This is a genomic window from Microbacterium sp. CFSPD4_SD4 (assembly GCF_057364585.1).
In genome coordinates this window covers 1-113,413 of record NZ_JBNFOC010000009.1, presented here as the reverse complement: position 1 = coordinate 113,413, position 113,413 = coordinate 1, and the positions used below count along the sequence as shown (strand labels likewise).

Genomic DNA, 113,413 nt, shown 5'->3' with positions numbered 1-113,413 from the left:
CCGTGTGCCTTTGGCAGTCGTCACTCACCCGGTCCCAGGGCTCGTCGGTCGCGCCCCACCCGGGGTCCCCGCGCTTCGACAGGCTCAGCGACCCACATCTGGGTCCCTGAGCCTGTCGAAGGGCCCTCCCCCTCACCAGAAAGGACGCCTCATGCTCCAAGGCGCCATCGCCGGTCTCGCCGCCGGCGGCCTCTACGCCGTCCTCGGCGTCTGCCTCACCCTCATGTCGCGCCTCGTGCGCGTGGTGAACTTCGCCCAGGCCGCGACCGGCATGTTCGGGGCCTTCACCGCCGTGTGGTTCGTCCGAGAGATCGGGCTGCCCATCTGGCTGGGCTCGATCCTCGGCGTCCTCGTCGCGGGCGTGCTCGCCGCGGCCATCGGGTTCATCGCCGCGACCTGGCTGTCTGAGGCCTCGACGACGACCCGCTCGGCCATGACCGTCGGTCCGCTCCTGCTGCTCATCTCGCTGTCGTTCATCCTGTTCGGCAACAAGCCGCAGCCGTTCACCCCGATCATCGCCGGCCCCGCGTTCTCCTTCGGCGGCGTGGTGATCAGCCAGGTCACCGTCGCGACGGTGGCGATGGCCGTCGTCACCGCCGTCGCCGTCCGCATCGTGCTGCGCCGCACCCGGGTCGGCACCCAGCTGCGCGCGCTCTCGGAGCGGCCGACCACGGCGGAGCTGCTCGGCATCCGCTCTCGGCCGCTGTCGATCGCCGTCTGGTTCGTCACCGGGATCATCAGCGCCATCGCGATCATCATCGTCGCGCCCTCGCAGTCGAACGACGCCACGAGCCTGTCCATGCTCATCGTCCCGGCTGCGGCGGCCGCGCTCCTCGGCGGCTTCCGCCGGCTCGACCTCGCCGTCGTCGGCGGGCTGCTCCTCGGCGTCCTCGGCGGACTCGTCGCGCAGATCGACGAAGTGGCGCTCGTGCGCAACTTCCTGCCGTTCCTGTTCATCGTCGTCCTGCTGCTGTGGACGCAACGCAAGGAGGTGTGGGATGCCGCTCGCTGACCGCCCCTGGTTCCGGATCACCTGGCCGTTCGCCGTCGCCGTCGTCGGCATCGGCGTCGGCGCGCTCCTCAGCGCCGCCCTTCCCGGCTACTTCGTCTTCCTCGCGATCAGCGCCGTCACGGCCGCGATCGCGATCCTCGGCCTCGGCATCGTCACCGGCTCGGCCGGCATGATCGCCCTCTGCCAGCTCACGTTCGCCGCGGTCGGGGCGTGGATCGTCTCGCTGCTGAACGTGATGCAGGCGCCGGGCGGCTTCCTCGTCTGGCTCGTGCTCTGCGGTGTCGCGGCCGGTCTCGTCGGCATCCTCGTCGGGCTCCCCGCCCTGCGGCTGCGCGGGGTGAACCTCGCGGTGGTGACGCTCGGCTTCGCCGCGGCGGCCGACGTCACGCTCGTGCAGATCCAGTTCCCCGGCTCCGCGGACGGCATCGCGATCGAGCGCCCGGCGCTGTTCGGGAGCGACCGGGAGTTCTTCTTCCTCTCCATCGTCGTGCTCGCCGTCTGCGGTCTGGCGGTGTTCTTCCTGCAGCGCGGACGGTGGGGCGCGAGCTGGAAGGCCGTCGCGTTCTCCGAGCGGGGCACGGCCGCGGCCGGGCAGAGCGTGCGCACCGCGAAGCTCACGGCGTTCGCGGTGTCGGCGGCCCTCGGCGGCATCTCCGGCGGGCTGCTCGCCGGTCAGGTGCAGCTCCCCTTCGCCTCGAGCTTCACACCGCTGCAGTCCCTCGCCCTGTACGTGCTGGCGATCATGTCCGGCGCGCACCTCATCGACATGGCCATCTTCGGCGGACTGCTCTGGGTGCTCGTGCCGGAGCTGCTCAAGCGCTGGGGCGTGCCGCAGGACTGGGGCTTCGTCGTGTTCGGCGTGCTGGGGGTGCAGGCGCTCACGAGCGGCACGAACCTCGGCCAGGGCATCCGCAACCTCCTGTACCGACGGGCCGACCGGCGCACGGCCACCGCAGAGCTCACGGCGCTCCCGCCCGACGCGGGGACCGAGGCGACGGCGATCACCACGACCACGACGGCCACCGTCGACGAGGCGGTCCTCGACGGCGCCCCGGTGCTCACGGTCGACGGCCTGACCGTGCAGTTCGGGGCGCTCAAGGCCCTCGACGACGTCTCGTTCACGGTGCCCGCCGCCTCGATCATGGGGCTCATCGGTCCGAACGGTGCCGGGAAGTCGACCTTCGTCGACGCCATCAGCGGCTTCCTCCCCCAGCACGAGGGCCGCGTGCTCCTCGGCGACCGCGACCTCGCCGGGCTCTCCCCCACCCGGCGTGCGCGACTCGGACTGCGACGGACCTTCCAGCAGGACCGCGTGCCTCCGGCGCTGACCGTGGGTGGCTACGTGCGCTTCGTGGCCAGACGGCGGCTCGCCGCGGCGGACATCGACGAGGTCCTCGCGTTCTTCGGGTGCCCGCCGGCCCGGGCGCGCCTCTCGAGCGTCGACGTCGGCACCCGGCGGCTCGTGGAGGTCGCGGCGAACGTCGCCGCCCGCCCGCGCCTGCTCATCCTCGACGAGCCCGCCGCCGGCCTCTCGCACGAGGAGCATCTGGCGCTCGCTGCTCGCCTGCGCGAACTCCCGGGGCGCTACGGCGTGGCCCTCATCATCATCGAGCACGACCTGGACCTCGTCCGCTCGGTGTGCCCGACCCTCACGGTCCTCGACTTCGGCCGCGTCCTGGCGAGCGGCCCGCAGGCGGAGGTCCTCGCGAACCCCGACGTCGTCAAGGCGTACATGGGAGAGACGGAGCTGCTGAAATGAGCGCACTGGTGCTCGACGGCGTCACGGTGAGCCGCGGTGCCGGGCCGGTCATCTCGGACGTCTCACTGCGGGTCGCCGGGGGCGAGGTCCTGGCCCTGGTCGGCCCCAACGGGGCGGGCAAGACGAGCCTGATCGAGGCCGTGTCCGGCGTGACGCCGCACTCGGCGGGGTCGATCCTGCTGGACGGGGAGCCGATCGACCGGCTCTCCCGCGTGGCGCGGGCCCGGCGCGGCATCGTGCACATCGAGCAGGGGCGGGCCGTGTTCCCGTCGCTCACCGTGCGCGAGAACCTCTCCCTCACGGCGCGCACCGCCGGGGAGATCGAGGCCGTGCTCGCGCAGTTCCCGGAGCTGGAGAAGCGCATCGACTCCCCCACGGCACTGCTGTCGGGTGGGGAGCAGCAGATGGTGGTGCTGGCTCGGGCGTTCGCGGCGAAGCCCCGGGTGCTGCTCATCGACGAGATGTCCCTGGGTCTCGCGCCGGTGGTGTTCCTGCGCCTGATGCCGATCGTGTCGTCGATCGCGGAGTCCGGGGTCGCGGTGCTGCTGGTGGAGCAGTTCACGCAGCTCGCACTCGGTCTCGCGCAGGAGGCGGTGGTCGTCGCCGGCGGCCGTGTGTCGTTCCAGGGTGCGCCGCAGGCCCTCCAAGACGATCCCGCCCTCCTCCACCGCGCCTACCTCGGGGGCTGACTCCCCGTCGACCCACCCCGTTGCGTTCCTCCCGGCCCCTTGCGTACGTGCGCAAGGGGCCGGGGCGCACGAAAGGGGGTGGGTCGGCGGCGTGGGGGTTAGCCTGAGGGAGTGACCGAGATCCTCCACGCCCGCGCCGCCCTCCTCGACATGGACGGGACCCTCGTCGACTCGACCGCCGTCGTGGAGCGCCTCTGGCTCGCCTGGGCGGAGCCGCACGGGATCGACCCGGAGACCGTGCTCCGCACCGTCCACGGGCGCCAGGGGCACCAGAGCATGGCGATCCTGCTCCCCGAGCGCGACCACGCGATCAACCTCCGTGAGAACGAGGTCATGCTCGCCACCGAGGCCTCCGACGTGGACGGTGTGATCGGCATCCCGGGCGCCGACGACCTGCTCGCCGCGCTGCAGCCGTTCCCGCACGCGGTGGTCACCTCGGCCAACGTCGCGCTCATGACCGCGCGGATGGGCCAGGCCGGGCTCACGGTCCCCGAGCTCGCCGTCACGGCGGAGAACGTCTCGGCCTCCAAGCCCGATCCGGAGGGCTTCCTCCTCGCCGCCCGCACCCTCGGCATCGACCCCGGGGACTGCGTCGTGTTCGAGGACTCCGGCGCCGGCATCCAGGCCGCCCACGCGGCGGGCATGCGCGTGATCGGCATCGGTCCGCACGCCGGCGCCCACGCCCCGACCGTGCACGTCGACGACCTCACGCACGTCGCCGTGGTCCCGACCGACGAGGGCTTCGAGCTCCGTATCGACTGACGCGCGGGGCCCGAACCACCCCGCCGACCCTGACCTGGCCGACCCGGCGCTACATCCCGGCGTGGTCGAAGGCGATGGTCGGCACGTCGACCACGTGCGACCCGCCGTCCGCCACGATCACGGCGCCGGTGATGTACGACGACTCGCCCGACCCGAGGAACCGCACGACGGAGGCGATCTCGGCGGGCCGCGCCGGGCGGCGCAGCGGCACGTCGGCGGTGACCGTCGCGTACCCCTCCTCGCGGGAGCCGAGACCGGCGTGCGCCGCGAACTCGTCCATCTCCTCGTCGGCCATCGGCGTCTGCACCCACCCGGGGCAGATCGCGTTGACGCGCACGCCGTGGCGCCCGTAGTCGCGCGCGAGCGTCCGGGTGAGGCCGATGAGGGCGTGCTTGCCGACCGTGTATCCGGCCACCGACGGCCCCGCGAAGAGACCGGCCAGCGAGGAGACGACCACGATCTGGCCCTTGGCCTCGATCAGCGCCGGCAGCGCCTCCCGCGCCATCACGAACGCGGTGGTGAGGTTGGCGCGGATCGCAGCGTCCCAGCTCGCGTCGTCGGTCTCGGCGACCGGCGAGAACCCGTGTCCCCCGGCGTTCGCGACGAGAACGTCGATGCGGCCGAACCGCGCGAGGATCTCGGCGATCGCGGCCTGCGCCGACGCGGTGTCCGCCGCGTCCGCGACGACGGGGAACGCCCCGACGGCCCGCTCGACCTCGTGCAGCGGCTCGGGGCGGCGGCCCACCACGACGACGTGCGCCCCTTCGGCCGCGAACCGTTCCGCGACCGCCGCGCCGATGCCCGTGCCGCCTCCGGTGATGACGACGACGCGTCCGGAGACGCTCGATCCGACCACGGTTGCCATGTGTGCTCCTGTGTGTTCTGCGCGCGTGCGCGGTGGGGCCGGACGCGGGTGCGTCAGGCGGGGAAACCCGACCGGGCGGTGTACCCGAAGTCGCTGAGGAGGGTGGTGCCGTTGACCGCCCGGCTCCGCGGGGAGAGGAGGTAGGCGACGTGCACGGCGACCTCGTCGGCGCTCTGCACGGGGAAGGCGGGCTCGTCGAACGCCGCGGCGCCGAGGTCGCCCCGGCTCATCGGGGTGTCGACGATGGACGGTGACACCGCGTTCACCCGCACCCCGGTGCCGGCGAGGTCGACCGAGAGCGCCCTTCCGAACTGGACGAGCGCCGCCTTCGACGCGGCGTAGGGGGCCATGCCCGGGGAGGCCACGACAGCCGAGTCGCTCGCGAGCAGCACGACGGATCCGGCGGCGGACTCCCGGAGCGCCGCGATCGCGTGCTTGAGCACGAGGAACGCGCCGGTGACATTGACGGCGAGGACGCGGTTCCACGCCTCCAGGGGAGTCTCCTCGATCGGCGTCCCGACCGGGCCGGAGATCCCGGCGCAGCAGACCACCGCGTCGAGACCGCCCAGCGCCCGGACACCCGCGCCGACGGCGGCGGCCACCTGCTGTTCGTCCGTGACGTCGGCGGCGAGCAGCACCGGATCGATGCGGGCCTCCCCCGCCGCGTCCCGGAGCGCGGCAGCATCCCGGTCGAGCAGCGCGACCCGCACCCCCTCGGCCGCGAGCGCCCGGGCGACGGCACGACCGATGCCGGAGGCAGCCCCCGTGACGAGGGCCGTCGTGCCGTCGAGCTGCAGGTCCATCGCATCCTCCGACCGCGGCCCGGCGCCGCGCGGCGCCGACGAGACAGCGGTGTCGTCCCGGTCATCCTGCTCCGCGGTGCGGAGGGCCCGCACGCTCGACGCCGGGGTGTGCGCGGTGGCACCATCGTCCTTCGCTCACGGTCAAGCGTCGGAACGGGGCGGCGAGCAGACTCGCTCTATCGACGATTCCCCTCGTCGTCGATGCCGTGTCCACACGGCCGTCACCCGAGCAAAGGAGCCGACGTGGCAGAGCAGACCTCCGCACCCACGACGCCGCACCACACCTCCCTCCGCCCCGGCGCCCTCGGCGTCGCGGGCATCGTGTTCCTCGTCCTCGCAGCGGTCGCGCCGCTGACCGGGATCGTCGTCGTGGCCTCCCTCGCCATCGCACTGGGCAACGGCGGCGGCACCCCGATGTCGTTCTTCCTCGTCGCGGCCATCCTGCTGCTGTTCGCGATCGGCTACGCCCAGATGTCGAAGCAGCTCGTGAACGCCGGAGGCTTCTACGCCTTCGTCGTGAAGGGCCTCGGCCGCACCGGCGGACTCGTCGCGGGCCTCATCGCTACGCTCGGCTACAACTTCTTCGTGGTCGGCACGATCGGCACCAGCGGCTTCTTCATGCAGACGATCATCCGCGACCTCACCGGGCTCGACGTGCACTGGCTCGTCTGGGGCCTGCTGTCGATCGTCGTCTGCTTCGTGCTCGCCCGGATCGGCGTCGACTTCAGCTCGAAGGTGCTCGGGGTGTGCCTCGTGCTCGAGGTGCTCATGCTCGTCGTGTTCGACATCTCGGTGCTCGTGCAGACCGGCTACGACGTCGCCGCGTTCAGCCCGGAGGCCGTGTTCTCCGGCTCGCTGCCCATCGGCCTGCTGCTCGCGGCGACCGGCTTCCTCGGGTTCGAGGCCACCGCGCTCTTCAGCGAGGAGGCCAAGCAGCCGCTGCGCACGATCCCGCGGGCGACCTACACCTCGATCATCGCGATCGGCGTGATCCTCGGCGTCACGACCTGGGCCGTGGTGAGCGCGACCGGAGTCGCGCAGGCGCAGGCCACGGCGCTGGAGCACCTGCCCACGGGCGACCTCATCTTCTCGCTCTCGCAGCAGTACCTGGGCGGACCGCTCACGACCGTGATGATGGTGCTGCTCCTGGTCAGCCTGTTCGCGGCGATGCTCGCCTTCCACAACTCCGCCACCCGCTACCTGTACTCGCTGGGCCGCGCGAAGATCCTCCCGCAGGCCCTCGCCCGCACCCGCCCGAACGGCGCCCCGCAGCTCGCGGGCATCGTGCAGGCCGGCTTCGCGGCGATCGTGGCGATCCTGTTCGCCCTCGCCGGTGCCGATCCCATCGTCACACTCGTGCCCGCGATGCTCGGCTTCGGCACCCTCAGCGTGCTGATCCTGCAGGGGCTCGCGGCGATCTCGATCGTCGTGTACTTCCGGCGCCGGAAGGACCCGCGGTGGTGGAGCACGTTCATCGCTCCGGGCATCGGCTTCCTCGGCATCGCGGCCATCTCGATCCTGGCGATCGTGAACTTCAACATCGTGGCCGGCTCCGAGGAGCTCGCGATCCGCCTGATGCCGCTCCTGCTCGTGCTCGCGCTGATCGCCGGCATCGTCTACGCCGCGTACCTCCGCCGTGCCAAGCCCGCCGTCTATGACGGTCTCGCGACCGACCTGGAGCGGTTCAGCGACCGCTGACGCCCGCGCCGACCCCGTTCTCCGAAGGAAGGAATCCCCATGACGACCCTCAACCCCGCCGACACCTCCACCTGGCTGCCGCTCGAAGGGCTCGCCCCCGGCTTCGACGCCAACAAGGCCCCGCACACCACCGCCCTGAGCGGCCGCGAGATCGCCGTCGTCGACGCCCGAGGCACCCGCATCGTCCACCGCTTCGACGACTCGACGGTGGTTTGGGAGTACCAGCCCGGCGCCGAGGACCCGACCGAGGCGGCGTCCGACACCGACGACTACGAGGCGTTCGAGGTCGACGACGAGCTCTACTTCGTGCAGTTCCACCACCGCTACCTCCCGAACGAGGCCGTCTCGCTCGTGCTCGACCTGCGGCACGGACGCTCCCTCGCGGTGATCTCCGAGATCCTTCCCGCGCCCGAGCAGGGCCGCACCCGCGTGCAGCACCACTTCGCCCCCGGCACCATCGAGGGCGCCGACGTCACCGGCGCCGAGGCCGCCCCCACGACCACGCTCATCGGCCGCCGCGTGGAGTGGGTCTACAGCGAGGAGCACGCCTACGAGCACGTGTACCTCTCCCCGCGCTGGTACTCGTGGCAGTGCCTGGCCGGTCCGGAGCGCGGGCTCGCCGACACCGACGAGAACAGCGTGTGGGAGGTGCGCCCCGGGATCTACATCTTCGCGTGGCGCGAGAAGGTGATCCCGTGCGCCTCGGTCACGATCGCCGACCACCGCGACGTGAACGCGATCCGCTCCCACGGCGTGCTGTTCGGTCTGGACGAGACCGGTGAGGTGCCGACGCACTTCACGTTCGGCGCGCACGGCCGCCTGCTGTCGACCACCCACCACACGCCCGCGCTCGAGCCCGCGACCTTCGGAGACGCCTGACATGACCGACGTCGCCGACCTCCTCGTCACCGGCTCCGTGATCCGCACGTCCGACCGCGCCCGTCCGCGCGCCGAGGCCTTCGCGGTGCGCGACGGACGGATCCTCGCCGTCGGCGACCGCGCCGACGTGGAGGCGTTCCGGGGCCGCCGCACGCGGGTCGTCGAGGTCAGCGACGCGGCCGTCTACCCCGGCTTCGTGGACGTGCACAACCACCACGCGCTCGCCGGACGGACCGAGCTCTTCGAACTGTCGCTCGCCCCCTCCCTCACGCTCGACGAGATCCTCGACCGGGTGCGGGAGAAGGCGCAGACCATGCCCGAGGACGCCTGGATCGTCGGCGGCGCCGTGGCCACGACCCTGCTCCCGACGCTGGCGAACACCGCCACGCGGCGCCGGCTGGACGAGGCGGCGGGCGGACGACCGGTGGCGCTCATGGAGGACTCCCGCCACAACCGCTGGGCCAGCACCCGGGCCCTGGAGCTCGCCGGCATCACGGCGGACAGCATCCCGACCTCCGGGGTCACGCTGCTCGACCCCGACGACGGCACGCCCACCGGCGTGCTCCTGGAGGCCGCCGGCATCCCGGTGCAGGAGGCGTATGACCGCAGCGGCGGACTCACCCCGGAGCAGCACGCCGCCGCGTCCCGCCGCGGCATCGAGCTGCTGAACTCGTTCGGGATCACGGCGTTCCAGGACGCGGGGGTCTCCGTCGACATCCTCGCCGCACTCGCCGGGCTCGACCGCGCCGACGAGCTGCACGCCTGGGTCGTCTCCTCGCTCCTCATCAACGACGAGATCTTCGGATTCGACCCCATCGGCGCTCCCCTCCTCGACCGGGGCGAGGAGTTCCGCACGCCGCACCATCGCCCGGACTTCGTGAAGATCTTCCTCGACGGCGTGCCGCCCGCACGCACCGCCTCCTTCCTCGACCCGTATCCGGCGGATCCGGTGCACGGGGCGCACTTCCATGGCGAGACGACCATGACCCTCGACGAGCTCACCGACTGGCTGCGGGCCGTCGCCGCCCGCGGTCTCGGGGCCAAGGTGCACTGCACCGGCGACGGGTCGGCGCGCCTCGTGCTCGACGCGACCGCGCGCGTGCGCGCGGAGGGCTTCACGACGCCGGTGCAGATCGCGCACGGGCAGTTCCTCGCGGAGAGCGACATCCCCCGGCTCGCGGCGCTCGACGTCTCCGCCGACATCTCCCCGTTCATCTGGTACCCGGGCGTCATCCCTCAGGCGCTGGCGGACGTGCTGGGAGAGCGTGCCGAGCACTCCCAGCCCAACCGTGCCCTCCTCGACGCCGGGGCCCTCGTGGCCGGCGGCTCGGACTGGCCGGTGAGCGAGTCGCCGAACACGCTCGAGGGCCTGCAGGGGCTGGTGACACGCGCCGATCCGCTCGGTCGGGCCGCGGGCACACTGTGGCCGGAACAAGCGATCTCCGCCGAGGAGGCGCTGGAGGTCTTCACGATCAACGCCGCGACGGCGATGGGGCTCGGCGCGGAGACCGGTTCCCTGACCCCCGGCAAGTCCGCCGACTTCGTGATCCTGGAACGGGATGCGATCGGCGGACCGGCGGAGGAGATCGTGCACACCGAGGTCGTCTCGACGTGGTTCGCCGGGCGCACGGTGCACGAGCGCTGAACACGACGCGCCGTACGATGGGCGCATGCGCCGCTTCCCCGCCTCCGTCTACCGGGTCGGGGACGAGCCCGATCCCCGGTTCTCCCTCGCCAACGAGCGCACGTTCCTGGCCTGGACCCGCACCGGCCTGGCGCTGATCGCGGGCGGCGTCGCGCTCGAGGTCCTCGGGCTCGACCTGCATCCCGGGTTCCGGCTGGCCGCATCGCTGCTGCTGATCATCGCCGGCACGGCCGTGGCGCCGCTCGCCTGGTTCGAGTGGATGCGGGCCGAGCGCGCCCTGCGGCAGGGACGGCCGCTGCCCGGCGCACTGTCGGCGGTGGTGCTCGCCGTGGTCGTCGTGACGACGGGGCTGCTCGTCCTCGCCGGGGTGCTGTGGCGCTGACGGAGCCCTGCCGATGACCGCCCCCGATACTCCCGCGCCCGACACCTCGGCGCCCGATCTATACGATCCCGGGCTGCAGCCGGAGCGCACGGAGCTGGCCTGGCGGCGCACGGCCCTCGCGATCGCGGTCGGCTCGCTGCTGTCGCTGCGGGTGTTCCCCCTCGTGCTGCCGACCGGCGCCGAGGGGTGGGGCCTCGTCCCGGGCGTGCTGGGCGTCGGCACGGCGGCCCTGCTCTGGATCGCCGCTCGCCGTCGGCAGCGGCGGACGACCGCAATGCTCACCGCCCGGGCGCGCGGGCCGCTGCCCGGCGGCGGACTCCCGCTCGCGCTGACGGTGTTCGCGACCGGCTTCGGTCTCGTCGCCCTCGCGCTCGTGGCGGTGACGCTGCTCACGCGCTGACACGCCGGAGCGCGGGGCGAACGCGACAGATGCCGTGACCGCCCCGCGTCCCCTCGCCGCCCTCCCTCAGTCCGCGAGGAGGAACCGCGCGCCGCGTTCGCCGATCATGGCCGCGGGCGCGTTGGTGTTGCCGGTGGGCACGGTCGGCATGACCGAGGCGTCGATCACCCGGAGCCCCTCGATCCCGCGCACCCGGAGCTGCGGATCGACCACCGACTCCGGGTCGGAGCCCATGCGACAGGTGCCGACCTGGTGGTGGTAGGTGATGGCGGTGCGGCGCACCCACTCCTCCACGTCGTCGTCCGCCACGTCCGGCCCGGGGTAGACCTCGACCGCACCCCACTCCTCGGCGAGCGCGGGCTGCGTGCCGATGCGGCGGCACTGGCGCACCGAGGCGGCCAGGGCATCGACGTCCCGGTGATCCTCCAGCGCTGCCAGGTCGATGTGCGGCAGGTCGTCGAGGCCGGGACCGGTGAGGCGCAGCTCGCCGCGGCTGTACGGCGTCACCAGGCCCGCCATGAGCGTGAACCCGTCGGTGCCCTTCGGCTCGAGCTCGCCCCACATCGGGACGGAGAAGTGGATGGGCTGCGTGTCCGGCTGCGCGAGGCCGTCGCGGCTGCGCCAGAACAGGTGGCTCTGTGTGACGGAGACCCCCGGCTGCGGCGGGCCGACGGGCTTCTTCTCCGTCGCGAAGATCACCGGCGACAGGAGGTGGTCGTGCAGGTTCTTGCCCACGGCGGGGGCGTCGTGCACGACGGGGATGCCGAGGGCACTCAGCTCAGCGGCGGGACCGATGCCCGAGCGCAGCAGGATGACAGGAGTGCCGAGTGCTCCCGCCGAGAGGATGACCTCGTCCGCGAGCACCTCCTCGGCGTCGTCGCCCTCCCCCAGCCGGATGCCGACCGCACGACCGTCGCGCACGATCACGGAGTGGACGGCGCGACCGGTGAGGATCGTCATCCGGTCGGCGACGGGCTGCGCATAGGCGGTCCAGGTGTTGACGCGGCGGCCGTCCGTGATCGTGACCTGCTCCTGCGAGACCCCGTCGAGCGTGCCCCCGTTGTAGTTCGGGTTGCGCGGCAGCCCCTCCTCGACGGCGGCGTCGATGATCGAGGCCTGGATGGGTGCGAGCGCGTAGTCGTCGGTCACGGGCAGCAGGTCGTTCTCGATCGCATCGTAGATCGGCTCGACCTCGGCCCAGCCCCATCCGGTCGCGCCGGCCGCCTCCCACGCGTCGTAGTCGGAGGCCGCGCCGCGCACCCAGATCATGGCGTTCAGCGCGTGCGACCCACCGGTGACCTTGCCGCGAGGAAGATGCAGCCGACGACCGGCCGCGTGCGGCTGCGGCACGGTGAAGAAGTCCCAGTCCTCGGCGGAGTGCCAGAGTTCACCCGCCCGCGCGGGTCGTGGATGGCCGGGTTCGTGTCGTAGCCGCCCGCCTCGACGAGCGTCACCGCGACACCGGCGTCGGTGAGACGCCGCGCGACGATGGCTCCCGACGTGCCGGCACCGACGACGATCGCGGAGCGCACACCCGCGCCACTGTTCGCCACGGCCACGTTCACGCCTTCCGGCCGGGTCCGGAGACGACCTGGGTGACGGCGACGGACTTGAGCCCCTCGACGCCGAACTCCAGCCCGTAGCCCGAGCTCTTCACGCCGCCGAACGGCACCATCGGGTGCAGCCCGCCGTGCGAGTTGATCCACACCGTGCCGGACTGCATGCGCGCGGCGACGGCGCGGGCCTCCTCCGGGTCGCTCGCCCACACCGAGGCGCCGAGGCCCACGTCGAGCGCGTTCGCGAGCGCGAAGGCCTCGTCGACGTCGCTGTAGCGGATGACGGGAAGCGCGGGACCGAACTGCTCCTCCTGCACGAGCGCTGCGTCGTTGTCGATGTCGGCGACGATGGTGGGCCGGTAGAACAGCTCGCCGAGCTCGGCGGCCGGCTCGCCACCGGTGACGATCCGGGCGCCGCGACTGCGCGCATCGTCGACGAGGCGACTGACGATGTCGAACTGCGGGCGGTTCTGCAGCGGTCCGAGCACGTTGCCCTCGTCGAGCCCGTTGCCCATCGGCACCTGCGCGGCGATCGCGGCGAGCGCGTCCACGACCTCGTCGTACACGGAGTCGTGCACGTAGAGGCGCTTCATGGCGGCGCAGGTCTGTCCGGTGTTGATGAACGCACCCCAGAAGAGGTCTTCCGCGATCGCGGAGGGATCGGTGCCGGGGAGCACGATGCCCGCGTCGTTGCCGCCCAGCTCCAGCGTGAGGCGGGCGAGGTTGCCCGCGGAGCTCTCGATGATGCGGCGCCCTGTCGCGGTGGAGCCCGTGAACATGATCTTGGCGATGTCGGGGTGCGAGGCGAGGCGGCCGCCCACCTCGCGGTCGCCGGAGACGCCGATGAGGACGTCGGCGGGCAGCACATCGTTCATCACGGCGAGCATCGCCAGCACGCTCAGCGGCGTGTACTCGCTGGGCTTCGCGACGACCGTGTTGCCCATGCGCAGCGACGGGCCGATCTGCCAGATCGTGATCATGAGCGGCCAGTTCCACGGCCCGATGGCGCCGACCACACCGGCCGCCTTGTAGACGAGCTCGGCGTGCAGCGTCTCGTCGTCGACGAGCACCTGCGGCTCCAGGACGGTGGTGGCGTTGGTGCGCAGCCAGGCCGAGCAGGCGCCGAGCTCGAACCGCGCGTTGGGGCCGTTCAGCGGCTTGCCCTGCTCCCGCGACAGGAGGTAGGCGAGCCCTTCGGCGTTCGCGTCGATGGCGTCGGCCGCGGCCAGCAGGAGCGCGCTCCGCTTCTCGTGTCCGAGCGCTTCCCACGCGGGCTGCGCGGCCTTCGCACGGGCGATCGCGTCGTCAAGGTCGGCGACCGTGGCCACGGGCGCGCGTCCGATGACCTCCCGCGTCGCGGCATCGGGGATCTCGCGCCCCTCGCCCTGCGGGGGCTGGATGCGGTCGAGCAGCGCCGCAGCGGCGGACGCCGCGGAATCGGCGGATCCGGAGTCGACGGCTACGGGAACGGCGGAATCGGACATCGGTGTCTCTCCTTCGAGCGGGTCACGGCGCGGACGCCGGTCTTCTTCTCATTCTCGGTCGGCCCTTCCCGCCGCACTTGTCGCGGAGCGCGCCGGAGATGTCCCCGCGCGAAGGATGCGCTCCCGAGCCGGTCCGCGTGAGCGAATCGGCCCCCGTCCGGTCCGTGAAGCCGGGAAGCGCCGGGCGCGGCGTGCGCCATCGTCGCCTCGGATCCCACCACGCCGGCCCTCGCACCTGCGGCACTCCCTCTCGCATGCGGATCTGCCACCCCGAGGTGTCCAGGGTGCGGTGGTGGTGCCAGCACAGCGCGACCCCGTTGTCGGTGTGCGTCGGACCCCCGTGCGCGTGCTCCGTGACGTGGTGGATCTCGCACCAAGCGGCGGGGACGTGACACCCGGGGATCAGGCACTCACCGTCCCGCACGCCGATCGCCCGGCGCTGCGCGGGGGTGAAGATCCGGTCGCTCGACCCGAGCCCGACGATCCTCCCGCCGGCCCCGAGCACGACCCGCTGGACCGTCCCTCCGCACGCCGTATGTGCGGCCACCCGCGTCGACACCGGCGTCTCGGCGCCCTCGACCCGAGCCCAGCCGCGCCCCGTGGCATAGTCCTCGGCGCCGACCGTCACCACGAGTGTCGGGGCGGCACCGCCCAGCCGTGGCATGTCGTCGTGCCGGGCTGCGATCCCCAGGGCCGCCGCGAGCGCGTCGTGCTGCTTCTGTGCCCGCGTGCGCCCGTCGACCATCCCGCCGGGGTCGCCGGCCGGGAGCCCATCGTCGTCCGGGGACACCGCCGCGTCCCGCCGCTCGGCATCCGCGAGTTCCGCGGACGGCACGAAGTGGACGCCGGGAAGCGGCGGACCGTCGACCTTCGGGTTCAGATACGCGTCCCAGATCCGCTGCAGCTGCCCCGCGACCTCGGGCAGCAGTGCGCCCCGGACCGGGATCACGCCGTCCTTGGCGCGCCCCAGCACCACACCCCGCGCTCGAAGCGCGATGTCTTCCGCAGGCTCCGCGCCGTCGGGGTCGAGGTACTGCACGATCAGCTGCGCCCGCACCCGCAGATCCTCGGGCGTCGGCGCCGGACCGGACTTGTTCTCGTCATCATCAGTGTTCTGGACGTCATAACTGTTCTCGTCGTCGTCGCTCTCCTCGCCACGAGCGACCTCCGCGAGATACGCGTCGGCCTCCCAGCGGTCGGCGAGGCGCACGCGAGGCCCTGCCTGCTCGATCGGCCCGGTCGCAGCCAGCAACCCGGTCACGCCGAGCGCCCCGTCGACGAGGGCCTCGCGCAGCGCCGGCCACCGCGCCGGCAGCCACTCCCCGGAGGACAGGTCGACCTCGCGTCGCACCAACCGCGCGCTCTTCACGAGGCGCGCGGCGGACGCGCCGTCGGTGCGGAGCACACGCTGCAGCAGCTCGTTCATCGAGCGGCAGCCGAACCCTCCGCAGAAGGCCGGCTCCCCCGACCCCGCCGGACGCGGATCGACGCTCGCGACCGCCTCCACGATCACGGCCTCCACGCGTCGCTGGATCTCGCCCGCGACCCGCAGCAGGTCCATCATCGCCCCGGCATCGAGAGCGCCCACGGTGCCGGACTGCAGCACGGCGTCGAGAGCGACGACCGTGTCGTCGAGAACCGCTACCGGGGTGCCTTCCATACGACGATTCAACAGAGGGCCGCCGACATTGCGAGGCCTGATTACCCCTGTTCAGAGCGATATTCCAGTACGCGCGCGAGACTCCTCCTGCACGCGAAGAGACCCGCGATCACCCCTCCACAGCACCGCACCCAACGATCCCCGTCGCAGGAAACAACCGTCACGCCCGGTCGAAGTCCTCGAAGATCAGGATCGTCCGGGTCGAGCGGATCGACGGGATCGCCTGGATGTCCTCCAGCACGATGCGGCGCAGGTCGCGGGCGTCGTTGGCGCGCACGAGCAGCAGCACGTCGAAGTCGCCGCCGACGAGCGCCATGTGCTCGATCTCCGGGATCGCCCGGAGCCGCGCGCTCACCTCCTGCCACGTGGCCTGTTCGATCGCGAGGGTCACGTACGCGCTCGCGTGATGCCCCAGCAGCACAGGGTCGGTGCGCACGGTGTACCCCGTGATCACCCCGGCGTCGCTGAGCCGCTTGATGCGGGCATGCGCCCCCGCGCGGGAGATGTGCACCGCCTCGGCGATCGCGGTCATGGACGCCCGCGCATCCCGCCGCAGCTCCGCGAGGATCGCGCGATCCGTCTCGTCCAGCGCCGCCATGGCACCCCTCTCCCGTCCGGGAAATCCTGACATTTCGGAAGCCATTGTGGCACGTCGCGAGCAATCGTCCACGATCCCGCGACGGATCTTGGATGACTGTCACACGCGCGGCATGCTGTCCTCATCGAGTTCGGCAAGGAAGGCGGACGGATGCACCCCCACGACATGCTCCCGCGGGACACCGCGGTACGACTGATCGCCGAGGACGGGACCACCCTCCCCGACGAGACCTACGCGCTCCCCGCCGCCGACGTCCTGCTGGCGGCCTACCGCGGCCTCGTCGAAGGCCGCCGCATCAACGATCAGGCCGGCGCGCTCGTGCGCCAGGGACGCCTCGCGGTCTACCCCTCGTCGCACGGGCAGGAGGCCTGCCAGGTGGCCGCGGCGATGGTGCTCGGCGACACCGACTGGCTCTTCCCCACGTACCGCGACTCGGTCGCCGTGATCGCCCGCGGCGTCGCGCCCGCGGAGGCGATGGTGCTCCTCAAGGGTGACTGGCACTCCGGCTACGACGTGCGTGCGCACCGCGTCGCCCCGCAGGCCACCCCGCTCGCGACCCAGCTCCTGCACGCGGTCGGCTTCGCGCAGGCGGCGAAGCACCGCGGCGAGGACACCGTGGTGCTCGCGCTCTGCGGCGACGGCGCGACGAGCGAGGGCGACTTCCACGAGGCGATGAACTTCGCCGCCGTCTTCCACGTCCCGGTCGTGTTCTTCGTGCAGAACAACGAGTTCGCGATCTCGGTCCCCCTCTCCCGGCAGACCGCCGCGCCCTCCTTGGCCCACAAGGCGGTCGGCTACGGCATGCCGGGACAGCGCGTCGACGGCAACGACGTGGCCGCGGTCCTCGCGGTGCTCACGGAGGCCGTCGACCGCGCCCGCGCCGGCGGCGGCCCTTCCCTCGTCGAGGCCCACACCTACCGCATGCAGGCGCACACCAACGCCGACGACGACACCCGGTACCGCGAGCGCGACGACGTGCAGGCCTGGCTCGCCCGCGATCCGCTGCTCCGCCTGCGCGCGCACCTCACCGCGACGGGGACGCTGGACGACGAGGCCGAGTCGCGCTTCGCCGCGGGCGCGGAGGAGATCGCCGCCGCCATGCGCACCGCCCTGAACACCGATGCGGAGCTCGACCCGGAAGACCTCTTCCGCTTCGTGACCGCGACCCGCTCGCCGCAGCGTGAGGAGCAGTGGCAGCTCCTCCGGGACGAGATCGCCCGCTCCCTCCCCGCCGAGACGATGACGACCGGAGGCCCCCGATGACCATCACCGAGCACGAGACGCCGGTCGCGACGGACGCCGGCACCACCACGACCATGACCATGGCCGCCGCCCTCAACCGCGCCCTCGCCGACGCCCTCGCCGCCGACCCCGACGTGGTCGTGTTCGGAGAGGATGTGGGAGCCCTCGGCGGCGTCTTCCGCATCACGGACGGACTCACCGCCCGCTTCGGCGAGGACCGCTGCTTCGACACCCCGCTCGCGGAGTCCGGCATCATCGGCACCGCCGTCGGCATGGCGATGAACGGGATGCGCCCGGTGGTCGAGATGCAGTTCGACGCCTTCGCCCTGCCCGCGTTCGAGCAGATCGTCAGCCATGTCGCGAAGCTCGGCAACCGCACCCGCGGCGGGATGCGCATGCCGCTCGTGATCCGCATCCCGTTCGGCGGTGGCATCGGGGGCGTGGAGCACCACTGCGACTCGTCCGAGGCATACTACGCGCACACGCCCGGCCTCACCGTCGTGAGCCCGTCCACCCCGCAGGACGCCTACTCGCTGCTCCGGGCGGCCATCGCCTCGCCGGACCCGGTGGTCTTCCTCGAGCCCAAGAAGCTCTACTGGTCGAAGGGCGAGGTCGACACCGCGGTGACGGCGGAGATCGGCGCGGCGCGCATCGCCAGGGAGGGCACCGACGTGACCCTCCTCGCGTACGGAGCCTCCGTGCCGCTCGCGCTGGAGGCGGCAGAGGTCGCCGCGGGCGAAGGGCGTAGCGTGCAGGTGGTCGACGTGCGCTCCCTCTCCCCCTTCGACGACGAGACGGTCACCGCGGCGGTGCGGTCCACGGGACGCGCGGTCGTGATCGCCGAGGCCCCGGGATTCGTCAGCGTCGCCTCCGAGATCCAGGCCCGGGTGTTCGAGCGCTGCTTCGAGTACCTGGAGGCCCCGGTGCGGCGGGTGACCGGTTTCGACACCCCCTACGCGCCGCCGAAGTTCGAGCACTGGTACCTGCCGGACGTCGATCGGGTGCTCGACGCGATCGACACGCTGCACTGGGAGGACGAAGCATGAGCACCCCGGTGAAGACCGCGACCCGCGTGTTCCGCCTCCCCGACCTCGGCGAGGGACTCACCGAGGCCGGCCTCGTGCAGTGGCTGGTGTCCGTCGGCGACACGATCGCGACCGACCAGGCCATCGCCGAGGTCGAGACCGCGAAGAGCGTCGTGGAACTGCCCTCGCCGTTCGCGGGCGTTGTGACGGCGCTGCACGGCACACCCGGCGACACCATCGACGTCGGGGCCCCGGTGCTGGAGGTCGCCGACCCCGGCAGCGAGGAGACCACGTCCGCGCCGCAGGCCCCCGCCGCGCAGCCCGAGCACGAGGCGTACCGGCAGGAGGAGCGGGCGGGGTCGGGCAACGTCCTCATCGGGTACGGCACCTCCGCGTCCGCCTCGACGGGTCGGCGACGCCGCCCCGTGGCGCCACGCCCCGCACCGGCACCCGCCTCGTCAGCACCCGCACCCGCCGCACCCGCCGCGACCGCTCCGGAGTCGCCCGCACCGGCCCCCCGCGACGCCGCGCGACCCGCGCCGGTCGCCGTGCGGTCGCCACTCGTGCGGCGCCTCGCCCGGGATCTGGGCCTCGACGTGCACGCGATCTCCCCCACCGGAGCGGACGGGGCGATCACGCGCGCCGACGTGCTGCGCGCCGCCGTGGACCATGCGGTGGACGGCGTCGCCGCGGCCCCGGCGCCGACCTCCGCGACCGCTCCCACCGGCGAGATCGACGGCCTCCCGGTCCGCAGCCGCGAGCGCCTGTCCCCGCTGCGCCGTACCGTGAGCGCCCGGCTCGCCCAGAGCCGCTCGGAGATCCCCGAGGCCACCGTGTGGGTCGACGTCGACGCCACCGAGCTCTGGGACCTCCGCGGGCGGATGGCTCCCGAGGGCGCGAAGGCCCCGTCGATCACGGCGCTCCTCGCGCGGTTCGTGCTGCTCGCACTGGAGGACTACCCGGTCCTCGCCTCGCGGCTCAGCGACGACGGCTCCGAGTTGATCTCGTTCGACGGCGTGAACCTCGGCGTCGCGGCCGACACCGAACGCGGCCTCCTCGTCCCGGTCGTCCCGCACGCGCACCGGCTCACGGTCGCCGACCTCGACGCCGCCCTGCGCGAGCTCGCGGCCACCGCGCGCGCCGGCACGCTCCCGCCCGAGCGGCTCGGCGGATCGACCTTCACGCTCAACAACTACGGCGGGCTCGGCGTCGACGGCTCCGCGGCGATCATCAATCACCCCGACGTCGCGATCCTCGGCATCGGCCGGATCATCGAGCGGCCCTGGGTCGTGGACGGGGCGATCGTGCCGCGTCGCATCGTCCAGCTCTCGCTCGTGTTCGACCACCGCGTCTGCGACGGCGGGTATGCGGCCGGATTCCTCCGCCGCGTGGTGGAGCTCATCGAGCATCCGCTCCGCGCCTTCGGGCGGGTCTGAGGTCGACCGGCCGGCGAACCCTCGTGGGCGGAGCGCCGATACGCTACGCTCGGCGATTACTGACCGATCATTCGGTAAGTCATCGCCGACGTACCCGCGTCGGCGCTCCCCCTCGCAGAACAACGGAGTTCGCATGACCTCAGCCACCGCAGCCGCCTCGTCGACCGGAAGGATGCCCGCCGAGGAGCGGCGCGTCCTCGCCGGCACCCTCGTGGGGACGTCGATCGAATGGTACGACTTCTTCATCTACGCCCAGGCGGCGGGCCTCGTGCTCGCCCCGCTCTTCCTCGCCCCCATCGCGGAGTCGAGCCCCGGGCTCGCCCAGGTGCTCTCCTTCGCGACCATCGGCATCTCGTTCCTGTTCCGCCCACTCGGCGCTATCGTCGCCGGACACCTCGGCGACAAGCTCGGCCGGAAGAAGATGCTCGTCTTCACCCTCGTGATGATGGGGCTGTCCACCTCCCTCATCGGTCTGCTGCCCACGTACGCCGCCATCGGCGTCGCCGCCCCGATCCTCCTGATCCTCCTGCGCATCCTGCAGGGCTTCTCGGCCGGCGGCGAATGGGGCGGCGCAGCCCTCATGGCCGTCGAGCACGCACCGACGGCGCGACGCGGCCTGTTCGGCGCGTTCCCGCAGATCGGCGTGCCGGTCGGCATGATCCTCGCCACCTTCACCCTCTGGGCCCTCACGAGCTCGATGTCCCCCGAGGCCTTCCTCGAGTGGGGCTGGCGCATCCCGTTCCTGCTCTCGATCGTGCTCATCGCGGTCGGCTACGTCATCCGTCGCGCGGTCGACGAGAGCCCCGTGTTCGAAGACCTCCGTCGCCGCCGCAAGGAGGCCTCGGCGCCGCTCGGGCAGCTCTTCCGCGCACACACGAAGCAGGTCGTGCTCACGGCCGTCATCTTCATCGCCAACAACGCCGCCGGATACCTACTGATCGCGTTCTTCGCGACGTACGCCGTCACGGCTCTCGGCATGGAGCGCCCGCCGGTGCTGCTGGCGACCACGCTCGCCTCGTTCGGCTGGCTGATCTTCACCCTGTGGGGCGGCGCGCTGTCCGACCGCCTCGGCCGCATCCGCACGTTCCAGATCGGGTACGTCGCCCTCGCCGTGTGGGCCATCCCGATGTGGTTCCTCATCGACACCGCGAACATCGTCTGGTACTTCGTCGCCCTGTTCGTCATGACGTTCGCGCTCGGACTCTCGTACGGCCCGCAGGCGGCACTGTACGCCGAGATGTTCCCCGCGAACGTGCGCTACTCGGGCGTCTCGATCGGCTACGCCCTCGGGGCCATCCTCGGCGGCGCGTTCGCACCGATGATCGCGGAGGCGCTGCTGAACCAGTTCCACGCCGCGTGGACGATCGGCGTCTACATCGCGGTCGCGTCGATCATCTCGCTCATCGGCGTCTCGCTGGTGAAGGAGACGAAGGGCGTGGATCTCAGCGTCTGACTCCTGGTCCGGGATCGCGGCCGGCCGTGCGCCTGTGCCATAATTACCTTACGATCGGTCAGTAATTCACGACCGGCCGCTCCCGGACCACACCAGGACGACGAAGTCAGGAGATCCGCATGCCAGAGGCCTACCTCGTCGGAGGGGTCCGCACCCCGGTCGGCCGCTACGGCGGCTCCCTCTCCGCCGTCCGTCCCGACGACCTCGCGGCGCTCGTCGTCGGCGAGGCCGTGCGCCGCGCCGGGCTCGACCCGGCGCGTACGGAGCTGGACGAGGTCATCCTCGGCGCCGCCAACCAGGCCGGAGAGGACAACCGGAACGTCGCCCGGATGGCCGTGCTCCTCGCCGGCCTCCCCGACACCGTGCCGGGCATCACGGTCAACCGCCTGTGCGCCTCCGGGATGTCCGCCGTCACCATGGCCGCACAGGCGATCCGCGCGGGCGACGCCGATCTCCTCGTCGCCGGGGGCGTCGAGTCCATGACCCGCGCCCCCTGGGTACAGGCCAAGCCGGAGAAGGCGTGGGCGAAGCCCGGCGCCGCCTTCGACACCTCGATCGGCTGGCGCTTCCCGAACCCGCGCCTCGCCGCACGCGACAAGGCCACCTTCACGATGCCGGAGACCGCGGAGGAGGTCGCCCGGGTCGACGGCATCACCCGCGCCGAGGCCGACGCCTTCGCCGTCCGCTCGCAGCAGCGCGCCGCCGCCGCGATCGCCGCCGGCCGCTTCGCCCCGGAGATCGTCGGCGTGCCGGTCCGCGACGGCGAGGTGCTCGTCGACGAGGGGCCGCGCCCGGATACCACGCTCGAGGTGCTCGCGCGCCTCCGTCCCGTCGTGGCCGGCGGAGAGGTCGTCACGGCCGGCAACTCGAGCGCCCTCAACGACGGCGCCTCGGCCGTGCTCGTGGCGAGCGCCGAAGCCGTCGAGCGCCACGGACTGACGCCCCGCGCCCGGATCGTCGTCGGCACCTCCGCCGCCCTGGCTCCGGAGATCATGGGACTCGGACCGGTCCCCGCGACGGAGAAGGCGCTGCGCCGTTCGGGGCTCTCCCTCGACGACATCGGCGCCGTGGAGCTCAACGAGGCGTTCGCCTCGCAGTCGCTCGCCTGCATCCGGCGGCTGGGCCTCGATGAGGACCGCGTGAACGCCGACGGCGGCGCCATCGCTCTCGGGCACCCGCTCGGCTCGTCCGGCTCGCGCCTGCTCGTGACGCTGATGGGACGCATGGAGCGCGAGGACTCCCGCTACGGCCTCGCCACGATGTGCGTCGGCGTCGGCCAGGGCGCGGCCGTGATCCTGGAGAAGGTGTGAGCGGCGCGGACGAGCCGCTGCTCGTCACCCGCACCGCGGACCGCGTCGTCGCGACCCTGAACCGTCCGCACAAGCGCAACGCGATCGACCAGGCCACGATCGACGCCCTGCACGCGCTGTGCGCCGAGCTGGAGGAGACGCCGCGCACGCTCATCCTCACCGGCGCCGACGGGGTGTTCGCGGCCGGCGCCGACATCGCCGAGCTGCGCGAACGCCGCGCCGACGACGCCCGTCGCGGCATCAACGCCCACGCGTTCGTCCGCGTCGCGGAGCTGCCGATGCCCGTCATCGCCGCGATCGACGGCTACGCGCTCGGCGGTGGCGCGGAACTCGCGTATGCCGCCGACATCCGCCTCGCGACGCCGACCCTGAAGATCGGCAACCCGGAGACCGGCCTGGGCATCCTCGCCGCCGCCGGAGCGAGCTGGCGCCTCAAGGAGATCGTGGGCGACGCCCGCGCCATCGAGCTGCTGCTGACCGGCCGCACGGTGCACGCCGAGGAAGCGCTCCGCATCGGTCTCGTCTCCTCGTTGCACGAGGTCGCCGACCTCCTCGCCGCCGCCCACGCGGTCGCCGACCGCATCGCCCGCAACGACCCCGCGGCGACCATCGCGACCAAGCGGGTGTTCCGGGCGCCGCGCGACCAGCACCCCGCGGTCGACCTCGAGGAGCAGGCCGCGCTGTTCGAGAGCCCGGAGAAGCACCGTCGCATGACCGCCTTCCTGGAACGGAGAGACCGATGAGCACGCCCTCCTCCCCCGAAGCCGCAGCCCCGGCCCGTGTCGGCGTGCTCGGCGGCGGACGCATGGGCGCCGGCATCGCCCACGCCTTCCTCCTCGCCGGAGCCCCCGTGACCGTGGTCGAGCGGGACGACGACGCCGCCGCGGCCGCCGCCGCCCGCGTGCACGGGTCGATCGACGCCTCGCTCGCCCGCGGCACGGCGATCGAGACGGGCGAGGCCTACCGGGCCCGGTTCGCGACCGGGACCGACGCCGCCCTGTTCGCGGACTGCACCCTCGTCGTCGAGGCCGTCCCGGAGGAGCTGGCACTCAAGATCGACGCCCTCACCCGCGTCGAGCGCCACCTCGCCGACGACGCGGCCCTCGCGTCCAACACGTCGTCCATCTCGATCGACGAGCTCGCGGCGGTGCTCGACCGCCCCGAGCGCTTCCTCGGGATGCACTTCTTCAACCCGGTGCCCGCCTCGACCCTCGTGGAGGTGGTGCGTGGCGGCGCGACCGCGGAGACTTTGGTCGCGGACGCCGCCTCCTGGGTCCGCGCGCTGGGGAAGACGCCCATCGTCGTCGCCGACGCCCCGGGTTTCGCGTCGTCACGGCTGGGCGTCGCCCTCGGCCTCGAGGCGATCCGGATGCTCGAGGACGGCGTCGCCTCCGCGGCCGACATCGACGCCGCCATGACCCTGGGCTACAAGCACCCGGTGGGGCCGCTCCGACTCACCGACATCGTCGGGCTGGACGTCCGGCTCGGCATCGCCGAGTACCTCGCGGCGCAGCTCGGCTCGCGCTTCGAACCCCCGACCCTGCTGCGCCGCCTCGTGGCGGAGGGGCACCTCGGCCGCAAGAGCGGACGCGGCTTCTACGAATGGGACGACTGATGAAGGGAACCCCCATGACCGAGATCCTCCCCAGCTACGTGCAGGGCTCCTGGTGGACGCCCGCCTCCGACGCGGACGCCACCGCGGTGCGCGACGCCTCGACCGGGGAGACGGTCGCCCGCGTCTCCACCACCGGCCTCGACCTCGGCGCGGCGCTCGACTACGCCCGCACCACCGGCCAGGCCGCGCTCGGGGAGCTCACGTTCCACCAGCGCGCCGTGCTGCTCAAGCAGCTCGCGCTCGCGCTGACCGCCCGCAAGGAGGAGCTGTACGCGCTCTCCAGCCGCACCGGCGCCACCGCGCAGGACTCCTGGGTCGACATCGACGGCGGCATCGGCGTGCTCTTCGCGTACTCCAGCAAGGGCCGGCGCGAGCTGCCGAACGCGAAGGTCTACGTCGACGGCGCCGTGGAGAACCTGTCCCGGGACGGCTCCTTCCTCGGTCGGCACATCTACACCCGGCTGCCCGGGGTGGCGGTGCAGATCAACGCCTTCAACTTCCCCGTGTGGGGCTCGCTGGAGAAGTTCGCGCCGGCCTTCCTCGCCGGTGTCCCCACGGTCGTGAAGCCCGCCACCCCCACCGGCTACCTCACCGAGGCCATGGTGCGCGTGATGGTGGAATCGGGTCTGCTGCCCGAGGGGTCGCTGCAGCTCGTGTCCGGCAGCGTGCCCGACCTCTTCGAGCACCTGCGCCTCGGCGACCTCGTCGCGTTCACCGGCTCGGCGTCGACGGCGGAGCGGCTGCGGGCTCACGACCCGGTGCAGACCGGCGGGGTCCGCTTCACCAGCGAGACCGACTCGATCAACGCCTCGGTCCTCGGCACGGATGCGGCGACCGGCACGCCGGAGTTCGACGCCTACGTGAAGCAGCTCGTCGCGGAGATGACGTCGAAAGCCGGGCAGAAGTGCACCGCGATCCGGCGGGCGATCGTGCCGGAGGACGCGGTGGACGACGTGATCGCCGCCGTGCGCGACCGGCTCGCCGCGCGGATCGTCGTGGGCGACCCGCGCGCCGAGGGCGTGACCATGGGACCGCTCGCCTCGACGGCCCAGCGCGACGAGGTGCTCCGGCAGGTGGCGCGACTCCGCGAGGGCGGCGGCGAGCTCGTGATCGGCTCCCCCGAGACGCCGACGGTCCGCCGTGCGGACGGCAGCGAGGGCCCGGCGGAGGACGGCGCGTTCGTGGCGCCGATGCTCCTGCGCTTCACCGATGCGACCAGCCCCGCCGTGAACGAGATCGAGGCGTTCGGCCCCGTCTCCAGCATCCTCGGCTACCGCACGCTGGACGAGGCGGCGGCACTCGTGGCCCGGGGCGGCGGCTCGCTCGTGACGAGCGTCGCGACGCACGACCCGGAGGTCGCGACCACGCTCGCCGCGGGGATCGCCGCGTACAACGGCCGCGTGCTCTTCCTCGACCGCGACGACGCACGCAGCTCGACCGGCCACGGGTCTCCCCTGCCGAACCTCGTGCACGGCGGCCCCGGTCGCGCCGGCGGCGGCGAGGAGCTCGGCGGCATCCGGGCGGTGCTGCACCACATGCAGCGCACCGCGGTGCAAGGCTCCCCGGAGATGATGACCGCGCTCACCGGCGTCTGGCACCAGGGGGCCTCGGCCCGTCCGTTCGACACCGACGACGGCGTGCACCCCTTCCGGAAGTCGCTGGCGGAGCTGCGCATCGGCGATCAGGTCGTCAGCCCCTCGCGCACCGTCACCCTCGACGACATCGAGACGTTCGCGGCGTTCACAGGCGACACGTTCTACGCGCACATGGACGAGGCGTCGGCGGCGGCGAACCCGTTCTTCCCCGGACGCGTGGCCCACGGCTACCTGCTGGTGTCGTGGGCGGCCGGGCTCTTCGTCGATCCGGCTCCCGGTCCCGTGCTCGCGAACTCCGGGCTGGAGAACCTGCGCTTCGTGACCCCGGTGTCCCCCGGCGACGAGATCCGCGTCGAGCTCACCGCCAAGCAGATCACGCCGCGGGAGACCGACGAGTACGGCGAGGTGCGCTGGGACGCGGTCCTGAAGAACCAGGACGACGAGCTCGTCGCGACCTACGACGTCCTGACCCTGGTCGCGAAGGAGCTCACCCCCGCCTGACCCCGAGACCCCGGGTTCTCGTCGAGGCCCCACCCTTCCCACGCGGAGAGGGCGGGGCCTCGGCGCGAAGACGGGGTTTCGGGGTCAGGGGTGGCGGAGGCCGTCGAGGGCGATCGCGACGACGTCGTCGGCGAGACGATCGGCGCCCTCGCGACCGCCGGGGCGGTACCACTCCACGATCGAGTTGATCATGCCGAACGTCAGGCGGGCGACAACGGCCGCGTCGATGTCGGAGCGCAGGGCACCCTCAGCCTGCGCCTCCGCGACGAGGGCCGTGATGCGACGGTCGAACGCCCGGCGCCGGGTGAGGGCGCGGCGCTCGACGTCGGTGTTCCCGCGCACGCGCAGCAGCAGCGTCACGGCGGGGAGCTGCTCCACGAGCACATGAACGGCCCCGCGGAGCACGTGTTCCAGGCGGGCGACCGCATCGGCGGCTCCCCCGCTGTCCGGGAGGGGTGCGTCGACCACGGCTTCGAGCCCGCCGAGGGCGCTGTCGAGGGCGCGGTCGAGCATCTCGTCCTTCGACCCGAAGTGATGGTAGATCGCCGACTTCGACAGCCCGAGGCGCTCGGCGAGCATCCCGATCGAGGTCGCGTCGTAGCCGTGCTCGTTGAAGGCGGCCACCGCGACGGCGAGGATCCCCTGCTGGTCGTACCCGGGGCGGCCGCGCCGCGTGGTCTGCATCTCGGACATCCCCCTCAGTCTCGCACCGCCCGCCGCGCGCATCGCGGAGGTCGACGCCGAGACCCCCGCGTGTCAGCGCAGGTCGTAGACGCGCTTGTACTTGCCCTCGCTGCGCGGCAGTGCACCCGGCTCCTCCAGCCGCACGGCGACCGACGAGCCGATGAACACCTTGATGCGCTGCACCAGCACCTGCGCCGCCGCCTCGCACGTCTCCACGGACAGGTCGGGGTGCCGCTCGATACGGACGGTGAGGGCGTCCATCCGCCCTTCCTTCGTCAGCTCCAGGATGAAGTGCGGCGTGAGCTGCTCGATCCCGAGCACCAGCTCCTCGATCTGCGTCGGGAAGAGGTTGACGCCGCGCAGGATGATCATGTCGTCGTTGCGCCCGGTGACCTTCTCCATCCGCCGCATACCCGGACGCGCCGTGCCGGGGAGCAGGCGGGTGATGTCGCGCGTGCGGTAGCGGATGACGGGGAACGCCTCCTTGGTGAGTGAGGTGAAGACGAGCTCGCCCCGTTCGCCATCCGGCAGCGCCTGCAGGGAGTCGCCGTCGATCACCTCGGGCAGGAAGTGGTCCTCCCACAGATGCGGGCCGTCCTTGGTCTCGAGGCACTCGTTGCCGACGCCCGGCCCCATCACCTCGCTGAGCCCGAAGATGTCGAGGGCGTCGATGCCGAGCCGCTGCTCCAGCTCGTGCCGCATCTCGTTGGTCCAGGGCTCCGCGCCGAGCACCGCGACCTGGAGCGAGGTGGACCGCGGGTCGATGCCCTGCGCGGCCATCGCGTCGGCGATCGTGAGGAGGTAGCTCGGGGTGCACAGGATCGCGTCCGGCTCGAAGTCGCGGATGAGCTGCACCTGCCGGGCGGTCTGTCCGCCCGACATCGGGATCACGGTGGCGCCCAGGGCTTCGATGCCGGCATGCGCCCCGAGCCCACCCGTGAACAGGCCGTACCCGTAGGCGTTGTGCACCTTCATGCCGCGCCGGATGCCGCTGGCGCGGAGCGACCGGGCCACCAGCGTCCCCCAGCGGTCGAGGTCGCCGCGCGTGTAGCCGACGACGGTCGGGCGGCCCGTGGTGCCGCTGGACGCGTGGATGCGGGCGACGTCGGCCATCGGCACCGCGAACATCCCGAACGGGTACGTCTCGCGCAGGTCGTCCTTGGTGGTGAAGGGCAGCCGGTGCACGTCGTCGAGCGTGCGGATGTCGTCGGGATGCACGCCCGCCTCGTCGAACTTCCGCGTGTAGAGCGGCACGTTGCGATAGGCGTGCTGCACGGTCCACTGGAGGCGCTCGAGCTGCAGGCGCTCGATCTCGGCGCGGCTCATCCGCTCCTCGGGGTCGAGCTCGTCGGTCGTCGGCGGGCGGAGGGCAGAGGCGGGGGCGGTCATCGTCGACACGGGGACTCCTCGGAACGGCGGATCAGAAGGTCTGGGAGGTGGTGCGGGAGCGGCCGCGGAACTCGGCGACCGCGTCGCCCTGCTCGTCCACGACCGTCACGTCGTAGAGGCCGGAGCGACCGGTGCGGGTGCGGCGGACGGCCGTCGCGGTGAGCGTCTGCCCCGCGACGGTGGGCTTGAGGAACGAGATGTCGGCACCGGCGGCCACCGTCACCCGGTCGTCTTCGTTGCAGGCGATCGCGAAGGCGGTGTCGGCGAGCGCGAACACGAGCCCGCCGTGGGTGATCTGGAAGCCGTTGGTCATGTCCTCACGGACGCGCATCGACACGACCGCGTGCCCCGGGTCGTCGCGTTCGACCACGAGCCCGAGCATCGCCGAGGCCCGGTCGCGTTCCATCATGGCCCGGTTCGGCCGCACGGCCTCCGCCGTATCCGTCGCCTCCGTCATCGCCGACCTCCTCGTCGCGCTGGGACGGGACGACCGCGTCCCGTCCGCCCATACTAACTGAACGATCGGTCAGTAACGCAAGGGTGTCGGGGACGCGGGTGGGGTCACTCGATCCGGAACGGCGTCCGCAGCGTCGCGTCCTCCACGGTGACGCCGGTGATCACCGCCGCCGGGTCGGAGAAGTCGCGATCCGCGCGGAAGCGGATCGTGCCTCCCTCCCGCGTGGACCATTCGTAGAAGTACTCGCCGGACGAGACCACGCGGAGGAACGTGCCCTCAGAGAAGGCCGCGACCGCCTCCGTCAGCGGAGCGCCGATCCGGACTCCCCCGGCGGCGGGCAGCGCGGCGCCGTCCGGCTCGACGTCGCCCTGGATGTTCGCGATGCCGGCGGTGACCGCCGCCAGCGCATCCCCCTGCTCGGCGAAGTGCAGCACGAGGCGGGACGTCCCGTCGGCGCTCACGACGCGCACCTGCCGGTCGGACCAGTCGAACTCCTCCACGGTGGCCCCGGGGATCGCCGCCACCGCCTCCTCGCGCGAGGTGCCCAGCACGAGGGGGCCCACACCCGTCGTCGTCATCTCCCAGTCGCTCCACGGAGCGGCGGGGTCGGCGGGCACCGGGGTCTCGGCGACCGGCGGGTCGTCCGTGAGCTCCTCGATGAGCGCGGCTTCCGCCTCGACCGCCCGATCCCGCAGGAGCAGAGCCGCGCGCTCGGCGTCGAACGCGGAGCCGTCGAGCGCCGGCTGCCGCAGGTGCACGACGACGTTGCCGACGGCGGCGAAGGCGTGGTGCACGCGCCAGGGGTTTCCGCCCGCGTTCATGGCCATCGTGCCGGCGAAAGCCCGCACGCCCTCCTCATCGGGCACGGCGACCGCGTCGAAGGTGCCTTCACCCCGAGCGTCGAACTGCGCGCAGCGGTCGACGGTCGAGGCGAGCAGGTCCATGCGCTCGGCCGCCACGTCCTCCGACGCGAACTGGAGGATCTCCTGCTTGCCGCTGTTCTGCGTGTCCTCGGCGTCCGCCCAGGGCACCGTGCGCGCCCCGATGCTGAACATCGAGGTCTCCATGATCAGCATCCCGCACACGGACGGAGTGAAGTCCGGGCCGCCCCCGTCCGCGTACTGCAGCAGCGTGTCGTCGACCTCACCCGCCGGCGGCGCGGACGGAAGCAGGTCGGCGACCTCGGCCGGCGTGAGCGCGAAGGCGTCGAGGTCGTCCCCCACGAACAGGAGCGGGCCGTCGTACGGCTCCGGCGTCGGCGTCTCCGTCACCGGAGAGGCGGTCGCCGTTGGCGTCGCCTCCGGGGTCGCCGCGCATCCGGGCACGGCGATCAGCACCGCTGCCGTCGCCGCCGCGAGGAACGCCGCGCTGCGCCTCTTCCGCCTCCCGGGCGCCGCAGCCGTCATGAACCCCTCCGAGTGGTCTCGTGCGCACCGATGCGCGCCCCTGAGGGAAGGATAGCGGTCAGGATCCGGGACTCAGGACGCCGGCGGCCGCCCGCCGCGCGTCCGCCGCGGTTCTCGCGCCGCTCGCGCCCTCGGCCGCCCGCCGGCAGGCATCGGCGTCCACGGCATCGAGCGCGGCCGCCACCCGCCCGAGGGCGCGCGGCGTCATCGACAGCGAGGTCGCTCCGAGCCCGACCAGCACGGGGGCGAGTGCCGGGTCACCGGCCGCCTCCCCGCAGATGCCGACGGCCTTGCCCGCCGCGCGTCCCGCCGCCCCGACCGTCCCGATGAGCCGCAGGACCGCCGGCTGCCAGGGATCGTTGAGATCGGCGAGCGCACTGGACAGCCGGTCCGCGGCGAGGGTGTACTGCGCGAGATCGTTGGTCCCGAGACTCACGAAGTCCACGACCTCGAACAGCTCGGCGGCCAGCAGCGCCGCCGCCGGGGTCTCGATCATGATCCCCGCTCTGTCCAGCCCCGCGGCACGGCACCGCGCCGCGAAGTCCGCGGCCTCGTCGACCGTGGCGACCATCGGGGCCATGACCTCCACCTCGGCGGATTCCGCATCGGCGGCCCTGGCCAGCGCGCGGAGCTGATCGTCGAGGAGTGCGGGCCGGCGACGGGAGAGGCGCAGGCCCCGCACACCGAGCGCGGGGTTCTCCTCGTCGTCGTCGTTCGCGAACGGCAACGGCTTGTCGCTCCCCGCATCCAGCGTGCGCACGACGACCTTCCGCCCGGGGAATGCGCGCAGCACCCCGCGGTACGCCTCGACCTGCTCCTCGATGCTCGGCGCCGCTGTCCGGTCGAGGAAGCAGAACTCGGTGCGGAAGAGTCCGACCCCCTCGGCGTGCGCCGCGGCCGCGCTCTCGGCATCCGACGCTCCTCCGACGTTGGCCAGGAGCGGCACGCGGGTCCCGTCGGCGAGACGGCCCCGTCCGTCGAACGTCACCACGACCGCTGCAGCCCGCGCCTCGGCGATCTCCGCCTCGTCCGGGTCGACATGGATCGTGCCGCTATCGCCGTCGACGAGGAGCATGGCGCCCTCGGGGATACCGGTCGCCCCTGGCACACCGACCACGGCGGGCAGTCCCAGTGCCCGCGCGATGATCGCCGTGTGCGACGTGGGCCCGCCGTCCGCGGTCACGAGAGCGACGCAGCTCCCGCCGTCCAGCGCTGCCGTGTCGGCGGGAGCGAGGTCGGTCGCGACGAGCACGAACGGCTCGTCGCGCTCGGGGACCCCGGGCATGTCCACCCGGAGGATCTCGGCGATCATGCGGTCGCGGACGTCACGGATGTCGGCGGCGCGCTCCGCCACCCTCCCGCCGAGCGCCGCGAGCGCCGCCTCGTGCGCCGCGGACGTCTCCCAGACCGCCCGCGCCGCCGTCCGCCCCTGTGCGCGCACGAGGGCGGTGGCTTCGGCGACGAGCTCCGGGTCCGAGGCGAGGAGCCGGGACGCGTCCAGAATCGCCCGCGCCTCTCCGCGGGCCCGTTCGGCGCGCGAGCGCAGCTGATCGGCGACGGCGACCGCCGCCCACTCGATCGTGGAGACCTCCGCCTCCCGACCCTCGGGCGGGACGAGGGTCTCGGCATCCGGTTCCGGGAGTGCCGGCGCGAGGGACACCGCCCTCGCGGCCACACGTCCCGGGCTGACGCCGCGGCCCTGCAGCACGGATCCGGAGACGATCTCCGGCGTCGGCGCCGACTCGTGGTCGGCCCGGGCTCCCGCCTGGTCGTCGCCGGCCGTGCCGAGCGCGGGCGCGGGTGCGGGTGCGGTTCCGGGGCTGCCGGCGGCGCCCTCGTCCGTCTCGACGCCCTCGCCGAACCCGCCCTGGAAGAGCGACACCAGGCGGTTGATCGCCGCCTCCGCGTCGGCTCCCCGACCCGTGAGCTCGATCTCGGTCCCCTGACGCGCCCCGAGCGCGAGCAGCCGGGTCAGGCTCCCGGCCGCGGCTTCCGGGCCGTCCGGCAGCCGCCGCAGGCGCACGTCCGCGCCCGCCGCCGATTCCGCGATCAGGGCGGCGGGCCGGGCGTGGATGCCGAGAGGGTTGCGCACCCGCACCCGACGGGACACCGTCTCCTCGGCCGGCTCCGCCCCGTCAGGAGCGCGCTCCGCGGGCGACGTCACGATGTCCTCCGCCGTCGCATCGTCCGTCGGGCCGAGCTGACCGGTCTTCGCGGCCAGCGCCGAGGCGGCTTCAGCGGCGACCGCATCGAGGTCGCCCCCGGCCGCCGCGGCCACCACCGCGGCGAGGAGACCCTCCACGAACGGCGCGGGCGCGAGCCGCACCGGCACGTCGCTGCTGCGCAGTTCGAGCGCGAGCTCGGCGCTCAGCACGGCCGACCCGAGGTCCATGAGCACGAGCACGCCGTCGACCTCGGCGGCGAGCTCGTCGATCGCCGCCGACACCGCGACGGCGTCCGTCCCGAGGATGGGCGCGCCGTCCGCGTCCACGCCGGCCCCGGCCGCCACGCGGACCCGCACGCCGCCGCCCGGCACCATCTGCAGGGCGAGTTCGAGCGCCGCCTCCCCGAGCCGGGCGCTGTGGGAGACGGCGACGATCCCGATCATCCGGCGTCCGCGAGGGCCGCCGCGAGCGCCTCGAACAGGAGCGCGGTCGAGGCGGCTCCGGGGTCGAGGTGGCCCGCGCTGCGTTCCCCGAGGTAGCTCGCCCTGCCCTTCCGGGCGACGAGCGGCACCGTGGCGTCGCGGCCGGCGGACGCGGCATCCGCCGCCGCCCTGGCGGCGGACGCGGCATCGGCTCCTCCGGCGAGGGCGGCGTCGAAGGCATCCACCGCGGGCGCCATGGCGTCGAACATCGTCTTGTCGCCCGCCTCGGGCTTGCCCCGCGCGACGATGCCCTCGAGGCCCGCCCGGAGCGCGGCGGCGAGCGCCGGTCCGTCGAGCGACGTGACCGCACCGGCGGACATCCCCATGCGCAGGAAGAACGTGCCGTAGAGGGGGCCGCTCGCGCCGCCCACCGAGCTCACCAGGGTCATGCCGACGGTCTTGAGCAGCTCGTCGATCGTCGCGGGCGTCGTCGCCGCGAGCTTCTCCCCGACCGCCGAGAAGCCCCGCGCCATGTTCGCGCCGTGATCGGCGTCCCCGATGGCGGAGTCCAGTTCCGTGAGCCAGTCCCGTTGCGCCGTGACGGCTTCCCGGTACCGGGAGATCCAGTCGACGAGGGCGTCGGTGCCGGCGGCCGCCATCACGCGCCCCACCGCAGGCCGGGGGTGATCACCGGGGCGTCCCACAGCCGCAGCAGCTCGTCGTCGGCCTTGAGCACCGTGACGGAGCACCCGGCCATGTCGAGGGACGTGATGTAGTTGCCGACCAGGTTGCGCGCGATCTGCACTCCGGACCTCTCCAGGATCGACGCGACCTCGCCGTACATGAGGTAGAGCTCGATCAGGGGCGTGGCCCCCATGCCGTTGAGCATCACGATCGCAGGCCCGGTGGCGTCGAGGTCGCCCAGGATCGGCTCGACGAGCTGCCGCGCGATCTCCGACGCGGGGGCGAGCGGCTCACGGTGGCGTCCCGGCTCGCCGTGGATGCCGATGCCGATCTCCATCTGGTCGTCGGGGAGGTCGAAGGTGGGCTTGCCCGCGGCGGGGACCGTGCAGCTGGTGAGGGCCATGCCCATGGAGCGTCCCTGACCGTTGATGCGCTTCGCGAGGTCGACCACGGCCGCGAGGTCGCGGCCCTCCTCCGCCGCCGCCCCCACGAGCTTCTCCAGCAGGACCGTGAGGCCGACGCCTCGGCGCCCCGCGGTGTAGAGCGAGTCCTGCACGGCCACGTCGTCGTCCACGACGACCGTGCCCACCTCGATCCCTTCCATGGCGGCGAGTTCGGCGGCCATCTCGAAGTTCAGCACGTCGCCCGTGTAGTTCTTGACGATGTGCAGCACGCCGGCGCCGCGGTCGACCGCCTGGGTGGCGACCTGCACGCGGTCGGGGGTGGGCGAGGTGAAGACCTCGCCGGCGACGGCCGCGTCGAGCATGCCGGTGCCGACGTAGCCGCCGTGCAGGGGCTCATGGCCGGATCCGCCGCCGGAGACGACGGCCACCTTGCCCTGCGCCTTCGGTGTCGCCCGGGTGATGACGTGGTTCTCCAGGTCGACCGAGAGTTCGGGGTGTGCGGCGGCGACGCCCTTCAGTGACTCGACGAGGACGTCCTCCGGGGCGTTGATGAGCTTCTTCATCCTGCGATCTCCTTTGATGCGGCGTGAGTCTCGAGCGAAAATCCGAAAAGGATTCGTCAATGTCGAATATGCTCGGAGCCTGCCGGGTTGTCAAGATCGATCCGGCGACCGGAGACCCGGCTCGACGACGACCGGAAGGAGGACGCGCATGATCCAGGCGATCGATCGCGCGGCGAAGATCCTCGACCTGCTCCAGGGCGCCCGCCACCTCGGCATCACGGACCTCTCCGCAGCCCTGAGCCTGCCGCCGTCGACCGTGCACGGCCTCGTGAAGTCGCTGCGCGCGCACGGCCTCGTCGCGAAGGAGCGCGGCGGACAGCGGTACATGCTCGGCCCCACCCTGCTGCGACTGAGCAACGTGTACCTCGACACCCTGGACGTGCGGGCGCGGGCGATGCGCTGGACGCAGGAGCTGGCGCGACGCACCGGGATGTCCGTGCGCCTCGGCGCCCCGCACCTCACGGACGTCCTCGTGATCCACCACAACCTCCGCCCCGACGACAGCCCGCAGATGCTGGAGACGGGGATGGCGGTCCCCGCGCACGCCTCCGCGATGGGGAAGGTGCTCCTCGCGTACGACCAGGGCTTTCAGCAGAGCGTGTTCGCCGAGCCCCTGCGCAGCCTCACCGGCGACACGGTCACCGACGTGGCGCGACTGACCCTCGAGCTGCCGGGGATCGCGGAGCGCGGGACGGCGGCGGAGAGCGACGAGGCCGTCCTCGGCGAGTCGTCTCTCGCGGCGCCGATCGCCGACGCCTCGAACACGATCGTCGCCGCGGTGGCCGTCGTGCTCCCGACCGCGGAGGCACCGGCATCCGACACCGTCGTGCACGCGCTCCGCGAGACGGCACGGAACATCTCCCGCGAACTCGGCGCGACGTCCTGGCCACCGCCCGTGGCCCCCGCCGAGGACTGACGGCGGGCGCGTCCTCCTCGATCCCGGCGGTCAGCCGCGCAGGGCGAGCGCGAACGGCAGCACGGCCGTGGCCCCGGCCTGCCGCACCGCGCGCGCCGCGACCGTCAGGGTCCAGCGACTGTCGATGAGGTCGTCGACGAGCAGCACCGGGCCGGCGGGGACCTCGAGATGCGCCGCGTCGAAGCGGTCCCATACCCCCGCGAGCCGGAACACGCTGTTCCCGCCCGCCTGCCCCGAAGGCCCTCCGCCGCGCCACTCCAGCGCGCCGAGGTACGGCAGCCGCCCGATCTCGGACAGCCCGCGGGCGAGGGAGTCGACGAGCTGCGGATGCGACCGCGACGGCATCGCGATCACGGCCACCGGCCGCTCCGCCCAGCCCCACCCCGCGAGCACGCGCACGCAGGCCTGCAGCAGCGCCGGGCTGATCGGCGCGTCCGGGGCGCCTGCCGCGAAGATCTCGCGCAGCGTGCCGCCCCAGCCGAGGTCGGTGAGCCGGGCGAGGGCACGCCCTTCGTCGGCCTGCTCTCCCGCAGGGATGCGGCCGCGCACCGGCACGTCGAGGCGGTCGGCCCTGTCGGCCACGCGCGACGCGGCTCGACCGGCACGCCCACCCGGTCGAGGGAGGCGGCCGCCTGTGCGCTCGCCGTCTGCGCGACCTCCGCCGGGAACCACACGCCCGCGCAGTTGTCGCACCGGCCGCACGGGGCCGCGGTGTCGTCGTCGAGAGCCCGCTGCAGGAAGGCCATCCGGCAGCCGTCCGTGCGCTCGTACTCGAGCATGTGCTCCTGTTCCGCCACCCGCTCGGCGGCGATGCGCTCGTAGCGCTCGGCGTCGTACGTCCACGGCTGTCCCGTCGCGACCCACCCACCCTGCACCCGGCGCACGGCACCATCCACGTCGAGCACCTTCAGCAGCAGCTCGAGGGGCGTGCGGCGGATGTCGACGAGGGCCTCCAGCGCCGGCGTCGAGATCGGGCTGTCGCCGAGCGCCGCGATCACCCGTTCCGCACGCTCCCGGTCCGGCATCGACGCGGTCGCGAAGTAGTGCCAGATCTCGCGGTCTTCGACACCGGGGAGCAGGAGCACGTCGGCGCTCTCGCTGGCACGCCCCGCTCGTCCCACCTGCTGGTAGTACGCCACGGGTGAGGACGGCGCGCCGATGTGGACGACAAACCCGAGGTCCGGCTTGTCGAACCCCATGCCGAGGGCACTGGTCGCGACGAGGGCCTTCACCTCGTTGCGCTTGAGCATGCCCTCCGACTCGGCACGCTCCTCGGGGTCGGTCTGCCCCGTGTAGGCGCGCACGTCATGGCCGTGGTCGCGCAGGAACCGCGCGGTGTCGACCGCCGCCGCCACGGTCAGCGTGTAGATGATCCCGCTGCCGGGGAGATCGTCGAGGTGGCTGAGCAGCCAGGCCAGGCGGCTCGCCGAGTCCTTGAGGCGGAGCACCCCGAGCCGCAGCGAGGTACGGGCGAGCGGCCCCCGGATCGTGAGCACGGGCACCGCCTCCGCTCCGCCCGCGCCACGCGGCAGTGCCCCGAGCTGCTCGGCCACGTCGGCCACCACGCGGGAGTTCGCCGTCGCAGTCGTCGCCAGCACCGGCACGTCGGCGGGCATCTGCGCGATGAGGTCGCGCAGTCGGCGGTAGTCCGGACGGAAGTCGTGCCCCCAGTCACTGATGCAGTGCGCCTCGTCGACGACGAGCATGCCGAGCCGCGCCACCAGCGCGGGCAGCTGCTCCTCGCGGAAGGCCGGGTTGTTCAGCCGCTCCGGCGAGACGAGCAGGACGTCCACGTCGTCTCCGGCGAGCCGCTCCTGCACCTCGGCCCACTCGTGGGCGTTCGTCGAGTTGATCGCCACGGCGCGCACGCCCGCGCGCTCGGCCGCGGCGATCTGGTCGCGCATGAGCGCCAGGAGCGGGGAGACGAGCACGGTCGGGCCGGCTCCCTGCCGGCGACGGAGCAGGGTCGCGACGAAGTACACCGCCGACTTCCCCCACCCGGTGCGCTGCACCACGAGCGCGCGGCGACGCCCCTCCACCAGCGCCTCGATCGCCTCGAACTGGCCGTCGTGGAAGTCGACGTCGGGACGGCCGACGAGTTCGCCGAGGGCGGCGCGGGCGGCCTCGCGGAGGGGAACGGCGGTCGGAGAGCTCATGTCCTCCACTCTGCCGCAGACCTCGGACAGGACTCCGCCCGCCGCCCGCTCTCGGTGGATGACCGGTGGGAAGGCCGTAGCGTGGAGGAATGATCACCCGCGAACTCGCCGTCGCGCTCCGCGATGCCGGCCTGAACTGGAAGCCCGCGGAGGGTGACCGGTTCCAGCTCGATCTGCCGGACGAGGTGGAGCTGGAGGCCGAGGCCGACGTCTTCACGGTGAGCGCGATGACCATCGAGGCGCGGCAGACGCCGGCCGGCACGGACCTCGCCTTCAACGGCACGACGGAGTGGGCGCTCGACGCCGTGACCCTCGCCGATGCGGTGTGGCTGCCGCGCGAGGACCAGCTGCGCGACCTGCTCCGCGGGACGTTCCGTGCCCTCACCCGCCTCCCCGACACGTTCCGCGTCGAGATCGAACTCGCCGGTACCCCCCTGCGGTTCGAGCACCCGGACCCGGCGGAGGCCTACGGCCGCGCGCTGCTGGCGCTGATCTCGCGCTCCCGCTGACACGTCCTGTTGAATCGGGCCGTCGCGTGTGTCAGAATTACCTAACGACCGGTCAGTAAAGAAGGACCGGAGCCCGAGGAGTCGACGATGACCAGTCCCGCAGACCTGTCCCTCGTGGACGGCGAGACCTCCGACGAGGAACGCCTGTTCGACGAGCTGATCGCGAACGAGCAGCGCATCGAGCCGCGCGACTGGATGCCCGAGGCCTATCGCAAGACCCTCATCCGGCAGATCTCCCAGCACGCGCACTCCGAGATCATCGGCATGCAGCCCGAGGGCAACTGGATCACCCGCGCCCCGAGCCTCAAGCGCAAGGCGATCCTCATGGCGAAGGTGCAGGACGAGGCCGGGCACGGGCTCTACCTCTACTCCGCCGCGCAGACGCTCGGCATCACCCGCGACGAGATGATGGACCAGCTCATCTCCGGCAAGGCGAAGTACTCGTCGATCTTCAACTACCCCACCCCCACCTGGGCCGACATGGGCGCGATCGGCTGGCTCGTCGACGGCGCCGCGATCTGCAACCAGGTGCCGCTGTGCCGCGCCTCCTACGGCCCCTACGGGCGCGCGATGGTGCGCATCTGCAAGGAGGAGTCGTTCCACCAGCGCCAGGGGTTCGAGATCCTGCTCTCGCTCATGCGCGGCACCGACGAGCAGCGGCAGATGGCACAGGACGCGGTGGACCGCTGGTACTGGCCGAGCCTGGCGATGTTCGGACCGCCCGACGACCAGTCCCCCAACTCCGCCCAGTCGATGGCGTGGAAGATCAAGCGCTTCTCCAACGACGAGCTGCGTCAGCGGTTCGTGAGCATGCTCGTGCCGCAGGCCGAGATCCTCGGCGTCACCCTCCCCGACCCGGACCTGCGGTTCGACGAGGAGACCGGTCGCTACGAGATGGGCGAGATCGACTGGGACGAGTTCTTCCAGGTGCTGCGCGGCAACGGCCCCTGCAACGCCGAGCGTCTGGAGCGCCGCCGCACGGCGCACGACGAGGGCGCGTGGGTGCGGGAGGCCGCCGCGGAGTACGCCCGCAAGCAGCGTTCCCGCCTCAGCCGGGAGCGTGTCGAAGGGGCGGTGGCGTGATGGCGACCCCCGGAGCCGACCCTTCGACGAGCTCGGGGACCCAGGGCCGGGAGGTCTGGCCCCTGTGGGAGATCTTCGTGCGGGCGAACCGCGGGCTGAGCCACGTGCACGTCGGCTCGCTGCACGCCCCCGACGCCGACATGGCCATCCGCAACGCGCGCGACCTCTACACCCGCCGGGGCGAGGGCGTGTCGATCTGGGCGGTCCCCGCCGAGGCGATCACCACGAGCGACCCCGACGCCAAGGGGGCGTACTTCGAGAGCCCCGCCGGCAAGAACTACCGGCACGCGGTGTACTACACCGCCTCCGAGGGGGTGCCGCACCTGTGACCCTTCGACAGGCTCAGGGACCCAGCCCTGCTCAGGGACCCAGCTCCGCTGAGGGACTCGGCGACGCCCAAGGGGAGGCGCATGGCGACGTCTCCGTCGACGAGCTCCGGCTCAGCGAAGAGCTCGCGGGCGCCGGCACGACCGCGGCGAGCGCCGACATCGCCGAGTACGCCCTGTGGCTCGGCGACGACGCCCTCATCCTGTCGCAGCAGCTCGGCGCCTGGATCTCCCGCGCCCCCGAGCTCGAGGAGGACGTGGCGCTCGGCAACATCGCCCTCGACCTGCTCGGCCACGCGCGCTCCTTCCTGCACTTCGCCGGCACGTGGGACGGCCGGTCCGAGGACGACCTCGCGTACTTCCGCGACGAGCCGGAGTTCCGCAGCGCCTGGATCGTGGAGCAGCCGAACGGCGACTTCGCGCAGACCATCGCGCGCCAGCTCGTCGCCTCGGTCTACCTGGTGGAGCTCTACGCCGCCCTCCGCGCGAGCTCCGAGCCCACCTTCGCCGCGATCGCGGAGAAGGCGCTCAAGGAGGTCGACTACCACCGCGACCACGCCGTGCAGTGGGTTCTGCGCCTGGCGGGCGGCACGGAGGAGTCGCGGCGGCGGATGATCCGCGCTTTCGCGGATGTGTGGCCGTACGTCGACGAGCTGTTCCGCGACGAGCCGCTGATCGACCGGCTCGGCGACGTCGCCGTGCGCCCGTCGAGCCTCCGCGCTCCGTTCGACGCGGTCATCGCCACCGTGTTCGCCGAGGCCGAGCTCACGGTGCCGGAGGTTCCGGCGTCGTCGGCGGGCGGCCGGAACGGCGCGCACGCGACCCCCTTCGGCCACCTCCTCGCCGAGATGCAGGTCCTGGCGCGACGACACCCGGGGGCGTCATGGTGACCCGGACCGCCGCCGACGCGGAGGCCCAGGCCTGGCGGATCGCCGCCGCCGTGCCGGACCCGGAGGTGCCGGTGCTCACGATCGAGGACCTCGGCGTACTGCGGGCGGTCGAGCTCCGCGGCGAGCGCGTGGTCGTCGACATCACGCCGACCTACAGCGGGTGCCCGGCCATGGACACGATCCGCGACGATGTGGTCCTCGCGCTCACGGCCGCCGGGTTCGCCGACGTCGAGGTGCGGCTCGTGCTCGCCCCCGCGTGGACCACCGACTGGATGAGCGACGCCGGGAAGCAGAAGCTCCGCGAGTACGGGATCGCGCCGCCCAGCGGCCGCGCGGCCGTACCCGCCGGTCCGATCCGGCTCGCCCTCAGTGTGCGCTGCCCCCGCTGCGGCTCGCTCGACACCCGGGAGGTCTCCCGCTTCGGCTCGACCTCGTGCAAGGCGCTGTACGAGTGCCGGGCCTGCCTGGAACCCTTCGATCACTTCAAGGTGCACTGATGTCGCTGTTCTCCCCGGCCCCGGCGACGACGCCGGCGCCCTCTCCCGCCTCCCCCGCCCGGGCGCGCACCCGTGCCCGGTTCCACACGCTCGAGGTCGAGGACGTCCGCCCGCTCACCGAGGACTCCGTCGAGGTGACCTTCACGGTGCCCGCGGAGCTCGCCGACGACTACGACCACCTCCCCGGGCAGTACGTGGCGCTGCGGACGATGCTGGACGGCGTGGAGGTGCGGCGTTCCTACTCGCTGTGCCGGCGCCGAGCACCGCACCGACGGCATGCCGACCCGTCTGAGCGTCGCCGTGAAGCGCGACGAGGGCGGGACGTTCTCCACGTGGGCCCAGACCGGCCTGCACCCGGGCTTCCGCATCGACGTCATGAGCCCCCAGGGCACGTTCACCTCCGGCCTCGACGACCTGGACGAGAAGCACGTCGTCGGCATCGCGGCCGGCTCCGGGATCACGCCGCTGATGGCTCTCGCGCACACCGTGCTCTCCCGGTCGCAGACCTCGCGGTTCACGCTCCTCTACACGAACCGCTCGACGCTGGACGTGATGTTCCTGGAAGACCTCGCCGACCTCAAGGACCGCTACCCGACGAGGCTCACGCTGCACCACGTGCTGTCCCGCGAGCAGCGAACCGCGCCGGTGCTCTCGGGCCGCATCGACGAGCCCAAGCTGCGGACGATCCTCGACGCGCTGATCGACCCGGCCGACGTGGACGAGTGGTTCCTGTGCGGACCGCTCGCGCTCGTCGACCTCTGCCGGGAGGTGCTGGCCGACGTGGGCGTACCCCGCGAGCACGTGCGCTTCGAGCTGTTCACGACCGGCGACGAGCCGGTGCGGGCCGCCCGGCCGGTCACGGTGCGCTCAGGCGAGAAGACGGTGCGGATCGAGGTGAACCTCGACGGCGTGTCCTCGACGGTGGAGAGCCCGGTCGCGGCGCGCGAGTCGGTGCTGAACGCCGCACTGCGGGTGCGGCCGGACGCGCCGTTCGCGTGCGCGGGTGGCGTCTGCGGCACCTGCCGCGCGCGCGTGATCGAGGGCAGCGTCACGATGACCGAGAACTACGCCCTGGAGCCCGACGAGCTCGAGCGCGGCTACGTGCTCACCTGCCAGTCCCATCCCACCAGCGACCGCGTGGTCGTGGACTACGACGTCTGAGGACTCCTGATGATCGATCTCGCCATCGCCGACGACGTCGCCACCGTGGTGCTCGACGCCCCCGCGAAGCTCAACGCCCTGGACGAGGCCGCCCTCGCGGAGCTCGACGCCGCGTACCGGGATGCCGAGGCCGCCGGGGTGCGCGCGCTGCTGCTCCGCGGTGAAGGGCGGGCGTTCTGCGCCGGTCGGGACATCTCCGCCGTCGATCCGCGCGACGACGACGTGCTCGGCTACCTCGGCGGGCGGGTGACACCGCTGCTGCAGCTTATGTCCCGCTTCCCCGCGCCGACGTTCGCCGTCGCCCACGGCGCCTGTCTGGGCGTGGGACTCGGGCTGCTCCTCGCGACGGATGTCGTGTACGTCGCGGAGTCGGCGAAGATCGGCTCGCCGTTCGCCGCCCTCGGCGCCACCCTGGACTCCGGCGGTCACGCGCTGTTCCTCGACCGGCTCGGCCCGCACAAGACGCTCGACCTCATCTACACCGGCCGTCTCATGAGCGGCACGGAAGCCGTGCGCTCGGGGCTCTTCTCCCAGGTTTTCCCGGACGACGAGGTGCTCGCCGCCGCGACGGCCGCTGCGGGGAAGGCCGCCCACGGCGCCACGGCCGCATTCCGGGCGAGCAAGGAGCTCATCGCCCGCATCCGCGACGAACGCCTCACCCTGTGGGAGTCCATCGACGTCGAGAACGCGGCGCAGGCCGCCCTGTGCGACACCGAGGACTACCGCGAGGGCTTCGCCGCGTTTCAGGAGAAGCGGAAACCGGAGTTCCGCGGGCGCTGACGCCACGGCCCGGTCGTCGCTGTCAACCGTCTCGTGCGGTGTCCGACCCCGGTGGGAGGATGCCCGCATGCTGCTCTCGGAGCTCGTCACCACCACCGACCAGGTCGCCGCGACCTCGTCCCGCCTGGCCAAGATCGAGGCGATCGCCGCGCTGCTCCGCCGGGCCGACGCCGACGACATCGCGCCTCTCGTGGGGCTGCTCCTCGCCACGCCCCGCCAGGGTCGTCTCGGCGTGGGCTGGCGGGGGCTGACCGCTCTCGCGATCGAGCACAGCGCGACCTCGACCCTGACCATCGCGGAGGTCGACCACGCCTTCGATACCCTCGCGCACACGTCCGGCTCCGGATCAGCCGGTGTCCGCAGCGCGCTCCTGCACGATCTTGCCGCCCGCGCGACGGCTCCCGAATGGGACTTCCTGACCAGGGCCATGCTCGGGGAGCTCCGCACCGGGGCGCTGGGCGGCGTGCTGCTCGACGCGATCGCCCGCGCCGCCGAGGCTCCGGCCGCGACCGTGCGACGGGCCGCCATGCTCTCCGGCGACCTCGGCGAGACGGCGCTCCTCGCGCTCACCGGTGCCGAGGGAGCGCTCGACGAGGTCGGGCTCCGGGTGGGTCGCCCCGTGCTCCCGATGCTCGCGGCCACGGCGCCGACGCCCACGGCCGCCCTCGAGATCACCGGACGCGCCTCGGTCGAGTACAAGCTCGACGGCGCGCGCATCCAGGTGCACCGCCGCGGCGACGAGGTCGGCATCTACACGCGGAGCCTCGCCGACGTCACCCACCGCCTGCCCGAGATCGTCGAGGTCGTCCGCGGCCTTCCCGCGCAGGAGGTCATCCTCGACGGCGAGACCCTGGCGCTCGACGAGGACGGCGGTCCCCGGCCGTTCCAGGAGACGATGTCCCGGTTCGGTGCGGATGCCGCGCGCGAGCTCGCCCTGCGGCCCTGGTTCTTCGACGTCCTGCACGTGGATGGCCGCGACCTGCTGGACGAGCCACTGTCGGTACGCCAGGAGGTCCTGGCCGAGGTCGCCGGCGAGTGGCGCATGCCCGGCATCGTGACCGACAGCGCGGAGGAGGCCGAGCGCCTGTCCCGCGAAGCCCTGGCGGCCGGTCATGAGGGCGTGCTGGTGAAGGCCGTGGATGCGCCGTATGCCGCCGGTCGCCGCGGCAAGTCCTGGGTCAAGGTGAAACCGGTCCTCACGTTCGACCTCGTCGTGCTGGGCGCCGAGTGGGGGTCGGGGCGACGGCGCGGACGGCTGTCGAACCTGCACCTCGGCGCGCGGGACCCGGATGGCGACTTCGGCGACCCCGGCGGCTTCGTGATGGTGGGCAAGACCTTCAAGGGCCTCACCGACGCGCTGCTGCAGTGGCAGACCGACGAGTTCCCGGCGCACGAGACCCATCGCTCCGCGTCCACGGTGTTCCTCCGGCCGGAGCTCGTGGTCGAGATCGCGATCGACGGCGTGCAGCGGTCCCCGCGCTACCCCGGCGGCCTCGCCCTCCGCTTCGCCAGGGTCAAGGGCTACCGCCCGGACAAGACCGCTGCGGAGGCCGACACGATCCAGACCCTCCTGGCCCTGCGGCGCGGCGCGGCGGACGACTCCTGATCAGGCCGTGGGCGGCAGTCCCTCGTCCTCCTGACGCACGGTGCCGCGGAACGACCAGGGGAAGTCGATCCAGAGGTCGGTGTCCTTCCACGCGAAGTCCGGCTGGATGATCGTCGAGGGCTTCGTGTAGATCGTGACCGAGCGCACGTCGGCGCCCTTCTCCTGCAGCAGCTGCACCGCGAGCGCCAGTGTGCGACCGGAGTCGGCGACATCGTCCACGAGCAGCACGCGGCGGCCGTCGAGGTAGGCCATGTCGAGCTCGGGTGGCAGCACCTCCGGGGCGTCCAGCACGGTGCCGATGCCGGTGTAGAACTCGACGTTGATGGCGCCGCAGTTCTTCACCCCGAGTCCGTACGCGATGGCGCCGGCAGGGAGCAGGCCGCCGCGCGCGATCGCCACCACGACCTCCGGCTCGAAGCCCGTCGCGATGATGTCCCGCGCCAGATCGCGCGTCGCCGCGCCGAAGCCGTCCCACGTGAGCGTCTCGCGCTCGATCGATGCATCCGTCATCGGTCCATTCTCGCGCATCCGCTCCGTCCGGGCCGCCGCTAGACTGAGCAGGTCCGGCCCCGCCGGTGCCTGAAAAAGAGGCACGAAGCACCTCGCATCGCCGCGAGGGCGAGACACATACGGATCCCCCTTCTCCGTCCCTGTCTCGAAAGGCTTCTCCATGCCCTCCGTCTCCGCGCACGTCGCCCTCACCCTCGCCCAGCACGTCGATGCCGTCTTCGGCGTCATGGGCAACGGCAACGCCTACTTCCTCGACGCCCTCGAGACGCAGACCGACGCCACCTTCACCGCCGTCCGTCACGAGCAGGGCGCGGTCGTCGCCGCCGACGCGCACTTCCGCGCCTCCGGCCGCATCGCCGCGGGCACCTCCACCTACGGCGCCGGCTTCACGAACACGATCACGGCGCTGGCCGAGGCCGTGCAGGCGCACGTGCCGCTCGTCCTCGTCGTCGGTGACGAGCCCACATCGGGGCCGCGGCCGTGGGACGTGGACCAGATCGCTCTGGCCTCGGCCGTCGGCGCCCGCACCTACACCGTCGGGCGGACCGATGCCGCCGCGACCACCGTCATCGCCGTCGAGCACGCCCTCACCTATCGTGTGCCCGTCGTGCTCGCCATCCCCTACGACGTCGCCGCCCTCGAGGCCGGGGCGGTGCCGGCGGCCCCGGCTCCTCGGCTCCCCGCGCCGCTCGCCCCGCGCGGGGACTTCGCCGAGGGCATGCTGGATGAGATCGCCGCCGCCCTACGCGACGCCGAGCGCCCGTTCCTCCTCGCCGGGCGCGGGGCCTGGCTGGCCGACGCGGGCGAGGCTCTCGGCGCCCTCGCCGCGCAGACCGGGGCCCTCACCGCCTCCTCCGCCCTCGGCCGCGGCATCTTCCCGGACGCCCGGTACGACCTCGGGGTCACCGGTGGCTTCGGCGCCGAGGGGGCGATGGAGCTCGTGCGGACGGCCGACGTCGCGGTGGTCTTCGGCGCGAGCCTGAACCAGTTCACGATGCGCTTCGGCGACCTGTTCGCCCCGGGCACCCGGGTGTACCAGATCGACACCGCTCCGGCCGCCACGCACGCCCACGTCGGCGGCTTCGTGCGCGCCGATGCCCGTCTCGCCGCCGAGGCCCTCGTCGCCCGCCTCTCCTCCGGGCACGACTTCTCCGAGCACAACTTCGGAGATGCCGTCGGACTCGCCGGGGCCACCCCCGACTCCGGCGGCGTGTCGAGCGCGGACTCCGCAGTTGTGCCCGCCCGCCCGTGGCGGGAGACGGTCGATGTCGCCGCGGCCCGCGCGTACGAGCCGGGAGACGAGCTCGCGCCGGACGGCCGCCTCGACCCGCGTTCCGCCGCGCGCCGGATCGCCGAGCTCCTCCCCGAAGACCGCGTCGTGGTGTCGGACGGCGGGCACTTCATCGGCTGGGCGAACATGTACTGGCCGGTCGCCGCGCCCGACCGGATGATGATGATCGGCACCGCGTTCCAGTCGATCGGACAGGGCTGGCCCAGCGTGGTGGGCGCGGCCCTCGCCCGTCGGGACGCGACCATCGTGCTCACCTCGGGCGACGGCGGCGGGCTCATGGCGATCGCCGACCTCGAATCGGCCGTCCGGGCGGCGGGCGGACGCGGCATGGCCGTGGTCTGGAATGACGCCGCGTACGGGGCCGAGGTCAACCTCTACGGGCTGAAGGGCCTGGCCGAGGGTCCGATGCGCATCCCCGAGGTCGACTTCGCCGCGTTCGGGGCGGCGGTCGGTGCGGAGGGTGTCGTCGTGCGGACGCTGGACGACCTGGATCGCCTCGCCGCGTGGGCCGAGGAGGACCCAGCGACCCGACGCTTCCTCGTCCTCGACCTCCGGATCTCCGGCGACGTGATCGCGCCGTACCAGCAGGAGATCATCCGCGTGAACTCCTGACCTGTGCGGGCCGATAGGCTCCCGGAATGACGGATGCTCCTGAGGTCCTGCGCTACAGCGCCTTCGCCGCGACGCCGGACGGCGGCAACCCCGCCGGGGTCGTCTTCGACGCGGACGGGCTCGACGAGGCGGACATGCAGCGGATCGCGGCCGAGGTCGGCTACTCGGAGACCGCGTTCGTGCAGAACGCCACGGCGGACGGCTCCCGTTTCCGCGTGCGCTACTGGTCGCCGGCTGCGGAGGTGCCGTTCTGCGGGCATGCGACCGTCGCGACCGCGGTGGCCCTCGCCGAGCGGCAGGGTCCGGGGACGGTCGTGTTCGCGACCGCGGCCGGAGACGTGTCGATGGAGTCCTTCGCGGACGCGGACGGCCGGGTCACGGTGTCGTTCACGAGCGTCGAGCCGGAGGTCCGCGACCTCGACCCCGTCGTGCGTGACCGCCTCCTCGCGCTGCTGGGGATGGAGCCGGCCGATGTCGACCCGCGCTTCCCGGTCCGTGAGGCGTTCGCGGGCAACTGGCATCCGATCGTCTTCGTCGCCGACCGGGAGCTCTTCCACCAGTTCCGCTTCTCCCCCGCCGAGGTCGCCACTCTCATGCGCGCGCAGGGCTGGCACGGCACGGTGACGGTGCTGCACGCCGAGGATCCGGCCGAGATCCAGGCCCGCAACCTCTTCCCCGTGGGGCGCATCACCGAAGATCCCGCGACGGGGTCCGCGGCCGCTTCGGTCGGCGCCTATCTCCGCGCCCAGGGCTATCCGGGCGACACCGTCCGCATCCGTCAGGGCGCCCACGTCGGTCGCCCGAGCGAACTCCGCGTCGCGATCCCGGCCTCCGGCGGCCTCGTCGTCTCCGGCGGAGCCACCCGCCTCCCCTGACCCCCGGACCTCCCTGATCCCGGACCGCCTGCACGACCCGGTTCCGCCCGCACGACCACACCCCCTCCCCCCGTCGTGCATCGGTCACCCGGTCGTGCACCCGTCTCCCGACTCCGGCACTTCCCGACAGGCACACCCGCACGACCCCGGTTCCACTCTGCACGTCCCCGGTTCCACCTGCACGACCCGGGGCCGTCTGCACGACCGATACCCACCCTCGGTCGTGCATCCGTCACCCGGTCGTGCATCCGTCGCGGCCGACGAGACATCGACCGCCCCGGCGCGACATACAGCACACATGGGCATGACGCACGGAAGGACGACCCGGTGACGGGTGCACGACCACGACTCACCCCAGGTCGTGCACTCGTCCCCTGGTCGTGCATCCGTCACCCGGTCGTGCACCCGTCACCCGGGTCGTGCATCCGTCACCTGGTCGTGCACTCGTCCCCAGGTCGTACGTCTCCGCCCCGACAGGGCCCCGCGTCCCGAGCCCGCCTACAGATGCACGACTCCGTTCCGTCTGCACGACCAGACACTGTCGCCGGTCGTGCATCCGTCCCGAGGTCGTGCATCTGTGACCGCACACGACCCCCAGCCTCCGGAACCGAACCAGACCCGGGACGAACGCGAACCGGAGCCGGACACGGCCCCCATCCCTAGACCCGGCCCGGGGACCGTCGTCAGCCCTGGGCGCTGTAGTCCGGGAGCTCCTGCAGGGTCCAGGTGTTGCCGTCCGGGTCGTCGAAGCGCACGAAACGGCCCCAGTCCTGCTCGTCCACGCCCTCGGCCTCCACCCCGAGCCCCCGCAGATGGGCGAGAGCCTCGTCGGCGTCGGGGACGACCACCTGGATGGTGTTCTGCTGCCCCGGCTCCAAGCCGCTGGTCAGCCCCGTGCCGAAGGCGATCGAGCAGGCCGATCCCGGCGGGGTCATCTGCACGAAGCGCAGGCCCTCGTACGGCACCTGATCATGGTCGGCGTGGAAACCGATCTTCACGTAGAAGTCCTTCGCCCGGTCGACATCGCTGACCGGCACGAAGATGAGTTCGATCTTCCAGTCCATCACGCACTCCTCCTGTCGGGCTCCGTCACCCGTCGGCCCTCACAGTACGCGCGGCCTCCGACACCCGCCAGAGGCGTCAGAGCCAGCCCTTGTCGGACGCGATCCGCACCGCCTGCGCCCGGTTCTCGGCGCCGGTCTTGCCGATCGCGGCGGAGAGGTGGTTGCGCACCGTGCCCGCCGACAGGAAGACCTCCGCCGCGATGGCCGCCGCGGATCGTCCGTCGGCGGCCAGCCGCAGCACCTGCCGCTCCCGGTCGCTCAGCGGGTTGGCTCCCTCGAACAGGCTCTCCTCGGCGAGTTTCGGATCGAGCACCCGGAGTCCGGCGTGCACGCGGCGCACGGCCGCGGCGAGCTCCTCGGCCGGGGTGTCCTTCACCACGAACCCACTCGCCCCGGCGTCGAGCGCCGCGCGCAGGTACCCGGGTCGCGCGAACGTGGTCACCACGAGCACGCGCGTCTGCGGGCTGGCCGCGCGGATCCGTTTCGTCGCCTCGACGCCGTCCACCCCCGGCATCTGGATGTCCATCAGACACACGTCCGGCTGCAGCTCCTCCGCCAGGCGCAGCGCCTCCGCGCCGTCCGCCGCCAGGCCCTGCACCTCGAGATCCGGCTCCAGGTCGAGCAGGGCCCCGAGCGCCCCGCGGACGAGGGCCTGGTCGTCGGCGATGAGCAGCCGGATCGGAACCGTCGGGGCCGCCGTCACCACGTCACCTCCACCCGCGTGCCCGCCGCCTCGCCGGGCCGCACGGCGAACCCGGCGCCGGCCGCCGCCGCGCGCTCCCGCATCCCCCGGATGCCGTTGCCCTCGCGATGCCCGGTCGCGGACGCGGGCCCGACACCGTCGTCCTCCACGGTGAGCACGCCCGGAGCGATGCGCACACGGACGGCCGCGGCACCGGAGTGCCGCAGCGTGTTGGTCGTCGCCTCGCGGAGGATCCAGCTCGCCGTGATCGCCTGGACCGGCGAGAGGGCGTCCGGGGTCCCGTCCACGACGAGCGCGATGTCCGCGGCGCGCAGCGAATCCTCGGTCGACGCGAGCTGCTCGACGAGGGTCGTCGCCCGCGCACCCGCGACGGTCTGCCGCACTCCGGCGATGGCCTCCGCGGTCAGACGTTCGATGTCGGCGAGCTCGGCCTTGGCGCGCTCCGGGTCGGAGTCCATCAGCCGCCGCACGAGCTGGGCCTTGAGTCCGACGACCGTCAGCGAGTGGCCGATGAGGTCGTGCACGTCGCGCGCCACGGCCTCCCGCCCCTCGCTGGTCGCCAGCTCCCTGCCCAGCCGCTCCGCCTCCGCCGAGCGCACGATGAGCCAGGTCGAGACCGTGTTCACGACGCCGAGGAGGGCGACGATCGCGAGGACGGACAGGTAGGAGAGGTTGTCGGGGATGAGGAAGACGCAGCCGGCCGCCACCACGAGCGCGGCGATGGTCGTGATCCAGTGCCAAGCACGGGTCAGTCCGTACGAGGCGAACGACATGATGAACGGCAGGAAGCTCAGCGCCGACCCGCCCACGGCCGGGATCGTGACCAGCGCGCACGCGATGAGCGCGGCGAACGTGATCCACTGTCGCCGCGAGGGGGTGCGACCGAGGCCCCCTCCGCCGCGCATGCCGTGCAGGAACCCCGTCACATAGAGGACGATGAACGCGACCAGCGCCACCCACCCCGTGACGACCCACGCCGGCGGAGCGGCGGAGGCGAGCAGCGCGAGGACCGGATAGATCAGGAACACGAGCCAGACGACCGCCATCAGCCAGCCGAACCGCGCCCAAGGGTCCTTGCCCGTCCCGGATCGGGCGTCCGCCTCCCGGCCCTCCTGCATCGTCATCCGTCCAACCTACTGTCGCGCCGGGGCGCTCACCGTCGTGACCGCGAGCGCCGCACGCCCACCGTCACCAGCACCGCGAAGACGACGAGCCAGACCGCGACGTTGAGGAGCAGCATCCACAGCTCATCCGTCTGCCCCGTCGTCAGCACGCCCTCCGTCAGCGGCCACCGACTCAGGGCGACGAAGCCGTACAACGGGGTGAATCGGGCGATGTCGAGCATGACGCCGTCGAGCGGCATGAACACGTTGCCGAAGAAGGCGAAGAAGGTCATCGAGATGGACGCGAGCGCGGCGGCGGAGTCGGAGCCGAAGAACAGGCCGACCCCGAGCCCGTAGAGGCCGAACATGAGGCCGATGCCGAGGATGAGGGCGGCGGTCACGACCCAGCGCCAGGCGCCGTCCGCCTCCGCCCCGGTGAGCAGCCCGGCGACGAACACCGCGACGAGGGCGAGCGCCGCAAACGACACGGCGGTGAGCAGCTTCGTCAGGGCGTAGCCGGTGGTCGTCAGCGGCGTCATCGCGAGCTGCCTTCCCCACCCCTGCTTGGCCTCGGTGGCCGCGAGCGAGGTGAGCGAGCTCATCGCCACCGCGGTGCCGTAGGCCGCCATCGAGACCATCACGGAGAAGGAGACGTTGCCGTTGCCGGCGGAGAGCGTGCCGTACCCCATGCCCGCACCGAAGAGCAGGTACATGGCCACGGGCATGGCGAGGGTGAAGGCGAGCGTGTAGGGGTTGCGCAATTGGCGCAGCCCCTCGATGCGCAGCATGGTGGGCGAGACGGTCGTGGTCATGTCAGTCCTCCGTGAGGGCGGTGAAGGCGGTCTCGAGCGTGGGGGCGGCGATCTCCAGGTCGTGCGCTCCCCCGTCGAGCAGCAGGCGGGCGGCGGCGTCGGAGTCGGTGGCGCGGAGGCTGAGGCGGTCCCCGTCGATGCGCACACCGTTCACGCCCTCCGCGGCGGTCAGGGCGGCGACCAGCGCGTCCGACACGGCGGGCACGGTGGCCGAGACCGTACGCTCGCCCAGGCTCGCACGGAGCAGGGCGGTGGGCGCGTCCGCGACAACGGTGCCCCGATGCATGACCACCGTGCGGCGGGCGAACTGCTCCGCCTCCTCCAGATAGTGCGTGGCGAACACGATCGTGCGCCCCGCGTCCGCGTCGGCACGCATCACGTCCCAGAAGTGGCGCCGCGCGGTGACGTCCATACCGGCGGTCGGCTCGTCGAGCACGAGGATGTCGGGATCGGAGATCATCGCGAGCGCGAACTTCACGCGCTGCTGCTCGCCGCCCGAGCACTTGGACACCCGGCGGCGCGCGAGACCGGCGAGGTCGGCACGGCGCATCACCTCCGGCACGCGTGCGAGGGCTTCCCGCCCGTACAGCGAGGCGATCAGCCGCACGGTCTCGCCGACGGTGAGGTCGCCGAGCAGGCCCCCGGTCTGCAGCACGGCTCCGATGGCCCCGTTCGCGGTGGCCCGTTCCGGAGCCGCCCCGAGCACGCGCACGGTCCCGCTGCTGGGGGCGGTGAGCCCGAGGAGCATGTCGAGCGTGGTGGTCTTGCCCGCGCCGTTGGGGCCGAGCAGGGCGACCACCTCGCCGCGCCGGATGGAGAGGTCGACACCGTCGACGGCCGGCACGCGGCGCTCGCCGGTGCCGAAGTGCTTGCGCACGTCGATCAGCTCCAGCGCCACGGGTCTGTCATCGACGGCGGGGGACGCGGAGGACGACGCGACGCGCGGTGCCGCCTCCTGCACGGATGTCTCGTTCATGCCTCCAGCCTCGCGCCGGGGCGCGCGGCCGTCCGGAGGGCGGTGTCATCTCCTCGGCATGACACGTGTCATGCCGAGGTTCAGCGCGCGGGAAGCAGCGCACCGTCCAGGAAGCCCGCCAGCTCGTCCACCCCGTCCAGCGGGAGGATCGCGGCGACGTACTGGTCCGGGCGCACGACGATCACGACGCCGTCACGGGACAGCTCCCGCGCCTCGAAGATGTCCGTGCCGCACCACTTGCTCGGGCCGGCCGCGTAGACCTTCTCCCAGTCGGTGAGTCCGAGCGGGCCGGTCTTCGGCTGGAAGAGCTCGGGCGTCGTCGTGACCTCGACCTCCTCGAAGGGCTGCTGATACACGGCCTTCACGTCGAACACGGCGTCGGCGTCGGCGTCCGCCGGGGTGAACCGTGCGAACACGGGCGCCGCCATCTCCGCCCACGCGGCGAGCGCTTCGCCGGTCCGGTCGCCGAACGCGTAGACCCGCCACCGGCCGTCGGCCTTCGCGTGGTGTCCGAGGTGGACGACGTTGCCGTCCCCGACCCGCACGACCTCCGCCGACTTGAAGCGCTTGCCCAGCGGGTACCCGACGGCGAGCGCCTGGTGGGCGTCCGTGCCGGTGATCATGGAGGACGTGTACTGGGTCATGAACCCGGACGGGAACTCGGCCGTCGCCAGGTAGTACGTGGCCAGCTCGTTCGGGTCGGAGATCTCCTCGGGCTTGCGCGCCATGAGGCTGGACCACTCGCGGTCGAAGTCGATGAGCTGCTGCGCGACGGGACGACGCTCGGCGCCGTACGTGGCCAGCAGCGACTCGGGCGCACGGCCGCTCAGCACGGAACCGAGCTTCCAGCCGAGGTTGAACCCGTCCTGCATCGACACGTTCATGCCCTGGCCGGCTTGGCGCTGTGGGTGTGGCAGGCGTCGCCGGTGAGGAAGACGCGCGGGCTGCGGTCGACGCCGGGGTCGACGTCGTCGAAGCCGTCGGTCACACGGTGGCCGACCTCGTAGACGCTGTGCCAGGCGACCTGCTTCACATCGAGCGTGTAGGGGTGGAGGATCGCATTGGCGCGCCGGATGATCTCCTCGATGGGCGTCTGGCGCACGCGGTGGTCGTCGTCCGCCGCGACCTCGCCGAGGTCGATGTACATGCGGCTGAGGTAGCCGCCCTCCCGCGGGATGTGCAGGATGTTGCCCGCCTTCGAGTTGATCGCGCACTTGGTGCGCCAGTCCGGGAAGTCGGTGTTGACGAGCACGTCCATGACGCCCCAGGCGTGCGCGGCGCTCGCGCCGACGTGCGTGCGTCCGATCGCCTGACGCACGCCGCTCCGGGCGCCGTCGCAGCCCACCACGTACTTCGCCCGGACGACGCGTTCGTCGGCTTCGCCGACATGGCGGACGCGCACCTCGACCGGGTACTCGCCCTCCTCATGCACGGTAAGCCCGAGGAATTCGACGCCGTAGTCCGGCACGATCCGTCCGGGGCCGTCGGCCGCCGCTTCGGCGAAGTAGTCCAGCACGCGGGCCTGGTTGACGATGAGGTGCGGGAACTCGCAGATGTCGTAGGCGTAGTCGGCGGTGCGGGTGGTCCGCACGATCTGATCGGGGTGCTCGGGGTCGGGGCCCCAGAAGTTCATCCAGCCGATGTTGTAGGCCTCGGCGATGATGCGCTCGGCGAAGCCGAAGGCCTGGAAGGTCTCCACGCTGCGGGGCTGGATGCCGTCGGCCTGTCCGAGGACGAGGCGGCCCTCGCGCTTCTCGATGATGCGGGTCGTGATGTCGGGGTACTGCGACATCTGTGCCGCGAGCAGCATGCCCGCGGGCCCGGAGCCGACGATGAGGACGTCGACCTCGTCGGGCAGGGCGGCGGGGCGGTCGATCCCGGTGCCGGCGGCGTCCTGCACGCGCGGGTCTCCGGACACATAGCCGTGGTGGTGGAACTGCATCGTCGTCGATTCCTTCCGGACGTCTTCGTCGGGTGTTGCGTCCAGGAACACTGTGTTCTATATTCGAACACAGTGTTCTACTATTGAACACAGCCTAGACCGGTGCCTCGCGCATCGCAAGGAGAGCCATGTCCGAGCGCCCCGCCGCCCCCGCCTCGCAGACGCTGAGCCGCGGCATCCGCATCCTCGAGGTGCTCGCCGACGCCCGCGGTGCGCTGACCATCGACGACATCGCCGGACGCCTCGAGGTGCATCGCTCCATCGCCTACCGGCTTCTCCGCACCCTCGAGGATCACGGTCTCGTCACCCGCGACGCGAGCGGCGCCGTGAGCCTCGGCGCTCGCATGGCCGCCCTCGCCGCCGGTGTCGCCCACGACCTCCAGGCCGAGGCCCTGCCGGAGCTCACCGCCATCGCGAACGAGCTCGGCATGACCTGCTTCCTCGCCGTCCTGGACGGGGCCGAGTGCATCACCCTCGCCAGCGTCGAGCCGCGGCACGCCGTCGCCAGCGTCGCCCAGCGGCCCGGCGCGCGGCACTCCGTCACGGTCGGCGCCCCAGGGAAGGCGATCCTCGCGCAGCTCGACGGCGCGGAGGTTCCCGTCGCCATCTCCCCCGCCCTGCGCGCCGACGTCGACAGCGCCGCCGCGCGCGGCTACGCCACGAGCCACGACGAGGTCATCCCCACGGTCCAGTCCGTCGCCGTCCCGCTGCGTCTGCGCGGCCAGCGTCCCGCCGCGATCGCGGTCGTGCACGTCGCGACCGACCTGGACGACGGGGAGATCGCCGCGCGCCTCCGGCGCTCCGCCGACCTCATCCGCGAGGCCCTCGAGGGCTGAGCCGGAACACACGAGAGCGCACGCCCCTCAGGGACGTGCGCTCTCGTGGCAGGGAGGTCAGACCTTCGCGAGCCCGCGGATCGGGCTGACGGACTGCTCCTCCTCGTGGTCCGGACCGAGCGGGATGCCCGAGCGGTCGCGCAGCAGGAGCGTGGCGACGAGGCCGAGGAGGGTCATGCCCGCGAGGTACCAGGTGACCGCCTCGGTGGAGCCGGTCTGATCGACGATGAACGTCGCGATCGTGGGCGCGAAGGCGCCACCGGCGATCGCGCCGATCGCGTACGAGATGGAGACGCCGGAGAACCGGATGCTCGCGGGGAACAGCTCGGTGTACAGCGCCGCCTGCGGCCCGTAGGTGAAGCCCAGGCCGATCGTGAGGATCGCGAGACCGGCGAACAGCAGCCCCACCTCGCCGGTGTTGACGAGCGGGAACAGCGTGAACACGCCGACGAGCTGGAGCACCCAGCCGATGAGGTAGGTCGTGCGACGGCCGATGCGGTCGGACACCCAGCCGGCCAGCAGCGTGGTGAGCAGCCAGGTGACGGCCGATCCGGTGACCGCCCACAGCACGGGCCCGCGCTCGAGGCCGATGGGCCCCTCGGGGTTCGTGGCATAGCCCTGGATGTAGCCGCCGGTGGTCATGTAGCCCACGGCGTTGTTCCCGGCGAAGACGAGGGCGGCGATGATGACGAGCAGCAGGTGCTTGCGGAAGAGCTGCACGATCGGCATCTTCGCCTTCTCCTTGCGCTCGGCGAGCTCGGCGAACACCGGGCTCTCCTCCACGCGACGGCGGACGTAGTAGCCGACGAGGATCAGCACGACGCTCAGCAGGAACGGCACGCGCCAGCCCCAGGCGAGGAACTGGTCCCCCGGAGCGATCGCGGTCATCAGCGCCATGACCCCCGACGCGAGCAGCAGGCCGAGCGGCACGCCGATCTGCGGGGAGGCGCCGAAGATGCCGCGCTTCTTGCGCGGGGCGTGCTCGACGGCCATCAGCACCGCGCCGCCCCACTCGCCGCCGGCCGAGATGCCCTGCACGATGCGCAGCAGCACGAGGAGGATCGGCGCCATGACGCCGATGGTCTCGTACGTGGGGAGCAGACCGATCAGGGCGGTCGCGGCCCCCATGAGGATCAGCGTCCACATCAGCACGGCCTTGCGGCCGAGCTTGTCGCCGTAGTGGCCGGCGAGGAACGCGCCGAGGGGCCGGAAGAGGAAGCTCACACCGACCGTGGCGAAGCCGACGAGAGCGCTGTTGGCGCCGAGCGGCGCGAAGAAGAGCTGTCCGAAGACCAGCCCGACCGCCGTGGCGTAGATGAAGAAGTCGTACCACTCGACGGTGGTCCCGACGACGGTGGCGAAGACGACACGACGCCGGTCGGCCGCCGTCGCGATGGTTCCGGTGGGCGTGAACCCACCCTGTGACTGCCCGCTCATGGGGTGTCTCCTTTGTGCTTGTGACCGCGTTGTCACGGCGCGCCCGGACGTGAATCCGATCCGCTTGCCGAGGGGTGAGACGATGATATATGATTTCGGATACGACGCACAATGCGTCCTGACGAGCGCGAGGAGGCGCATCCGTGACGGACACCATCGCCCGCCCGGGGAAGATCATCGCGATCCACCTGAGCTACGCCTCGCGGGCCGACCAGCGCGGTCGACGCCCCGCCCACCCCTCCTATTTCTTCAAGCCGGCCAGTTCGGTCGGGGTCTCCGGCGGCACCGTCGAGCGTCCCGCCGGCACCGAGCTGCTCGCGTTCGAAGGGGAGATCGCGCTGATCATCGGCGCCCCGGCCCGCCGGGTCGCCCTCGCCGACGCCTGGGACCACGTACAGTGGGTGACCGCCTCGAACGATCTCGGTCTCTACGATCTGCGCGCCAACGACAAGGGCTCCAACGTCCGCTCCAAGGGCGGCGACGGGTACACCCCGCTCGGTCCGGAGCTGATCGACGCCCGCACGGTCGACCCGGCGGCCCTCCGCGTGCGCGCCTGGGTGAACGGCGAGCTCCGCCAGGACGACACCACCGCCGGCCTCATCTTCCCGCTGGCCCAGCTCGTCGCCGACCTCTCCCAGCACTTCACGCTGGAGACCGGCGACGTGATCCTCACGGGCACCCCCGCGGGCTCGTCGGTCATCGTCCCCGGCGACGTGGTCGAGATCGAGGTCGACGCCCCGGACGCCCCCGGCGCCCCCACGTCCGGCCGCCTCGTCACGACGGTCACGCAGGGGGATGTCCCCTTCGACGGCGACCTCGGCTCGCTCCCCGCGGTGGACGACCTCCAGCGCACCGAGGCCTGGGGCTCCCGCGAGCTCGCCGGCCTGCCCGCCGAGGACACCGCGCCCACGCTCACCCCCGAGCTCCGCGCCCAGCTCCTCGAAGCCCCCACCGCCGGCCTCTCGGCCCAGCTGCGCAAGCGCGGACACCACTCCTGCTTCATCGACGGCGTCTCCGCCAACCTCCCGGATACGAAGATCGTCGGCACCGCCAAGACCCTCCGCTTCGTGCCGTTCCGCGAAGACCTGTTCCGCAGTCACGGCGGCGGGTACAATGCCCAGAAGCGCGCGTTCGACGCGGTCGCCGCAGGCGAGGTCATCGTCATCGAGGCCCGCGGCGACGCGACCACCGGCACGCTCGGCGACATCCTCGCCCTGCGCGCGCAGACCCGCGGCGCGGCGGGCGTGGTCACCGACGGCGGTGTCCGCGACTTCCAGGCCGTCGCCGAGATCGGGCTTCCTGTCTTCTCGCAGGGTGCGCACCCTCGGTGCTCGGCCGCAAGCACGTGCCGTGGGACGTCGACGTGACGATCTCGTGCGGCGGTGCCACCGTGCAGCCCGGCGACATCATCGTCGGCGACAGCGACGGCGTGATCGTGATCCCGCCGGCTCTCGCCGCCGAGGTCGCCGCCGACGCCGTGGCCCAGGAGATCGAGGACGCCTGGATCGCCGAGCAGGTCGCCGCCGGGCACCCGGTCGACGGCCTCTTCCCGATGAACGCCGAATGGCGCGCCCGCTACGAGCAGGCGACCGGCACCGGAGCGGAGCGGAAGTGAGCACGGTCGAGAGCGCCAGCAAGTCGGAGCAGGCGTACGCCTGGATCCGCGCGCGCATCTCGGCGCACACCTACGGCCCTGGCTACCGCCTGGTCCTCGGTCCGATCGCCGAGGAGCTGGGGATGAGCGTGGTCCCGGTGCGCGAGGCGATCCGCCGCCTGGAGGCCGAGGGGCTCGTGACCTTTGAGCGCAACGTCGGCGCCCGCGTGACCCTCGTGGACGAGGGCGAGTACGCCCACACGATGCAGACGCTCGGACTCGTCGAAGGGGCGGCCACCGCGCTGTCCGCTCCCCTGCTCGACGCGGACGCGCTCGCGCAGGCCGCCGAGGTCAACGAGCGCATGAGCCGCCTGCTCGACCACTTCGACCCGCACACGTTCACCGAGCTCAACCGGCAGTTCCACTCCGTGCTGTTCGAGCCGTGCCCCAACCCGCACCTGCTCGACCTCGTGCACCGCGGCTGGGCCCGGCTGTCCGGCATCCGCGACTCGACCTTCGCCTACGTGCCCGGCCGCGCCCACCACTCGGTCGACGAGCACACCCAGATCCTCGAGCTGATCCGCGACGGCGCCGAGCCGCTGGAGATCGAGCTCGCCGCCCGCAACCACCGGTGGCGCACGAGGGACGCGTTCCTCGACGCCCTGCACACCCGTTCCGTCCCCGCCGAAGGAGAAGCATCATGACCGACTCCCGCATCCCCGCCGACCTGCCCGACCACATCCAGCACTACATCGACGGCGCCTTCGTCGACTCGATCGACGGCGACACGTTCGACGTGCTCGATCCGGTGACGAACCAGACCTACACGACGGCCGCCGCCGGCAAGAAGGCCGACATCGAGCGGGCCGTCGCCGCCGCCAAGCGCGCCTTCGACGAAGGTCCCTGGCCGCGGATGCTCCCGCGTGAGCGCTCGCGCGTGCTGCACAGGATCGCCGACATCGTGGAGTCGCGGGACGCCCGGCTCGCGGAGCTGGAGTCGTACGACTCCGGCCTGCCGATCACGCAGGCCCTCGGTCAGGCCCGCCGCGCCGCCGAGAACTTCCGCTTCTTCGCCGACCTGATCGTCGCCCAGGCCGACGACGCCTTCAAGGTGCCGGGCAAGCAGATGAACTACGTCAACCGCAAGCCGATCGGCGTCGCCGGGCTCATCACCCCGTGGAACACGCCGTTCATGCTCGAGTCCTGGAAGCTCGGCCCCGCGCTCGCCACCGGCAACACGGTCGTCCTCAAGCCTGCCGAGTTCACGCCCCTCTCCGCCTCGCTGTGGGCGGGCATCTTCGAGGAGGCGGGCCTGCCGCAGGGCGTCTTCAACCTCGTCAACGGCCTCGGCGAAGACGCCGGCGACGCGCTGGTGAAGCACCCCGACGTGCCGCTCATCTCCTTCACCGGCGAGAGCCGCACGGGGCAGATCATCTTCGGCAACGCCGCGCCGTTCCTCAAGGGCCTGTCGATGGAGCTCGGCGGCAAGTCGCCCGCCGTGGTCTTCGCGGACGCCGACCTGGAGGCCGCCGTCGACGCGACCATCTTCGGCGTCTTCTCCCTCAACGGCGAGCGCTGCACCGCCGGGTCCCGCATCATCGTGGAGCGCTCGATCTACGAGGAGTTCGTGGAGCGCTATGCCGCGCAGGCGCAGCGCGTCAAGGTCGGCTACCCGCACGACCCCGAGACCGAGGTCGGCGCTCTCGTGCACCCCGAGCACTACGACAAGGTGATGTCCTACGTCGAGATCGGCAAGACCGAGGGCCGTCTGGTCGCCGGCGGCGGTCGTCCCGAGGGCTTCGAAGAGGGGAACTTCGTCGCCCCGACGGTGTTCGCCGACGTGGCCCCCGACGCCCGCATCTTCCAGGAGGAGATCTTCGGCCCGGTCGTCGCAATCACCCCGTTCGACTCCGACGAGGAGGCGCTGGCGCTCGCGAACAACACGAAGTACGGCCTCGCGGCCTACATCTGGACGAACGACCTCAAGCGCGCCCACACGTTCGCGCAGTCCGTCGAGGCCGGCATGGTGTGGCTGAACAGCAACAACGTCCGCGACCTGCGCACGCCGTTCGGCGGCGTGAAGGCGTCGGGCCTGGGCCACGAGGGCGGCTACCGCTCCATCGACTTCTACACCGACCAGCAGAGCGTGCACATCACGCTCGCCTCGACCCCGCACAACCCGACGTTCGGCAAGAACTGACGCCCGCCGGACACAAGCAAGGACGCTGACATGACCGACAAGACCGCCAAGACCCTCACCTCCTCCGGCTACTACGTGAGCCAGGAGGCCCCGATCCAGAGCGACAACCCCGTCGCGACGCCGAAGAGCACGCCGCCGGACATCCTGCGCTGCGCGTACATGGAGCTCGTCGTGACCGACCTGGCCGCCTCGCGGCAGTTCTACGTCGACATCCTGGGCCTGTACGTGACCGAGGAGGACGACGAGGCGATCTACCTGCGCTCGACCGAGGAGTTCATCCACCACAACCTCGTGCTGCGTCAGGGGCCCATCGCCGCGGTCGCCGCGTTCTCATACCGGGTGCGCGCCGCGGAGGACCTCGACCGCGCCGTGGAGTTCTACACGGAACTCGGCTGCGATGTCCGTCGTCAGGAGAACGGCTTCGTGAAGGGCATCGGCGACTCCGTGCGCGTCGTCGATCCGCTGGGCTTCCCGTACGAGTTCTTCTACGCCACCGAGCACGTGGAGCGCCTGTCCTGGCGGTACGACCTGCACACCCCCGGCGAGCTCGTGCGCCTCGACCACTTCAACCAGGTCACCCCCGACGTGCCGCGCGCGGTGCGCCACTACCAGGACCTCGGCTTCCGCGTGACGGAGGACATCCAGGACGACGAGGGCACCGTGTACGCCGCGTGGATGCGCCGCAAGCCCACCGTGCACGACACCGCGGCGACGGGCGGCGACGGTCCGCGCATGCACCACGTCGCCTTCGCGACGCACGAGAAGCACAACATCCTCGCGATCTGCGACAAGCTCGGGGCGCTGCGCCGCTCCGACGCCATCGAGCGCGGCCCCGGCCGGCACGGCGTCTCCAACGCGTTCTACCTCTACCTGCGCGACCCGGACGGCCACCGCGTCGAGATCTACACGCAGGACTACTACACCGGCGACCCGGACAACCCGGTCGTCACGTGGGACGTGCACGACAACCAGCGCCGCGACTGGTGGGGCACCCCGGTGGTGCCCTCCTGGTACACCGACGCCTCGCTCGTGCTCGACCTCGACGGCAACCCGCAGCCCGTCGTCGCCCGCACGGACTCCAGCGAGATGGCCGTGACGATCGGCGCCGACGGCTTCTCCTACACCCGCGCGGACGAGGGCGAGACCTCGATGCCCGAGTACAAGCAGGGCGAGTACAAGCTCGGCCACCAGCTCTAGGAGACGCTCATGCTGCCTGAGGAGACCATCGCGCAGATCGCCGCGGAGCTCGCGGAAGCCGACCGCACGCACGGGGTGATCCCGCGCATCACCGCGCGGTACCCGGAGGCGACCGTGGAGGACTCCTACGCCATCCAGGGCGTGTGGCGGGATTCGCAGGTCGCGGCGGGCCGCCGGCTGGTCGGGCGCAAGATCGGCCTGACGTCGAAGGCCATGCAGCAGGCGACGGGGATCACCGAGCCCGACTACGGCGTCATGTTCGACGACACCGTGTACGAGTCGGGCGCGGAGATCCCCACGGATCACTTCTCCAACGTCCGCATCGAGGTCGAGCTGGCGTTCGTGCTCAAGGAACCGCTGGAGGGCCCCGACTGCACACTGGAGGACGCCCTCGCCGCGATCGACTACGCCGTGCCGGCCCTCGAGGTGCTGAACTCGCACATCGAGCTCGAGGGCCGCACGATCGTCGACACCATCAGCGACAACGCCGCGTACGGGGCGATGGTGCTGGGGACCGTGCGCAAGCGCCCGGACGAGATCGACCTGCGCTGGGTGCCCGGCGTGCTGTCCCGCAACGGGGAGATCGAGGAGACCGGTGTCGCCGCCGGCGTGCTCGGGCATCCGGCCACCGGGGTCGCGTGGCTCGCGAACAAGTTCCATCAGCACGGCGCGCGTCTGGAGGCGGGCGAGATCATCCTGGCAGGATCGTTCACACGCCCGATGTGGGTGTCGCGCGGCGACGAGGTGCTGTGCGACTACGGACCGATGGGGACCATCACATGCCGCTTCGTCTAGACCCGTCCTTCCGCGCGCAGCTCGACGCGTCCGATCGTCCCTTCGTGGGGATGTGGGTGTGCTCCGGGAGCCCGCTGCTCGCCGAGGTCGCCGCGGGCTCCGGGCTGGACTGGCTGCTCATCGACATGGAGCACTCGGCGAACACGCTCGAGTCCGTGCTGACCCAGCTCCAGGCGGTCGCGGCCTATCCGGTCGCCCCGCTCGTCCGGGTGCCCTTCAACGATGCGGTCGCGATCAAGCAGGTGCTCGACCTCGGCGCGCAGAACCTCATCGTGCCGATGGTGTCGTCCGCCGACGAGGCCAGGGCTGCCGTGGCCGCGACCCGTTATCCCCCCGAGGGCGTCCGCGGCGTCGGCAGCGCCCTCGCCCGCAGCGCCCGCTGGAACCGCGTCGACCGCTACCTGCAGGAGTCGGCGCAGCACGTGTCGCTCACGGTGCAGATCGAGACGGCCGCGGGGGTCGGGGCCGCCGCCGACATCGCCGCGGTCGACGGGGTGGACGCGGTGTTCGTCGGCCCCTCCGACCTGTCCGCGTCGATGGGCCTGCTCGGACAGCAGACGCATCCGGACGTGGTCGCCGCTGTGGAGTCGGTGTTCGCCGCGGTGCACGGTGCCGGGAAGCCCGTGGGCGTGAACGCCTTCGATCCCTCCGCCGCCGACGCGTATCTCGCGGCGGGTGCGGACTTCGTGGCCGTGGGCGCCGACGTCGCCCTCCTCGCCCGTGCCTCCGAGGCCCTCGCCGCCCGCTTCCTCCCCCGCTCCGACGCCTCCGGCCGCCCCAGCTACTGACTTCGAGTCGCGCAAATGGCTCCATCCGCGGCCGGAATGGGGCCATTTGCGCGATTCGAAGCGGCCGGGAAGGATGAGCCGGTGCACAGACTGGCGGCGATGCAGGACCGCAACTTCCGGTGGTTCTTCCTCGCGCGCGCCCTGACGCTCGTCACGGGCTCGATGTCGGCCATCGCCCTGGCGTTCGCGGTGCTCGAGATCGACAACGACGCCCGGTCGCTCTCGATCGTGCTGGCCGCCTTCACGATCAGCAACATCGTGTTCGTCCTGTTCGGGGGCGTCGTCGCCGACCGCCTCCCCCGCGCTCTCATCATCCAGTCCTGCTACGTCGTGGACATCCTGTCGGTCGGAGCGATGGCGGCTCTCCTGTTCACCGGCACGGCCACGGTCCCGCTCCTCGCCGTGCTCTCCGCGATCAACGGCGCCTCGTCCGCGTTCGTGCTCCCCGCGATGCAGGGCATCATCCCGCAGCTGACCACCCCCGCGCACCTCCAGCAGGCGAACGCGATGCTGTCGTTCGTCCGCTCGGCCGTCACGATCGGCGGCCCGGTCGTCGCGGGCGTCCTGGTCGCCACCGCAGGACCCGCGTGGGCCATGGTCGTGCAGGCGGCGGGGTGGCTGCTCGCGATCCCGGTCCTCGCGCTCGTGAAGCTCCCGCCGCCCGCGGCCTCCGGCGGCACCACGATGTTCCACGACCTCCGGGTGGGGTGGCACGAGTTCTGGAACCGCTCCTGGCTGTGGACCATCGTGCTGGCCTTCATGATCATGAACGCGATCCACGTCGGCGCCTGGGGCGTCGTCGGCCCGTACATCGCGAAGAACGACGATCGCCTCGGCATCTCCGGCTGGGGGTGGGTCGTGAGCGCGGAGGGCGCAGGAGTCCTGGTGATGACCCTGCTGCTGATGTGGTTCCCGCTCCGCCGGCCCCTGCGCTACGGGATGATCGGGATGGCGGCGTTCGCCCTGCCGCTCACCCTCCTCGGCGTGCACCCGGCCGTGGTCCTGCTGGCGATGGCGGCGTTCGTCGCCGGAGCCGGAGCCGAGGTCTTCGCGACCGGCTGGAACCTCGCGATGATGGAGAACATCCCCGGGGAGAAGCTCTCGCGGGTCGCGAGCTACGACATGCTCGGCAGCTTCGTGGTGATGCCCATCGGCACGCTCGTGTACGGCTGGCTCATCACGCACGCGGAGCCGGCCACCGTGCTCACCACCTCCGCGGTCCTCTATGCGGCGATCGCCCTGATCACCCTGCTCGTCCCCGCGGTGTGGCGGATGGGGCGGCCCGCGGCGGCCGTCCCGGAGCGCGCGGGAGTGGCGGATTCATAGCAATCCCGGCGAGACTGTGGGCATGACCTTCCCCCCGCTGCAGCCCCTCGCCGACCGTGCCGCCCTCTTCACCGCGCTCCGCCAGGACGCCCTCTCCGCGGCCGCCGATGCGCTCGGCGAGCACCGGTGGGACGCCGACCTCGCGGCGGGAACGCTGACCTTCACCGCGAACGACGACCCGACCCGGCAGCTCGTGACCCGCGCGCACCTCATCGCCACGATCGCCCCCGGCCCCCGCTCGCTGCTGTGGGCGTGGGCGCACCCCCAGGGCGACCCCCAGGGTGTCGCGGCGCAGCTCCGCGCGTACGGCGAGCAGCACGGGATCGCCGAGCTCACCGCCCCCGAGGTCCCGTTTCCGGCCGATGCCTCGGGCGACGCGGAGTGGATCGCCCGCGCGGCGCACACGATCGGCGGCGTGGCGGTCGAGCTCACCGGGCGCTCCCCCTACTACTCGGCCCCCGTCGACGGCGGCACCCGCGCGGTGTTCCTGCTCGACGCCCCGCTCGCCCCGCTCACGGTCGCCGACACGGTGGCGGCCCTGCCCCGCACCCTCGCGCAGACGCCCCTCCCCGACGCCCGCACGGCGGTCTGGGACCTCGCGCGTCTCGCCGGCTGGACCCTCACCTGGACGGACGAGTCCTTCTCCGGCGCCACGGTGACGGACGCCTCGGGCACCGCGACGATCCGCTTCGACGAGCAGGCCCGGATCAGCGGCGTGGAGAGCTCGCTGCACGGCCACGGCTGAGTCCGCGGAATCGCACGAACGCCGCAGAGATCACTCGGATCCCTGCGGCGTTCGCGTGAATCTGCGACGCGGCGCGGAGGTCAGACCGTCCGCTCGGCCGCCTCGACGACGTTGGTCATGAGCAGGGCGACGGTCATCGGCCCCACCCCTCCCGGATTCGGCGACAGGTACCCGGCGACCTCGGCGACCTCGGGAGCGACGTCGCCGAAGACGAGGTTCTTCCCGGTCTCCGGGTCGGTCTCGCGGGTCACGCCGACATCCAGCACCGCGGCTCCGGGCTTGACGTCCTCGGCGCGGATGAGGTGCTTCACGCCGGCCGCCGCCACGATCACGTCGGCCTCGCGGAGGTAACGCGGCATGTCGACCGTGCCGGTGTGCGTCAGCGTGACCGTGGCGTTGAGGTCGCGACGCGTCAGCAGCAGCCCGATCGAACGCCCGATCGTGACACCCCGACCGACGACCACGACGTGCTTGCCTTTGAGGTCGTAGTCGTTGCGCAGCAGCAGCTCGATGACCCCGCGCGGGTGCACGGCAGCGGCGTGTGGATCGGCGCGTTGACGTTGAGGACGAGGCGCCCGAGGTTGGTCGGGTGCAGCCCGTCCGCGTCCTTCGCCGGATCGATCCGCTCCAGGATCGCGTCGGTGTCGAGGTGCTTCGGCAGCGGCAGCTGCACGATGTACCCGTGGCAGGCGGGATCGGCGTTGAGCTCGTCGATCAGCGCCTCGACGTCGGCCTGGGTGGCGTCAGCCGGCAGCTCGCGCTGGATCGAGTTCATCCCGATCGCCTCGGACTGCCGGTGCTTCATGCCCACGTAGAGCTGCGAGGCGGGGTCGGCTCCCACCAGCACCGTGGCGATGCCGGGGGTGACGCCCTTCTCCTTCAGCGCGGCGACCCGCTCCGTCAGCTCGGCGCGGATCTCGGCCGCCGCCGCCTTGCCGTCGAGGACGACCGCGGTCACTGCTGCAGGTCCGGGTAGAGCGGGAAGGCCGCGGCGAGCGCGTCCACGCGGGCGCGGAGCGCCTCGATGTCGGCACCGGGGAGCAGCGCGAGGGCGATGATGTCGGCCACCTCGGTGAACTCGGCGTCGCCGAAGCCGCGGGTCGCGAGCGCGGGCGTGCCGATCCGCAGGCCCGAGGTCACCATCGGCGGACGCGGGTCGTTCGGCACGGCGTTGCGGTTCACGGTGATGTGGATGTCGTGCAGGAGGTCCTCCGCCTGCTTGCCGTCGATCTCGGCGTCGCGGAGGTCGACGAGCACGAGGTGCACGTCCGTGCCGCCCGAGCGCACGGCGATGCCGGCGTCCTTCACGTCCTGCTGCGACAGGCGCTCGGCGATGAGCTTCGCCCCGCGCAGCACACGCTCCTGGCGCTCCTTGAACTCCGGCGTGCCGGCGAGCTTGAAGGCGGTCGCCTTCGCCGCGATCACGTGCATCAGCGGACCACCCTGCTGGCCGGGGAAGACCGCGGTGTTGATCTTCTTGGCGAGGTCGGCGTCGTTGGTGAGGATGAAGCCCGAGCGGGGGCCGCCGATGGTCTTGTGCACGGTGGAGGACACGACGTGCGCGTGCGGCACCGGGTTGGGGTGCAGGCCGGCGGCGACGAGGCCGGCGAAGTGCGCCATGTCGACCCAGAGGATCGCGCCCACCTCGTCGGCGATGGCACGGAACGCGGCGAAGTCCATCGTCCGCGGGTAGGCGGACCACCCGGCGATGATGACCTTGGGCTTGTGCTCGATGGCGAGGCGGCGGACCTCGTCCATGTCGATCGTCGAGGTCTCGGCGTCGACCCCGTAGGCCACGATGTCGTACAGGCGGCCGGAGAAGTTGATCTTCATGCCGTGCGTGAGGTGGCCGCCCTGGTCGAGCGAGAGGCCGAGCAGGGTGTCGCCGGGGCGGGCGATCGCGTGCAGGACCGCGGCGTTCGCGGACGCACCGGAGTGCGGCTGGACGTTCGCGAACTCGGCGCCGAACAGGCTCTTGGCGCGGGAGATGGCGAGCTCCTCCGCGACGTCGACCTCCTCGCAGCCGCCGTAGTAGCGGCGGCCGGGGTAGCCCTCGGCGTACTTGTTGGTGAGCACCGAGCCCTGCGACTGCAGGACCGAGACGGGGACGAAGTTCTCCGAGGCGATCATCTCGAGGAAGGTCTGCTGACGCTTCAGCTCGCGATCGAGGACCTCGGCGATCTCCGGGTCGACCTCGGACAGCGGGGCGTTGAAGTAACGGTCGGTCATGACGTGCTCCTTTTGACGACGGATTCGAAAAGGGTGTTCCTATCGGCCCAGGCGCGCGGTCGAATTCCGTGGTCAGTCGCTCCCCGGTGGTTGTCCACCCAGACGCCAGTCGCGACGGTTACGAGCATAGCCGATGCGCGACGCCGCGCACGCGGTCGTTTCGGGCATCGTGCCCACCGTCTGCAGAATCGTTTCGATCCCCCTGTTCCCCTGCGGCGTTTCGTTGGCTAGGTTTTGTTCATGGTCCTACCTCTTGATCTGCCCCTCGTCCCCGCTCCGGTGTCCGCGAAGGCCAGGGAGGGACGTCTGCCGCTCGCCGCGACGACGCGCGTGCTCGGCACCTCCCCCGCCGCCGGACAGCTGATCGACGCCGTCGAACGCCGCACCGGCCTCCGCCTCACCGCGGTGGACTCCGGCCCCGCCGAGATCGAGCTGTTCGTCGACGCGGCCTCGTCCGCGCCGGAGGGCTACACGCTCGAGGTCGGCGACCGCGCCATCCTCATCGGCGCCGATGAGGCGGGGCTCTTCTACGGGGTCCAGACGCTGCTGCAGCTGCTCCGGGAGGACGACGCCGGCTGGGCGCTGCTCCGCGCCGACATCGCCGACGCCCCGCGCTTCGCCCGCCGCGGCGTGATGCTCGACGTGGCGCGGCACTTCTTCGGGGTCGACGACGTGAAGCGGTTCATCGACAGCACCAGCGCGCTGAAGTTCAACCACCTGCACCTGCACCTCACCGACGACCAGGGCTGGCGCGTGCACATCGATTCCTGGCCGCTGCTCACCGAGCGCGCCGCCGCCACCGCGGCCGACGGCGCCCCCGGCGGCTTCTACACCAAGGACGACTACCGCGAGATTGTGGCGTACGCGGCGGCGCGCCACATGATCGTGATCCCCGAGGTCGACCTCCCCGGCCACACCCACGCGATCGGCGTGGCCTATCCGGAGCTGGTCGAGGCCCCGGTGCTGAACGACGCGCTGGTCGCCCAGTCCGAGCAGCTCGGCCAGCCGCTCCCCGTGGCCGGAGAGCCCTACCTGGGCTGGGGCGTCGGGCACTCCAGCGTGCGCATCCACGAGGAGGAGACGTACCGGTTCGTCCGCGACGTCGTCCGCGAGCTCGCCGAGATGACCCCGGGGCCCTACATCCACATCGGCGGCGACGAGTCCCTCGGCACGCCCCAGGCCGACTTCGACCTCTTCGCGGAGCGCGCGACGGCGATCGTCGTCGAGGAGGGCAAGACCCCGGTCGCGTGGCACGAGATGGGGTCGGCGGCCGGCATCGCCCGCGGCACGATCGGGCAGTACTGGGGCATGACGACGCCGACGGGCACGCATGCCGAGGAGGCCGCGCACTTCGTCGAGCGCGGCGGAGCCCTCATCATGTCGGCGGCGGATGCGACCTATCTCGACATGAAGTACACGGCCGAGTTCCCGCTCGGACTCACCTGGGCCGCCATCATCGACGTCCGCCGCGCGTACGAGTGGGAGCCGACCGCCGTCCTCGACGTGCCGGACGAGGCGATCCTGGGGATCGAGGCGCCGCTGTGGTCCGAGACCACCCGCACGCTCGATGAGGTGGAGCAGCTCGTGTTCCCCCGTGCCGCCGCGCAGGCCGAGATCGCCTGGTCGCCGCGCGAGGGCAAGGGCCGCACGTGGGAGTCCTTCCGCGCCCGGGTCGGCGCCCTCGCGCCGCTGTGGAAGGCTGAGGGGGTCGATTTCCACCCCGCCCCCGAGATCCCCTGGAGCGCCCGTTGAAGACCCTCTCCTCCGCGACCGGTTCCCTCGTCATCCACTCCGCCCGCCTCGTCGATCGCGGGGAGATCGTCGAGGACGGCTGGGTGCGCATCGAGGACGGCGTCGTGGCGTCCCGCGGCACCGGAACGGACTGGGAGCCCGCGACGGAGGTCGTGGACGCGACCGCCGTGGCGGGCGCGGGCGCGCTGCTCACGCCGGGCTTCGTCGACATCCACGGTCACGGCGGGGCAGGTGCGGCGTACGACGACGGGGTGGACGCCATCCGGACCGGGCGGGATCTGCACCGCGAGCACGGCACCACCAGGGCCGTCATCTCGCTCGTCACGGGCACGATCGACGACCTCGCCCGCAGCGTCGCCCTGATCGCCACCCTGACCAGGACCGACCCGGACGTCCTCGGCTCGCACCTGGAGGGCCCGTTCCTCGACCCCGGGCACCACGGCGCCCATGAGCCCTCGCTGCTGCGGCACCCCGTCCCGGCCGACGTGGCCCGTCTGCTGGATGCCGGAGAAGGCACCGTCCGTCAGGTCACCATCGCGCCGGAGCTCCCCGGAGGGATCGACGCGGTCCGTCAGATCGTCGCGGCGGGTGCCGCGGCCGCGGTGGGGCACACCGACGCCGACGCCGCGATGGCCGTCGCCGCCTTCGAGGCCGGTGCCTCGCTGCTGACCCACGCGTTCAACGCGATGCCCGGCATCCACCACCGCGCGCCCGGACCGGTGCTGGCTGCGGCCGCCGACCACCGGGTGATCCTGGAGGCCATCGCCGACGACGTGCACCTCGACCCGCACGTCGTCAAGCTCGTGTTCGACGCGGCGCCGCAGCGCGTGGCGCTCATCACCGACGCCATGGCCGCGGCCGGGAGCGCCGACGGCAAGTACGACCTCGGTGCGGTCAAGGTCACCGTCGAGAACGGCGTGGCCCGCGCCGACGACACCGGCTCGATCGCCGGCTCCACCCTGACCCAGGACATCGCGCTGCAGCGGGCGGTGGCGGCGGACGTGCCGCTGCCGGAGGTCGTGCGGGCGCTCACGGAGACCCCGGCCCGCGCGATCGGACGTGACGCCCACCTCGGCGCGCTGCGCCCCGGCCTGCTCGGCGATGCGGTGCTCCTGGACGCGGAGCTGCGCGTCGCGCGGGTCTGGACGGGACCGGCGCTGCCCGCCTAGGACGACAGCGCTCCGCGCGACGCGCAGCACTGCGGTCTCCGGTCGATCGGACGAGACGGTGTCACCGGACTCCCCAGATCGGTGACGTGCGTCTCGCAGGTGTGGGAGTGGTGGGCCGCCGTTCTCCCCAGATCGGCGGCCCATTCCCTCCCGCTCGAGCGGGCGGGGCCGGGAGCTCCTCCCCCGAGGATCCCGACCCGCCCACTGGTGCAGTACCCCCCGCACCAGCGCCGGAACTCCGCCCCCCGGTGGAGTCCATTTCGGCTGTCTCTACCGGAAGAGACGAGGGTGCCCCCGGTTCATTACGCGGTTCTCCGAAAAAGTTTGAGAATTCTTCGCCGCTCCCTTCCGCGGGCGTCGTCACCGCGCTCGAGGAGCCGATCCCGAGCATCGGCTCCGAGTCCGTCCTGGGGCTGGCCAGCATGCCGATTTCGCGAGACAATGGAGGGACCGCGTAATGAAAGACGCCTTCTCGCGTCTCTCCTCCTGGGGACGGTTGTGTGCCCCGGGACCAGATGGATGACCGTGCACCGAGAGAACACCACACCAGACGACACCATCGGCGATGCCGACCTGATCCTCCGCGTCCGCTCCGGCGACAAGGGGGCGTTCGGGGAACTCTGGAGGCGGCACTACCCGTCCGGAATGGCGGTCGCACGCTCGGTGACCTCCTCGATCGATCCGGACGACCTGGTGCAGGAGTCCTACACCCGCATCTACCAGGCGATCCTCAAGGGCGGCGGCCCCAACGGCTCGTTCCGCGCCTACCTCTTCACGAGCATCCGCAACACGGCGGCCGCCTGGGGACGAGCACGCCGCGAGACCGCGATCGACGAACTCGACACGGTCGCCGACCCGGACAGCACCGAGCACGCCACGAACGAGGCGCTCGACCGCAGCCTCACGGCCCAGGCGTTCCGCAGCCTTCCCTCCCGGTGGCAGGAAGTGCTCTGGTACACCGAGATCGAGCAGATGAAGCCCCAGGAGGTGGCTCCGCTCCTCGGCATGAAGGCCGGCGCGGTGTCGCAGCTCGCCTTCCGGGCCCGCGAAGGGCTCCGCGAGGCGTGGATCCAGGCGCACCTGCGCAGCGCGAGCCCCGGCTCCGAGTGCCAGTGGACGATCGAGCATCTCGGCGCCTATTCGCGCGGCAACCTCGCCACCCGCGACCACCGTCGCCTGGAGTTGCACCTCGACGAGTGCGCGCGCTGCATGATCGTCGCCGCCGAGGCCAAGGACGTCTCCAAGCGCCTCGCCCTCGTGCTGCTCCCGCTCGTCCTCGGCGCCACCGGCGCTTCCGGGTACCTCGCCGCCCTCCAGGGCGGTGCACCGGTCCTGGCGGTGGCGGGCGCGGCGTCCACCATCCCCGGTGCGGTGTTCGTCGGCGACGGCGGCATCGGACAGGCCGCGGCGGCCACCTCCGGGGTCGGCGCCGCGGGTTCGGGAGCGGCTCCGCCGGCGGTGCGGGCGACGGCGGCGAGCACGGGCGGCGTCTTCACGGGCATGGGCGCCGTCGTCGGCGCCGGGTCGGCGGCCCTCGTGGTGGCCGGAGTCGTCGCCGCGGCGGCCATCGTCCCCGGGCTCGCGGGCGCGAACCCCGCGACCTCCCTGCCCAGCGCCTCGGACACCGACCCGTCGTCGATCACGACCGACATCGCTCCCGACTCCTCCCTCGACCTCGACGAGCCCGTGGTGATCGAGACGCCGGATGCCACGCAGCCGCCGTCTCCCCCGGCGGAGGAGGAGGCGGCTCCGCCGGTCTCTTCGGAGACCGGACCCGACGCGGCTCCCGCTGCCCCGGTGACGACTCCTGCAACGCTGCCCGAGGCGACGCAGCCGCCGGTCGTCCCCGAGAACCCCGACACTTCGCCGAAGCCTCCCGGGGAGCCCAGCGAGCCCCCTGTCCCGACTGACCCGCCCACATGGAGCACCGCTGCTTTCTGGCTTGATGACAACTTTAACTGGCACTACGTCGTGCCGGTCGCGGGTGCGCCGGGCACCATCGTGCAGGCCCTCCTCGGCGGCGAGGAGGGAGGCAGGGTCGTCCTCGGCGACGACGGCACGGGCACCATCGAGCTCCGCCCGTCGTGGGACCAGTTCTGGCAAGCCAGCCTCGTACCGGTGACGTTCCGGTACCTCTTCCCGTCCGGTGAGGCGGGCCCCTCGGTCGATACCACGCTCTACGCGTTGGAGCCCCAGGGCGCGGGCGCGGATGAGCGCACGGCGGCTTCTGCTCCCGTCGAGCAGACGGCAGTCGTCATCGACGAGGCCGAGGCGGCGACCGCTCCGGTCGAGGCTCCCGCGCCCGACGCGGCCTCTGAGGAGACCGCGACACCGGTCGAAGAGGTCGCAGCACCCGTCGAGGCCGCTCCGGCACCCGCAGAGGCCACGCCGACGGAGCCCGCACCGGCCCCCGAAGCTGCACCGGCTGCGCCCGCCCCGGTCGAGGACCCCGCCGCATCGGAAGCCCCGGCCGAGGACGCCCCGCCCGCGGAATAGACTGGTCGTATGACCCCGGATTCCGCCCCTGTCGCCGGCGTCGACCGTCCGGCCCTCACGGCCCTCGACATCGTGCGCGTCGTCGTCCTCATCGCGGCGATCGCCTCGCTCGCCCTGTGGGGGTTCGCGAGCTGGGACCTGCCGTGGAACGTCGTGATCGGCGTCGGCGCCCCCGTCGTCGCCCTCCTGCTGTGGGCGCTGTTCCTCTCCCCGCGCCCGGTGCTCCGCGTGCACCCCTTCCTCCGCGCGGTCGTCGAGCTCTTCATCTACGTCGGCGTGACCATCGCGTGGTGGTCCATGGGCCAGGCCCTCATCGGCACGGCGTTCGCGCTGGTGGCCGTCGTCGCCGGGGTCCTCAGCGGACGCCGCGCGCTGGCATGAGCGCACGGTCGTGAGCGTCGTCTCGCTGCTCCGCGACGCCCTCGGGGCGCGCGTGGACGTCAGCGAGCAGGCGCGGCGCGAGGCCAGAGCCGACCGCTCCGGTCATGCCGCGGTGGGCCTCCCCCTGGCCGTCGTCCATGCCGAGAGCGTGGACGACGTGCAGCAGACCCTGCGCATCGCCACGGCCACGCGCACGCCCGTCGTCGTTCGCGGTGCCGGGACCGGGCTCGCCGGGGCCGCCAACGCCGGTGAGGGGGAGATCGTCCTCTCCCTCCGCCGGATGGACGCCGTCCTCGAGGTGCGGCCGGACGACCTCCTCGCCGTGGTCGAGCCCGGCATCCTCAATGCCGACCTCAACGCGCACCTGGCGGCCCAGGGACTGTGGTGGCCGCCCGACCCCGCCAGTCGTGACATCTCCACCGTCGGCGGCAACATCGCGACCGGAGCCGGCGGACTGCTCTGCGCGAAGTACGGCGTCGTCCGCGATGCGGTCCTCGGCGTCGATCTCGTCCTCGCCGACGGACGCCTGCTCCACCTCGGGCACCGCAGCGTGAAGGGCGTGACCGGGCTCGACCTCACCGCCCTCGTCGTGGGGTCGGAGGGAACGCTCGGCGTCGTCGTCGGAGCCACGCTCAAGCTGCGCCGCCTGGTGCCGGGCGAGACCTGCACCGTGACGGCGACCTTCCCCGGCGTCCGGGCGGCGGCCGCAGGCTCCGCGGCCGTGACCGCCGCGGGGATCCAGCCCGCGATCATGGAGCTCATGGATGCCGCGAGCCTCGCCGCCGTCCACGCCCTGCTCGCCCTCCCCGCGCCGACCCCGGGCGCCGCACAGCTGACGATCCAGACCGACGGCCCGGCCGCGCGTGCGGAGGCGGACGCCATCGCCGCGATCCTGAGCGCCCACGAGGGCGTCCCCGTGGTCTCGCACGACCCCGTCGAGGGCGATCGCCTGCTGGCGATCCGGCGGTCGATGCACGCCGCGATGGCGTCGCTGGGGACCACCCTCATCGAGGACGTCTCGGTGCCGCGGAGCGCCATGCCCGCGATGTTCGACGAGATCGCCCGGATCGAGCGCCAGTTCGACATGGTGATCCCGACCGTGGCCCACGCCGGCGACGGCAACCTGCACCCGAACTTCATCTTCGAGGGTCCGGAGACCCCGCCGCAGGTGTGGGCGGCGGCCGACGAGCTCTTCCGCGCCGCGATCCGGCTGGGCGGCACCCTCACCGGCGAGCACGGCATCGGCGTCCTCAAGCGGCGCTGGCTGGCCGACGAGCTCGGCGACGACCAATGGCGCCTCCAGCGCGACATCGCCGCGGTGTTCGACCCCCTCGGCATCCTCAACCCCGGAAAGGTCTTCTCTCCCGATGCCTGACATCCACGTGAGCGCGGCCGTGATCGTCGATGCGGAGGGGCGGGTCCTCGTCGTCCGCAAGCACGGCACCACCCGCTTCATGCAGCCCGGGGGCAAGCCGGAGCCGGGCGAATCCCCCGTCGAGACCCTCATCCGCGAGCTGCACGAAGAGCTCGGGCTCGAGCTCACGGACGCCGACCTCCGGCCCCTGGGGCGCTTCGTGTCGGCGGCCGCCAACGAGCCGGGGCACCGCGTGGTGGCCGACGCGTTCTCGGCCTCGATCGATCCCGACGGGATCCGCGTGCAGGCCGAGCTCGCCGAGCTGCGCTGGATCACCCCGGAGGACGCCGCGGCGCTCCCGCTGGCCCCGCTGAGCGTCGAGCATCTGCTGCCGCTCGCGTGGCCGGCCGGAGCGCGCTAGCGCCTCGGATCAGATGCCCTGCCAGGCCGGCTTGTTCGCGAACGTGTAGCGGTAGTAGTCGGCGAGCTGCAGCTTCGACGCGGCGGCCTCGTCGACGACGATGGTCGCGTGCGGGTGCAGCTGGATGGCCGAACCAGGCAGCAGGGCCGTGAGCGGCCCCTCGACCGCACCGGCCACGGCCTCGGCCTTGCCCGCGCCGAACGCCAGCAGCACGAGGTGACGCGCTTCCAGGATGGTCCCCAGCCCCTGCGTGATGCAGTGCATCGGGACGTCGTCGATCGAGTCGAAGAACCGGGCGTTGTCCTCGCGGGTCTGCTCCGTCAGGGTCTTCACCCGGGTGCGGGAGGCGAAGGAGGACCCGGGCTCGTTGAACCCGATGTGCCCGTCGGTGCCGATGCCGAGGATCTGCAGGTCGACCCCGCCGGCCGCGGCGATGGCCGCGTCGTAGTCCTCACCCGCGTGCTGGATGGTCGCCTCCGCGCCGTTCGGCACGTGGATGCGCTCCGGGTCGAGGCCCAGCGGCTCCACCACCTCGCGGGTGATCACCGAGCGGTAGCTCTCCGGGTGGGAGGGGTCGATCCCGACGTACTCGTCGAGTGCGAAGCCCCGCACCTGCGAGACGTCCCGGCCCGCGAGGCGGCTGCGGAGAGCCTGGTACACCGGCAGCGGCGTGGAGCCGGTCGCGAGTCCGAGCACCGCGTCGGGGCGGCGGTCGATGAGCTCGACGATCTCGGTGGCGACCAGGGCCCCGGCGGCCTCGGCATTCTCGACGATGACGACCTCAGCCATGCGGAACGATCTCCTTCTCAGAAATGGATGCGCCCACCAGAGCGGCGCCGAAAGCGGCGGCGGGGGAACCCGCGGGGAGCAGTTCGATTCTCTCATCCAGCCGCAGGGACTTCAGGAACGGTGACGCCTGGGCACCCGCCTGCAGGGCCGCGCGGATGCCGTCCGCGAGACGACCGCCGAGCGCGGTGAGACCGCCGCCGATGACCACCGTCTCGACGTCGGCCGAGAGCACGAGCACGCGCACGGCCGCCGCGGCCCCGAAGAAGAGGTCCGCCTGCAGGGCGAGGGCGTGCGGATCGCCGGCGTCGGCCGCCTCCACGATGTCCTTGACCGGGAGCGCGCCGGGGCGTCCCCAGGCCTTGGCCAGCGCCCCGCCGCCGCAGAACGTCTCCACGCAGCCGCGCTGTCCGCAGCCGCACAGACGCCCGCGGGGGTCGACGGAGAGGTGCCCGACCTCGCCCGCGGTCCCCCGCGCCCCGCGCCAGATGCGGCCGTCGATGACGATGCCGGCCGCGACGCCGGTGCCGAGGTTCAGGTAGGCCATCGATCCGGCGACGTCGCTCAGGACGGCGGCGCCGAGCGCGGCCGCCTTCACGTCGTTCTCGACCCGGAAGGGGACGCCCAGCGCCTGCTCGGCGCGCGCCGCGAGGTCGAGGGATTCCACGCCGAGGTTCACGGCGTGCAGCACACGTCCGGTCTCCGCGTCCACGAGGCCGGGGATGCCGATGCCGGCGGATCCGACGGCGGACAGCGGCAGCCCGCTCTCCTCGGCGAGCGTGGCGACGGTCGAGACGATGCTGTCGACGACGGCGTCCTCTCCCCACCCTGTCGGGCGGCGGAGGCGGGCGAGGATCGTCCCCGCCGGGTCGACGGCGACGGCGTCGATCTTCGTGCCGCCGACGTCGAGGCCCACGCGAAGGGGCCGACCGGCGCGGTCGGCGGAGGCGGGGACGATCATCGGATGCCGTTCCCGGTCATGGTCGCGAAGATCACGACACCCCCAGCTGCCCGGAGAGCACCATCACCGCGGCGCCCCGGAGCACGATGTCGTCCTGGCGGGTGAGCCGCACCATGACGTCCTCGAAGACGCCCTCGAGCGTGCGGGCGTGGAGCGTCTCGACGGCCGCGTCGATGAGCGTGCCGTCCAGCAGCTCGGCGGGTCCGGAGAGCACGACCTCGGACAGGTCGAGGGCGGCGACGATCGGGGCGATCGCGATCGCCATGCGGGTCCCGGAGTCGCGGAGGATCTCCTCGCGCGCGGCCGGGTCGGCGTCGATCGCCTCCTGCATGCGGCTCACGCTCAGCCACGCCTCCAGGCAGCCGATCTTGCCGCACGCGCAGCGGGGGCCGCCGTCCGTGCCGACGACGACGTGACCGATCTCCCCCGCCGCGAAACGGCTGCCGAGGAGCGGCTGGCTGCCGGTGATGAGCCCGGCACCCACGCCGCGGCCGATCTTGATCAGCATGAAGTCGGCTTCCGCCTCGCCGAACGTGTACTCCGCGAGCACCGCGGCGTTGGCGTCGTTGCGCGCCAGCACGGGGAGGTCGAGCTCGGCGCTGAGCTTCGCCTCCAACGGGAAGTCAGTCCAGCCGAGGTTGGGCGAGCTGAGGACGAGGCCGTCCGGGCGCACGACACCCGGGGTGCCGATGCCGACGCCGAGCACCGGCTGCGTGGCGATCTCGACGAGGGTCTGCGCGAGGCCGCGGAGGGCGTCGTACGCGGCATCGCCGTCGGGCGTCGCGGGACGCGGGACCTGACGCCGCTCCAGCACGTCGCCGTCGAGGCTGAGCACGGCCCCCTCGAAGGCGGTCGGACCGGACAGGTCGAGTCCGATGATCTGATGCCCCACGCGGTCGATGTCGATGAGGATCGGCGGCTTTCCGGGGCCCACCGCCTCGCGGACGCCGATCTCGACGACGATGCCGTCGGCGATGAACTCCGCGACGAGGTCGGAGATCGTGACGCGCGTGAGGCCGGTCTCGCGGGAGAGGTCGGCGCGGCTCATCGCCCCCGAGTGATAGAGCGTCTGCAGCACGAGGGCGCGGTTATGACCGCGCGCGTGCTCGGGGAGCACCTTGGTGCGCGAACGGAGATGCCGCGCGGGGCCGAAGGCGTGCGCGTTCGCGGCGACGAAGTCTGTCGTCGCCGCGGGGCGCTGATCATCCGAAACGGACATGTTTGTTAGTAGACCTTACGAACAGGAATTGTGCAACTGTTCCGCGCGATTCCGCGGGCAGGGTTACCGAAACGTGACATCACGCCGACCGCGGATCCTCGTCAGCGGCCCGGCGGAGGAGGCGCTCGACGAGGCCGGCGACGATCGCCTCCCGCGTCTCCACGGTCATGGGCTTGCCGGGGACCCCCGGGCGCCGCTGCTCGGGCGACGGACCGTCCAGCGGACGATACCGCACCCCCGCCGCGGCGAGGCGCCGCAGGTGCGTGGGCAGCCGCCGCGCGAAGTCGGCGAACGGGGCGGGCTCTCCCCCGTCCCAGAGCCGCTCCGCGATCGCGGCGAGACGCGGGAACATCGCGAAGTCGACCCGGTCCCTGCTCGGCAGGTGCTCCGTCCACACGTTCGCCTGCCCGCCGACCGCCCCCTCGACGACCTGGAAGGAGTACGCGCGCTCGATGGTCAGCGGCGGACCGACGCGGATGGGCTCCTCGGTCGATTCCGACTGCGGGTAGTCGAGGTAGACCTCCAGATCCGGACACCCCACGACCGGGATCCCCCGGCGCAGCGCCTCGCGCATCGCGACCGGTCCGCGCCAGGCGAGGATGCGGACGCCGTCGGGCACGTCGCCCTCCAGCACCTCGTCCCAGGCCAGCGCGGTCCGACCGCGGCGGCGGACGTGGTCGACGAACTGCGCCGTGAACCACGGCTGCACGTCTGCGCCGTGGCCAGCCCCAGCTCCTGCATGCGCGCGGCGGCGGCCGCGCTCTCCGCCCACTCGGTCACCGGGACCTCGTCCCCGCCGATCCCGATCCACAGGGACGGGAACACGTCGCACAGCGCGTCGATGGCGGCACGGCCGAAGGCCAGCGCCTCCGGAGTCGGCGCGAGGGTGCGGGCATTCACGCCGAAGCGCTCCCACGGCCCGGTGGGCGGCGTCCCGACGTCGCAGTTGCCGAGCTCCGGATAGGCGGCGAGCGCGGCCTGGATGTGTCCCGGCAGCTCGACCTCGGGCACGAGGGTCACGAAGCGCTCCTCCGCGTAGCGCACGAGATCGCGCAGCTCGGCGGAGGTGTAGAAGCCCTCGTGCACGCCGGGCTCGACCGTGGCCTCCGGTCCGTGACCGCGTTGGGTGGCCTCGCGCCGCGCGCCGACCTCGGTCAGGCGCGGGTAGCCGGGCACCTCGAAGCGCCAGCCCTGATCGTCCGTCAGGTGCAGGTGCAGGATGCTGAGGTGGTGATCGGCGAGCAGGTCGATGAGGCGACGCACGTCCTCCGCACGGCGGAAGTGCCGCGCCACGTCGAGCATCGCTCCGCGCCAGGCGGAGGCGGGAGCGCCCTCCCAGCGCCCGGCCGGGATGATCGCGGGGAGGGCGGGGTCGTGATCCGGGTCGCGGAGCTGCCGGAGCGTGGTCGCGCCGCGGAAGACCCCCTCCGGCGTCGCCCCCGCGATCTCGATCCCGGAGGCCGTCACGGTCACCCGGAAGGCCTCGGCACCGTGGCGCCCCGAGGCGGCGGCCGCGGCGCCCAGCTCCTCGTCGATCACGAGGCGGATCGCGGGCAGGGTGTCGTCCGCTCCCCCGCCGCCGAGCCGTGCGACCGCGGCCGCCAGCTCCGGCGCGCCGAGGATCGGAGTCGAGGGCGTCCACCGGAAACCAGGCGCCAGGGAGTCGATCTCTGCGGGGATGTGCGGCACCGTCGCCCGCGGCGCGGACGGAGGCATCCGCAGCGCACGGCCGGCGACGGCACCCGTGGGGGCGCCGTCGATGAGGACCGGCACACCGCCGACGAGCACCTCATGCACGCCCTGCGGCGCGCCGTGCGGGTCGTCGAAGGTGGCTCCGGCTGCGATCGTCTCCGGGTCGAAGAGCACCAGGTCGGCGGTGGCGCCCTCGCGGATCACGCCGCGCGGTGCGTCACTGCGGTCGAGGCGGAGGCGGGCGGCCGGGTTGCCGGAGAGATGACGCACCGCTTCCTCGAGGCTCAGCACCCCCAGCTCCCTGACGTAGTGCCCGAGGTAACGGGGGAACGTGCCACGGCCGCGCGGGTGCGGGCGCGCGCCGATGAGGATGCCGTCGCTGCCGCCGGAGTGCCGGGGGTGCCGCATGATGGCGCGGACGTTGTCCTCGTCGCCGATGTGCATGAGCACACCCGTGGCGCCGGCATCGGCGAGGATCGTGTCGATCACGACATCGACGGCGCGCTGCCCGGTCTCCGCCGCGATATCGGCGATCGTCCGGCCGACGAGCCCGGCCAGATCGGGGTGGGCGGTCCCGGAGATCTGGATCGCCGACCAGTCCGCCGCCTCGCCGTGGAACCCGTCGCAGCCGATCTCCTCCAGCTCGACCCGGACCGCCTCGCGCCCCTCGGCGTCGAGGGCTGCCAGGACGCCGAGCAGGTCGCCGGTCGCCGCCAGCCGGCTCGGCAGGAGCGCGGCGAGAGTCGTCGCCCCCGGGAGATAGGGGTAGGTGTCCAGGGTCACGTCGACGCCGTCGGCCGTCGCCGCGTCGACGAGCGCCAGCAGCTCGGCGGCGCGACCGCGGTTCGGGGCGAAGTTCATGGTCGCGTGGGTGAGATGGACCGGGCACCCGGTGCGGCGGCCGATCTCGATGGCCTCGCGGTACGCGTCCAGCGCCGCCCGCCCGTAGCTGCGGGTGTGCGGCGCCCAGTAGCCGCCGCGCTCCGCCACCACCCGGCAGAGGGCTTCGAGCTCCGCGGTGTCGGCGTACATCCCCGGGGTGTAGGTCAGGCCGCTCGACATGCCGAAGGCCCCCGCGTCGAGGGCCTGCCCGAGCAGGTCGGCCATGGCCGCGATCTCGGCAGGGGTCGCCCGGCGGTCGTCGTGTCCGACCACCATCATCCGGAGGTTGCCCTGCGGCACCAGCACCGCGGCGTTGGCCACCGCGGCAGCGTCGATCGCCCGCAGGAGGTCGTCCATCGACCGCCACGGGACCACGGCCGGCCGCCCGTTCCAGCCCGCGATCTGCGCGGGGATGACGGCGGCTGTCGCCTCGTCCAGCGGCGCGTAGCCCAGGCCGTCCTGCCCGAGCACCTCGGTCGTGACCCCCTGACGGATCTTGGCGTCGTGCGCGGCCCCCTGGAGCACCGCGAGATCGCTGTGCGCGTGCATGTCGATGAAACCGGGCGCCAGGACGAGGCCGGACGCCTCGACCTCGACCGCGCCGTCCGGCAGCTCGAGAGTCGTCCCGTCGCCGTCGCGGACGACGGCGACGACCCTGCTCCCCTCCACCGCAACGTCCGCGACGACGCGCGGGGCACCGGTGCCGTCGACGACGGTCGCCCGACGATAGACGCGCACCAGGCCGGCCGCGGCCTTCTCGGCGCTCAGAAGCATGTCGCAACCGCGTCGATCACCCGGGGGTCCTCGGCGTCGGGGTCGTCGATCACGGCGACGACGCGCCACTTGTCGAACGCGGTGCACGGATGCGAGAGACCCAGCCGCACGACCTCGCCGACCGCGACGGTCGCCCCGTCGGCGGGCCGGAGGAAGGCATGCTGGTCGTTCAGGGCGGTCACGGCGCCGGCGACCGACTGCGGCACCGGGAGGTCGATGTCGAACGGCACGTCTCGCCGCCCGGCGTCGAGCAGGGCGAGGCCGGGTTCGGGCTGCGAGACCACCCGTGACCACGCGTGCATCGCAGAGCGCAGCGGGGCGGTGTCCGTCAGCGGACCGAACGGCGACATGCGGGAGTAGAAGCCGTCGTCGTGGATCTGGAACGCACCGGAGCGCAGAACGACCTCGGCGTCCCCTCCCGCGGCGCCGAGGACCGCGGCGGCGCGATCGGGGAAGGAGCTGCCCCCCGCGCTGAGCACGGGGCGGACGCCGTCGGGGTAGTCGAGACGGTTGTGCAGCTCGACGAGCGTGGCCAGGAAGCCGTCCACCGCGGCGACCGAGGCCGCGGAGCGATCGGGACCGAAGGGCCCCTCGTAGCCCGTCACCCCGGCCAGGCGGAGACCAGGGTCATCCGCGATCGCCGCGGCGATGCGCTCACCCTCCGCCACCGTGCGCGCGCCCGTCCTGCCCTGCGCGCCGCCGAGCTCCACGAGCACGTCCAGCGGTCGGGGGGCGCCGGCGAGGGCGTCGGCGAGGATCGCGACACCGGCGAGGGAATCCGCGCCGCAGAGGATCCGCAGGCCCTCGTCGGCCGCGAGCATCGCTCCGAGCTCCCGGGCCGCGGCGCCGTCCGTCACCCCGTTGGCGATGAGCACCGTAGGCACACCGGCGTCGACGGCCACGCGGGCCTGCCAGGGTGTGGCGACCGAGATCCCCCAGGCTCCCGCGTCGAGCAGCCGCTGCCAGAGCGCGGGCGCCATGGTGGTCTTGCCGTGGGGGGCGAGGCGGACGCCCTCGCGCGCGGCCCAGCCGAACACCGTGTCCTCGTTGTGCGCGATCGCGTCGGCGTGCACCGTGAGCACCGGGGTGCCGAGGTCCGACAGGTGCAGACCGGCCGCGCCGACCTCCGACAGACGCAGCCCCGCGGCGTGCGCCGCGAACCCCTTCGCCCAGGCGCCGAGGACGGGATCCGGAATTTGTAGAGGCATCTAACAAGGCTACTAGGCTGGCGGCATGACCGCGAAGACACGAGTTTCCACCGACGCCGCCCCTGCTCCCGCGCACACCTTCTCGCAGGGCGTCCGCAAGGGCCCGATCGTCCAGATCTCCGGCCAGGGCCCCGTCGACCCGCAGACCAACGAGTACCTGTACCCGGGCGACGTCGCGGCGCAGACCACCCGCACGCTCGAGAACGTCAAGGCCATCGTGGAGGCCTCCGGCGCCACGTTCGACGATGTCGTGATGCTGCGCGTGTACCTCACCAAGCGCGAGGACTTCCCGATCATGAACGAGGCCTACGGCGCGTTCGTCGAGGCCCACACGACCAGCGGCGTGCTGCCCTCCCGCACCACCGTCTTCACCGGACTTCCCCGCGAGGAGATGCTCGTCGAGATCGACGGACTCGCCGTCGTCGACTGACCCCCGACACCCCTGGCGAACGGGGAGGCACCTTATCAGGACCGTTGCCTCCCCGTTACCAGCCATCCCGTACCATGGACGACAGGACACGTCGAGACTGCGGGGGGTGTAGTTCGTGACCGATCTGATTTCCACGCCGGGCACTGCGACGGGGGCACAGCCCGACGATGCGACACCGACGAGCGTTTTGACGCCGGAGGCGGCGACCGACACGGCCCCGCCGCAGACCGGCGAGCAGCCCCTCGCCTGGGCTCCCGTCGAGCCCGCCCCGAAGAAGCGCCGCCTCGGCCTGTGGATCGGTCTCGGCCTCGGTGTGGTCGCGCTCGGCGCCGGCGCCGCCTCGATGATCCTCATCGCCCCCGGCACCACCGTCGCGGGCATCCCGGTCGGCTGGATGACCCCCGGGGCCGCCGCCGATGCGATCAGCTCCCGCCTCGCGCAGACCGAGGTGACCCTCACGGGCGAGGGCGACGACGCCGTGCTCACGGGCGCCGACCTGGGCGCGACCGCCGATGCCACCGCCCTCGCCGACGCCGCGTTCGCCGCACACCCGATGTGGAACCTCGGCGCGTGGATGGGCGACCCCGTGCCGGCCGACATCGTGCTCGACCAGGAGACCGCCGCCGCAGCGCTCCGCAGCGCCGTCCCCGGCAGCTTCGTCGACCCGGTCAACGCCGGAGTGGTCTTCGACGCCGCGAAGGGCACCTACGCCGTCACGCCGTCCACGCCAGGGACGGGCATCGACGTGACCGCACTGAACGCGGCCTTCGTCGAGGCCGTGGGCGACGGCCGCACGACGTTCGAGTACCCCGGTGGTCCGGCCGAGGCCGCGCCCGCCGTGTCCGACGACGACGCCACGGCGACCGCGACCACGCTCAACACCATGCTCTCGACCATCGGCTTCTACGTCGGCGAGGAGCGGACCGTCCCGGTCTCCCCCGAGGTCGCTGCTTCCTGGCTGACCGTGGTCGACGACGACGGCCAGCTCCGCATCGAGGCCGACCCCGAGGCGATCCAGGCCACGGTCGACACGCTGCCCGCCGCGGTGGACCGCGCCCCCGTCGACGCGACCAACATCGTGGACTCCGCGGGGAACGTGCTGCGCGCCGAGAAGGAGGGCGCCACCGGACGCGCCCTCGGCGACACCGCGGACATCGCCGACGACTTCGCGACGCAGCTCGCCGCGGGAGACGGCGTCTTCGCCCTCTCCGTGACGGAGACCCCCTTCGAGACGACGAACCTGTTCCGCCGCGCCGAGATCAACCTCAGCACGCAGCGCGCCTACCTGTTCGAGAACGACAAGGTCGTGCAGTCCTGGGCGGTGTCGACCGGTCTTCCCGGTACGCCCACGCCGACCGGCAACTTCAAGGTGTTCGCGCACACCGCCATCCAGGACATGGGCTGCTACGAGGGCGCGCCGTACTGCACCGAGGACGTGCCCTGGATCACGTGGTTCGCCCCGAACATCGGCTTCCACGGCACCTACTGGCACAACAACTTCGGCAACCGGATGAGCCACGGCTGCGTGAACCTGCCGATCGACCTCGCCAAGTACGTCTACGACTGGTCCCCCGTGGGCCTCGAGGTCTCCGTCTACAACTGATCCGGAGCCCTGCACCGGGCGAAGCCGGCTGGGGAAGACAGCAGAAGGGGGCGGATGCCGCAGCATCCGCCCCCTTCTCGTCGTCTCAGCGCAGGGCGTCGACGATCTCGTTGAGCGTCGTGGACGGGCGCATGACCGCCTCGACGAGCTTCTCGTCCGGACGGTAGTAGCCGCCGATCTCCACCGGGGAGCCCTGCACCGCGTTCAGCTCGGAGACGATCGTCTCCTCGTTCGCGGCGAGCTTCTCGGCGATGGGCGCGAAGGCGGCGGCGAGCTCCGGGTCCTTCGTCTGCTTCGCCAGCTCCTGCGCCCAGTACAAGCCGAGGTAGAAGTGGCTTCCGCGGTTGTCGATCGTGCCGAGAGCGCGGCCGGGCGAGCGGTCCTCCTCGAGGAAGGTGCCGGTCGCGGCGTCGAGCGTCTCCGCGAGCACGCGGGCCTTCTCGTTGCCCGTGCGGTCGGCGAAGTGCTCGAGGGAGGCGGCCAGCGCGAAGAACTCGCCCAGCGAGTCCCAGCGCAGGTAGTTCTCCTCGACCAGCTGCTGCACGTGCTTCGGAGCCGAGCCGCCGGCGCCCGTCTCGAACAGTCCGCCGCCGGCGAGCAGCGGCACGATGGAGAGCATCTTGGCGCTCGTGCCGACCTCGAGGATCGGGAACAGGTCGGTGAGGTAGTCGCGCAGCACGTTGCCGGTCACCGAGATGGTGTCCAGACCGTGACGCATGCGGGCGAGCGTGTACCGCGTCGCCTCCTCCGGCGCGAGGATCGTGATCGTCAGGCCCTTGGTGTCGAGCGTGGCGAGACCCTGGTGCACCTTCGCGATGATCTGCGCGTCGTGCGAGCGGTTCGCGTCGAGCCAGAACACCGCCGGGGCACCCGTCGCGCGCGCGCGGCCGACCGCGAGCTTGACCCAGTCCATGACCGGGATGTGCTTGGTCTGCGTCGCACGCCAGATGTCACCCTTGCCGACCTCGTGCTCGATGAGGACGGTGCCCTCGCTGTCGAGCACCTGGACGATGCCGTCCGCCGCGATCTCGAACGTCTTGTCGTGGCTGCCGTACTCCTCGGCCGCCTGCGCCATGAGACCCACGTTCGGCACGGTGCCGATGGTGGCGGGGTCGAGCGGGCCGTTCGCGATCACATCGTCGATCACGGCCTGGTAGACGCTCGCGTAGGAGGAGTCGGGGATGACCGCGATCGTGTCGGCCTCCTCGCCGTCCTTGCCCCAGAGCTTCCCGCCGTTGCGGACGAGGGCGGGCATGGATGCGTCGACGATGACATCGCTCGGCACGTGCAGGTTCGTGATCCCCTTGTCGGAGTTCACGTACGAGAGGCGCGGCCCCTCGGCGATGGCCTTGTCGAACGCCGCGGCGATCTCCTCGCCACCCGCGACGGTGGCCAGGCCGGCGAGGATCGAGCCGAGGCCGTCGTTCGCGCTGAGCCCGGCCTCGGCGAGCTGGGTGCCGTACTGGTCGAAGACGTCCTTGAAGAACGCCTTCACGACGTGACCGAAGATGATCGGGTCGCTGACCTTCATCATCGTGGCCTTGAGGTGCACCGAGTAGAGCACGTCGTCGGCCTTGGCCTCCGCGAGGGTGTCGGCGAGGAACGCGTCCAGCTCCTTCGCGGACAGGAACGTCGCGTCGATGATCTCGCGCGGGAGGACCTTGAGCCCCTCCTTGAGGACCGTGACGGTGCCGTCCTTCGCGGTGTGGCGGAAGGAGAGGACGTCGTCGTGAGCGGCGACCCACGAGCGCTCGTTGTGCTTGAAGTCGTCGTGGCCCAGGGTGGCGACGCGGGTCTTGGAGCCCTCCGCGAACGGCTTGTTGCGGTGCGGGTGCTTCTTGGCGTAGTTCTTCACCGCCAGCGGCGCCCGGCGGTCGCTGTTGCCCTCGCGCAGCACCGGGTTCACGGCTGAGCCCTTGATGCGGTCGTAGCGGGCGCGGATGTCCTTCTCCTCCAGCGACGAGGGCTCGTCCGGGAAGTCGGGGATGTCGTACCCCTGCTGCTGCAGCTCCGCGATGGCCGCCTTGAGCTGCGGGATCGACGCCGAGATGTTCGGCAGCTTGATGATGTTGGCCTCGGGGAGGGTGGCGAGGCCGCCCAGCTCCGCCAGCGCGTCGCCGACCTGCTGCTCGGGGGTGAGCTTCTGCGGGAAGGCGGCGAGGATGCGGCCGGCCAGAGAGATGTCCCGCGTCTCGAACTCGATGCCCGCCTGGCCCGTGTAGGCCTGGACGATCGGCAGGAACGAGGCGGTGGCCAGTGCCGGTGCCTCGTCGGTGTAGGTGTAGATGATGGCGTCGTCGGTCACCGGGAGGTTCTCCGTTCACGAGGTCTATTTGTCTCGATACCAAGATACCTGAGCGGGGTCGGCCCCGAAGCGGCGGCCCCGAGGGAGGCGCCCGGTCCGTGAAAAGTCCTCCCGAGTGATGAATGCGGTGACCGGAGGGGCTAGCCTGGGGACATGTCCGAACTGCGCATGGTCGAACTCTCCGCCGCGACGATCGTCGCCGTGAACAACCTGTCGCTCAAGCCCGGACAGGAGCAGTTCCTCGCCCCCGTCTCGTACGGCATCGCGGCCACCGTCATCAACCCGCAGACCTCCTGGCAGCGGGTGATCCTGGACCGCAACGAGGTCGTGGGCTTCGTGAGCGCCAACTTCGACGACGAGGCCCCGGAGGAGCACTTCCGCTCCGTGCTGTGGCGCATCAACGTCGACGCGGACGACCAGGGTCGCGGCGTCGGCCGCTTCGCCGTGGAGAGTCTCATCGACGAAGCACGCAACCGCGGCGTCGACCATGTCAACGTCATCTACGAAGCCGGCGAGGACGGCCCGGAGGCGTTCTTCCGGCGCGTCGGCTTCACCCCCGTCGGCGAGACGGCCTACGGCGAGGTCATCGCCGAGATCCGGGTCCCCTCCTGAGACCGGCGGCGGGGTCTCGAATCCCCTCCCCCATCGAGACTCCGTCGCCCTCGGATTCCACCGGGCGGCGCGAGCTCGATCCCTCTCAGCGCTGACCACTGTCGCCGGGAGGCGTGCCCTTCCCCCGACGGCTGTTCCACGCGGCGAGCGCAGACGCGGCAGCTCCGGCCGCCCGGTCGATGGCCTCCGCAGACCGGTGCAGCATGTCCTGCGCGGCGTCCTGCCAGGCCGGAGTCGGCGGCGCCTCCCCCGTCTGCACCTTCGCGGCGTGCTCGGCGGCCTCGAACGCCCGCTCCAGCTCGGCGACGGCGTCGCGGTAGGCCGCGTACTCGGCGGCGGTCACGCGGCCCGTCGTCTGCCGACGCGCCTCGACCGCCGCGCCGGCGGCCCGGAGGTAGGCGGCCGTCTCCGGGCGCTTCACGTCCGTCATCTCGGGGTAGGTGATCTGCAGCGCGGGGTCGGTCTCGTATCGCATCCACCGCGCCGTCACTGCCTCGTGCTCCGCGTACAGGCGCTCCAGCGGCCGCGGGGCGGAGCCGGCGGGGATCGCGGCGCGAGCCGCGTTCAGCCGGACTCGTCGGGCGCGGACGTCGGCCGCCGCCGCCCTGGCATCGCGTTCGCGCTCCTTGAGCATGCGCCGGGCGCCGGCCACCTGCTCGGCGCTCGCGCGCTGCGCGGCCCGCTCGGCGGAGACCCTCGCGAGGTCGGCTCGTGCCACTTTCAGAGCCGTCCGTCGGACCACCGCGCGCTGCTGGGCCTCACGGAGGTCGTGCCGCGCGGCGTCGTACTCCAGTCGGCGGCCGCTGCGGGTGTTCCGACGACGCACCCCGATCGCGCCCGCGGTCACCCCGGCGGCGGCGGTCGGCGCGAGCCACCACCACTCCGCGACGAGGAGGAAGGGGTCCATCCTTCGATGCTACCGACCGCGGCGCGCCCGCGCCCGGACGCAGCGGCCCCGGCATCCGTGCGGATGCCGGGGCCTCAGTCGCGTCACGACGTCAGACGAGCGTCTCCTGCCAGGCCGCGTGCAGCTGGGCGAACTTCCCGGTGCCGCCGATCAGGGCGGCCGGGGTGTCGTCCTCGATGATCCGGCCGTGCTCCATCACGAGCACACGGTCCGCGATCGCCACCGTCGAGAGCCGGTGCGCGATGATGATCGCCGTCCGGTCGGCCAGCAGCGTCTGCAGCGCATCCTGGATCAGCCGCTCGGACGGGATGTCCAGCGAGGCCGTCGCCTCGTCGAGGATCAGCACCGCCGGGTCGGCGAGGAAGGCGCGGGCGAACGAGATGAGCTGGCGCTGCCCCGCCGAGACACGACCACCGCGCTTGTTCACGTCGGTGTCGTACCCGTCCGGCAGCGCCGAGATGAACGCGTCGGCGCCCACCGCCCGTGCCGCCTCGCGGATCTCGTCGAGCGTCGCGTCCGGGCGCCCGAGCGCGATGTTGTCGGCGACGGTCCCGCTGAACAGGTACGCCTCCTGCGTGACCATGACGATCGCGCGGCGGAGATCCTTCGGGTGCAGCGACCGCAGATCGACGCCGTCGAGCGTCACCGTCCCCGCGGACGGGTCGTAGAACCGCGAAATGAGCTTGGCCAGCGTGGACTTGCCCGCCCCCGTCGTCCCGACCAGCGCGATGGTCTGCCCGGCCGGGATGTCGAGCGAGAAGTTCGGCAGGATCGTCTTGTCCTCGTTGTACGCGAACGTGACCTCGTCAAAGCGGATGTGCCCGCGGGACTCCCAGAGGTCGACCGGCTTCTCGGGGTCCGGCACCGTCGGGACCTCCTCCAGGACGCCCGACACCTTCTCCAGCGCCGCGGTGGCGGACTGATAGGAGTTGAGGAACATCGCGATCTCCTGCATCGGAGCGAAGAAGTTGCGCACGTAGAGCACGGCGGACAGCAGCACGCCGACCGTGAGCGCTCCCTCCGAGACCCGGATGCCGCCCCACAGCACGACGACGCCGAGCACGAGCGCCGCGACGCCCATGAGGCCCGGCTCGAACGTGCCGAACAGCAGCATCGAGCGACGGTTCACGTCCCGGTACTCGCCGGCCACGCCCTGGAAGGCCTCGTCGTTGCGCGGCTCCTTCCGGAAGGCTTTGACCGCGCGGATGCCCGTCATGGTCTCCACGAACTGGACGATCACCTTCGCGCTGATCACCCGGGACTCGCGGTACACGAGCTGCGAGCGCGAGTAGAACCAGCGCATGAGGAAGAACAGCGGGACGCCGCCGATCGCGAGGATCAGACCGGACTGCCAGTCCCACACGCACAGCGCGATGAAGGTGAAGACGCCGAAGAGCACGCCGGAGACGAGCTCGTTCAGGCCGCCGTCGAGGAGCTCCTTGATGGAGTCCAGGTCGCTCGTCTGGCGCGAGATGATCCGCCCCGAGGTGTACGACTCGTGGAACTCCAGGCTCAGGCGCTGGGTGTGCAGGAAGATGCGCTTGCGCAGGTCCAGCAGGACGGCCTGGGTCAGCTTCGCCGCGATGATGACGTACCAGGCGATGAGCACGGCGGCGAGAGCACCCGCGAGCAGGTAGATCCCGCCGACGACGAACGTCGGCATCCAGTCGGCGTCGTCGAGCACCGCGGGGAGCGCCCGGTCGAGGCCGATGCTGATGAGGATCGGCCCCGCCACCTGCAGCGCCGTCGAGATGACGAGCACGGTCGCGGCGAGCACGATCTGCGGCTTGAGCGGACGCACGAGCGAGCCGAGCAACCGCAGCGAGCGGCGGCGGATCGCCCTGCTCTCCTCCGTGGTGAGGCGGGAGCGGTCCTCGTCCTGGGTTCCGGTGAGGGAGCTCATCGCTGCACCTCCTCTCCTGCGAATCGGGGGGCGCCTCCCGGCGCCTCGTCATCGGCCTCCTCGCGGATGCCGTCCTGCACGGTCTCGTGGATCTCGGCCTGCTCGTCGCGGATGATCGGGATGGCCCCGGTGCGGGCGGCCTCCTCGGCCTCCAGACTGGAGATGACATGCCGGTAGTGCCGGCTCGTCCTCAGCAGCTCGGCGTGCGTGCCGACGGCGGTGATCCGGCCGTCCTCGAGCAGCGCCACGCGGTCGGCGAGGGCCACGGTGGACGGACGATGCGCGACGATCATCGCGGTGGTGTCGGCGAGCACGTGCCGCAGCGCCTCCTCGACGAGCGCCTCGGTGTCGACGTCCAGCGCCGACAGCGGGTCGTCGAGGACGAGCACGCGGGGGTTGGCGGCCACGGCGCGGGCCAGGGCGAGCCGCTGGCGCTGTCCGCCGGACAGGCTCAGTCCCTCCTCGCCGATCACCGTCTCGACACCCTCGGGGAGTGTGTCGACGAAGGCGGCCTGCGCCACGTCGAGCGCCTCGCGCAGGACGCGCTCGGCTTCGGGGCTGTGCACGTCGAGGTCGGCGCGGCCGAGCAGGACGTTCTCGCGGACCGACGCCGAGAAGAGCGTCGCGTCCTCGAACGCCATCGCGATGTGCTCCCGGAGCTCGGCGAGCGTCAGGTCGCGCACGTCGACGCCGTCGAGCGTGACCCGGCCTCCCGTCACGTCGTACAGCCGCGTCGGCAGCGTCGTCAGCGTGGTCTTGCCGCTGCCGGTGAGACCGACGAGCGCCATGGTCTCCCCCGGCCGCAGCACGAGGTCGATGCCGTCGAGCAGGTCCCGCTCGTCGGCGGCCGCGTCCTGGTACCGGAAGTGCGCGTTCTCGAACGCGAGCTCGCCGCGGGGGTTCTCGATGTGCACCGGGTTCTCCGGATCGGTGATGGTGTTCGTCTCCGAGAAGATGTCGAAGACGCGGTCCGTCGCCGTGCGCGCGTCGAGCATGAACGAGAACAGGAAGCCGATCGACTCGATCGGCCAGCGCAGCACGACGGCCATCGCGAAGAAGGCGAAGAGCTCCGCCGACGTGATCGCGTCCTGCGAGATGAGCCAGATGCCCGACATGAGGCTGAGGCCGAAGGCGATCTGCGGCATGAGGTCGAGCCAGAACCAGATCGAGGCGATGGCCCCGGCCTTGCTCATCTCGGTCTCGCGCAGCGTCTCGGCCTGACGGCTGAAGCGACGGAGGGCGTGCGTGCCGCGGCCGAACGCCTTGAGCACGCGGATGCCGTGCACGCTCTCCTCGACGCTCGTGGCGAGATCGCCCGCCTGGTCCTGGCTGCGGCGGGTGAGCGCGCCGTAGCGCTTCTCGAAGAGGTAGCCGCGGATCCACAGCGGGACCGCCGTCACGAGGAAGATCGTGCCCAGCAGCCAGTGCCACCGGAACAGCAGCACCGAGCCGATGAGGATCGTCAGCACGTTCACGACGAGGAGCACGAGGCCGAAGGCGAGCCACCGGCGGATGAGGCCGATGTCCTGCATCATGCGGCTCAGCAACTGCCCGGACTGCCACCGGTCGTGGAACGCGACGGGAAGCGTCTGCAGGCGCGCGTAGAGCTCGGTGCGCATGCGGTACTCCACCTGCGTGGCGGGGAAGAGCACGAACTGCCGGCGGAGCCACACCATGAGCGCCTCGCCGAGGCCGAGGGCGAACACGGCGAGCGCTCCCCAGATGATCGCGTCGAGCGCTCCGGACTGCACCGGCCCGCCGATGATCTGCTCGAGCACGATGGGGATCATCAGGGCGATGAGCGCGGCCGCGAGCGCGCTGGCGGCACCGCCGGCGAGGCGCCAGATCACGGGCTTCACGAACGGCTTGAGCCGCCACAGCGCGGCGGGCGTGGAGAGGGAGGACGAGGGGGACGGGTTCTGCGCGGAAGACGAGGAAGACATGTCTCTCAGAGGAGTCGAAGGGGAGAAGAGCGGGGAACGGATGCGAGAGCGGGCTCACGGAGCCCGGCATCCGGTGCAGAAGAGGGGCGGAGGCTCTAGGAGAGCGGGCGCGCCGGGGTCGAGCCGAGGGTGGCGATCCGCGCGGTGGCGATCGTGGTCATGGTGTCCTCCTCAAGGGCTCGGCGAGGTCGTCCGGTTGGCGCGACAGCCCATCAGCCTATTCCTGTGAACCAGCTGAGCGCAAGGGGAATTCCCGGGACGCCGAAGAGCCCGCTCCGTGCGGGGCGGACTCCTCGGATCGGAAGGTCAGCGGGCGGCGCGCTCCCGCGCCAGAAGGCTCTCCTTCACCGGGAGCCCCCACGCGAAGCCGCCGAGGGAGCCGTCCGTGCGGAGCACCCGATGGCAGGGCACGAACAGCGCCGGGGCGTTGCGGGCGCAGATCGACGCCGCCGCCCGCACCGCCTGCGGGTTGCCGAGCCGGGCCGCGAAGCCGGTGTAGGTCAGGGGCTCCCCCGGCGCGATGCCGCGGAGCGCCGCCCAGCCGGCGAGCTGGAGGGCGGTGCCCGTCTGCGCGACGGCGACCCCGTCGATCGCCGCGACGTCACCCGCGTAGTACGCGCCGACGGCGCCGGCCGCCTCCGTCTCCGCGTCGCGCACGGCGTCGGGGCGGACGCGGGCGGGAAGACGTCCGAGGATCGCCTCGACGTCGTCGGTCCACCCGGACACGAGCACCCGCTGGCGCTCGTCGGCGAGGATCGTGAAGGGACCGTCGGGGGTGTCGAGGGTCTGGATGAGAGCGGTCATGAGGTCTCCTCGGTGTCGGATGCGATGTCGCGGGCGGGCCGGACGGCGGATCTGCGCCGCGGTCCGGCGGGACGGATCGGGGCGGCACGCCACAGATGCGCGCTGAGGTAGCTCCGCCACGGTGCGGTGCGCTCCGCCCAGGCGGTGAGGGTCTTCGGGTCGGCGGGCAGCCCGGACGCGGCGGCACCGGCACGGAGAGCCACGTCGCCGGGGAGCAGCACGTCCGGATCGCCGAGCACCCGCATCCGCACGTAATCGGCGGTCCAGGGTCCGATGCCGGGCATCGCGAGGAGGGCGGCGCGCTGCGTCGGGCCGTCATCGCCCACGGTGAGGGTCAGGCTCCCGTCCGCCAGGGCCGCGGCGGCTCCCGTCACGGCGCGGATCCGGGCGGCGGGGCCGCGCAGCACCTCCGCCCCGTGCGCCGCGATGGCCGACATCGTCGGGAACAACAGGCCGTCGGGGGTCCGCTCCCCCAGCGCGTCGGTGAGGGCGGTGAGCGCGGTGCGGGCGGCGACGACCGTGATCTGCTGCCCGATCATCGCGCGGATGAGCATCTCGTGCGGATCGGCCGCCCCGGGCACGCGGATGCCGGGGGTCCGCGCGACCAGGGGCGCGAGGGGCGGGTGCGCGGCCAGGGCCTCGTCGACCGCGAGCGGGTCGGCGTCGAGGTCGAAGATGCGGCGTGCCGTGGCCACCAGCGGCGCGAGGTCGCCGAGTTGCGCGACGCGGGCCCGGAGATGCAGCCGCTCCGTCTCCTCCTGACGCACCTCGAACCACGCCGGGCCGCCGGGCATCCGGAGATAACGGGAGAACGACGTCGCCGTGGCCTCCTCGACGCCCGTCACGGCTCGCGCGGCCATCCACGCGAAGACCCCGGCCGCATCCAGGGGGCCCCGGTACGGCAGGACGAGGTCGATCGTTCCTGGTACGGCCGCGGAGGGCGTGCGGCGGCGGGCACGCAGCTCCCCCGGCGTGAGACCGAACACCTCGCGGATCGTGTCGTTGCCCTGACGGACGCTGTGGAAACCGGCGGCGAAGGCGACGTCCGCGATGGGCATGTCGGTGCCCACGAGGAGCATGCGGGCCGTGTGGGCGCGGTGCGCTCGCGCGAGTGCGAGCGGTCCGGCGCCGAGCTCGGTCGTCAGCAGCCGCGTGAGATGACGGCTCGAGTAGCCGAGTCGCGACGCGAGTCCTGGCACACCCTCGCGCTCGACCACGCCGGACGCGATCAGGCGCATGGCCCGCGCGGCCGTGTCTCCGCGGACGTCCCACGCGGGCGACCCGGGGGCGGCCTCCGGCAGGCACCGCTTGCACGCGCGGTAGCCGGCCTCGTGCGCCGCGGCACTCGTCGGATAGAACGTGACGTTCTGCGGCTTCGGCGTGCGGGCCGGGCAGCTGGGCCGGCAGTAGATCCCCGTCGAGCGCACGGCGGTGACGAACTGCCCGTCGAAGCGGGTGTCCCGAGCGCTGATCGCCCTGTAGCGCTCGTCGAAGGAGTAGCTCATGTCCTCCACTCTCTCACTCCCGCACGGCTACGGCTGGCGGAAATCGGACATCGCGGTTCCCTCCCCGAGACCCCGCCTACGCGCCGAGGCCCCGGCGTGCAGACGTGCGCACGCCGGGGCCTCGGCGGAAGACCGGGGTCTCGGTCAGTGGAAGAAGTGACGCTCCCCCGTGAAGAACATCGTGACGCCGGCCTTGCGCGCAGCATCCACGACCTCCTCGTCCCGCACGGAGCCGCCGGGCTGCACGATCGCCGTGACACCCGCGTCGATGAGCACCTGGGCACCGTCCGCGAACGGGAAGAACGCGTCGGACGAGGCGACGGATCCGGCGGCACGATCTCCCGCACGCTCCACCGCGAGGCGGCACGAGTCGACGCGGTTGACCTGGCCCATGCCGACGCCGACCGTCGCGTTGTCCTTCGCCAGCACGATCGCGTTCGACTTCACGGCCCGGCAGGCCTTCCACGCGAAGATCAGGTTCTCCATCTCCTCGTCGCTCGGACGCTCCCCCGACACGAGCTCCCAGTTCTTGGCGACCGAGACGATGTCGTCCGGGAAGCGGTCCGCGTCCTGGAGCAGGAGGCCGCCGGACACGAGGCGCACGTCCATGCGTTCCTGCTGCCAGTCCTCGGGGAGCTGCAGCAGACGCAGGTTCTTCTTCGCCTTGAACACCTCGAGGGCGGCGGGCTCGAACGACGGCGCGACGATGACCTCGGTGAAGATGTCCTTGAGGTTCTCGGCCATCTTCAGCGTCACGGTGCCGTTCGCGGCGATCACGCCGCCGTACGCCGACACGGGGTCGCACTCGTGGGCGCGGAGGTGCGCGCTGGCGATCGGGTCGAGGGCGTTCGGCGCGGTCGTGGCGATCCCGCACGGGTTCGCGTGCTTGATGATCGCCACCGCCGGCTTGACCATGTCGTAGGCGGCGCGCAGGGCGGCGTCCGCGTCGACGTAGTTGTTGTACGACATCTCCTTGCCCTGCAGCTGCGTGGCCTGGGCGATGCCGTGGCCGCCGGCGCGGGTGTAGATGGCGCCGCGCTGGTGGGAGTTCTCGCCGTAGCGGAGCGTGGCGAGGCGCTCGGCCTGGATCGTCAGGTGCGCCGGGAGGTCGCCCGGGTCGTTGAGGGTGCCCTCGGCGAACCACTGCGCGACGGCCGTGTCGTAGGCCGCGGTGTGCGCGAACGCCCGCGCCGCGAGCTCCCGCCGCTGCGCGAGCGAGGTGCCGCCCTGCGCCACGGCCGCGATGATCGCCGGGTAGGACTGCGGCGACACGACGATCGCGACGTTGGCGTGGTTCTTCGCCGCCGCACGCACCATGGCGGGGCCGCCGATGTCGATCTGCTCCACCACGTCGTCGCCCTCGGCGCCGGAGGCCACGGTCTCCACGAACGGGTAGAGGTTGACGACGACGAGCTCGAACGGCGCGATGTCGAGGTCGGCGAGCTGCCGCTCGTGGTCCTCCAGGCGCAGGTCGGCGAGCAGGCCTCCGTGCACCTTCGGGTGCAGCGTCTTGACCCGGCCGTCGAGCATCTCGGCGACGCCCGTGACCGCGGCCACGTCGGTCACCTCGAAGCCGGCGTCGCGGATGGTGGACGCCGTCGACCCGGTCGAGACGATCTCGACGCCCGCCTCGGCGAGCGCGGCGGCGAGCACGAGCAGGTCGGTCTTGTCGCTGACCGAGACGAGAGCGCGCCGGATCGGCACGGTGTCGCGATCGCGGTAGAGCGTGGGGTCGTGGCGGGGGCCGGCCATGATGGGCTCCTTCGTGCGGGGGCGTCGGGGGTCAGGGGGCGGAGGTCAGGGCGAGGTCGCCGGTCGCGATGCGCCGGACGACGTCGATGAGGAGCCGGCGCTCGACCGGCTTGATGCGCTCGTGCAGCGTGTGCTCGGTGTCGTCGGCCCGGATCGGCACGCGCTCCTGGGCGAGGATGGGGCCGGTGTCGACCCCGTCGTCCACGACGATCACGCTGGCGCCCGTCTCCCGGACGCCCGCGGCGAGGGCGTCGCGGACGCCGTGCGCTCCGGGGAACTCCGGGAGGTACGCGGGATGGGTGTTGATGATCCGCGGCGCATAGGCGGCGACGAGGGAGGACGGCAGCAGCCGCATGAGGCCGCTGAGCACCACGAGGTCCGGCGACCAGACGGCGAGCTGACGGCCCAGCTCCTCGCCCCACGCCTCGCGGCTCTCGTGCTCGTGCCACGGCACGGTGAAGCTGGGGATGCCGAACTCCTCGGCATGGGCCAGCCCGTCGGCTTCGCGATCCGCCCCGACGACGACGACACGCGCCGGGAAATCGGGGTGACGAGCGGCCTCGAGGAGGGCGCGAAGGTTCGAGCCGGCGCCCGAGATGAGTACGGCGACCGTGAGCACGCGCCCAGTCTACCGGCGTGCCGCACAGGCGCCGTCCCGACCGCGGGGCGGGCAGGGCCGCTAGGGGCGATCGTCCTCGACGGGTCCGCGCGGTGTCCCGAGGTCGCGCAGCGCATCCAGCGGCGCGGTGTCTTCGGAGGTCAGCGTGGACATCTCGGCGATCCAGCGGTCCGTGCGCTCCTCGGCGAGTTCATCCCGGTGACGGGGCGACAGCAGCAGGATCGCCGCACCCACGAGGACCTCCGCGCCGAGGGACAGCGCGAACGGCAGCACCGCCGGACCGACCGTCCCGAGGCGTCCCGGCCCCATCGACCCGTTCGCGAACATCGCGGCGAGCGCGGCGACACCGGCCGCGACCGCAGCGATCCCCACGGCGATCACGGTCCGCTGCGGGATGCCGAGCGGCGTCCCCTCCCACACCAGACGCGAGCGGACGGCCCACCCCGCGAACGCACCGGCGGCCACGGGGATCAGGACCACGATGAGCATCCAGATCGAGGAGTTCTCCGGCAGCAGGCCGAACGCCGGGATGCCGGGCACGACGCCGAGCTGGGTGCCGGCGGGCGACACCGCGGTCCCCGCACCGACCGCGAACCCGGGGCCGGCCAGCCACGCGGCCGCCCACACCACGAAGGTCGGCAGATACGCGAGCTGCCCGAGGGTCAGCACGGTCGCCCCGAGGGCGTCGACCCGCGCCGCCTGGAACAGCGCGACGACCTCTCCGCCGCGCGTGAGGACCGACAGGGCGACGGCCAACGCGGCGGCTCCCGTCACGCCCACGAGCGCGAACGCGGCGCCGCGCACGATCGAGGAGGGCACCGGCGCCCAGTCCTCCCTGGCGTCCAGGACGTCGTGGACACGGTCGAGCAGTCCGCCGTCGCCGTCCTCCCACGCGACCCGCACGGCGCCGCACACCGCGCCCACGAGGTACACGGCGGGCGGCAGCAGAATGGCGAGAGCCAGCGGGACCCGCGCGGCCCCGAGCGCCGATGTGAGAGCGACGACCGTGGAGATGACGGCGAAGACGACGGTTCCCGACAGCGACCCCAGCAGCCATGCCCCGGAGCGCGCCGCGCGGCCCCCGGAGCGCGCGGCGAAGAGCAGGGTGAGGAGCAGGAAGGCCAGCGGCGTGACCGAGACGACGAACCGCGCGGCGTCTGCGGGGATCGCCAGGGCGACGAGCAACGTGTCCGGGATCGTGATCTCCAGGGGGACGCCGTGGCCGAACTCCCAGAGCGTGCCGGTGAGCGGCCAGAGCGCGCCCCAGTCGGCGGTGATCCCGAAGGCCAGCGTCCAGAGGAGCGTCAACGGCGCCAGCAGCACGACGAGCCCGATGGCCGCCGCGATGGCGGCATCGAGGGCGGCGAGGAGCGCGACGAGGAGGCGTTGCATAGCGCTTCCGAGACTACGACGAGTTCCTTCCCGTCCCCCGTGGGCGCGCGCGGGGCGGCGACACGGTAGCGTTTCTCCGGAGGTTTCCCGATGACAACTGCCCCGCCCGCCCCGGCGTCCACCGGACCCACCGGTACCCTGGACCGCTTCTTCGAGATCAGCAAGCGCGGATCGACGATCGGCACCGAGATCCGTGGAGGCCTCGTGACGTTCGTCACGATGGCCTACATCGTGATCCTGAACCCGATCATCCTGTCCGGAAAGCCGGACGTCGCCGGCGACATGCTCGACTTCAACGCCGTCGGCGCCGCGACGGCCCTGACCGCCGGCGTCATGACGATCCTCTTCGGCGTCGTCACCCGTCTGCCGTTCGGCTTCGCCGCCGGTCTCGGCATCAACGCCTTCGTCGCGTTCTCCGTCGTCGGCCAGGTCACCTGGCCCGAGGCGATGGCGCTCGTGATGATCAACGGCGTCGTGATCGTGCTCCTCGCCGCCACCGGGCTGCGGAAGGCGATCTTCGACGCTGTACCGTTCCAGCTGAAGATCGCGATCACGGTCGGCATCGGCCTCTTCATCGCGTTCATCGGGTTCGTCAACTCCGGCTTCGTCACCGCGACCGGCGCCTCGTCCCCGCCCGTCGGCCTCGGCGTCAACGGCTCCGTGGCCACCGTGCCGAGCCTGCTGTTCGTGATCACGCTGCTGCTCACCGGCATCCTCGTCGCACTCCGCATCAAGGGCGGCATGCTCATCGGCCTCATCGGCGGCACCGTGCTCGCGGTCGTCGTCGAGGCGATCTGGCACATCGGCGCCCGCGGCGTCGACGATGAGGGCAACGTCGTCAACCCCGGCGGCTGGGGTCTCACCGTCCCGGCGCTGAACGGCTCCCCCGTCAGCGTCCCCGACCTGAGCCTCATCGGCGCCGTCGACTTCTCGTTCGACCTCGGCAAGGTCAGCCTCGTCGCGCTCGTGATGATCGTCTTCACGCTCCTCTTCACGAACTTCTTCGACGCCATGGGCACCATGACGGGCCTGGCGAAGGAGGCGAACCTCGCCGACGACAACGGCGACTTCCCGCGCATCAAGTCGGCGCTGGTGGTCGAGGGTGTCGGCGCGATCGCCGGTGGTGCGACCTCGTCGTCGTCCAGCACGGTCTTCATCGAGTCCGGCGCCGGCATCGGCGAGGGCGCCCGCACGGGACTGGCGAACGTCGTGACGGGCATCGTGTTCCTCATCGCGATGTTCCTCACCCCGCTGACCTCGATCGTCCCGACCGAGATCGCCGCCGCGGCCCTGATCATCGTCGGTGCGATGATGATGGCGCAGATCCGGCACATCGACTTCGGCGACTTCCGGGTGCTGCTGCCGGTGTTCCTCACGGTCTCCGTCATGCCGCTGACGTACTCGATCGCCAACGGCATCGGGGCGGGCTTCGTGAGCTGGGTGCTCATCCACGCCTTCTCCGGCAAGGCCAAGACCATCAGCCCGCTGCTGTGGGTGGTCGGCGCCGGCTTCCTCATCTTCTTCGCCCGCGGTCCCATCGAGGCCCTCTTCGGCGTCGGGATCTAACCCCGCTTCGAATCGCTCAAATGGCCCCATTCCGACACGGAATGGGGCATTTGCGCGACTTGAGGGAGGTGGGAGCTCCACCGTCAGGAGGAGTGGGCCGGGGCAGACGGCTCGCCGGAATCGCGCAATTGGTCCCATTCGGCCGCGGAATGGGACCATTTGCGCGACTTGAGGGAGGGGGCGGCAGGAACCGGGGGTATGACGAAGGCCCCGGGGTGGAGCCCGGGGCCTTCAGGTCAAGCGTAGCTCAGATCAGAGCGACTCGATGATCTCGCGCATGAGAGCGGCGGTCTCGGACGGCGTCTTGCCGACCTTGACGCCGGCGGCCTCGAGGGCCTCCTTCTTCGCCTGCGCGGTACCGGCCGAGCCGGAGACGATCGCGCCGGCGTGACCCATGGTCTTGCCCTCGGGAGCCGTGAAGCCCGCGACGTAGCCGACGACGGGCTTGGTGACGTTCGCCTTGATGTACTCGGCCGCACGCTCCTCGGCGTCGCCGCCGATCTCGCCGATCATGACGATGGCCTTGGTCTCGGGGTCGGCCTCGAACGCGGCGAGCGCGTCGATGTGCGTGGTGCCGATGACCGGGTCGCCGCCGATGCCGATGGCGGTCGAGAAGCCGAGGTCGCGCAGCTCGAACATCATCTGGTAGGTCAGGGTGCCCGACTTCGACACGAGACCGATCGGGCCCTTGCCGGTGATGTTGGCGGGCGTGATGCCGACGAGCGCCTCACCGGGGGTGATGATGCCGGGGCAGTTCGGCCCGATGATGCGGGTCTTGTTGCCCTTGCTCTGCGCGTAGGCCCAAGCCTCGGCCGAGTCGCCCACGGGGACGCCCTCGGTGATGACGACGAGCAGCGGGATCTCGGCGTCGATGGCCTCGATCATCGCGTCCTTCGTGAAGGCGCCGGGGACGAAGGCGATCGACACGTCGGCGCCGGTCTCCTTCATGGCCTCGGCGACCGAGCCGAAGACGGGGAGCTCGACGGCGTTGCCGTCCTTGTCCGTGTGCGAGACCGTGGTGCCGGCCTTGCGGGCGTTGACGCCGCCGACGACCTGGGTGCCGGCCTTGAGCATCAGCGCGGTGTGCTTGGTGCCCTCGCTGCCGGTGATGCCCTGGACGATGACCTTGGAGTCCTTGTTGAGGTAGATCGACATGTTCTGTTCCTTAAATCCTGTCGAAGCGTCAGGCGTTGGCGAGCTCGGCGGCCTTGTCGGCGCCCTCGTCCATCGTGGCGGCCAGGGTCACGAGCGGGTGCGCGTAGTCGGCGAGGATCGCACGACCCTCGTCCACGCGGTTGCCGTCGAGGCGGACGACGAGCGGCTTGGAAGCCGTGTCACCCAGCGTCTCGAGGGCGCCCTTGATGCCGTTGGCGACGGCGTCGCACGCCGTGATGCCACCGAACACGTTGACGAACACGCTCTTGACCTGCGGGTCGCCGAGGATGACGTCGAGGCCGGCGGCCATGACCTCGGCCGAGGCGCCGCCGCCGATGTCGAGGAAGTTGGCGGGCTTGACGCCGTTGTGGTTCTCACCGGCGTAGGCGACGACGTCGAGCGTCGACATGACCAGGCCCGCGCCGTTGCCGATGATGCCGACCTCGCCGTCGAGCTTGACGTAGTTCAGGCCGGACGCCTTGGCCTTGGCCTCGAGCGGGTCGGCGGCGTCCTTGTCCTCGAGCGCCTCGTGCTCGGGGTGGCGGATCTCGGAGGCGTTGTCGTCGAGCGTGACCTTGCCGTCGAGCGCGATGATGTCGCCGTCTTCGGTGCGGACGAGCGGGTTGACCTCGACGAGCGTCGCGTCCTCACCCTTGTAGACGTCGTAGAGCTTCACGAACACGTCGGAGACCTTCTCGATGAGGTCCTCCGGGAAGTTCGCGGCGCGGGCGATCTCGACCGCCTTCTCCTTGTCGATGCCGGTCAGCGGGTTGACCTCGACGCGCGCGAGCGCCTCGGGCTTCTCGACGGCGAGCTGCTCGATCTCCATGCCGCCCTCGACGGAGCAGAGGGAGAGGTAGGAGCGGTTGGCACGGTCGAGCAGCACGGAGAAGTAGAACTCCTCGGCGATGCGGGCGCCCTGCGCGACCATGACGCGCTTGACGACGTGGCCCTTGATGTCGAGCCCGAGGATGGCCTTCGCGGCCTCGTACGCCTCATCGGGGGTCTTGGCGACCTTGACACCGCCGGCCTTGCCGCGGCCTCCGGTCTTGACCTGGGCCTTGACGACCACGACACCGCCGATCTTCTCGGCAGCCGCCTTCACCTCCTCGGGGGTGTCCGCGACGATGCCGGCGAGGACCGGCACTCCGTACTTCTCGAAAACGTCTCGTGCCTGGTACTCGTACAGATCCACTGTGCTTCCTTCACTGGGCTGCGGTCTGGTCTGGTGATTCTCTCGATGTCGAGACATCGACCAGTCCCCCAGCCTACTACCGCAGGCTGAGCGCTCCGACGCCCCGACGCCCTCCCCGACGCGCCGACGCCTCCGGTACGATTCTTGAGCGTCGAGGCAGGGGAGACGAGATGACGGACACCTTCGACTGGTCTGATCCGGTGGCGACACGCGCGCGCATCGAGCAGCAGGTGAAGGACGCGGAGCGCCGCGCCGCGCAGGCCGCGCAGGTGCGCGACGACATCGCGGGCGTGCGGGAGCAGGCGGCCTCTCCGGGCCGCGACGTCACCGTGACGGTGGACGCCTCCGGGCGCCTCGCCGACGTCGCGCTCACGGATACCGCTCTGCAGCGCTCCCCCGCCGCCCTCGGCGCCCTCATCGTCACCCTCGCCGCCACCGCGCAGAAGGCGGCGGGAGCACGGGCGGTCGAGATCGCGGCGGAGGCGTTCGGCGCGGAGGACGCGGCGGTCGCGCATCTGCGTGAGGAGATCGCCGAGCTCCCCGACCCGAGTCAGGACGGCCGACCGCAGATCGAGTACCGCTGATGGCCGAGCTGATCGCCGTCGACACCGAGACCGTCCGCCAGCACGCCCAGCGCGTCGCGCAGATCGCCGCGGACGTCCGGCTCGCCGAGAACGCCGCCGGCTCGATGAACGTGGGCGGCGGCGCCTTCGGCGTGATGTGCGCCTTCCTCGTCCCCCCGGCACAGATCGTCTCGTCGATCGCCGCCGGGGCGATCACCGCCGCCGCGACGATGCTGGAGAAGTCCGAGGAGCAGCTCCGCGGCCTGGCGGACGACTTCGATGAGGGAGAGCAGCGTCAGCTCGATTCGATCCGCGGGCTGCTGTCGTCCGTGGAGGGCGCTCGCCGATGACCCCGCCGAACCCGCTGGTGGCGGGACCGATCGACCCGACGACACCGTTCAGCGGAGCCGGTCTGCTCGAGGACGGCTACGACCTCGTGAACGCGATCGAGAGCGGGGACTGGGTCTCCGGAGGACTCGCGTCCTTCTCCGCCCTCGCGAACACCGTGGCCACGGCCATGGATCCGCTCGGCTCGCTGATCGCCGCGGGATTGGGGTGGCTGATGGACCACCTCGAGCCGCTCAAGGGCTGGCTCAACGACCTGACCGGCGATGCGGGCGAAGTCGCCGGTTTCGCGGCGACCTGGGGCAACATCGCGCAGCAGCTGCAGCAGGCGGGCGAGACCCTCGACGCCCGCCTCTCCGACGTCAGCTCGATGTCGGGCGAGGCGATCGCGGCCTACCTCCGGCTGCAGTCCGACGTCGCCGCCCACATCTCCGCGGCCGCTGCCTGGGCCGGCGGGATGAAGACGGGCATGGAGACCGCGTCCATGCTCGTGCAGATCGTGCACGAGCTGGTCCGCGACACCCTGTCGCAGCTGGTCGGCTCCCTCATCTCCTATGCGAGCACGCTCGTCGTGTCGCTGGGCACCGCCACCCCGTACGTCATCGCGCAGGCCACGAGTCGCGTCTCGGCCATGACCGCCCGGATCTCCGGCACCGTGCTCAAGCTCGTGGATGCCGTAACAGCCCTCACGAAGCACCTCGACGAGCTCAAGTCGCTGTTCCAGCGCCTCGGCGACCTCTTCTCGCGCGGCCCGGGCGGTGGGCATGGCCCGTCCGGCCCCGGAGCCCCGCACGGCCCTGACGGCAGTTCCCCCGGGGGCTCGTCCCCCGACGGCTCGTCTCCCGACGGCACCTCGCCTGGCGGCTCCGGCCCCGCGGGCCCCAGCGTGCGCGACCAGAGCACGCTCACAGACGAGCAGATCCAGACGTACCTCGACCGCAACTACCCGGAATACGCTGACGACTTCGCGGACAACGGCACGCTCCCGCCCGACGTCCAGATCCCCAAGGGACCGGACGTGCTCCAGCCCGACGGGAGCATCGACTGGAGCCAGGTTCCCGGCGAGGGGTACGTGCTGGATTCGGGCGGGGAACCGATCCGGCAGCCGCACACTCCACAGGTCGGGGACGTCCTCGACCGCTACGGTCCTCCGGAGGGCCGTTACACGTCCCCGGTCCCCGAGAGCGGCCCGTATACCTACGATCAGCGGTCCCTCCCGTATGTGGAGAACCCGGCCCACTACCACCGCTATGAAGTGGTCGGCGACATGTCCGATCTTCGGAGCGTCTACGACCGCGCTCCGCAAGACGTCAAGGACGAACTTCTGGCGGGCGGGTTCAAGCCCGAGTATCTGGGTTCGCAGGGCTACCGAGGAGACATCGCGCCCGGGTTCGGCTCGACGGGTGGCGGGGTGCAGGTCCAGCTTCCCCTCACGGCCGCACAGTTGATCACACTCGGCGTATTGAAGGAGATTCCATGACCGAGCTCACCTCCGACGACGTGCAGCGCATCATCGCCGATGAGAAGCTCACCGCCACCGCGAACTGGTTCGGCCCCACCGGTCGACCACAGTCATCGGCGTGGATCGACCGCGACGGCGACGCGTGGATCGTGTGGGAGACGGACGAGCGTGGCGGCAGATTCCACGATCCCGTCCGCTTCGACTCGGAGTCGGAGGCGTTGGACTTCTTCCTGCGGATCGCGCGCCGCTACCGGGCGTCGGACTCGCACGCCGTCCGGAGGATCGAGGGGGAGACCTCATGACCGCGCTCCGCACCAGCCTCACCGCGGATGAGGCGCAGCGCGCGCACGCCGTCCGACGGATCGAGGGCCGGGAATGACGGAGCTGTGGATCGGACCCGACGGCGTCGCGATCGATCGCGAGCCGCTCCCCCGCGGCGCGGAGGTGTGGGACATGTACGGGCCGCTCAACACGCGCTACGTCTACCTCGTGGAGAACGGACGGCCGGCCGCCTATCCGGAGCGCTCCCTGCCCTGGGTCGAGAACCCCGCGGCGTACCACCAGTTCCTCGTCTCGGCGACTGCGTCCACCTCCGCGCGGCGTACGAGCGCTCGGAGGACGCCGTCCTCCGACGGGACCTGGACGACCTCGTGGACATCGGCTACTACCGCTGGGACGCCCCGATCTTCCGCGGCACGGTGGCCCCGGCCTTCGGCGACCCCGGCGGCGCGACCCAGCTCGTGCTGCCCCTCCCCCTCACGTTCTACCTGCGTCTCGGCCTGGTCCGGGAGCTGGCCGTCCCCGGAGCATCCGCATGAACCGCGACACCGTCCTCGCCGACCTCCGCGCGCGAGGCTCCGTCGGCTTCTGCTTCTTCGACGACCCCCGGGGCAAGACGAACACCGTCGTGGTGTCGTACGGCAGAGAGGGTTTCCAGACCTGGATCCAGGACGAGCGCGCGCAGCCGATCGAGGGGTCGCTGCGGGTGTTCGCCGCAGAGCAGGAGGCGCTGGCCGACTTCGCCCATCGCGTGCAGCTCTGGAACCGCGTCAGCGGCGTGCTCTCGCCGGGGCCGTCGGGCGCGAGCCCCACGGCGGTCTAGGCTTTCGCCATGCACGAATCCGCAGAGCTGCGCACCGGGGGCGTCGTCGCCGCCGCGCTCGAACTCTTCAGCGCCCAGGGGTTCGACCAGACGTCCGTGGAGCAGATCGCCAAGGCCGCCGGCGTCTCCCGGTCGACCTTCTTCCGGCAGTTCGGCGGCAAGGAGGACGTGGTCTTCGCCGATCACGAGGTCCTGCTGGAGCAGCTCCGCGAGTTCCTCGACGAGGGGCACGACGATCCGTGGGGCGCGGTCTGCGCGGCATCGGAGTCCGTGTTCACGCACTTCGCGAACGACCCCGAGCTCGCGCGACGGCGCTACCAGATCGTGCGGGAGGTGCCGGTGCTCCGCGAACGCGAGATCATCACCGTGTTCCGCTACGAGCGGCTGTTCGACGAGTACCTGCGCAGTGCCCTGCCGGGGGTGGATCCGCTGGACGCGGTGGGCTTCGCCGCGCTCGTGACGGCGGTGCACAACCACGTGCTGCGGCAGCTCCTGCGCGGACGGAAGAAGGTGCCGCTGTCCACCCTCCAGTCCGCGCTCGCGGATGCACGTCGGCGGTACGGCGTGGGCGAGGCCGCGGACGCGGGCGCTCCGGACGACGTGGTGGTGGCGGTCTTCCCCCGCTCGATGCCGATCGCCGAGGTGACCAGGAGGCTCCGCTCCGAGCTCGACTGAGCCGACCGGGGCGGTCGTGGTACCGAGTATCGAGGAGTACGATACCTGGTGTCACGAAGGAGCACCCATGAGCACTGAAGCCTCCCCCTTCCCCGGCGAGCGCGTCTCGTCCTACGACGTCACCGGGCGGCAGGACAGCGACTACTACGCCGTCTTCGCCGACATCCCCGCCGCCGACCGGGAGGCCTGGGACCGCGCGAAGGCGTACGTCGACGAGGTCGCCCCGCAGATGGCCGAGGCGTGGGACCGCGCCGAGTACCCGCTCGACGCCGCACGCCGCATGGGCGAGATGGACCTCGTCGTCGACGGCGTCGACCACCCCGCGCTGACCCGGCTCTCCCCGCTCGCCGCGGGCCTCGTCAACATGGAGATCTCGCGCGGGGACGGCTCCCTCGGCACGATCCTCGCGGTGCAGGGCGGGCTCGCGCTGCGGACGCTCGCGCTGTTCGGCTCGCCCGCCCAGCAGGACCGCTGGCTCACGGCACTCGCCGACGGCACGGTGCTCGGTTCCTTCGCCCTGACCGAGCCCGACCACGGCTCCGACTCCGTCTCGCTGGAGACCGTGGCCCGCCGCGACGGGGACTCCTGGGTGCTCCGCGGTGCCAAGAAGTGGATCGGCAACGGCGCCTCGGGCGGGATCACGTTCGTCTGGGCGCGGGTCGACGACGAGTCCGCCGCCGAGCACGGCGCGGTGCGGTGCTTCCTCGTCGAGCAGGACACCCCCGGATACACCGGCACCGTGATCCGCGGGAAGGCCTCCCTCCGCGCGATCCATCAGGCCCACATCCGCCTGGACGACGTGCGGGTGCCGCGGGACGCGGTGCTGCCGGGGACGAAGAGCTTCAAGGACGCCTCGACCGTGCTCTACGCCACCCGGTCCGGGGTCGCCTGGTCGGCGCTGGGTCACGCGACGGCCTGCTACGAGGCGGCGCTGGCCTACGCGAAGCAGCGCGTGCAGTTCGGCAAGCCGCTCGCGAAGTTCCAGATGGTGCAGGAGCGGCTCACGCACATGCTGGAGGATCTGACGGCGATGCAGCTCTACTGCCGCCGCATGGCCGATCTGGAGCAGGCGGGGGCGCTGCGGCCGACGCAGGCCTCGCTCGCGAAGTTCCACAACACCCGGGCGGCCCGGCGGATCGCCGCGACGGCGCGGGATCTCCTCGGCGGCAACGGCATCCTTCTAGAGAACGGCGTCATGCAGCACCTGGCCGACATCGAGGCCATCCACACCTACGAGGGCACCGAATCCGTGCAGGCCCTGCTGCTCGGCCGCGACATCACCGGGATGAGCGCCTTCGCCTAGCCCTTCGAATCGCGCACTTTGCTGGATTCGGCGGCCGGATGCAGCGAAGTGCGCGACTCGAAGCAGAGGAGGCGGTCGCGGTCGTCCCAGGGGTCGACGGGACGGAAGCCGCGGGATGTGTAGAGCCGGATCGCGGCGTCACGCCAGTCCCAGACCGACAGCCGCACCGCGCCCTCGGCCTCCACCAGGACGGCGTCGAGCAGCGCGGAGCCGACGCCGCGGCCGCGGACCGCCGGATCTGCCCAGAGCCGCTTGATCTCGGTGTACCCGGCATGCGCAAGCGCGATCACCACGCCGACCGGAGCCCCGGCGAGCTCCGCCACGAGCACCCGTCCGCCGGCGTACGCGGTCGCCGGATCGCGGACCTCCGGCCGGTACCGCTCGGGGAGTTCGCCCTCGGATTCCGCGGGGTCACCCAGGACGTCGTGCTTCTCCTGCTCGGTCTGCCGGAGATACGTCGACACCGCGGCACCGACGAAGGCCGCGTCACCCGGCCACTCCGCCTCGCGGACGGTGACACCGCGGCGCGACGCGGAGGCGGCGGGCATCAGTCGCAGCCGCAGCCGCCGGCGGGGGTCTTCACCATGAAGCACACGTCGCACACGCCGTAGTCGCGCTCGACGGGCTTCGGAGCCGCGGGCGTGCGGGGAGCGGCGGGGGTGCGCGGCGTCGAGGAGCGCTTGGCCTTGACGGGGGTCTGCGGGGCGAACTCGCTCGGGTGCGTCACGTAGAAGTAGGGCGCGCGCCCTCGCTGGGCTGCAGCCGGAGGCGGGTCGAACCGACGGTCACGACCTCGTCCTCCGTGAAGCCGTTGGTGTACGTGCGGCCGATGTGCAGCGCCGCCCCCTCGCGGCGGATCGCCTCGATGTAGCGACCGCGGTCGATCAGCGAGGTCACCCCCGCGGCCTCGACGATCTCGGTGATGAACGCGTGGTTCACCGGATCGATGCGATGGGCGCGGAGCGCCTCGGGAAGCGAGCGGTACGGACGGGAGGTGCCGGCGGGGGTCGGGCCCTGGACTTCATTCATCCCTTCCAGGATCGCACGGCGCAACCCCCTCCGCTGACCGCGGACTCGCGTGCGAGACTGGCCGCATGGCACTCGCGACGATCATCGGATCCGGACCGAACGGCCTCGCCGCCGCCGTCTCCCTGGCCCGCGCCGGCTACCAGGTGCGCGTGCTCGAGGCCGCGGACACGGTCGGAGGCGGCCTGCGCACCCAGGAGGCCACCCTTCCGGGCTTCCGTCATGACGTCTGCTCGGCCGTCCACCCTGCGGCCGTGGCCTCGCCATTCTTCCAGGCGTTCGGGCTCGACGAGCGGATCGAGTGGATCCGCCCCGAGATCTCGTTCGCCCATCCGCTGGACGGGGGCCGTGCCGCCGTCGCCTGGCGCGACATCGAGCGCACCGCGGCCGAGCTCGGCATCGACGGCGACGCGTGGCGGCGCCGGCTCCGCCCCCTCAGCACCCACATCGACGGCGTCACGGACTTCACCGGGAACCAGCTCCTCCGCCTCCCACACGATCCGATCACCGCGGTCCGCTACGCGATCCGCATGCTCGACCAGGGCACTCCCCTGGCGCGCGTCGCTTTCCGCACCGAGGAGGCGGCCGCGCTCATGGCGGGAGTCGTCGCGCACGCGAACTCCCCGCAGCCCACGCTCGCGGGGGCTGCGGCCGGGCTCCTGCTGGCCGGACTCGCCCACGCCGGCGGCTGGCCGTACCCCCGCGGCGGCTCGCAGGTGATCGCCGACGCCCTCATCGCCGACCTGGAGGCTCACGGGGGCTCGATCGAGACCGGCACCCGGGTCACCGATCTCGCCGCGCTGGACTGGGGCGACCCCACCCGCGGCGACGTGCTCCTGCTCAACGCCTCCCCCCGGCTCGCCCTCACCCACCCGGACATCCCGGCGTCGTATGCCCGTGCGCTCCGCGGCTACCGCTACGGCGCCGCGGCGGCCAAGGTCGACTTCGCGCTCGACGGCCCCATCCCGTGGACGAACGAGCACGTGCGGAGCGCGCCCACCGTGCACGTGGCCGGGACGAGGGACGAGGTGTGGAACAGCGAGAACGCCGTCGCCGTCGGTCGCGTGTCCGAGCGCCCGTACGTCCTGGCCGTCCAGCCGTCGCTCTTCGACCCGACCAGGGCACCCGACGGCAGGGCCGTGCTCTGGGCGTACATCCACGTGCCGAACGGCTCCGACCTCGACCCGACCGAGCTCATCACCGCGCAGGTCGAGCGGTTCGCGCCGGGCTTCCGCGACCGGATCCTCGCCCACCACGCGGTGCCGGCCTCCTCCCGCGAGGCGATCAACCCGGCCGAGATCGGCGGCGACATCTCCGGCGGCGTCTTCGATATGCGTCAGGCCCTGCGCCGCCCCGTCCTCTCCCCCGCGCCGTGGCGCACGCCGATGCCGGGCGTGTACCTCGCGTCGGCCTCCACGCCGCCCGGACCCGCGGTCAACGGCATGGCCGGGTGGCACGCGGCACACACCGTGCTCCACGACGCCGGCACGCCCGCGGAACTCGACGACCTGTTCGGCTGACCCTGCCCTTTCCCCCGCTCGCCGCCCGGTCCAGGATGGGTGCATGCGCTACGAGATCCCGGCCCCCATGCTCGCCAAGGCCGTCGCGGCCGTCCCCGACCCCGACAAGACCCCGGGCGGGCTGCTCTACGAGCCGAAGTGGGACGGGTTCCGGGGGCTCATCGCCTGGGACGGCGAGACGGTCGAGATCGGGTCCCGCGGCGCGAAGCCCCTCACGCGCTACTTCCCGGAGCTCGTCGATGCGATCCCTGAGCTGCTGCCCGTGCCCTGCCTCCTCGACGGCGAGATCGTCGTGGCCACGGGTCCGCACGGCGCGCAGCGTCTGGACTGGGAGGCCCTCAGCCAGCGCATCCACCCGGCCGCCTCCCGGGTCGCGAAGCTCGCCGTCGAGACCCCGGCCCTGTTCATCGCGTTCGACCTGCTCGCCTCCGGTGAGGACGACCTGCGCGACCAGTCGTTCGAGACACGGCGGGCCCGGCTGGAGACGCTCATGGAGTCCGTGGAGCACCCGCTGCACCTGACCAGGACCACCCGCGACCGTGACGCCGCCGTCCGCTGGCTCCAGGAGTTCGAGGGCGCGGGCCTCGACGGCGTCGTGGCCAAGCCGCTGGCGCAGCCGTACGCACCGGGGAAGCGCACCCTCTTCAAGATCAAGCACGCGCGGACCGCCGACGTCGTCGCCCTCGGCTACCGCATCCACAAGTCCGGCACCGGGGTCGGGTCGCTGCTCGTCGGGCTCTACGACGCCGCGGGGACCCTGCGTCAGGTCGGCGGCGTCGCGGCATGGAGCGACGCGAAGCGGAAGCAGCTCGTGGAGGAGCTCGCACCGTTGGTCGAGCGTGACGAGGACGGCGCGGCGGTGACCGGCGAGGGCGAGCGCTCGCGGTTCAGCGGGTCGAAGGATGTCTCGTTCGTGCGGCTGCGTCCCGAGCGGGTGCTGGAGGTGCGGTACGACCAGCTCGAGGGCGCCCGCTTCCGTCACACCGTGCAGTTCGAGCGGTGGCGGCCGGACCGCGACGCCCGCTCCTGCACGTACGACCAGCTCGACACCGTCGAGGGCTACGACCTCGCCGACGTCCTGAGCTGAGCCCGCTCAGTCGTCGGCGGGGTTGCCGTCGGCGTCCCAGTTCGCGGCGTTCTTCTTGCTCGGCTGCACGCGGGGCGGCTCGCCCGGCATCTTCGGGAACTCCGGCGGGAAGGGCAGCTCCCCGAGGCCGTTCGCCGTGTCGCGCTCCCACCACTCCAGGAGCGTGTCGATGCGCCCGGGCTTCGCCTGCATGTCGGCCCACGGGTCGCCGACCTCTTCGAGCCGCTGCGGGATGCTCCGCACGGTGAAGACGCGCGGGTCGAGATCGTCGAGCTCCTCCCAGTGCACGGGCGTCGCGACGGTCGCACCGGGGAGGGCACGCGGACTGTACGCGCCGGCCATCGTGCGGTCGCGGTTGGCCTGATTGAAGTCGACGAAGAGGCGCTCGCCGCGCTCCTCCTTCCACCAGTTCGTCGTGACCCGGTCCGGCATCCGGCGCTCGAGCTCCCGGCCGGCGGCGATCACGGCATGCCGCACGTCGAGGAACTCGTGGGTGGGCTCGATCGGGGCGAAGACGTGCAGGCCCCGGTTGCCGCTCGTCTTCGCGAACGCCTCGAGGCCGGCCTCCCGCAGCACCTCCCGCAGGGCGTGGGCCGCGGGGACGGCCTCGGCGAAGCCGGTGCCCGGCTGCGGGTCGAGGTCGATCCGCAGCTCGACGGGGTTGTCGGAATCGGTCGCCAACGACGCCCAGGGATGGAAGACGATGGTGTTCATCTGCACCGCCCACACGATCGCGCTGGTGCGGTTCAGGACGATCTGGGGATGGCGGCGGCCGCTGTTGTACGTGACCGTGACGGCGTCGACGAAGTCCGGAGTGCCCTTGGGCGGGTTCTTCGAGAAGAAGCCCTCCGGCCGCGGTCCTCCGGCGGTCCCCACGCCGTCCCGGAAGCGCTCCAGGGACACCGGCCGGTTGCCGTTCGCCGCGAGGAACGGCACCGACACGAGCTGCACGTACTCGGCGAGCTCGGCCTTGGTGATGCCGAGGTCGGGCCAGACGACCCGGTTCGGGCTGGAGAGCGCGACCTCACGCTCTCCATCGGTGTCGGCGACGGTCAGGGTCACGCGTTCAGAGGCCATGCTCCGACCCTAGGGCGCGGTCACGACCCGCGGAACCCCCGGCGACTCCGGGTGCGCGCGCCGTCAGTCCTCGATCCGCACCGCGCGCACGAGCACCGGCGCGAGGGCGTCGCGCTCCACCACCATGGAGGGCCCTGCGGAGTCGATGATGACGCCGGCCATCTCGGAGTGGCTCGACAGCACCTTCGCGAGCTGGTCCGGCTCGAACGGCAGCGGGCGGTCGCCCCGGCCGAGCGCGATGACCTCCAGCGGGTGCGAGAAGAGCTGGAGGAAGCGGCGGCCGTCGGCGGTCTGCGCCTCGGCGATGCCGACCTGCCCGGTGCCGGATCCGTCGTTCACGGCCACCCACATGCGGGTCGTGGCGAGCGCCTCCCCCACCTTGGCGGGCGAGTCCTGCTCCCGCGGCGCCGCGAGCAGGGACTTCACGGTCATGTCGACGTCGGCCTGCTCGAGCGTCTTCTGCAGGAGCTCGGTGGGGAACACCACACGATGCGGCGCGGACGCGTTGTCGATGATGAGACCCGCGAAGTCACCGGAGACGACCTGCTGCATCACCGAGGTCGTCGGCTGGGCGACAGCGGAGGTCGCGGACGGATCGGCTTCGAGCTGCACGGAATCCCGGACGGCGGCCGCCGAGCTGAACGCCAGCATGAACTGACGCTCCCCATCGCGGACCACGGCGACGGCGAGCGGCTTGCCCTCGCTGATCTGCGCGCGGGCATCGCCGTTCACGCGGATGTAGAGGTGCCCCTGGAGAGCCTGGCGGAGCACCCCGAGGAGCTGCTCGTTCGAGGCACCCGCCTCGATCTGCGCCAGGGACTCGCGCAGGAGGACGTTGTCCTTCATGCCGGCCACGGTCTCGGTCTGCTCCGGCGGGAGCGCGGGAGCGAGCGGGAGCTTCCGCTCGGCCGCCGGTGCCGCGGGCTCCGCGGTGGGGCTCGGCGGCGTCGGCGCGGCAGCGGGCG

At 72.1% G+C, this 113,413-nt stretch carries 95 protein-coding genes, 7 pseudogenes and 1 riboswitch; of the genes and pseudogenes, 57 read left to right on the top strand and 45 right to left on the bottom strand.

What is annotated here, in order from left to right; all coding sequences use genetic code 11:
• Positions 1-151 precede the first annotated feature (151 nt).
• The 4 genes from AC2W7E_RS13460 (at position 152) to AC2W7E_RS13445 (ending at position 4,222) form a co-directional block, all read left to right on the top strand.
• Positions 152-1,012: an ABC transporter permease subunit gene (locus tag AC2W7E_RS13460; protein ID WP_025103865.1), complete on the top strand. Its 861-nt coding sequence runs from the start codon at positions 152-154 to the stop codon at positions 1,010-1,012.
• The gene (locus AC2W7E_RS13455; RefSeq protein ID WP_485989308.1) at positions 999-2,771 is read left to right on the top strand and encodes a branched-chain amino acid ABC transporter ATP-binding protein/permease; all 1,773 of its coding nucleotides are present in this window, start codon (positions 999-1,001) and stop codon (positions 2,769-2,771) included. Before AC2W7E_RS13460 ends, AC2W7E_RS13455 begins: the two co-directional genes overlap by 14 nt.
• On the top strand, positions 2,768-3,460 hold the full coding sequence (locus AC2W7E_RS13450; protein ID WP_025103863.1) for an ABC transporter ATP-binding protein: 693 nt from the start codon (positions 2,768-2,770) through the stop codon (positions 3,458-3,460). The genes AC2W7E_RS13455 and AC2W7E_RS13450 overlap by 4 nt, the downstream gene beginning before the upstream one ends.
• 111 nt (positions 3,461-3,571) lie before the next feature.
• Entirely contained in the window at positions 3,572-4,222 is a 651-nt protein-coding gene (locus AC2W7E_RS13445) for an HAD-IA family hydrolase (protein WP_485989307.1), read from the top strand.
• A 49-nt stretch (positions 4,223-4,271) separates the two neighbouring features.
• On the opposite strand, the gene AC2W7E_RS13440 is transcribed toward AC2W7E_RS13445, so the two are convergent.
• Together AC2W7E_RS13440 and AC2W7E_RS13435 are read right to left on the bottom strand one after the other, a co-directional pair.
• Entirely contained in the window at positions 4,272-5,087 is an 816-nt protein-coding gene (locus tag AC2W7E_RS13440; protein WP_071327385.1) for an SDR family NAD(P)-dependent oxidoreductase, read from the bottom strand.
• Between the two features lie 53 nt (positions 5,088-5,140).
• Positions 5,141-5,890 (bottom strand): SDR family NAD(P)-dependent oxidoreductase, encoded by a 750-nt coding sequence (locus AC2W7E_RS13435; protein WP_249520790.1) that lies wholly within the window; start codon positions 5,888-5,890, stop codon positions 5,141-5,143.
• A 243-nt stretch (positions 5,891-6,133) separates the two neighbouring features.
• Between AC2W7E_RS13435 and AC2W7E_RS13430 the strand changes: the two genes are divergently transcribed.
• Genes AC2W7E_RS13430 through AC2W7E_RS13410 form a run of 5 tightly spaced genes read left to right on the top strand, consistent with a single transcriptional unit; the run spans position 6,134 to position 10,894 of the window.
• A complete protein-coding gene (locus AC2W7E_RS13430) occupies positions 6,134-7,588 on the top strand; it encodes an APC family permease (RefSeq protein ID WP_485989306.1) in 1,455 nt (484 codons plus the stop codon).
• 39 nt (positions 7,589-7,627) lie between these two features.
• Positions 7,628-8,467, top strand: a complete 840-nt coding sequence (locus AC2W7E_RS13425; RefSeq protein WP_062766331.1) for a molybdenum cofactor biosynthesis F family protein — start codon at positions 7,628-7,630, stop codon at positions 8,465-8,467.
• 1 nt (position 8,468) lies between these two features.
• A complete protein-coding gene (locus AC2W7E_RS13420; protein WP_485989305.1) occupies positions 8,469-10,112 on the top strand; it encodes an amidohydrolase in 1,644 nt (547 codons plus the stop codon).
• A gap of 25 nt (positions 10,113-10,137) precedes the next feature.
• Positions 10,138-10,494, top strand: coding sequence for a YidH family protein (locus AC2W7E_RS13415; RefSeq protein ID WP_085606759.1), 357 nt, complete (start codon positions 10,138-10,140; stop codon positions 10,492-10,494).
• A 13-nt stretch (positions 10,495-10,507) separates the two neighbouring features.
• Positions 10,508-10,894 carry a DUF202 domain-containing protein gene (locus tag AC2W7E_RS13410; protein WP_485989304.1) on the top strand — a complete coding sequence of 129 codons (387 nt, stop codon included), beginning with the start codon at positions 10,508-10,510 and terminating at the stop codon, positions 10,892-10,894.
• 66 nt (positions 10,895-10,960) lie between these two features.
• Here the strand turns inward: AC2W7E_RS13410 and AC2W7E_RS13405 are convergent.
• The 4 genes and pseudogenes from AC2W7E_RS13405 to AC2W7E_RS13390 all read right to left on the bottom strand — a co-directional run bounded on the left by AC2W7E_RS13405 (position 10,961) and on the right by AC2W7E_RS13390 (position 16,192).
• Positions 10,961-12,426, bottom strand: a pseudogene (locus AC2W7E_RS13405) (GMC family oxidoreductase).
• 29 nt (positions 12,427-12,455) lie between these two features.
• Positions 12,456-13,934 carry an aldehyde dehydrogenase family protein gene (locus AC2W7E_RS13400; RefSeq protein WP_338565628.1) on the bottom strand — a complete coding sequence of 493 codons (1,479 nt, stop codon included), beginning with the start codon at positions 13,932-13,934 and terminating at the stop codon, positions 12,456-12,458.
• A gap of 22 nt (positions 13,935-13,956) precedes the next feature.
• On the bottom strand, positions 13,957-15,594 hold the full coding sequence (locus AC2W7E_RS13395) for an HNH endonuclease signature motif containing protein (RefSeq protein WP_485989303.1): 1,638 nt from the start codon (positions 15,592-15,594) through the stop codon (positions 13,957-13,959).
• A 160-nt stretch (positions 15,595-15,754) separates the two neighbouring features.
• Positions 15,755-16,192: an Lrp/AsnC family transcriptional regulator gene (locus tag AC2W7E_RS13390; RefSeq protein ID WP_025103849.1), complete on the bottom strand. Its 438-nt coding sequence runs from the start codon at positions 16,190-16,192 to the stop codon at positions 15,755-15,757.
• Between the two features lie 150 nt (positions 16,193-16,342).
• Between AC2W7E_RS13390 and AC2W7E_RS13385 the strand changes: the two genes are divergently transcribed.
• The 8 genes from AC2W7E_RS13385 to paaZ all read left to right on the top strand — a co-directional run bounded on the left by AC2W7E_RS13385 (position 16,343) and on the right by paaZ (position 26,369).
• On the top strand, positions 16,343-17,455 hold the full coding sequence (locus AC2W7E_RS13385) for a thiamine pyrophosphate-dependent enzyme (protein ID WP_249520798.1): 1,113 nt from the start codon (positions 16,343-16,345) through the stop codon (positions 17,453-17,455).
• A complete protein-coding gene (locus tag AC2W7E_RS13380) occupies positions 17,452-18,480 on the top strand; it encodes an alpha-ketoacid dehydrogenase subunit beta (RefSeq protein ID WP_249520799.1) in 1,029 nt (342 codons plus the stop codon). Before AC2W7E_RS13385 ends, AC2W7E_RS13380 begins: the two co-directional genes overlap by 4 nt.
• Positions 18,477-19,895 carry a dihydrolipoamide acetyltransferase family protein gene (locus tag AC2W7E_RS13375; protein ID WP_485989302.1) on the top strand — a complete coding sequence of 473 codons (1,419 nt, stop codon included), beginning with the start codon at positions 18,477-18,479 and terminating at the stop codon, positions 19,893-19,895. The genes AC2W7E_RS13380 and AC2W7E_RS13375 overlap by 4 nt, the downstream gene beginning before the upstream one ends.
• Positions 19,896-20,028: 133 nt before the next feature.
• Positions 20,029-21,348 carry an MFS transporter gene (locus tag AC2W7E_RS13370; protein ID WP_025103845.1) on the top strand — a complete coding sequence of 440 codons (1,320 nt, stop codon included), beginning with the start codon at positions 20,029-20,031 and terminating at the stop codon, positions 21,346-21,348.
• A 119-nt stretch (positions 21,349-21,467) separates the two neighbouring features.
• On the top strand, positions 21,468-22,658 hold the full coding sequence (locus AC2W7E_RS13365; RefSeq protein WP_025103844.1) for a thiolase family protein: 1,191 nt from the start codon (positions 21,468-21,470) through the stop codon (positions 22,656-22,658).
• The gene (locus AC2W7E_RS13360; protein WP_194088850.1) at positions 22,655-23,401 is read left to right on the top strand and encodes an enoyl-CoA hydratase/isomerase family protein; all 747 of its coding nucleotides are present in this window, start codon (positions 22,655-22,657) and stop codon (positions 23,399-23,401) included. Before AC2W7E_RS13365 ends, AC2W7E_RS13360 begins: the two co-directional genes overlap by 4 nt.
• Positions 23,398-24,273: a 3-hydroxyacyl-CoA dehydrogenase family protein gene (locus AC2W7E_RS13355; RefSeq protein ID WP_126894600.1), complete on the top strand. Its 876-nt coding sequence runs from the start codon at positions 23,398-23,400 to the stop codon at positions 24,271-24,273. The genes AC2W7E_RS13360 and AC2W7E_RS13355 overlap by 4 nt, the downstream gene beginning before the upstream one ends.
• 14 nt (positions 24,274-24,287) lie before the next feature.
• Positions 24,288-26,369 carry a phenylacetic acid degradation bifunctional protein PaaZ gene (paaZ, locus tag AC2W7E_RS13350; protein ID WP_485989301.1) on the top strand — a complete coding sequence of 694 codons (2,082 nt, stop codon included), beginning with the start codon at positions 24,288-24,290 and terminating at the stop codon, positions 26,367-26,369.
• A gap of 84 nt (positions 26,370-26,453) precedes the next feature.
• Here the strand turns inward: paaZ and AC2W7E_RS13345 are convergent, their stop codons facing one another.
• The 7 genes from AC2W7E_RS13345 to dhaK form a co-directional block, all read right to left on the bottom strand.
• The gene (locus AC2W7E_RS13345; RefSeq protein WP_126894598.1) at positions 26,454-27,062 is read right to left on the bottom strand and encodes a TetR/AcrR family transcriptional regulator; all 609 of its coding nucleotides are present in this window, start codon (positions 27,060-27,062) and stop codon (positions 26,454-26,456) included.
• A 63-nt stretch (positions 27,063-27,125) separates the two neighbouring features.
• Positions 27,126-28,442 (bottom strand): phenylacetate--CoA ligase PaaK, encoded by a 1,317-nt coding sequence (gene paaK / locus AC2W7E_RS13340; RefSeq protein ID WP_085606910.1) that lies wholly within the window; start codon positions 28,440-28,442, stop codon positions 27,126-27,128.
• A 31-nt stretch (positions 28,443-28,473) separates the two neighbouring features.
• On the bottom strand, positions 28,474-28,899 hold the full coding sequence (gene paaI / locus AC2W7E_RS13335; RefSeq protein ID WP_025103838.1) for a hydroxyphenylacetyl-CoA thioesterase PaaI: 426 nt from the start codon (positions 28,897-28,899) through the stop codon (positions 28,474-28,476).
• A gap of 104 nt (positions 28,900-29,003) precedes the next feature.
• Positions 29,004-30,305, bottom strand: coding sequence for a hypothetical protein (locus AC2W7E_RS13330; RefSeq protein ID WP_485989300.1), 1,302 nt, complete (start codon positions 30,303-30,305; stop codon positions 29,004-29,006).
• Between the two features lie 58 nt (positions 30,306-30,363).
• Complete coding sequence (gene ptsP, locus AC2W7E_RS13325; protein ID WP_485989299.1) at positions 30,364-32,913, bottom strand: phosphoenolpyruvate--protein phosphotransferase; 2,550 nt, start codon at positions 32,911-32,913, stop codon at positions 30,364-30,366.
• The gene (dhaL, locus tag AC2W7E_RS13320) at positions 32,910-33,551 is read right to left on the bottom strand and encodes a dihydroxyacetone kinase subunit DhaL (protein WP_485989309.1); all 642 of its coding nucleotides are present in this window, start codon (positions 33,549-33,551) and stop codon (positions 32,910-32,912) included. The genes ptsP and dhaL overlap by 4 nt, the downstream gene beginning before the upstream one ends.
• Entirely contained in the window at positions 33,551-34,543 is a 993-nt protein-coding gene (dhaK, locus tag AC2W7E_RS13315) for a dihydroxyacetone kinase subunit DhaK (protein WP_025103834.1), read from the bottom strand. Before dhaK ends, dhaL begins: the two co-directional genes overlap by 1 nt.
• 148 nt (positions 34,544-34,691) lie before the next feature.
• Here dhaK and AC2W7E_RS13310 point away from each other — a divergent pair, with 148 nt between their 5' ends.
• Positions 34,692-35,459: an IclR family transcriptional regulator gene (locus AC2W7E_RS13310; protein ID WP_085606781.1), complete on the top strand. Its 768-nt coding sequence runs from the start codon at positions 34,692-34,694 to the stop codon at positions 35,457-35,459.
• A 30-nt stretch (positions 35,460-35,489) separates the two neighbouring features.
• Here AC2W7E_RS13310 and AC2W7E_RS13305 read toward each other — a convergent pair.
• Positions 35,490-37,615 (bottom strand): annotated as a pseudogene (locus AC2W7E_RS13305) (DEAD/DEAH box helicase).
• Positions 37,616-37,704: 89 nt separating this feature from the next.
• On the opposite strand from AC2W7E_RS13305, the gene AC2W7E_RS13300 reads away from it, so the two are divergent.
• The 8 genes and pseudogenes from AC2W7E_RS13300 (at position 37,705) to AC2W7E_RS13265 (ending at position 44,467) form a co-directional block, all read left to right on the top strand.
• Complete coding sequence (locus AC2W7E_RS13300; protein ID WP_085606785.1) at positions 37,705-38,124, top strand: pilus assembly protein CpaE; 420 nt, start codon at positions 37,705-37,707, stop codon at positions 38,122-38,124.
• Between the two features lie 87 nt (positions 38,125-38,211).
• Positions 38,212-39,207: a 1,2-phenylacetyl-CoA epoxidase subunit PaaA gene (paaA, locus tag AC2W7E_RS13295; RefSeq protein ID WP_085606787.1), complete on the top strand. Its 996-nt coding sequence runs from the start codon at positions 38,212-38,214 to the stop codon at positions 39,205-39,207.
• Positions 39,207-39,536: a 1,2-phenylacetyl-CoA epoxidase subunit PaaB gene (gene paaB, locus AC2W7E_RS13290; RefSeq protein WP_025103829.1), complete on the top strand. Its 330-nt coding sequence runs from the start codon at positions 39,207-39,209 to the stop codon at positions 39,534-39,536. The genes paaA and paaB overlap by 1 nt, the downstream gene beginning before the upstream one ends.
• The gene (gene paaC, locus AC2W7E_RS13285; protein ID WP_485989298.1) at positions 39,533-40,423 is read left to right on the top strand and encodes a 1,2-phenylacetyl-CoA epoxidase subunit PaaC; all 891 of its coding nucleotides are present in this window, start codon (positions 39,533-39,535) and stop codon (positions 40,421-40,423) included. The genes paaB and paaC overlap by 4 nt, the downstream gene beginning before the upstream one ends.
• Positions 40,417-40,920 carry a 1,2-phenylacetyl-CoA epoxidase subunit PaaD gene (gene paaD / locus AC2W7E_RS13280; RefSeq protein WP_485989297.1) on the top strand — a complete coding sequence of 168 codons (504 nt, stop codon included), beginning with the start codon at positions 40,417-40,419 and terminating at the stop codon, positions 40,918-40,920. The genes paaC and paaD overlap by 7 nt, the downstream gene beginning before the upstream one ends.
• Positions 40,920-42,081 (top strand): annotated as a pseudogene (gene paaE / locus AC2W7E_RS13275) (1,2-phenylacetyl-CoA epoxidase subunit PaaE). Before paaD ends, paaE begins: the two are co-directional and overlap by 1 nt.
• 9 nt (positions 42,082-42,090) lie before the next feature.
• Positions 42,091-42,861: an enoyl-CoA hydratase/isomerase family protein gene (locus AC2W7E_RS13270; protein ID WP_366216073.1), complete on the top strand. Its 771-nt coding sequence runs from the start codon at positions 42,091-42,093 to the stop codon at positions 42,859-42,861.
• Between the two features lie 67 nt (positions 42,862-42,928).
• On the top strand, positions 42,929-44,467 hold the full coding sequence (locus AC2W7E_RS13265; protein WP_366216074.1) for an ATP-dependent DNA ligase: 1,539 nt from the start codon (positions 42,929-42,931) through the stop codon (positions 44,465-44,467).
• Here AC2W7E_RS13265 and AC2W7E_RS13260 read toward each other — a convergent pair whose 3' ends face one another.
• Positions 44,468-44,977 (bottom strand): phosphoribosyltransferase, encoded by a 510-nt coding sequence (locus AC2W7E_RS13260; RefSeq protein WP_025103823.1) that lies wholly within the window; start codon positions 44,975-44,977, stop codon positions 44,468-44,470.
• A 160-nt stretch (positions 44,978-45,137) separates the two neighbouring features.
• Here AC2W7E_RS13260 and AC2W7E_RS13255 point away from each other — a divergent pair, with 160 nt between their 5' ends.
• On the top strand, positions 45,138-46,880 hold the full coding sequence (locus AC2W7E_RS13255; protein WP_485989296.1) for a thiamine pyrophosphate-binding protein: 1,743 nt from the start codon (positions 45,138-45,140) through the stop codon (positions 46,878-46,880).
• A 26-nt stretch (positions 46,881-46,906) separates the two neighbouring features.
• A complete protein-coding gene (locus AC2W7E_RS13250; RefSeq protein WP_485989295.1) occupies positions 46,907-47,755 on the top strand; it encodes a PhzF family phenazine biosynthesis protein in 849 nt (282 codons plus the stop codon).
• A gap of 683 nt (positions 47,756-48,438) precedes the next feature.
• Here AC2W7E_RS13250 and AC2W7E_RS13245 read toward each other — a convergent pair.
• From AC2W7E_RS13245 to AC2W7E_RS13220, 6 genes and pseudogenes are all read right to left on the bottom strand, one after another.
• A complete protein-coding gene (locus AC2W7E_RS13245) occupies positions 48,439-48,819 on the bottom strand; it encodes a VOC family protein (RefSeq protein WP_025103820.1) in 381 nt (126 codons plus the stop codon).
• Positions 48,820-48,895: 76 nt separating this feature from the next.
• Positions 48,896-49,522: a response regulator transcription factor gene (locus AC2W7E_RS13240; protein WP_036292686.1), complete on the bottom strand. Its 627-nt coding sequence runs from the start codon at positions 49,520-49,522 to the stop codon at positions 48,896-48,898.
• Positions 49,519-50,646 (bottom strand): sensor histidine kinase, encoded by a 1,128-nt coding sequence (locus tag AC2W7E_RS13235; RefSeq protein ID WP_085606805.1) that lies wholly within the window; start codon positions 50,644-50,646, stop codon positions 49,519-49,521. Before AC2W7E_RS13235 ends, AC2W7E_RS13240 begins: the two co-directional genes overlap by 4 nt.
• Positions 50,647-50,675: 29 nt before the next feature.
• A complete protein-coding gene (locus tag AC2W7E_RS13230) occupies positions 50,676-51,437 on the bottom strand; it encodes an ABC transporter permease (RefSeq protein ID WP_085606807.1) in 762 nt (253 codons plus the stop codon).
• Position 51,438: 1 nt separating this feature from the next.
• Entirely contained in the window at positions 51,439-52,413 is a 975-nt protein-coding gene (locus tag AC2W7E_RS13225; RefSeq protein ID WP_485989294.1) for an ABC transporter ATP-binding protein, read from the bottom strand.
• A gap of 80 nt (positions 52,414-52,493) precedes the next feature.
• A pseudogene (locus AC2W7E_RS13220) lies at positions 52,494-54,355 on the bottom strand (FAD-dependent monooxygenase).
• A gap of 128 nt (positions 54,356-54,483) precedes the next feature.
• Between AC2W7E_RS13220 and AC2W7E_RS13215 the strand changes: the two are divergent.
• Complete coding sequence (locus tag AC2W7E_RS13215) at positions 54,484-55,191, top strand: IclR family transcriptional regulator (RefSeq protein ID WP_126894096.1); 708 nt, start codon at positions 54,484-54,486, stop codon at positions 55,189-55,191.
• Positions 55,192-55,248: 57 nt separating this feature from the next.
• Here the strand turns inward: AC2W7E_RS13215 and AC2W7E_RS13210 are convergent, their stop codons facing one another.
• Entirely contained in the window at positions 55,249-56,628 is a 1,380-nt protein-coding gene (locus AC2W7E_RS13210; protein ID WP_085606813.1) for an MFS transporter, read from the bottom strand.
• Positions 56,629-56,771: 143 nt separating this feature from the next.
• On the opposite strand from AC2W7E_RS13210, the pseudogene AC2W7E_RS13205 reads away from it, so the two are divergent.
• The 8 genes and pseudogenes from AC2W7E_RS13205 (at position 56,772) to AC2W7E_RS13170 (ending at position 65,273) form a co-directional block, all read left to right on the top strand.
• A pseudogene (locus AC2W7E_RS13205) lies at positions 56,772-58,243 on the top strand (fumarylacetoacetate hydrolase family protein).
• Entirely contained in the window at positions 58,240-58,926 is a 687-nt protein-coding gene (locus tag AC2W7E_RS13200; protein ID WP_025103811.1) for a GntR family transcriptional regulator, read from the top strand. The pseudogene AC2W7E_RS13205 and the gene AC2W7E_RS13200 overlap by 4 nt, the downstream one beginning before the upstream one ends.
• Positions 58,923-60,422 carry a 5-carboxymethyl-2-hydroxymuconate semialdehyde dehydrogenase gene (gene hpaE, locus AC2W7E_RS13195; RefSeq protein ID WP_126894097.1) on the top strand — a complete coding sequence of 500 codons (1,500 nt, stop codon included), beginning with the start codon at positions 58,923-58,925 and terminating at the stop codon, positions 60,420-60,422. The genes AC2W7E_RS13200 and hpaE overlap by 4 nt, the downstream gene beginning before the upstream one ends.
• Positions 60,423-60,452: 30 nt before the next feature.
• Positions 60,453-61,619: a 3,4-dihydroxyphenylacetate 2,3-dioxygenase gene (gene hpaD / locus AC2W7E_RS13190; RefSeq protein WP_025103809.1), complete on the top strand. Its 1,167-nt coding sequence runs from the start codon at positions 60,453-60,455 to the stop codon at positions 61,617-61,619.
• A 9-nt stretch (positions 61,620-61,628) separates the two neighbouring features.
• Complete coding sequence (locus AC2W7E_RS13185) at positions 61,629-62,414, top strand: fumarylacetoacetate hydrolase family protein (RefSeq protein ID WP_062766317.1); 786 nt, start codon at positions 61,629-61,631, stop codon at positions 62,412-62,414.
• On the top strand, positions 62,399-63,202 hold the full coding sequence (locus AC2W7E_RS13180; RefSeq protein WP_485989293.1) for an HpcH/HpaI aldolase family protein: 804 nt from the start codon (positions 62,399-62,401) through the stop codon (positions 63,200-63,202). The genes AC2W7E_RS13185 and AC2W7E_RS13180 overlap by 16 nt, the downstream gene beginning before the upstream one ends.
• 81 nt (positions 63,203-63,283) lie before the next feature.
• A complete protein-coding gene (locus tag AC2W7E_RS13175; RefSeq protein WP_485989292.1) occupies positions 63,284-64,528 on the top strand; it encodes an MFS transporter in 1,245 nt (414 codons plus the stop codon).
• A 22-nt stretch (positions 64,529-64,550) separates the two neighbouring features.
• On the top strand, positions 64,551-65,273 hold the full coding sequence (locus AC2W7E_RS13170; RefSeq protein ID WP_085606823.1) for a DUF6882 domain-containing protein: 723 nt from the start codon (positions 64,551-64,553) through the stop codon (positions 65,271-65,273).
• Positions 65,274-65,353: 80 nt separating this feature from the next.
• Here the strand turns inward: AC2W7E_RS13170 and AC2W7E_RS13165 are convergent.
• Positions 65,354-66,231: pseudogene (locus AC2W7E_RS13165) on the bottom strand (bifunctional methylenetetrahydrofolate dehydrogenase/methenyltetrahydrofolate cyclohydrolase).
• Positions 66,228-67,502, bottom strand: coding sequence for a serine hydroxymethyltransferase (glyA, locus tag AC2W7E_RS13160; RefSeq protein ID WP_025103803.1), 1,275 nt, complete (start codon positions 67,500-67,502; stop codon positions 66,228-66,230). The pseudogene AC2W7E_RS13165 and the gene glyA overlap by 4 nt, the downstream one beginning before the upstream one ends.
• Positions 67,503-67,540: 38 nt before the next feature.
• Positions 67,541-67,625: riboswitch (ZMP/ZTP riboswitch) on the bottom strand.
• Positions 67,626-67,742: 117 nt separating this feature from the next.
• Between glyA and AC2W7E_RS13155 the strand changes: the two genes are divergently transcribed.
• The 6 genes from AC2W7E_RS13155 to AC2W7E_RS13130 all read left to right on the top strand — a co-directional run bounded on the left by AC2W7E_RS13155 (position 67,743) and on the right by AC2W7E_RS13130 (position 75,075).
• The gene (locus tag AC2W7E_RS13155) at positions 67,743-69,254 is read left to right on the top strand and encodes a family 20 glycosylhydrolase (protein ID WP_249520776.1); all 1,512 of its coding nucleotides are present in this window, start codon (positions 67,743-67,745) and stop codon (positions 69,252-69,254) included.
• Positions 69,251-70,423, top strand: a complete 1,173-nt coding sequence (locus tag AC2W7E_RS13150; protein ID WP_025103801.1) for an N-acetylglucosamine-6-phosphate deacetylase — start codon at positions 69,251-69,253, stop codon at positions 70,421-70,423. Before AC2W7E_RS13155 ends, AC2W7E_RS13150 begins: the two co-directional genes overlap by 4 nt.
• A gap of 519 nt (positions 70,424-70,942) precedes the next feature.
• Complete coding sequence (locus AC2W7E_RS13145; RefSeq protein ID WP_485989291.1) at positions 70,943-72,919, top strand: sigma-70 family RNA polymerase sigma factor; 1,977 nt, start codon at positions 70,943-70,945, stop codon at positions 72,917-72,919.
• A gap of 9 nt (positions 72,920-72,928) precedes the next feature.
• Entirely contained in the window at positions 72,929-73,300 is a 372-nt protein-coding gene (locus AC2W7E_RS13140; RefSeq protein WP_062766298.1) for a YrdB family protein, read from the top strand.
• 10 nt (positions 73,301-73,310) lie between these two features.
• The gene (locus AC2W7E_RS13135; RefSeq protein WP_025103798.1) at positions 73,311-74,675 is read left to right on the top strand and encodes an FAD-binding oxidoreductase; all 1,365 of its coding nucleotides are present in this window, start codon (positions 73,311-73,313) and stop codon (positions 74,673-74,675) included.
• Positions 74,668-75,075, top strand: coding sequence for an NUDIX hydrolase (locus AC2W7E_RS13130; RefSeq protein ID WP_485989290.1), 408 nt, complete (start codon positions 74,668-74,670; stop codon positions 75,073-75,075). The genes AC2W7E_RS13135 and AC2W7E_RS13130 overlap by 8 nt, the downstream gene beginning before the upstream one ends.
• Positions 75,076-75,084: 9 nt before the next feature.
• Here the strand turns inward: AC2W7E_RS13130 and nagB are convergent, their stop codons facing one another.
• The 5 genes and pseudogenes from nagB to AC2W7E_RS13105 form a co-directional block, all read right to left on the bottom strand.
• Positions 75,085-75,864, bottom strand: a complete 780-nt coding sequence (nagB, locus tag AC2W7E_RS13125; protein ID WP_025103796.1) for a glucosamine-6-phosphate deaminase — start codon at positions 75,862-75,864, stop codon at positions 75,085-75,087.
• Entirely contained in the window at positions 75,857-76,822 is a 966-nt protein-coding gene (locus AC2W7E_RS13120; protein ID WP_485989289.1) for an ROK family protein, read from the bottom strand. The genes nagB and AC2W7E_RS13120 overlap by 8 nt, the downstream gene beginning before the upstream one ends.
• 31 nt (positions 76,823-76,853) lie before the next feature.
• A complete protein-coding gene (locus AC2W7E_RS13115) occupies positions 76,854-78,041 on the bottom strand; it encodes an ROK family transcriptional regulator (RefSeq protein WP_025103794.1) in 1,188 nt (395 codons plus the stop codon).
• Between the two features lie 79 nt (positions 78,042-78,120).
• Positions 78,121-81,164: pseudogene (locus AC2W7E_RS13110) on the bottom strand (family 20 glycosylhydrolase).
• Positions 81,165-81,379: 215 nt separating this feature from the next.
• Positions 81,380-82,597, bottom strand: a complete 1,218-nt coding sequence (locus tag AC2W7E_RS13105; RefSeq protein ID WP_485989288.1) for a type III PLP-dependent enzyme domain-containing protein — start codon at positions 82,595-82,597, stop codon at positions 81,380-81,382.
• 25 nt (positions 82,598-82,622) lie between these two features.
• Here AC2W7E_RS13105 and AC2W7E_RS13100 point away from each other — a divergent pair, with 25 nt between their 5' ends.
• A complete protein-coding gene (locus AC2W7E_RS13100; RefSeq protein WP_485989286.1) occupies positions 82,623-83,027 on the top strand; it encodes a RidA family protein in 405 nt (134 codons plus the stop codon).
• Between the two features lie 115 nt (positions 83,028-83,142).
• Positions 83,143-84,630, top strand: a complete 1,488-nt coding sequence (locus AC2W7E_RS13095; protein WP_485989285.1) for a L,D-transpeptidase family protein — start codon at positions 83,143-83,145, stop codon at positions 84,628-84,630.
• A gap of 85 nt (positions 84,631-84,715) precedes the next feature.
• Here AC2W7E_RS13095 and AC2W7E_RS13090 read toward each other — a convergent pair whose 3' ends face one another.
• On the bottom strand, positions 84,716-86,935 hold the full coding sequence (locus AC2W7E_RS13090; RefSeq protein ID WP_025103789.1) for an NADP-dependent isocitrate dehydrogenase: 2,220 nt from the start codon (positions 86,933-86,935) through the stop codon (positions 84,716-84,718).
• 153 nt (positions 86,936-87,088) lie between these two features.
• Here AC2W7E_RS13090 and AC2W7E_RS13085 point away from each other — a divergent pair, with 153 nt between their 5' ends.
• A complete protein-coding gene (locus tag AC2W7E_RS13085) occupies positions 87,089-87,547 on the top strand; it encodes a GNAT family N-acetyltransferase (protein ID WP_025103788.1) in 459 nt (152 codons plus the stop codon).
• 85 nt (positions 87,548-87,632) lie between these two features.
• Here the strand turns inward: AC2W7E_RS13085 and AC2W7E_RS13080 are convergent, their stop codons facing one another.
• The 8 genes from AC2W7E_RS13080 to AC2W7E_RS13045 form a co-directional block, all read right to left on the bottom strand.
• Entirely contained in the window at positions 87,633-88,454 is an 822-nt protein-coding gene (locus tag AC2W7E_RS13080; RefSeq protein ID WP_136052733.1) for a hypothetical protein, read from the bottom strand.
• Positions 88,455-88,545: 91 nt separating this feature from the next.
• Positions 88,546-90,357: an ABC transporter ATP-binding protein gene (locus AC2W7E_RS13075; protein ID WP_060923216.1), complete on the bottom strand. Its 1,812-nt coding sequence runs from the start codon at positions 90,355-90,357 to the stop codon at positions 88,546-88,548.
• Positions 90,354-92,300, bottom strand: a complete 1,947-nt coding sequence (locus AC2W7E_RS13070; RefSeq protein ID WP_085606835.1) for an ABC transporter ATP-binding protein — start codon at positions 92,298-92,300, stop codon at positions 90,354-90,356. The genes AC2W7E_RS13075 and AC2W7E_RS13070 overlap by 4 nt, the downstream gene beginning before the upstream one ends.
• A 306-nt stretch (positions 92,301-92,606) precedes the next feature.
• Positions 92,607-93,104 (bottom strand): methylated-DNA--[protein]-cysteine S-methyltransferase, encoded by a 498-nt coding sequence (locus AC2W7E_RS13065; RefSeq protein WP_303709505.1) that lies wholly within the window; start codon positions 93,102-93,104, stop codon positions 92,607-92,609.
• Positions 93,101-94,609, bottom strand: coding sequence for a DNA-3-methyladenine glycosylase 2 family protein (locus AC2W7E_RS13060; RefSeq protein WP_485989284.1), 1,509 nt, complete (start codon positions 94,607-94,609; stop codon positions 93,101-93,103). Before AC2W7E_RS13060 ends, AC2W7E_RS13065 begins: the two co-directional genes overlap by 4 nt.
• A gap of 144 nt (positions 94,610-94,753) precedes the next feature.
• Positions 94,754-96,361: a bifunctional phosphoribosylaminoimidazolecarboxamide formyltransferase/IMP cyclohydrolase gene (purH, locus tag AC2W7E_RS13055; protein WP_025103782.1), complete on the bottom strand. Its 1,608-nt coding sequence runs from the start codon at positions 96,359-96,361 to the stop codon at positions 94,754-94,756.
• 31 nt (positions 96,362-96,392) lie between these two features.
• Entirely contained in the window at positions 96,393-96,980 is a 588-nt protein-coding gene (gene purN / locus AC2W7E_RS13050; protein WP_025103781.1) for a phosphoribosylglycinamide formyltransferase, read from the bottom strand.
• Positions 96,981-97,040: 60 nt separating this feature from the next.
• Complete coding sequence (locus AC2W7E_RS13045) at positions 97,041-98,372, bottom strand: cell division protein PerM (protein ID WP_485989283.1); 1,332 nt, start codon at positions 98,370-98,372, stop codon at positions 97,041-97,043.
• Positions 98,373-98,462: 90 nt separating this feature from the next.
• On the opposite strand from AC2W7E_RS13045, the gene AC2W7E_RS13040 reads away from it, so the two are divergent.
• Positions 98,463-99,938 (top strand): NCS2 family permease, encoded by a 1,476-nt coding sequence (locus tag AC2W7E_RS13040; RefSeq protein WP_025103779.1) that lies wholly within the window; start codon positions 98,463-98,465, stop codon positions 99,936-99,938.
• Positions 99,939-100,190: 252 nt separating this feature from the next.
• On the opposite strand, the gene sucD is transcribed toward AC2W7E_RS13040, so the two are convergent.
• The gene (sucD, locus tag AC2W7E_RS13035) at positions 100,191-101,093 is read right to left on the bottom strand and encodes a succinate--CoA ligase subunit alpha (protein WP_485989282.1); all 903 of its coding nucleotides are present in this window, start codon (positions 101,091-101,093) and stop codon (positions 100,191-100,193) included.
• Between the two features lie 28 nt (positions 101,094-101,121).
• Positions 101,122-102,288 (bottom strand): ADP-forming succinate--CoA ligase subunit beta, encoded by a 1,167-nt coding sequence (gene sucC / locus AC2W7E_RS13030; protein WP_371511283.1) that lies wholly within the window; start codon positions 102,286-102,288, stop codon positions 101,122-101,124.
• Positions 102,289-102,458: 170 nt separating this feature from the next.
• Here sucC and AC2W7E_RS13025 point away from each other — a divergent pair, with 170 nt between their 5' ends.
• The 8 genes from AC2W7E_RS13025 to AC2W7E_RS12990 all read left to right on the top strand — a co-directional run bounded on the left by AC2W7E_RS13025 (position 102,459) and on the right by AC2W7E_RS12990 (position 107,738).
• Positions 102,459-102,872: a YbaB/EbfC family nucleoid-associated protein gene (locus AC2W7E_RS13025; protein ID WP_315109019.1), complete on the top strand. Its 414-nt coding sequence runs from the start codon at positions 102,459-102,461 to the stop codon at positions 102,870-102,872.
• Entirely contained in the window at positions 102,872-103,201 is a 330-nt protein-coding gene (locus AC2W7E_RS13020; RefSeq protein ID WP_025103775.1) for a type VII secretion target, read from the top strand. Before AC2W7E_RS13025 ends, AC2W7E_RS13020 begins: the two co-directional genes overlap by 1 nt.
• Entirely contained in the window at positions 103,198-104,676 is a 1,479-nt protein-coding gene (locus tag AC2W7E_RS13015) for a glycohydrolase toxin TNT-related protein (RefSeq protein ID WP_485989281.1), read from the top strand. The genes AC2W7E_RS13020 and AC2W7E_RS13015 overlap by 4 nt, the downstream gene beginning before the upstream one ends.
• On the top strand, positions 104,673-104,960 hold the full coding sequence (locus AC2W7E_RS13010; RefSeq protein WP_485989280.1) for a hypothetical protein: 288 nt from the start codon (positions 104,673-104,675) through the stop codon (positions 104,958-104,960). The genes AC2W7E_RS13015 and AC2W7E_RS13010 overlap by 4 nt, the downstream gene beginning before the upstream one ends.
• Positions 104,961-105,308: 348 nt before the next feature.
• On the top strand, positions 105,309-105,476 hold the full coding sequence (locus AC2W7E_RS13005) for a hypothetical protein (protein WP_485989279.1): 168 nt from the start codon (positions 105,309-105,311) through the stop codon (positions 105,474-105,476).
• Positions 105,473-105,760 (top strand): hypothetical protein, encoded by a 288-nt coding sequence (locus AC2W7E_RS13000; RefSeq protein ID WP_062635916.1) that lies wholly within the window; start codon positions 105,473-105,475, stop codon positions 105,758-105,760. The genes AC2W7E_RS13005 and AC2W7E_RS13000 overlap by 4 nt, the downstream gene beginning before the upstream one ends.
• Before the next feature lie 9 nt (positions 105,761-105,769).
• Positions 105,770-106,435 carry a TetR/AcrR family transcriptional regulator gene (locus tag AC2W7E_RS12995; protein WP_025103770.1) on the top strand — a complete coding sequence of 222 codons (666 nt, stop codon included), beginning with the start codon at positions 105,770-105,772 and terminating at the stop codon, positions 106,433-106,435.
• Positions 106,436-106,502: 67 nt separating this feature from the next.
• On the top strand, positions 106,503-107,738 hold the full coding sequence (locus tag AC2W7E_RS12990) for an acyl-CoA dehydrogenase family protein (RefSeq protein ID WP_315109029.1): 1,236 nt from the start codon (positions 106,503-106,505) through the stop codon (positions 107,736-107,738).
• Here the strand turns inward: AC2W7E_RS12990 and AC2W7E_RS12985 are convergent.
• The 3 genes from AC2W7E_RS12985 to AC2W7E_RS12975 are packed head-to-tail and all read right to left on the bottom strand — an operon-like array spanning position 107,735 to position 108,767.
• Positions 107,735-108,286 (bottom strand): GNAT family N-acetyltransferase, encoded by a 552-nt coding sequence (locus AC2W7E_RS12985; RefSeq protein ID WP_485989278.1) that lies wholly within the window; start codon positions 108,284-108,286, stop codon positions 107,735-107,737. The genes AC2W7E_RS12990 and AC2W7E_RS12985 overlap by 4 nt on opposite strands.
• Positions 108,286-108,465: a hypothetical protein gene (locus AC2W7E_RS12980; protein WP_485989277.1), complete on the bottom strand. Its 180-nt coding sequence runs from the start codon at positions 108,463-108,465 to the stop codon at positions 108,286-108,288. Before AC2W7E_RS12980 ends, AC2W7E_RS12985 begins: the two co-directional genes overlap by 1 nt.
• The gene (locus AC2W7E_RS12975; protein ID WP_485989276.1) at positions 108,462-108,767 is read right to left on the bottom strand and encodes a hypothetical protein; all 306 of its coding nucleotides are present in this window, start codon (positions 108,765-108,767) and stop codon (positions 108,462-108,464) included. The genes AC2W7E_RS12980 and AC2W7E_RS12975 overlap by 4 nt, the downstream gene beginning before the upstream one ends.
• Positions 108,768-108,832: 65 nt before the next feature.
• On the opposite strand from AC2W7E_RS12975, the gene AC2W7E_RS12970 reads away from it, so the two are divergent.
• Positions 108,833-110,284: a phytoene desaturase family protein gene (locus AC2W7E_RS12970; RefSeq protein WP_485989275.1), complete on the top strand. Its 1,452-nt coding sequence runs from the start codon at positions 108,833-108,835 to the stop codon at positions 110,282-110,284.
• Between the two features lie 43 nt (positions 110,285-110,327).
• Positions 110,328-111,371, top strand: a complete 1,044-nt coding sequence (locus AC2W7E_RS12965) for an ATP-dependent DNA ligase (protein WP_485989274.1) — start codon at positions 110,328-110,330, stop codon at positions 111,369-111,371.
• Between the two features lie 6 nt (positions 111,372-111,377).
• Here AC2W7E_RS12965 and ligD read toward each other — a convergent pair whose 3' ends face one another.
• Together ligD and AC2W7E_RS12955 are read right to left on the bottom strand one after the other, a co-directional pair.
• Positions 111,378-112,448: a non-homologous end-joining DNA ligase gene (gene ligD, locus AC2W7E_RS12960; RefSeq protein WP_303708611.1), complete on the bottom strand. Its 1,071-nt coding sequence runs from the start codon at positions 112,446-112,448 to the stop codon at positions 111,378-111,380.
• A 63-nt stretch (positions 112,449-112,511) separates the two neighbouring features.
• Positions 112,512-113,413, bottom strand: a 902-nt coding sequence (locus tag AC2W7E_RS12955; RefSeq protein WP_485989273.1) for an SseB family protein, incomplete at its 5' end; no start/stop codon positions are given.

Coding starts and splice junctions, on each gene's coding strand:
- AC2W7E_RS13460 (WP_025103865.1), top strand. CDS start 152: ATGCTCCAAGGCGCCATCGCCGGTCTCGCCGCCGGCGGCCTCTACGCC.
- AC2W7E_RS13455 (WP_485989308.1), top strand. CDS start 999: ATGCCGCTCGCTGACCGCCCCTGGTTCCGGATCACCTGGCCGTTCGCC.
- AC2W7E_RS13450 (WP_025103863.1), top strand. CDS start 2,768: ATGAGCGCACTGGTGCTCGACGGCGTCACGGTGAGCCGCGGTGCCGGG.
- AC2W7E_RS13440 (WP_071327385.1), bottom strand. CDS start 5,087: ATGGCAACCGTGGTCGGATCGAGCGTCTCCGGACGCGTCGTCGTCATC.
- AC2W7E_RS13435 (WP_249520790.1), bottom strand. CDS start 5,890: ATGGACCTGCAGCTCGACGGCACGACGGCCCTCGTCACGGGGGCTGCC.
- AC2W7E_RS13425 (WP_062766331.1), top strand. CDS start 7,628: ATGACGACCCTCAACCCCGCCGACACCTCCACCTGGCTGCCGCTCGAA.
- AC2W7E_RS13420 (WP_485989305.1), top strand. CDS start 8,469: ATGACCGACGTCGCCGACCTCCTCGTCACCGGCTCCGTGATCCGCACG.
- AC2W7E_RS13415 (WP_085606759.1), top strand. CDS start 10,138: ATGCGCCGCTTCCCCGCCTCCGTCTACCGGGTCGGGGACGAGCCCGAT.
- AC2W7E_RS13410 (WP_485989304.1), top strand. CDS start 10,508: ATGACCGCCCCCGATACTCCCGCGCCCGACACCTCGGCGCCCGATCTA.
- AC2W7E_RS13400 (WP_338565628.1), bottom strand. CDS start 13,934: ATGTCCGATTCCGCCGTTCCCGTAGCCGTCGACTCCGGATCCGCCGAT.
- AC2W7E_RS13395 (WP_485989303.1), bottom strand. CDS start 15,594: ATGGAAGGCACCCCGGTAGCGGTTCTCGACGACACGGTCGTCGCTCTC.
- AC2W7E_RS13390 (WP_025103849.1), bottom strand. CDS start 16,192: ATGGCGGCGCTGGACGAGACGGATCGCGCGATCCTCGCGGAGCTGCGG.
- AC2W7E_RS13385 (WP_249520798.1), top strand. CDS start 16,343: ATGCACCCCCACGACATGCTCCCGCGGGACACCGCGGTACGACTGATC.
- AC2W7E_RS13380 (WP_249520799.1), top strand. CDS start 17,452: ATGACCATCACCGAGCACGAGACGCCGGTCGCGACGGACGCCGGCACC.
- AC2W7E_RS13375 (WP_485989302.1), top strand. CDS start 18,477: ATGAGCACCCCGGTGAAGACCGCGACCCGCGTGTTCCGCCTCCCCGAC.
- AC2W7E_RS13370 (WP_025103845.1), top strand. CDS start 20,029: ATGACCTCAGCCACCGCAGCCGCCTCGTCGACCGGAAGGATGCCCGCC.
- AC2W7E_RS13365 (WP_025103844.1), top strand. CDS start 21,468: ATGCCAGAGGCCTACCTCGTCGGAGGGGTCCGCACCCCGGTCGGCCGC.
- AC2W7E_RS13355 (WP_126894600.1), top strand. CDS start 23,398: ATGAGCACGCCCTCCTCCCCCGAAGCCGCAGCCCCGGCCCGTGTCGGC.
- paaZ (WP_485989301.1), top strand. CDS start 24,288: ATGACCGAGATCCTCCCCAGCTACGTGCAGGGCTCCTGGTGGACGCCC.
- AC2W7E_RS13345 (WP_126894598.1), bottom strand. CDS start 27,062: ATGTCCGAGATGCAGACCACGCGGCGCGGCCGCCCCGGGTACGACCAG.
- paaK (WP_085606910.1), bottom strand. CDS start 28,442: ATGACCGCCCCCGCCTCTGCCCTCCGCCCGCCGACGACCGACGAGCTC.
- paaI (WP_025103838.1), bottom strand. CDS start 28,899: ATGACGGAGGCGACGGATACGGCGGAGGCCGTGCGGCCGAACCGGGCC.
- AC2W7E_RS13330 (WP_485989300.1), bottom strand. CDS start 30,305: ATGACGGCTGCGGCGCCCGGGAGGCGGAAGAGGCGCAGCGCGGCGTTC.
- ptsP (WP_485989299.1), bottom strand. CDS start 32,913: ATGATCGGGATCGTCGCCGTCTCCCACAGCGCCCGGCTCGGGGAGGCG.
- dhaL (WP_485989309.1), bottom strand. CDS start 33,551: ATGGCGGCCGCCGGCACCGACGCCCTCGTCGACTGGATCTCCCGGTAC.
- dhaK (WP_025103834.1), bottom strand. CDS start 34,543: ATGAAGAAGCTCATCAACGCCCCGGAGGACGTCCTCGTCGAGTCACTG.
- AC2W7E_RS13310 (WP_085606781.1), top strand. CDS start 34,692: ATGATCCAGGCGATCGATCGCGCGGCGAAGATCCTCGACCTGCTCCAG.
- AC2W7E_RS13300 (WP_085606785.1), top strand. CDS start 37,705: ATGATCACCCGCGAACTCGCCGTCGCGCTCCGCGATGCCGGCCTGAAC.
- paaA (WP_085606787.1), top strand. CDS start 38,212: ATGACCAGTCCCGCAGACCTGTCCCTCGTGGACGGCGAGACCTCCGAC.
- paaB (WP_025103829.1), top strand. CDS start 39,207: ATGGCGACCCCCGGAGCCGACCCTTCGACGAGCTCGGGGACCCAGGGC.
- paaD (WP_485989297.1), top strand. CDS start 40,417: ATGGTGACCCGGACCGCCGCCGACGCGGAGGCCCAGGCCTGGCGGATC.
- AC2W7E_RS13270 (WP_366216073.1), top strand. CDS start 42,091: ATGATCGATCTCGCCATCGCCGACGACGTCGCCACCGTGGTGCTCGAC.
- AC2W7E_RS13265 (WP_366216074.1), top strand. CDS start 42,929: ATGCTGCTCTCGGAGCTCGTCACCACCACCGACCAGGTCGCCGCGACC.
- AC2W7E_RS13260 (WP_025103823.1), bottom strand. CDS start 44,977: ATGACGGATGCATCGATCGAGCGCGAGACGCTCACGTGGGACGGCTTC.
- AC2W7E_RS13255 (WP_485989296.1), top strand. CDS start 45,138: ATGCCCTCCGTCTCCGCGCACGTCGCCCTCACCCTCGCCCAGCACGTC.
- AC2W7E_RS13250 (WP_485989295.1), top strand. CDS start 46,907: ATGACGGATGCTCCTGAGGTCCTGCGCTACAGCGCCTTCGCCGCGACG.
- AC2W7E_RS13245 (WP_025103820.1), bottom strand. CDS start 48,819: ATGGACTGGAAGATCGAACTCATCTTCGTGCCGGTCAGCGATGTCGAC.
- AC2W7E_RS13235 (WP_085606805.1), bottom strand. CDS start 50,646: ATGACGATGCAGGAGGGCCGGGAGGCGGACGCCCGATCCGGGACGGGC.
- AC2W7E_RS13230 (WP_085606807.1), bottom strand. CDS start 51,437: ATGACCACGACCGTCTCGCCCACCATGCTGCGCATCGAGGGGCTGCGC.
- AC2W7E_RS13225 (WP_485989294.1), bottom strand. CDS start 52,413: ATGAACGAGACATCCGTGCAGGAGGCGGCACCGCGCGTCGCGTCGTCC.
- AC2W7E_RS13215 (WP_126894096.1), top strand. CDS start 54,484: ATGTCCGAGCGCCCCGCCGCCCCCGCCTCGCAGACGCTGAGCCGCGGC.
- AC2W7E_RS13210 (WP_085606813.1), bottom strand. CDS start 56,628: ATGAGCGGGCAGTCACAGGGTGGGTTCACGCCCACCGGAACCATCGCG.
- hpaE (WP_126894097.1), top strand. CDS start 58,923: ATGACCGACTCCCGCATCCCCGCCGACCTGCCCGACCACATCCAGCAC.
- hpaD (WP_025103809.1), top strand. CDS start 60,453: ATGACCGACAAGACCGCCAAGACCCTCACCTCCTCCGGCTACTACGTG.
- AC2W7E_RS13185 (WP_062766317.1), top strand. CDS start 61,629: ATGCTGCCTGAGGAGACCATCGCGCAGATCGCCGCGGAGCTCGCGGAA.
- AC2W7E_RS13180 (WP_485989293.1), top strand. CDS start 62,399: ATGCCGCTTCGTCTAGACCCGTCCTTCCGCGCGCAGCTCGACGCGTCC.
- AC2W7E_RS13170 (WP_085606823.1), top strand. CDS start 64,551: ATGACCTTCCCCCCGCTGCAGCCCCTCGCCGACCGTGCCGCCCTCTTC.
- glyA (WP_025103803.1), bottom strand. CDS start 67,502: ATGACCGACCGTTACTTCAACGCCCCGCTGTCCGAGGTCGACCCGGAG.
- AC2W7E_RS13155 (WP_249520776.1), top strand. CDS start 67,743: ATGGTCCTACCTCTTGATCTGCCCCTCGTCCCCGCTCCGGTGTCCGCG.
- AC2W7E_RS13145 (WP_485989291.1), top strand. CDS start 70,943: ATGACCGTGCACCGAGAGAACACCACACCAGACGACACCATCGGCGAT.
- AC2W7E_RS13140 (WP_062766298.1), top strand. CDS start 72,929: ATGACCCCGGATTCCGCCCCTGTCGCCGGCGTCGACCGTCCGGCCCTC.
- AC2W7E_RS13130 (WP_485989290.1), top strand. CDS start 74,668: ATGCCTGACATCCACGTGAGCGCGGCCGTGATCGTCGATGCGGAGGGG.
- nagB (WP_025103796.1), bottom strand. CDS start 75,864: ATGGCTGAGGTCGTCATCGTCGAGAATGCCGAGGCCGCCGGGGCCCTG.
- AC2W7E_RS13120 (WP_485989289.1), bottom strand. CDS start 76,822: ATGATCGTCCCCGCCTCCGCCGACCGCGCCGGTCGGCCCCTTCGCGTG.
- AC2W7E_RS13115 (WP_025103794.1), bottom strand. CDS start 78,041: ATGTCCGTTTCGGATGATCAGCGCCCCGCGGCGACGACAGACTTCGTC.
- AC2W7E_RS13105 (WP_485989288.1), bottom strand. CDS start 82,597: ATGCCTCTACAAATTCCGGATCCCGTCCTCGGCGCCTGGGCGAAGGGG.
- AC2W7E_RS13100 (WP_485989286.1), top strand. CDS start 82,623: ATGACCGCGAAGACACGAGTTTCCACCGACGCCGCCCCTGCTCCCGCG.
- AC2W7E_RS13085 (WP_025103788.1), top strand. CDS start 87,089: ATGTCCGAACTGCGCATGGTCGAACTCTCCGCCGCGACGATCGTCGCC.
- AC2W7E_RS13080 (WP_136052733.1), bottom strand. CDS start 88,454: ATGGACCCCTTCCTCCTCGTCGCGGAGTGGTGGTGGCTCGCGCCGACC.
- AC2W7E_RS13075 (WP_060923216.1), bottom strand. CDS start 90,357: ATGAGCTCCCTCACCGGAACCCAGGACGAGGACCGCTCCCGCCTCACC.
- AC2W7E_RS13070 (WP_085606835.1), bottom strand. CDS start 92,300: ATGTCTTCCTCGTCTTCCGCGCAGAACCCGTCCCCCTCGTCCTCCCTC.
- AC2W7E_RS13065 (WP_303709505.1), bottom strand. CDS start 93,104: ATGACCGCTCTCATCCAGACCCTCGACACCCCCGACGGTCCCTTCACG.
- AC2W7E_RS13060 (WP_485989284.1), bottom strand. CDS start 94,609: ATGAGCTACTCCTTCGACGAGCGCTACAGGGCGATCAGCGCTCGGGAC.
- purH (WP_025103782.1), bottom strand. CDS start 96,361: ATGGCCGGCCCCCGCCACGACCCCACGCTCTACCGCGATCGCGACACC.
- AC2W7E_RS13045 (WP_485989283.1), bottom strand. CDS start 98,372: ATGCAACGCCTCCTCGTCGCGCTCCTCGCCGCCCTCGATGCCGCCATC.
- AC2W7E_RS13040 (WP_025103779.1), top strand. CDS start 98,463: ATGACAACTGCCCCGCCCGCCCCGGCGTCCACCGGACCCACCGGTACC.
- sucD (WP_485989282.1), bottom strand. CDS start 101,093: ATGTCGATCTACCTCAACAAGGACTCCAAGGTCATCGTCCAGGGCATC.
- AC2W7E_RS13025 (WP_315109019.1), top strand. CDS start 102,459: ATGACGGACACCTTCGACTGGTCTGATCCGGTGGCGACACGCGCGCGC.
- AC2W7E_RS13020 (WP_025103775.1), top strand. CDS start 102,872: ATGGCCGAGCTGATCGCCGTCGACACCGAGACCGTCCGCCAGCACGCC.
- AC2W7E_RS13015 (WP_485989281.1), top strand. CDS start 103,198: ATGACCCCGCCGAACCCGCTGGTGGCGGGACCGATCGACCCGACGACA.
- AC2W7E_RS13010 (WP_485989280.1), top strand. CDS start 104,673: ATGACCGAGCTCACCTCCGACGACGTGCAGCGCATCATCGCCGATGAG.
- AC2W7E_RS13000 (WP_062635916.1), top strand. CDS start 105,473: ATGAACCGCGACACCGTCCTCGCCGACCTCCGCGCGCGAGGCTCCGTC.
- AC2W7E_RS12995 (WP_025103770.1), top strand. CDS start 105,770: ATGCACGAATCCGCAGAGCTGCGCACCGGGGGCGTCGTCGCCGCCGCG.
- AC2W7E_RS12990 (WP_315109029.1), top strand. CDS start 106,503: ATGAGCACTGAAGCCTCCCCCTTCCCCGGCGAGCGCGTCTCGTCCTAC.
- AC2W7E_RS12985 (WP_485989278.1), bottom strand. CDS start 108,286: ATGCCCGCCGCCTCCGCGTCGCGCCGCGGTGTCACCGTCCGCGAGGCG.
- AC2W7E_RS12975 (WP_485989276.1), bottom strand. CDS start 108,767: ATGAATGAAGTCCAGGGCCCGACCCCCGCCGGCACCTCCCGTCCGTAC.
- AC2W7E_RS12970 (WP_485989275.1), top strand. CDS start 108,833: ATGGCACTCGCGACGATCATCGGATCCGGACCGAACGGCCTCGCCGCC.
- AC2W7E_RS12965 (WP_485989274.1), top strand. CDS start 110,328: ATGCGCTACGAGATCCCGGCCCCCATGCTCGCCAAGGCCGTCGCGGCC.
- ligD (WP_303708611.1), bottom strand. CDS start 112,448: ATGGCCTCTGAACGCGTGACCCTGACCGTCGCCGACACCGATGGAGAG.